This is a genomic window from Pseudomonas sp. B21-048 (genome assembly GCF_024748615.1).
In the GTDB taxonomy this organism is placed as follows: Bacteria; Pseudomonadota; Gammaproteobacteria; order Pseudomonadales; family Pseudomonadaceae; genus Aquipseudomonas.
This window is the reverse complement of record NZ_CP087168.1, coordinates 4,111,581-4,224,410: the sequence shown is the minus strand read 5'-3', so window position 1 is coordinate 4,224,410 and position 112,830 is coordinate 4,111,581. Positions and strand designations below refer to the sequence as shown.

106 protein-coding genes, 4 tRNA genes, 1 pseudogene and 1 riboswitch (2 of these 112 running past the window's edge) are annotated in these 112,830 nt (G+C 58.1%); of the genes and pseudogenes, 66 read left to right on the top strand and 45 right to left on the bottom strand.

Annotation, left to right across the window (positions count from 1 at the left end; genetic code table 11):
- Both LOY56_RS19895 and LOY56_RS19890 read left to right on the top strand, forming a co-directional pair.
- On the top strand, positions 1–40 hold the 3' portion of the coding sequence (locus LOY56_RS19895; RefSeq protein ID WP_258616719.1) for a carbohydrate porin. The gene continues 1,307 nt to the left of window position 1, outside the view; 40 of the gene's 1,347 nt are visible here — the last part of the coding sequence; the start codon falls outside the window, past its left edge; it ends in the stop codon at positions 38–40.
- A gap of 231 nt (positions 41–271) precedes the next feature.
- Complete coding sequence (locus LOY56_RS19890; RefSeq protein ID WP_258616717.1) at positions 272–1,126, top strand: D-hexose-6-phosphate mutarotase; 855 nt, start codon at positions 272–274, stop codon at positions 1,124–1,126.
- 40 nt (positions 1,127–1,166) lie between these two features.
- On the opposite strand, the gene LOY56_RS19885 is transcribed toward LOY56_RS19890, so the two are convergent.
- Positions 1,167–2,027, bottom strand: coding sequence for a MurR/RpiR family transcriptional regulator (locus LOY56_RS19885; RefSeq protein WP_258622787.1), 861 nt, complete (start codon positions 2,025–2,027; stop codon positions 1,167–1,169).
- Between the two features lie 228 nt (positions 2,028–2,255).
- Between LOY56_RS19885 and zwf the strand changes: the two genes are divergently transcribed.
- The 4 genes from zwf to LOY56_RS19865 all read left to right on the top strand — a co-directional run bounded on the left by zwf (position 2,256) and on the right by LOY56_RS19865 (position 6,121).
- Entirely contained in the window at positions 2,256–3,725 is a 1,470-nt protein-coding gene (gene zwf / locus LOY56_RS19880; protein ID WP_258616716.1) for a glucose-6-phosphate dehydrogenase, read from the top strand.
- Complete coding sequence (gene pgl, locus LOY56_RS19875) at positions 3,712–4,425, top strand: 6-phosphogluconolactonase (protein WP_258616715.1); 714 nt, start codon at positions 3,712–3,714, stop codon at positions 4,423–4,425. Before zwf ends, pgl begins: the two co-directional genes overlap by 14 nt.
- A gap of 17 nt (positions 4,426–4,442) precedes the next feature.
- Positions 4,443–5,108 carry a bifunctional 4-hydroxy-2-oxoglutarate aldolase/2-dehydro-3-deoxy-phosphogluconate aldolase gene (locus LOY56_RS19870; protein ID WP_258616714.1) on the top strand — a complete coding sequence of 222 codons (666 nt, stop codon included), beginning with the start codon at positions 4,443–4,445 and terminating at the stop codon, positions 5,106–5,108.
- Between the two features lie 287 nt (positions 5,109–5,395).
- Positions 5,396–6,121: an intradiol ring-cleavage dioxygenase gene (locus tag LOY56_RS19865; protein ID WP_258616713.1), complete on the top strand. Its 726-nt coding sequence runs from the start codon at positions 5,396–5,398 to the stop codon at positions 6,119–6,121.
- Between the two features lie 75 nt (positions 6,122–6,196).
- Here LOY56_RS19865 and LOY56_RS19860 read toward each other — a convergent pair whose 3' ends face one another.
- A complete protein-coding gene (locus LOY56_RS19860) occupies positions 6,197–6,433 on the bottom strand; it encodes a DUF3820 family protein (protein ID WP_007949456.1) in 237 nt (78 codons plus the stop codon).
- Positions 6,434–6,637: 204 nt separating this feature from the next.
- Here LOY56_RS19860 and LOY56_RS19855 point away from each other — a divergent pair, with 204 nt between their 5' ends.
- From LOY56_RS19855 to LOY56_RS19840, 4 genes are all read left to right on the top strand, one after another.
- Entirely contained in the window at positions 6,638–7,105 is a 468-nt protein-coding gene (locus LOY56_RS19855; protein WP_258616712.1) for a PA2169 family four-helix-bundle protein, read from the top strand.
- 159 nt (positions 7,106–7,264) lie between these two features.
- Positions 7,265–9,253: an FUSC family protein gene (locus tag LOY56_RS19850; protein WP_258616711.1), complete on the top strand. Its 1,989-nt coding sequence runs from the start codon at positions 7,265–7,267 to the stop codon at positions 9,251–9,253.
- Positions 9,240–9,446 carry a DUF1656 domain-containing protein gene (locus tag LOY56_RS19845; RefSeq protein WP_258616710.1) on the top strand — a complete coding sequence of 69 codons (207 nt, stop codon included), beginning with the start codon at positions 9,240–9,242 and terminating at the stop codon, positions 9,444–9,446. Before LOY56_RS19850 ends, LOY56_RS19845 begins: the two co-directional genes overlap by 14 nt.
- A gap of 10 nt (positions 9,447–9,456) precedes the next feature.
- Positions 9,457–10,320: an HlyD family secretion protein gene (locus tag LOY56_RS19840; RefSeq protein WP_258616709.1), complete on the top strand. Its 864-nt coding sequence runs from the start codon at positions 9,457–9,459 to the stop codon at positions 10,318–10,320.
- Positions 10,321–10,518: 198 nt separating this feature from the next.
- Here the strand turns inward: LOY56_RS19840 and LOY56_RS19835 are convergent, their stop codons facing one another.
- Entirely contained in the window at positions 10,519–10,989 is a 471-nt protein-coding gene (locus tag LOY56_RS19835; RefSeq protein WP_007934748.1) for a MaoC family dehydratase, read from the bottom strand.
- Positions 10,990–11,032: 43 nt separating this feature from the next.
- Positions 11,033–11,977: an alpha/beta hydrolase gene (locus LOY56_RS19830; protein WP_258616708.1), complete on the bottom strand. Its 945-nt coding sequence runs from the start codon at positions 11,975–11,977 to the stop codon at positions 11,033–11,035.
- Positions 11,978–12,247: 270 nt separating this feature from the next.
- Here LOY56_RS19830 and fadD2 point away from each other — a divergent pair, with 270 nt between their 5' ends.
- Entirely contained in the window at positions 12,248–13,936 is a 1,689-nt protein-coding gene (gene fadD2, locus LOY56_RS19825; RefSeq protein ID WP_258616706.1) for a long-chain-fatty-acid--CoA ligase FadD2, read from the top strand.
- 325 nt (positions 13,937–14,261) lie between these two features.
- Complete coding sequence (gene fadD1, locus LOY56_RS19820; RefSeq protein ID WP_258616704.1) at positions 14,262–15,962, top strand: long-chain-fatty-acid--CoA ligase FadD1; 1,701 nt, start codon at positions 14,262–14,264, stop codon at positions 15,960–15,962.
- Between the two features lie 141 nt (positions 15,963–16,103).
- Here fadD1 and LOY56_RS19815 read toward each other — a convergent pair whose 3' ends face one another.
- Positions 16,104–16,481, bottom strand: a complete 378-nt coding sequence (locus tag LOY56_RS19815; RefSeq protein ID WP_258616703.1) for a hypothetical protein — start codon at positions 16,479–16,481, stop codon at positions 16,104–16,106.
- 191 nt (positions 16,482–16,672) lie between these two features.
- Between LOY56_RS19815 and LOY56_RS19810 the strand changes: the two genes are divergently transcribed.
- From LOY56_RS19810 to def, 3 genes are all read left to right on the top strand, one after another.
- Positions 16,673–16,864, top strand: coding sequence for a CsbD family protein (locus LOY56_RS19810; protein ID WP_258616701.1), 192 nt, complete (start codon positions 16,673–16,675; stop codon positions 16,862–16,864).
- Positions 16,865–17,034: 170 nt separating this feature from the next.
- Entirely contained in the window at positions 17,035–17,997 is a 963-nt protein-coding gene (locus tag LOY56_RS19805) for a YihY/virulence factor BrkB family protein (protein WP_258616700.1), read from the top strand.
- A complete protein-coding gene (gene def, locus LOY56_RS19800; protein WP_258616699.1) occupies positions 17,994–18,533 on the top strand; it encodes a peptide deformylase in 540 nt (179 codons plus the stop codon). Before LOY56_RS19805 ends, def begins: the two co-directional genes overlap by 4 nt.
- A gap of 31 nt (positions 18,534–18,564) precedes the next feature.
- Here the strand turns inward: def and LOY56_RS19795 are convergent, their stop codons facing one another.
- Positions 18,565–18,993 (bottom strand): GNAT family N-acetyltransferase, encoded by a 429-nt coding sequence (locus LOY56_RS19795; RefSeq protein WP_258616698.1) that lies wholly within the window; start codon positions 18,991–18,993, stop codon positions 18,565–18,567.
- A gap of 401 nt (positions 18,994–19,394) precedes the next feature.
- The gene (gene gstA / locus LOY56_RS19790) at positions 19,395–19,997 is read right to left on the bottom strand and encodes a glutathione transferase GstA (RefSeq protein ID WP_258616696.1); all 603 of its coding nucleotides are present in this window, start codon (positions 19,995–19,997) and stop codon (positions 19,395–19,397) included.
- 99 nt (positions 19,998–20,096) lie between these two features.
- Between gstA and LOY56_RS19785 the strand changes: the two genes are divergently transcribed.
- Positions 20,097–20,972 carry a LysR family transcriptional regulator gene (locus LOY56_RS19785; RefSeq protein WP_258616695.1) on the top strand — a complete coding sequence of 292 codons (876 nt, stop codon included), beginning with the start codon at positions 20,097–20,099 and terminating at the stop codon, positions 20,970–20,972.
- 1 nt (position 20,973) lies between these two features.
- Here the strand turns inward: LOY56_RS19785 and LOY56_RS19780 are convergent, their stop codons facing one another.
- Together LOY56_RS19780 and LOY56_RS19775 are read right to left on the bottom strand one after the other, a co-directional pair.
- On the bottom strand, positions 20,974–21,606 hold the full coding sequence (locus LOY56_RS19780) for a glutathione S-transferase family protein (RefSeq protein ID WP_258616694.1): 633 nt from the start codon (positions 21,604–21,606) through the stop codon (positions 20,974–20,976).
- 67 nt (positions 21,607–21,673) lie between these two features.
- Positions 21,674–22,705, bottom strand: a complete 1,032-nt coding sequence (locus LOY56_RS19775) for a LacI family DNA-binding transcriptional regulator (RefSeq protein WP_258616693.1) — start codon at positions 22,703–22,705, stop codon at positions 21,674–21,676.
- A gap of 216 nt (positions 22,706–22,921) precedes the next feature.
- Between LOY56_RS19775 and LOY56_RS19770 the strand changes: the two genes are divergently transcribed.
- Positions 22,922–23,455: a gluconokinase gene (locus LOY56_RS19770; protein WP_258616692.1), complete on the top strand. Its 534-nt coding sequence runs from the start codon at positions 22,922–22,924 to the stop codon at positions 23,453–23,455.
- An 80-nt stretch (positions 23,456–23,535) separates the two neighbouring features.
- Complete coding sequence (locus tag LOY56_RS19765; RefSeq protein ID WP_258616691.1) at positions 23,536–24,888, top strand: GntP family permease; 1,353 nt, start codon at positions 23,536–23,538, stop codon at positions 24,886–24,888.
- A gap of 170 nt (positions 24,889–25,058) precedes the next feature.
- Here the strand turns inward: LOY56_RS19765 and alaC are convergent, their stop codons facing one another.
- Complete coding sequence (gene alaC, locus LOY56_RS19760; protein ID WP_258616690.1) at positions 25,059–26,276, bottom strand: alanine transaminase; 1,218 nt, start codon at positions 26,274–26,276, stop codon at positions 25,059–25,061.
- Positions 26,277–26,414: 138 nt separating this feature from the next.
- On the opposite strand from alaC, the gene LOY56_RS19755 reads away from it, so the two are divergent.
- The 3 genes from LOY56_RS19755 to LOY56_RS19745 all read left to right on the top strand — a co-directional run bounded on the left by LOY56_RS19755 (position 26,415) and on the right by LOY56_RS19745 (position 28,220).
- Entirely contained in the window at positions 26,415–27,077 is a 663-nt protein-coding gene (locus tag LOY56_RS19755; protein WP_258616689.1) for a LysE family translocator, read from the top strand.
- A 68-nt stretch (positions 27,078–27,145) separates the two neighbouring features.
- Positions 27,146–27,634, top strand: a complete 489-nt coding sequence (locus LOY56_RS19750) for a GyrI-like domain-containing protein (RefSeq protein WP_258616688.1) — start codon at positions 27,146–27,148, stop codon at positions 27,632–27,634.
- A gap of 97 nt (positions 27,635–27,731) precedes the next feature.
- On the top strand, positions 27,732–28,220 hold the full coding sequence (locus LOY56_RS19745; RefSeq protein ID WP_258616687.1) for a GNAT family N-acetyltransferase: 489 nt from the start codon (positions 27,732–27,734) through the stop codon (positions 28,218–28,220).
- Between the two features lie 57 nt (positions 28,221–28,277).
- Here LOY56_RS19745 and LOY56_RS19740 read toward each other — a convergent pair whose 3' ends face one another.
- Positions 28,278–28,826, bottom strand: coding sequence for a nucleotidyltransferase family protein (locus LOY56_RS19740; RefSeq protein ID WP_258622785.1), 549 nt, complete (start codon positions 28,824–28,826; stop codon positions 28,278–28,280).
- A gap of 41 nt (positions 28,827–28,867) precedes the next feature.
- Positions 28,868–29,353 carry a GNAT family N-acetyltransferase gene (locus LOY56_RS19735; RefSeq protein WP_258616686.1) on the bottom strand — a complete coding sequence of 162 codons (486 nt, stop codon included), beginning with the start codon at positions 29,351–29,353 and terminating at the stop codon, positions 28,868–28,870.
- Positions 29,354–29,495: 142 nt separating this feature from the next.
- On the opposite strand from LOY56_RS19735, the gene LOY56_RS19730 reads away from it, so the two are divergent.
- The 3 genes from LOY56_RS19730 to LOY56_RS19720 all read left to right on the top strand — a co-directional run bounded on the left by LOY56_RS19730 (position 29,496) and on the right by LOY56_RS19720 (position 31,731).
- Positions 29,496–29,921 carry a nuclear transport factor 2 family protein gene (locus LOY56_RS19730; RefSeq protein ID WP_007898742.1) on the top strand — a complete coding sequence of 142 codons (426 nt, stop codon included), beginning with the start codon at positions 29,496–29,498 and terminating at the stop codon, positions 29,919–29,921.
- 129 nt (positions 29,922–30,050) lie between these two features.
- The gene (locus tag LOY56_RS19725; protein ID WP_258616685.1) at positions 30,051–30,395 is read left to right on the top strand and encodes a YciI family protein; all 345 of its coding nucleotides are present in this window, start codon (positions 30,051–30,053) and stop codon (positions 30,393–30,395) included.
- 100 nt (positions 30,396–30,495) lie between these two features.
- Positions 30,496–31,731 (top strand): RNA polymerase sigma factor, encoded by a 1,236-nt coding sequence (locus tag LOY56_RS19720; RefSeq protein WP_258616684.1) that lies wholly within the window; start codon positions 30,496–30,498, stop codon positions 31,729–31,731.
- Positions 31,732–31,800: 69 nt separating this feature from the next.
- On the opposite strand, the gene LOY56_RS19715 is transcribed toward LOY56_RS19720, so the two are convergent.
- Complete coding sequence (locus LOY56_RS19715) at positions 31,801–33,417, bottom strand: inorganic phosphate transporter (protein ID WP_258616683.1); 1,617 nt, start codon at positions 33,415–33,417, stop codon at positions 31,801–31,803.
- 187 nt (positions 33,418–33,604) lie between these two features.
- Entirely contained in the window at positions 33,605–34,627 is a 1,023-nt protein-coding gene (locus tag LOY56_RS19710) for a transporter (protein ID WP_258616682.1), read from the bottom strand.
- 277 nt (positions 34,628–34,904) lie between these two features.
- On the opposite strand from LOY56_RS19710, the gene LOY56_RS19705 reads away from it, so the two are divergent.
- Positions 34,905–36,530 carry a methyl-accepting chemotaxis protein gene (locus LOY56_RS19705; RefSeq protein WP_258616681.1) on the top strand — a complete coding sequence of 542 codons (1,626 nt, stop codon included), beginning with the start codon at positions 34,905–34,907 and terminating at the stop codon, positions 36,528–36,530.
- A gap of 107 nt (positions 36,531–36,637) precedes the next feature.
- Here the strand turns inward: LOY56_RS19705 and LOY56_RS19700 are convergent, their stop codons facing one another.
- The 3 genes from LOY56_RS19700 to LOY56_RS19690 form a co-directional block, all read right to left on the bottom strand.
- A complete protein-coding gene (locus tag LOY56_RS19700; protein ID WP_258622781.1) occupies positions 36,638–37,816 on the bottom strand; it encodes a GAF domain-containing sensor histidine kinase in 1,179 nt (392 codons plus the stop codon).
- Between the two features lie 159 nt (positions 37,817–37,975).
- Positions 37,976–38,281 (bottom strand): PepSY domain-containing protein, encoded by a 306-nt coding sequence (locus tag LOY56_RS19695; RefSeq protein ID WP_258616680.1) that lies wholly within the window; start codon positions 38,279–38,281, stop codon positions 37,976–37,978.
- Between the two features lie 108 nt (positions 38,282–38,389).
- Positions 38,390–39,523 carry a glycerophosphodiester phosphodiesterase gene (locus LOY56_RS19690; RefSeq protein ID WP_258616679.1) on the bottom strand — a complete coding sequence of 378 codons (1,134 nt, stop codon included), beginning with the start codon at positions 39,521–39,523 and terminating at the stop codon, positions 38,390–38,392.
- 235 nt (positions 39,524–39,758) lie between these two features.
- On the opposite strand from LOY56_RS19690, the gene LOY56_RS19685 reads away from it, so the two are divergent.
- Positions 39,759–40,085 carry a DUF2025 family protein gene (locus LOY56_RS19685; protein ID WP_258616678.1) on the top strand — a complete coding sequence of 109 codons (327 nt, stop codon included), beginning with the start codon at positions 39,759–39,761 and terminating at the stop codon, positions 40,083–40,085.
- A gap of 73 nt (positions 40,086–40,158) precedes the next feature.
- On the opposite strand, the gene LOY56_RS19680 is transcribed toward LOY56_RS19685, so the two are convergent.
- Positions 40,159–40,482 (bottom strand): antibiotic biosynthesis monooxygenase, encoded by a 324-nt coding sequence (locus LOY56_RS19680; RefSeq protein WP_258616677.1) that lies wholly within the window; start codon positions 40,480–40,482, stop codon positions 40,159–40,161.
- Positions 40,479–41,186: a CTP synthase gene (locus LOY56_RS19675; RefSeq protein ID WP_258616676.1), complete on the bottom strand. Its 708-nt coding sequence runs from the start codon at positions 41,184–41,186 to the stop codon at positions 40,479–40,481. Before LOY56_RS19675 ends, LOY56_RS19680 begins: the two co-directional genes overlap by 4 nt.
- 15 nt (positions 41,187–41,201) lie before the next feature.
- Between LOY56_RS19675 and LOY56_RS19670 the strand changes: the two genes are divergently transcribed.
- Positions 41,202–42,143 carry a LysR family transcriptional regulator gene (locus LOY56_RS19670; protein ID WP_258616675.1) on the top strand — a complete coding sequence of 314 codons (942 nt, stop codon included), beginning with the start codon at positions 41,202–41,204 and terminating at the stop codon, positions 42,141–42,143.
- Positions 42,144–42,149: 6 nt separating this feature from the next.
- Here the strand turns inward: LOY56_RS19670 and LOY56_RS19665 are convergent, their stop codons facing one another.
- Entirely contained in the window at positions 42,150–42,695 is a 546-nt protein-coding gene (locus tag LOY56_RS19665; RefSeq protein WP_258616674.1) for a DUF1003 domain-containing protein, read from the bottom strand.
- Positions 42,696–42,835: 140 nt separating this feature from the next.
- Positions 42,836–43,444 (bottom strand): TetR/AcrR family transcriptional regulator, encoded by a 609-nt coding sequence (locus LOY56_RS19660; protein WP_258616672.1) that lies wholly within the window; start codon positions 43,442–43,444, stop codon positions 42,836–42,838.
- Between the two features lie 214 nt (positions 43,445–43,658).
- On the opposite strand from LOY56_RS19660, the gene LOY56_RS19655 reads away from it, so the two are divergent.
- Entirely contained in the window at positions 43,659–44,717 is a 1,059-nt protein-coding gene (locus LOY56_RS19655) for an MBL fold metallo-hydrolase (protein ID WP_258616671.1), read from the top strand.
- Positions 44,718–44,768: 51 nt separating this feature from the next.
- Here LOY56_RS19655 and LOY56_RS19650 read toward each other — a convergent pair whose 3' ends face one another.
- Together LOY56_RS19650 and LOY56_RS19645 are read right to left on the bottom strand one after the other, a co-directional pair.
- Complete coding sequence (locus LOY56_RS19650; RefSeq protein ID WP_258616669.1) at positions 44,769–44,984, bottom strand: helix-turn-helix domain-containing protein; 216 nt, start codon at positions 44,982–44,984, stop codon at positions 44,769–44,771.
- An 11-nt stretch (positions 44,985–44,995) separates the two neighbouring features.
- Positions 44,996–45,313: a helix-turn-helix transcriptional regulator gene (locus tag LOY56_RS19645; protein ID WP_258616668.1), complete on the bottom strand. Its 318-nt coding sequence runs from the start codon at positions 45,311–45,313 to the stop codon at positions 44,996–44,998.
- Between the two features lie 275 nt (positions 45,314–45,588).
- Here LOY56_RS19645 and bglX point away from each other — a divergent pair, with 275 nt between their 5' ends.
- Entirely contained in the window at positions 45,589–47,892 is a 2,304-nt protein-coding gene (gene bglX, locus LOY56_RS19640; RefSeq protein WP_258622776.1) for a beta-glucosidase BglX, read from the top strand.
- A gap of 55 nt (positions 47,893–47,947) precedes the next feature.
- Here the strand turns inward: bglX and LOY56_RS19635 are convergent.
- Both LOY56_RS19635 and LOY56_RS19630 read right to left on the bottom strand, forming a co-directional pair.
- Positions 47,948–48,102 (bottom strand): annotated as a pseudogene (locus LOY56_RS19635) (helix-turn-helix domain-containing protein); the annotation flags it as partial.
- A 28-nt stretch (positions 48,103–48,130) separates the two neighbouring features.
- Positions 48,131–49,120 carry a hypothetical protein gene (locus LOY56_RS19630; RefSeq protein WP_258616667.1) on the bottom strand — a complete coding sequence of 330 codons (990 nt, stop codon included), beginning with the start codon at positions 49,118–49,120 and terminating at the stop codon, positions 48,131–48,133.
- A 203-nt stretch (positions 49,121–49,323) separates the two neighbouring features.
- Here LOY56_RS19630 and LOY56_RS19625 point away from each other — a divergent pair, with 203 nt between their 5' ends.
- Together LOY56_RS19625 and LOY56_RS19620 are read left to right on the top strand one after the other, a co-directional pair.
- Complete coding sequence (locus LOY56_RS19625) at positions 49,324–49,569, top strand: type II toxin-antitoxin system Phd/YefM family antitoxin (protein WP_134417866.1); 246 nt, start codon at positions 49,324–49,326, stop codon at positions 49,567–49,569.
- Positions 49,566–49,952, top strand: coding sequence for a type II toxin-antitoxin system VapC family toxin (locus tag LOY56_RS19620; RefSeq protein WP_258616665.1), 387 nt, complete (start codon positions 49,566–49,568; stop codon positions 49,950–49,952). The genes LOY56_RS19625 and LOY56_RS19620 overlap by 4 nt, the downstream gene beginning before the upstream one ends.
- 235 nt (positions 49,953–50,187) lie before the next feature.
- On the opposite strand, the gene LOY56_RS19615 is transcribed toward LOY56_RS19620, so the two are convergent.
- Positions 50,188–50,901: an HNH endonuclease gene (locus LOY56_RS19615; RefSeq protein WP_258616663.1), complete on the bottom strand. Its 714-nt coding sequence runs from the start codon at positions 50,899–50,901 to the stop codon at positions 50,188–50,190.
- 936 nt (positions 50,902–51,837) lie between these two features.
- On the opposite strand from LOY56_RS19615, the gene LOY56_RS19610 reads away from it, so the two are divergent.
- Positions 51,838–52,086, top strand: coding sequence for a hypothetical protein (locus LOY56_RS19610; RefSeq protein ID WP_258616662.1), 249 nt, complete (start codon positions 51,838–51,840; stop codon positions 52,084–52,086).
- Positions 52,087–52,134: 48 nt separating this feature from the next.
- Here LOY56_RS19610 and LOY56_RS19605 read toward each other — a convergent pair whose 3' ends face one another.
- From LOY56_RS19605 to LOY56_RS19575, 7 genes are all read right to left on the bottom strand, one after another.
- Positions 52,135–52,704 carry a peroxiredoxin gene (locus LOY56_RS19605; RefSeq protein ID WP_258616661.1) on the bottom strand — a complete coding sequence of 190 codons (570 nt, stop codon included), beginning with the start codon at positions 52,702–52,704 and terminating at the stop codon, positions 52,135–52,137.
- A complete protein-coding gene (locus LOY56_RS19600) occupies positions 52,701–53,675 on the bottom strand; it encodes a hypothetical protein (protein WP_258616660.1) in 975 nt (324 codons plus the stop codon). Before LOY56_RS19600 ends, LOY56_RS19605 begins: the two co-directional genes overlap by 4 nt.
- Before the next feature lie 13 nt (positions 53,676–53,688).
- Positions 53,689–55,173 (bottom strand): hypothetical protein, encoded by a 1,485-nt coding sequence (locus LOY56_RS19595; protein ID WP_258616659.1) that lies wholly within the window; start codon positions 55,171–55,173, stop codon positions 53,689–53,691.
- Between the two features lie 76 nt (positions 55,174–55,249).
- The gene (locus tag LOY56_RS19590) at positions 55,250–55,456 is read right to left on the bottom strand and encodes a hypothetical protein (RefSeq protein ID WP_095634587.1); all 207 of its coding nucleotides are present in this window, start codon (positions 55,454–55,456) and stop codon (positions 55,250–55,252) included.
- Positions 55,457–55,813: 357 nt separating this feature from the next.
- Entirely contained in the window at positions 55,814–57,064 is a 1,251-nt protein-coding gene (locus LOY56_RS19585) for a ribonucleotide-diphosphate reductase subunit beta (protein ID WP_258616658.1), read from the bottom strand.
- A gap of 668 nt (positions 57,065–57,732) precedes the next feature.
- The gene (locus LOY56_RS19580) at positions 57,733–58,005 is read right to left on the bottom strand and encodes a hypothetical protein (RefSeq protein ID WP_258616656.1); all 273 of its coding nucleotides are present in this window, start codon (positions 58,003–58,005) and stop codon (positions 57,733–57,735) included.
- Positions 58,006–58,188: 183 nt separating this feature from the next.
- A complete protein-coding gene (locus tag LOY56_RS19575; RefSeq protein WP_258616655.1) occupies positions 58,189–58,452 on the bottom strand; it encodes a DUF2790 domain-containing protein in 264 nt (87 codons plus the stop codon).
- 467 nt (positions 58,453–58,919) lie between these two features.
- Between LOY56_RS19575 and acs the strand changes: the two genes are divergently transcribed.
- From acs to argR, 7 genes are all read left to right on the top strand, one after another.
- Positions 58,920–60,875, top strand: coding sequence for an acetate--CoA ligase (acs, locus tag LOY56_RS19570; RefSeq protein WP_258616653.1), 1,956 nt, complete (start codon positions 58,920–58,922; stop codon positions 60,873–60,875).
- A 682-nt stretch (positions 60,876–61,557) separates the two neighbouring features.
- Complete coding sequence (locus LOY56_RS19565) at positions 61,558–62,331, top strand: ABC transporter substrate-binding protein (protein WP_030131768.1); 774 nt, start codon at positions 61,558–61,560, stop codon at positions 62,329–62,331.
- Between the two features lie 91 nt (positions 62,332–62,422).
- Positions 62,423–63,112, top strand: a complete 690-nt coding sequence (locus LOY56_RS19560) for an ABC transporter permease (protein ID WP_007951063.1) — start codon at positions 62,423–62,425, stop codon at positions 63,110–63,112.
- On the top strand, positions 63,109–63,807 hold the full coding sequence (locus LOY56_RS19555; RefSeq protein ID WP_258616652.1) for an ABC transporter permease: 699 nt from the start codon (positions 63,109–63,111) through the stop codon (positions 63,805–63,807). The genes LOY56_RS19560 and LOY56_RS19555 overlap by 4 nt, the downstream gene beginning before the upstream one ends.
- 1 nt (position 63,808) lies before the next feature.
- A complete protein-coding gene (locus tag LOY56_RS19550; RefSeq protein ID WP_258616651.1) occupies positions 63,809–64,921 on the top strand; it encodes a M14 family metallopeptidase in 1,113 nt (370 codons plus the stop codon).
- Between the two features lie 27 nt (positions 64,922–64,948).
- Positions 64,949–65,713: an ABC transporter ATP-binding protein gene (locus tag LOY56_RS19545; RefSeq protein WP_258616650.1), complete on the top strand. Its 765-nt coding sequence runs from the start codon at positions 64,949–64,951 to the stop codon at positions 65,711–65,713.
- Positions 65,714–65,825: 112 nt separating this feature from the next.
- On the top strand, positions 65,826–66,806 hold the full coding sequence (gene argR, locus LOY56_RS19540; RefSeq protein ID WP_008071845.1) for a transcriptional regulator ArgR: 981 nt from the start codon (positions 65,826–65,828) through the stop codon (positions 66,804–66,806).
- A gap of 17 nt (positions 66,807–66,823) precedes the next feature.
- Here the strand turns inward: argR and LOY56_RS19535 are convergent, their stop codons facing one another.
- Positions 66,824–71,539, bottom strand: coding sequence for a dermonecrotic toxin domain-containing protein (locus tag LOY56_RS19535; protein WP_258616648.1), 4,716 nt, complete (start codon positions 71,537–71,539; stop codon positions 66,824–66,826).
- A 286-nt stretch (positions 71,540–71,825) separates the two neighbouring features.
- On the opposite strand from LOY56_RS19535, the gene LOY56_RS19530 reads away from it, so the two are divergent.
- From LOY56_RS19530 to astE, 7 genes are all read left to right on the top strand, one after another.
- Positions 71,826–73,046 (top strand): aspartate aminotransferase family protein, encoded by a 1,221-nt coding sequence (locus tag LOY56_RS19530; protein ID WP_258616646.1) that lies wholly within the window; start codon positions 71,826–71,828, stop codon positions 73,044–73,046.
- A 197-nt stretch (positions 73,047–73,243) separates the two neighbouring features.
- Positions 73,244–74,263, top strand: a complete 1,020-nt coding sequence (gene aruF / locus LOY56_RS19525) for an arginine/ornithine succinyltransferase subunit alpha (RefSeq protein ID WP_258616645.1) — start codon at positions 73,244–73,246, stop codon at positions 74,261–74,263.
- Positions 74,264–74,349: 86 nt separating this feature from the next.
- Positions 74,350–75,375, top strand: a complete 1,026-nt coding sequence (gene astA / locus LOY56_RS19520) for an arginine N-succinyltransferase (RefSeq protein WP_258616644.1) — start codon at positions 74,350–74,352, stop codon at positions 75,373–75,375.
- Positions 75,372–76,841, top strand: coding sequence for a succinylglutamate-semialdehyde dehydrogenase (gene astD, locus LOY56_RS19515; protein ID WP_258622774.1), 1,470 nt, complete (start codon positions 75,372–75,374; stop codon positions 76,839–76,841). The genes astA and astD overlap by 4 nt, the downstream gene beginning before the upstream one ends.
- Positions 76,842–76,935: 94 nt before the next feature.
- On the top strand, positions 76,936–78,282 hold the full coding sequence (astB, locus tag LOY56_RS19510; protein WP_258616642.1) for an N-succinylarginine dihydrolase: 1,347 nt from the start codon (positions 76,936–76,938) through the stop codon (positions 78,280–78,282).
- Between the two features lie 57 nt (positions 78,283–78,339).
- Positions 78,340–78,630 (top strand): hypothetical protein, encoded by a 291-nt coding sequence (locus LOY56_RS19505; protein ID WP_030131779.1) that lies wholly within the window; start codon positions 78,340–78,342, stop codon positions 78,628–78,630.
- A gap of 11 nt (positions 78,631–78,641) precedes the next feature.
- Positions 78,642–79,652, top strand: a complete 1,011-nt coding sequence (astE, locus tag LOY56_RS19500) for a succinylglutamate desuccinylase (protein ID WP_258616641.1) — start codon at positions 78,642–78,644, stop codon at positions 79,650–79,652.
- A gap of 49 nt (positions 79,653–79,701) precedes the next feature.
- Here astE and LOY56_RS19495 read toward each other — a convergent pair whose 3' ends face one another.
- Both LOY56_RS19495 and LOY56_RS19490 read right to left on the bottom strand, forming a co-directional pair.
- Positions 79,702–80,211, bottom strand: a complete 510-nt coding sequence (locus LOY56_RS19495; RefSeq protein ID WP_019582888.1) for a 6,7-dimethyl-8-ribityllumazine synthase — start codon at positions 80,209–80,211, stop codon at positions 79,702–79,704.
- Between the two features lie 115 nt (positions 80,212–80,326).
- Positions 80,327–80,497, bottom strand: a riboswitch (FMN riboswitch).
- Positions 80,498–80,542: 45 nt separating this feature from the next.
- A complete protein-coding gene (locus tag LOY56_RS19490; RefSeq protein ID WP_258616640.1) occupies positions 80,543–80,695 on the bottom strand; it encodes a hypothetical protein in 153 nt (50 codons plus the stop codon).
- Here LOY56_RS19490 and ltaE point away from each other — a divergent pair.
- From ltaE to LOY56_RS19455, 7 genes are all read left to right on the top strand, one after another.
- Complete coding sequence (ltaE, locus tag LOY56_RS19485; RefSeq protein ID WP_258616639.1) at positions 80,694–81,698, top strand: low-specificity L-threonine aldolase; 1,005 nt, start codon at positions 80,694–80,696, stop codon at positions 81,696–81,698. The genes LOY56_RS19490 and ltaE overlap by 2 nt on opposite strands.
- A gap of 146 nt (positions 81,699–81,844) precedes the next feature.
- The gene (gene alaS / locus LOY56_RS19480; protein WP_258616638.1) at positions 81,845–84,466 is read left to right on the top strand and encodes an alanine--tRNA ligase; all 2,622 of its coding nucleotides are present in this window, start codon (positions 81,845–81,847) and stop codon (positions 84,464–84,466) included.
- Between the two features lie 91 nt (positions 84,467–84,557).
- Positions 84,558–85,799, top strand: a complete 1,242-nt coding sequence (locus tag LOY56_RS19475) for an aspartate kinase (protein WP_258616636.1) — start codon at positions 84,558–84,560, stop codon at positions 85,797–85,799.
- Positions 85,800–85,986: 187 nt separating this feature from the next.
- Positions 85,987–86,175 (top strand): carbon storage regulator CsrA, encoded by a 189-nt coding sequence (csrA, locus tag LOY56_RS19470; RefSeq protein ID WP_002554426.1) that lies wholly within the window; start codon positions 85,987–85,989, stop codon positions 86,173–86,175.
- A gap of 62 nt (positions 86,176–86,237) precedes the next feature.
- A tRNA-Ser gene (locus LOY56_RS19465) sits at positions 86,238–86,328 on the top strand.
- Between the two features lie 107 nt (positions 86,329–86,435).
- A tRNA-Arg gene (locus tag LOY56_RS19460) sits at positions 86,436–86,512 on the top strand.
- 71 nt (positions 86,513–86,583) lie between these two features.
- Positions 86,584–86,660, top strand: a tRNA-Arg gene (locus LOY56_RS19455).
- A 19-nt stretch (positions 86,661–86,679) separates the two neighbouring features.
- Here LOY56_RS19455 and LOY56_RS19450 read toward each other — a convergent pair.
- On the bottom strand, positions 86,680–87,198 hold the full coding sequence (locus tag LOY56_RS19450; RefSeq protein ID WP_258616635.1) for a cell envelope protein SmpA: 519 nt from the start codon (positions 87,196–87,198) through the stop codon (positions 86,680–86,682).
- A 321-nt stretch (positions 87,199–87,519) separates the two neighbouring features.
- Between LOY56_RS19450 and mgtE the strand changes: the two genes are divergently transcribed.
- The gene (gene mgtE, locus LOY56_RS19445; protein WP_258616634.1) at positions 87,520–88,962 is read left to right on the top strand and encodes a magnesium transporter; all 1,443 of its coding nucleotides are present in this window, start codon (positions 87,520–87,522) and stop codon (positions 88,960–88,962) included.
- Positions 88,963–89,058: 96 nt separating this feature from the next.
- On the opposite strand, the gene LOY56_RS19440 is transcribed toward mgtE, so the two are convergent.
- Positions 89,059–89,385, bottom strand: coding sequence for an Arc family DNA-binding protein (locus LOY56_RS19440; RefSeq protein ID WP_003178899.1), 327 nt, complete (start codon positions 89,383–89,385; stop codon positions 89,059–89,061).
- A gap of 110 nt (positions 89,386–89,495) precedes the next feature.
- Between LOY56_RS19440 and LOY56_RS19435 the strand changes: the two genes are divergently transcribed.
- Complete coding sequence (locus LOY56_RS19435; protein ID WP_258616633.1) at positions 89,496–89,648, top strand: hypothetical protein; 153 nt, start codon at positions 89,496–89,498, stop codon at positions 89,646–89,648.
- 120 nt (positions 89,649–89,768) lie between these two features.
- Positions 89,769–90,341 (top strand): phosphonate metabolism protein/1,5-bisphosphokinase (PRPP-forming) PhnN, encoded by a 573-nt coding sequence (phnN, locus tag LOY56_RS19430; RefSeq protein ID WP_258622771.1) that lies wholly within the window; start codon positions 89,769–89,771, stop codon positions 90,339–90,341.
- Here the strand turns inward: phnN and LOY56_RS19425 are convergent.
- Both LOY56_RS19425 and LOY56_RS19420 read right to left on the bottom strand, forming a co-directional pair.
- Entirely contained in the window at positions 90,316–90,495 is a 180-nt protein-coding gene (locus tag LOY56_RS19425) for a PA3371 family protein (protein ID WP_258616632.1), read from the bottom strand. The genes phnN and LOY56_RS19425 overlap by 26 nt on opposite strands.
- A gap of 22 nt (positions 90,496–90,517) precedes the next feature.
- Positions 90,518–90,751, bottom strand: coding sequence for a hypothetical protein (locus LOY56_RS19420; protein ID WP_258616631.1), 234 nt, complete (start codon positions 90,749–90,751; stop codon positions 90,518–90,520).
- A gap of 292 nt (positions 90,752–91,043) precedes the next feature.
- Here LOY56_RS19420 and LOY56_RS19415 point away from each other — a divergent pair.
- Positions 91,044–91,120 (top strand) — tRNA-Arg (locus tag LOY56_RS19415).
- Positions 91,121–91,203: 83 nt separating this feature from the next.
- On the opposite strand, the gene LOY56_RS19410 is transcribed toward LOY56_RS19415, so the two are convergent.
- Positions 91,204–100,581, bottom strand: coding sequence for a VCBS domain-containing protein (locus tag LOY56_RS19410; protein WP_258616629.1), 9,378 nt, complete (start codon positions 100,579–100,581; stop codon positions 91,204–91,206).
- Between the two features lie 944 nt (positions 100,582–101,525).
- Here LOY56_RS19410 and LOY56_RS19405 point away from each other — a divergent pair.
- From LOY56_RS19405 to LOY56_RS19390, 4 genes are all read left to right on the top strand, one after another.
- The gene (locus LOY56_RS19405) at positions 101,526–103,130 is read left to right on the top strand and encodes a tetratricopeptide repeat-containing response regulator (protein WP_258616628.1); all 1,605 of its coding nucleotides are present in this window, start codon (positions 101,526–101,528) and stop codon (positions 103,128–103,130) included.
- Positions 103,127–103,819, top strand: coding sequence for a sensor histidine kinase KdpD (locus tag LOY56_RS19400; protein WP_258616626.1), 693 nt, complete (start codon positions 103,127–103,129; stop codon positions 103,817–103,819). The genes LOY56_RS19405 and LOY56_RS19400 overlap by 4 nt, the downstream gene beginning before the upstream one ends.
- Before the next feature lie 199 nt (positions 103,820–104,018).
- Positions 104,019–105,260, top strand: a complete 1,242-nt coding sequence (locus LOY56_RS19395) for a glutamine synthetase family protein (RefSeq protein WP_258622770.1) — start codon at positions 104,019–104,021, stop codon at positions 105,258–105,260.
- Positions 105,261–105,331: 71 nt separating this feature from the next.
- Complete coding sequence (locus tag LOY56_RS19390; RefSeq protein WP_258616625.1) at positions 105,332–106,714, top strand: MFS transporter; 1,383 nt, start codon at positions 105,332–105,334, stop codon at positions 106,712–106,714.
- Between the two features lie 64 nt (positions 106,715–106,778).
- On the opposite strand, the gene LOY56_RS19385 is transcribed toward LOY56_RS19390, so the two are convergent.
- The 4 genes from LOY56_RS19385 to flgA all read right to left on the bottom strand — a co-directional run bounded on the left by LOY56_RS19385 (position 106,779) and on the right by flgA (position 109,394).
- Positions 106,779–107,525: a flagellar brake protein gene (locus LOY56_RS19385; protein WP_258616623.1), complete on the bottom strand. Its 747-nt coding sequence runs from the start codon at positions 107,523–107,525 to the stop codon at positions 106,779–106,781.
- Between the two features lie 88 nt (positions 107,526–107,613).
- On the bottom strand, positions 107,614–108,081 hold the full coding sequence (locus LOY56_RS19380; protein WP_258616622.1) for a flagella synthesis protein FlgN: 468 nt from the start codon (positions 108,079–108,081) through the stop codon (positions 107,614–107,616).
- Positions 108,082–108,129: 48 nt separating this feature from the next.
- Positions 108,130–108,456 carry a flagellar biosynthesis anti-sigma factor FlgM gene (flgM, locus tag LOY56_RS19375; protein ID WP_258616621.1) on the bottom strand — a complete coding sequence of 109 codons (327 nt, stop codon included), beginning with the start codon at positions 108,454–108,456 and terminating at the stop codon, positions 108,130–108,132.
- A gap of 176 nt (positions 108,457–108,632) precedes the next feature.
- A complete protein-coding gene (flgA, locus tag LOY56_RS19370) occupies positions 108,633–109,394 on the bottom strand; it encodes a flagellar basal body P-ring formation chaperone FlgA (RefSeq protein ID WP_258616620.1) in 762 nt (253 codons plus the stop codon).
- Positions 109,395–109,475: 81 nt separating this feature from the next.
- Between flgA and LOY56_RS19365 the strand changes: the two genes are divergently transcribed.
- The 5 genes from LOY56_RS19365 to flgD all read left to right on the top strand — a co-directional run.
- On the top strand, positions 109,476–110,408 hold the full coding sequence (locus LOY56_RS19365) for a chemotaxis protein CheV (RefSeq protein WP_258616619.1): 933 nt from the start codon (positions 109,476–109,478) through the stop codon (positions 110,406–110,408).
- A 46-nt stretch (positions 110,409–110,454) separates the two neighbouring features.
- Positions 110,455–111,282, top strand: coding sequence for a protein-glutamate O-methyltransferase CheR (gene cheR, locus LOY56_RS19360; RefSeq protein WP_258616618.1), 828 nt, complete (start codon positions 110,455–110,457; stop codon positions 111,280–111,282).
- Between the two features lie 359 nt (positions 111,283–111,641).
- Positions 111,642–112,049: a flagellar basal body rod protein FlgB gene (gene flgB / locus LOY56_RS19355; protein WP_258616617.1), complete on the top strand. Its 408-nt coding sequence runs from the start codon at positions 111,642–111,644 to the stop codon at positions 112,047–112,049.
- A gap of 3 nt (positions 112,050–112,052) precedes the next feature.
- Entirely contained in the window at positions 112,053–112,496 is a 444-nt protein-coding gene (flgC, locus tag LOY56_RS19350) for a flagellar basal body rod protein FlgC (RefSeq protein ID WP_007937507.1), read from the top strand.
- Positions 112,497–112,511: 15 nt separating this feature from the next.
- Positions 112,512–112,830: the 5' end (the start) of a flagellar hook assembly protein FlgD gene (gene flgD, locus LOY56_RS19345; RefSeq protein ID WP_258616615.1), read on the top strand. It continues 371 nt past the right edge of the window; only the first 319 of its 690 coding nucleotides appear in the window; it begins with the start codon at positions 112,512–112,514; its stop codon lies off the right edge, out of view.

Sequence of the window (112,830 nt, the reverse complement as noted above, 5' to 3'; positions counted from 1 at the left end):
CGCGCTGGTCGCCGGCCTGAAAATTCAGTCGGTGTTCTAACGTTGTTGCGATAAGCTCCTCTCTATGTGCGCATTTTTGCGGACGGCCATGGCTGTCCGCTTTTTTTTGGGGGCAGCACACCCCCTGGAAAGATCGTTCCCACGCTCTGCGTGGTAACGCCGCTCTGGACGCTCTGCGTCCATCGTATGTGACGCAGAGCGTCATGGGATGCATTCCCACGCAGAGCGTGGGAACGATCAGGTAGAAAAATGATTTTCAGGACCGTGGCACATGCTTGAGCATCCGCTACAACGCTTCTTCAAATCCTTACGCGAACGCCCGGTGTTTGCGTGGGAGCGCTATCAGATGCGCGACGTGCTGGTGATCGATCATCCGCTGTGTCAGGCGGTGTTCAGTCGTCAGGGCGCGCAGTTGCTGCACTTCCAGCCAAAGGGTCAGAAACCCTGGCTGTGGTGCGCAGCGAAGTGGCCCCATGTCGGCGCGATTCGCGGCGGTGTGCCGGTGTGCTGGCCGTGGTACGGCCGCCATCCAAGCGAAAACGCCTGGCCGTCCCATGGCTGGGCGCGTTTGCTCGACTGGAAACTGCTCGACAGTCGCAGTGATGACGAGGGCGTGCACCTGCACTGGCAGTTACAGCTGTGCGACTGGCAAGTGGACTTGCACGCGCACCTGGGTGAACGCATGGATTTGCGCCTGAGCACCGAGCATCAGGATGACATGCCGTGCCAGTTGAGCCAGGCGTTGCACGCCTATTGGCGTATTGGTGACGTGGCTGAGGTAGCGCTGTCTGGGCTTGACGGCGCACAGGGTTACGATCAGTTGAATCGCCAGGTTTGCCAGCAGGAAGGCGAGTTGCGGGTCGACGGCGGTTGTCAGCGCGTGTTCCAGCATGACGGCGAATTGCAGCTCAAGGACCACGCTTGGCAGCGGGAACTGTGCATCGACACCGGTGACCATGCGGACACGGTGGTCTGGCATCCGGGCTCGCGGCCATTGCTGGGCGTGAGCTGGACCGAGGTTTTAGAATTTGTCTGCGTGGAAGCGGCCAGCGGCGGGACCGAGAGCCTGTGCCTGCCGCCGGGAGAGCGGGCGCATTTGAGTTTGCAGGCGCGGGTGGGGGCGTGATGATCGTTCCCACGCTGAGCGTGGGAATGATCGGCGTGGCTTAATTAAACTCATCCCCAATCGGATACCGACTGGCATTCAGGCTTTCCTTGATCTTGCGCAAATGCGGCTGGAAATCCACGCCCCGGCGCAGGGTCATGCCGGTGGCGAGCACATCGAGCACGGTCAACTGAATGATCCGCGAGGTCATCGGCATGTAGATGTCAGTGTCTTCCGGCAGTGGAATGTTCAGGCTCAAGGTACTGGCCTTGGCCAGCGGCGAACCCTCGGCCGTCAGGCCCAGCACCGAGGCGCCGTTTTCCCGGGCAATGCGCGCCACTTCCACCAGTTCGCGGGTGCGGCCGGTGTAGGAAATGATCACGAATAACTCACCGGTATGGGCCACCGAAGCAATCATGCGCTGCATCAGCACGTCGGCATGGGCGGTCACCGCCAGGTTGAAACGGAAGAATTTGTGCTGCGCATCCAGCGCCACCGGAGCCGAAGCGCCGAGGCCGAAAAAGTGGATCTGCCGGGCCTGGATCAACAGGTCGACGGCGCGGCTGATCAGGTTCGGGTCCAAGGCCTGGCAGGCGCTGTCCAGGGACGCGATGGCGCTGCCGAAGATTTTTTGGGTATAGGCTTCCGGATTATCGTCGGCTTCCACCGCGCGGCTGACATACGCCGCGCCACTGGCCAGACTCTGGGCCAGCTGCAATTTCAGTTCCGGGTAGCCGCTGACGCCGAACGAGCGGCAGAAACGGTTGACCGTCGGCTCGCTGACCTTTGAGGCCTGGGCGAGGGCAGCGATACTGAACCGGGTGGCCTGCTGCGGGTTGAGCAGGATCACTTCGGCGACTTTGCGTTCAGCCTTGTTCAGGTCTTCAAGGCGATTCTGGATTTGTTCCAGTAAATTTCGCACGCGGTCCATTTCATGTTCCTTAGGTCAGCAGCGCAAATAAGCGTTCGGCTAATGCAAATTGGGCCTTTGATACGGCCCATAACGGTGGCCTATCCTACTGATGGCTCCGACTGACCACCACTCGGAATCTATATTTTGCGAAAATGTTGTGGTTATTACTACATTTTCCCTTGAGTGATGCCTTGAAAAAAGGTATTTGTAGCTTAACTTGATAAAAGAACAAACATCATGCCTTCGATTACGGTTGAACCGTGCACCTTTGCCTTGTTCGGCGCTCTCGGCGATCTGGCCCTGCGCAAGCTATTTCCTGCCCTTTATCAACTCGATGGCGCTGGCCTGCTTCATGAGGATACGCGCATTATCGGGTTGGCCCGTGAACCTGGCAGCGAGCAGCAGCATCTGGCGTTCATTGCCGCTGAGCTGCGCCGCTATGTCGGTGCCAAAGAGCTGGATGAGGCCGTGCTCGAGCGTTTCCTGGCCCGTTTGAGCTACCTGCACGTCGACTTCCTCAAGGCGGACGACTATGTCGCCTTGGCCGAACAGGCCGGCAGCGCCCACCGGGTGATTGCGTACTTCGCTACGCCGGCGGCAGTTTATGGCGCTATCTGCGAGAACCTGTCGAAGGTCGGCCTGAGCGAAAACACCCGCGTGGTGCTGGAAAAACCCATCGGCTCGGACCTGGAATCCTCGCGCAAGGTTAACGATGCCGTGGCGCAGTTCTTCCCGGAGAACCGCACCTACCGTATCGACCACTACCTGGGCAAAGAGACCGTACAAAACCTGATCGCTCTGCGTTTTGCCAACAGCCTGTTCGAAACCCAGTGGAACCAGAATTACATCTCCCACGTGGAAATCACCGTGGCCGAGCAGGTCGGGATCGAAGGCCGTTGGGGCTATTTCGACAAGGCCGGGCAGCTGCGGGACATGATCCAGAATCACCTGCTGCAGCTGCTCTGCCTGATCGCCATGGACCCGCCGGCCGACCTGTCCGCCGACAGCATTCGCGATGAGAAAGTCAAAGTCCTCAAGGCACTGGCGCCGATCAGCCCGGAAGGCCTGACCACTCAAGTGGTGCGCGGCCAGTACATTGCCGGCCACAGCGAAGGCAAATCGGTGCCCGGGTATCTGGAAGAGCCGAACTCCAACACCCAGAGCGACACCGAAACCTTCGTCGCCCTGCGTGCCGACATTCGCAACTGGCGCTGGGCCGGTGTGCCGTTTTACCTGCGCACCGGCAAGCGCATGCCGCAGAAACTGTCGCAGATCGTCATCCACTTCAAGGAACCGTCGCATTACATCTTCGCCCCCGAGCAGCGCTTGCAGATCAGCAACAAACTGATCATCCGCCTGCAACCGGACGAAGGCATTTCCTTGCGCGTGATGACTAAAGAACAAGGCCTGGACAAGGGCATGCAGCTGCGCAGCGGTCCGTTGCAGCTGAATTTTTCCGACACCTATCGCAGCGCGCGGATTCCCGACGCCTACGAGCGGTTGTTGCTGGAAGTGATGCGCGGCAATCAGAACTTGTTTGTCCGTAAAGATGAAATCGAAGCCGCGTGGAAGTGGTGTGACCAGTTGATCGCCGGGTGGAAAAAATCCGGTGATGCGCCCAAGCCTTACGCGGCCGGGTCCTGGGGGCCGATGAGCTCCATCGCACTGATTACGCGGGACGGGAGGTCGTGGTATGGCGATATCTGAATTGAAACTGCCTCAGGGCGTCAGCGCCCATGAGTTCAAAAGCCCAGTGCTGCTGGCCGAAGGCCTGGCATTGACGGTGGCCAAGCAACTGAGCGACGCGATTGCCGCACAAGGCGCCGCGACGCTGGTGGTATCGGGCGGACGCAGCCCGGTGGCATTTTTTCAGCACTTGGCCAAGCAGGCGCTGGACTGGTCGAAAGTGGTTGTCAGCCTGGCTGACGAGCGCTGGGTGCCGGTGGAACATGCCGACAGCAATGCCGGTCTGCTCAAGCGTTACCTGTTGCAAGGCCCGGCGGCCAAGGCTCAGTTCCTGAGCCTCTACAGTGCCACCGCCAACCTGGAACAGGCCGCCGAGCAGGCTGATCGTTTGCTCGCCGAATTGCCGCCGATCGACGTGCTGGTGCTCGGCATGGGTGACGACGGTCATACCGCGTCGCTGTTCCCCCACAGCCCGAACCTGGCCGAGGCCTTGAAAGTCGACGGCACCCGTCGTTGCTGGCCGATGCTGGCGCCGACCGTGCCCCGTCAACGCCTGACCATGAGTCGCGCGTTGCTGGCCTCGGCGAAGCACACTGTTCTATCGATTTCCGGTCAGTCCAAGCTGACTACCCTGAATGCCGCACTGGCCGGTGACGATGTCGCTGCCATGCCGATTCGGGCGTTTCTGAAACCTACGTTAGAGATTTACTGGTGCCCATGAACCAAGGATCAGCCGCTATGACAAACACATCCCCGACCGTTTCCATGGCGGACAAAGTTGCCCTGATCGACAGCCTCTGCGCCAAGGCGCGGATTCTGCCGGTGATCACCATCGCTCGTGAACAGGACGTGCTGCCATTGGCCGACGCCCTGGCGGCCGGTGGCCTGACGGCGCTGGAAGTGACCCTGCGTTCGCCGTTCGGTCTCAAGGCGATCCAGATCCTGCGCGAGCAGCGTCCGGAACTGGTGACCGGTGCCGGCACCGTGCTTGATCGCAGCATGCTGGCCGCTGCCGAAGCGGCCGGTTCACAATTCATCGTCACGCCGGGCATCACCCGTGACCTGCTTGAAGCCAGTGTCGACAGTCCGATCCCGCTGCTGCCGGGCATCAGCAATGCCTCCGGCATCATGGAAGGCTATAGCCTGGGTTATCGCCGCTTCAAGCTGTTCCCGGCGGAAGTCAGCGGCGGCGTCGCGGCCATCAAGGCATTGGGCGGCCCGTTTGGCGAAGTAAAATTCTGCCCGACCGGCGGCGTCAGCCCGGCCAATATCAAAAGCTACATGGCGTTGAAAAACGTGATGTGCGTGGGCGGTAGCTGGATGCTTGATCCCGAGTGGATCAAGAACGGCGACTGGGCCCGCATTCAGGAATGCACCGCCGAGGCATTGGCCCTGCTGGACTGATTCACTGGATTTTTACCAAACACTTCGTTGTGTGTTCTACGGCTTTACGGTGCACTTGGTCGGTGCACCGTTTTTTTTTTGCCTGAAATAAAATCTTGTAGGAGCGAGCGGTGCGGCGATCCGACTTGCCCGCGAAGGCGTCGTCATGTTCACCATTGTGGTTGACTGACACACCGCTTTCGCGAGCAAGCTTCGCTCCTACACAGGAAAAGATACGATACATAGTTACCGCATCTCGCCGTTCGTCCAGCGTTAACCTGCGTTCATCTTATGGAAGAGAGAGCGTCATGGACGACAACACTGCAATGACATCCCCACCACCGGTTTACCAACTGTCACCCGAGCAGATCGCCGGCCCGTATTTTCGAAACCCGAAACTGATCAGACGGAACATCAGCGAAGGCATGGATGGCGTTCCCCTTGTGCTGCGACTGACGATCGTCGATGCCATGACCGGGCAACCGGTCACGGGGGCGTTGGTCGATATCTGGCATTGCAACGCGCGGGGGGCGTATTCGGGCTGGAGCAAGGTCGACCCGGACAAGGAAGTCGACGTCAATGCCATCGGTTCGATCCCGCGTACTGATGACGATACCTATCTGCGTGGCGGGCAATTTACCGATCGCTGGGGTGTGGTGCGATTTACCACCATCTACCCGGGTTTTTATGCCGGCCGCGCCCTGCATATTCATGTGGCGGTACGAATCACGGCCGGCAACAACTACCTGGAAGAGCGGCATGTCGCCTGGGTCGGCCAGCTGTACTTTCCCGAGGTGGCCTCACGGGCGGTACTCAATGCCCGCGAGTACCGTGGGCGTGGCACCTGCGCGCTGAACAACGAGCAGGATGAGTTCTATCAGGGCATGGGGGGTGAAGCCTCGACCTTGAATGTCCATACCATTGCTCGAGACTCGAACGACGACGGCTTTTTCGGCCACATGACCATCGGTGTCGACACGTTTGCGGTGTCATCGCAAATCAAACCCGAGGATTTCGATAAGTACACCGTGTGACGTCAGCGCCCAAAAAAGGCTTCATCGCGGGAACGGGTGTTATCGGGCATGATCAACTCGGTAATGAAGGACGAATCAGTGGCGAGGGGCTGGTTTGCCATGTTTGGCGCGCAGGGGTTCGAGCAGCTCCGACAAGCCGTTGTGGTCGATCTCCTGCATCAAGGCCAGCAAACCGCCCAGTTCACCGTGAGGGAAACCTTCGCGAGCGAACCAGTTCAGGTACTGGCCGGGCAGGTCGGCGATGATGCGGCCCTTGTATTTGCCGAAGGGCATTTCGCGGGTAATCAGCAGTTCGAGCTTTTCGGGATTCATCATCAGTCGTCTTGATTCAAAACAGTCTGGAAAATACAGGCATTCTGCATGCAGGCCAAATGACAGATCATGCAAAAAAAGCGGATACAGATTTCGACTTGTAAGCCAACCGATTGAAATATAAGTAAAAAGACGTCAATTCAAAGCTGGCATGCAGGGTGCAACTACTAATTGCATCTTTCATCAACCGCAAGGAATTGAAAAATGACCGACATTAATAAAGACGCGATCTCTGTACTCAACGACCTGATTGAAACCAGTAAAGACGGTCAGGAAGGGTTCAAGACTTGCGCTGAAGACATCAAACAACCAGAACTCAAAAACCTGTTCATTCAGCGCTCCGCCGACTGCGCTGCTGCCGCTGCCGAACTGCAGGCTGCCGTGCGTTCCCTAGGGGGGGATCCGGAAACCTCCACCAGCGTCAGCGGCGATCTGCACCGTCGCTGGGTCGACGTGAAAGCGATGTTCACCGGCAAGGATGAAGAGGCGGTGCTGAACGAAGCCGAACGCGGTGAAGACCATGCGCTAAAGGCTTACAAGGAGGCGCTGGAAAAAATCAACAAGAACAATCTGGTGAGCATTCGTGACATGGTCGAGCGTCAGTACCACGGCGTACAACGCAACCATGATCAGGTGAAAGCCCTGCGTAACCAGGCTCGCGCACGCTCATAAGCGTTCGTTATCTGTCAAAAAACGCCAGCCCGTCTGGCGTTTTTTTGTGGTTCGGGATTTAACGCTGGACGGGATATAGATAGCTAGCTAATAATTTGTTTTTCCAGTGAGCTCACTCAACGCGTCTATCGTTAAACCGTCCTTTCAAGAGTGTCTTACGTGCCTATCACTTTGCAGGCCTTGTTCGCGCTTGACCGCCGCGCCTTGCAGTTCGCGATCAAGACCTTGATTGGCGGTGGTCTGGCGCTGTGGCTGGCGTTGCGCTGGGGGCTGGAGCAACCGTCGTGGGCGTTGATGACGGCGTTTATCATTGCCCAGCCCTTGTCCGGGATGGTGGTGCAAAAGGGCTTGGCAAGGCTGTTGGGCACGCTGGTCGGGACGATCATGTCGGTGGTGTTCATGGGGCTGTTTGCTCAGACGCCCTGGTTGTTTTTGCTGGCGTTGGCGTTGTGGCTCGGGCTGTGTACGGCGAGTTCGACCTTGCTGCGCAGTGCCTGGTCCTATTCCTTCGTGTTGGCCGGTTACACGGTGGCAATCATCGCATTGCCGGCCATTAATCATCCGCTGACAGTATTTGATCAAGCCGTGGCTCGCTGCACGGAAATCTGCCTGGGCATTTTCTGCGCCACCGCCGCCAGTGCGTTGCTCTGGCCGTTGCGGGTTGAGCGGCAATTGGCGGATCAAGCCCAGGCGGCCTGGCAAAGCGGCATGAATGCCGCGCGCGCGACCCTGGCCGGCGACGGTCAGGCGCGTAAAGGCTTGCTGGAAATCCTCGGAAAAATCGTCGCGGTCGACGCCCAACGGGAGCATGCCTGGTTCGAAGGCAGTCTCGGTCGGCAACGAGCGCGGGCCATCAGCGGTTTGAGTCAGAAACTGTTGATGCTGTTGCGCATCGCCCGTTCGGTGCGCCGCCAATGGAATCAGTTGGAACCGCAGGAAGCTGAGCAACTGATGCCATGGATGACCGAGGTTCAGCAGACCCTTGGCGCTGGCGATACGGCCATGCTGCAAGCTTTGCGCCCGAGGGTGTTCGACGCCTCTCGCGATGCACACATCAGCTGCGCGCAAAGTTACTGCCTGGCCCGTTTCACCTTGCTGCTCGATACCGCCATGGCAACCTGTGCGGCATTGAAAGCGGTACAAGAGGGCAGTGAAACGGTCGATCCACCGAGAACCCTGACGCCGCATCGCGACCTGTCGTTGGCACTGGTCTTCGGCGCGCGCAGTGCGCTGGCGTTTCTGGTGGTGGCGGGTTTCTGGCTGGCGACGGCATGGCCGGCGGCGGCGGGTGCGTTGGTGTTGACGTGTGTGGTGTGCAGCCTGTTTGCCAGCCGCGAGAATGGGGCGCAAATCGGCATGAGCTTTCTGCGCGGTATTCTATTGGCGATTCCGTCGGCGTTCATCGTCGGGCAGATTCTGCTGCCACAATGGAGCGGGTTTACTTTGCTGTGCATGGGGATGGGCGCACCGCTGTTTTTCGGCGCACTGGGCATGGCCAAACCGCAGATCGGCGCCACGGCCACTTCATTCTGCTTGCACTTCATTGTGTTGATATCGCCGCTGAACAGGATGACGTTCGATGTCGCGAATTTTTTCAACAGTGCTCAGGCCATGCTGATTGGGGTGGGGGCCGCGGTGTTGGCGTTTCACTTGCTGATCTTGCGCAACCCGGCATGGCATGGCCGACGGTTGCTGGCGGCGACCCTCGCGGATCTGGTGCGCCTGACCCGACGCAATCTGCGCGGTGCTGAAAGTTGGTTCGGCGGACGCATGGCCGACCGATTGCTGCAACTGGCACAGCACTATCCCGAATTACCGGCGCCGGCGCGCAGCCGCTGGGACGACGGCTTGCTCGGTCTGGACATCGGCGATGAGTTGCTGCATTTGCGCTTGAGCCTGGCGGCCGCCGAACTGCCGGTCAGTGCGGCCCCGCGGCGTTATCTCGAGCATCTGGAAAAAGTCCTCGAACAAGGGCCGGCCGGCAGTCGCGCCGAGGCACTGGTACAACCGAGCGAAGCGTTGCTGAAAACCTTGTACGCGCTGCCACCCAGCGACGCGGTGAAACTTGCCCAGGGCGCGGTGCTGCAATTGCAAAGCAGCTGGCGTGCCTGGTGTCTTCAACAGGAGCAAAGCCATGGGCTTGCGTGAGTGGTCGGCAGGCGGTGTGCTGCTCAGTCCGTTTCTGATTGATGTGCTGCTGGCATTGCTGGTCACCGCAGCGTTGCGCATGCTGTTGCGCCTGACCCCGGCCGGCCGCTGGATCTGGCACGAAGCATTATTTGATTGCGCCTCGTACGTCTGTGTATTGACCCTGATCACCGTCGTCCTCGGGCCTTTGTAAGGAGTTGAATATGCGTACACCCGTACGTATTGCGGTCACCCTGAGCCTGACGGCGCTGGCGATGTTTGCCGGTTTCCATCTGTGGCAGTACTACATGCTGACGCCCTGGACCCGCGACGCACGGATCCGCGCCGACGTGGTGGTCATCGCCCCCGACGTGTCTGGCTGGGTGCATGAGCTCAAGGCTTTCGATAACCAACAGGTCAAGGCTGGTGATCTGTTACTGAGCATCGACCGCGATCGTTTCGAAGCCGCGCTGGAAAAGGCTCAAGCGGTGGTGCAGACCCGTCAGCAGCAACTCAGCCTGCGTGAACATGAAGCCAGCCGCCGCGCCAGTCTCGGGCCGCAGGCGATCAGTGCCGAACTGCGCGAGAACGCGCAAATCAATGCCGGCATCGCCCGGGGCGAACTGCGTGAAGCTCAGGCCGAAGCCAAGGTCGCGCAACTCAACCTGGCCCGCAGTGAGGTCCATGCACCTCGCAGCGGTCATGTCACTAACCTGCGTCTGGCTCAGGGTAATTACGTGAATGCCGGGCAACCGGTGATGGCATTGATCGATGATTCGACCTTTTATGTTCAGGCGTATTTCGAAGAAACCAAACTGCCGCGAATTCGCGTCGGCGATCCAGTCAAGGTCTGGCTGATGAGCGCGGGAGAGGCGTTGCAGGGGCACGTTGAAAGTATCAGTCGCGGCATCACGGATCGCAACACCACGCCCGATGGGCAATTGCTGGCAGAGGTGGAACCGACGTTTAACTGGGTGCGCCTGGCGCAGCGGATTCCGGTGCGGATCAAACTCGACAAGTTGCCTGAAGGGCTCAGTTTGAGTGCGGGGATGACGGCGAGTGTGCAGGTGCAGGAGGAAGAGCGATAACGCCGCATTCGCTGTGGCAAGGAGGCTTGTCTGTGGCGAGGGAGCTTGCTCCCGTTCGACTGCGAAGCAGTCGTAAAATAGCTGCCACCGCACCTGATCAGGTGAGTCGAGGGGCCCGATTTTGGGGCGCTTCGCACCCCAGCGGGAGCAAGCTCCCTCGCCACAGGAAGCCCATCCTGGCCACAGATGAGCGGTGAATCAGCCGATACTGATCGCCGGCAACGTCGGCAATGTCACGGTCTGTTGCTTGCGCGGCGCCAGAATCTCCGCCTCGCCATCCACCACCAACTCATCGCGTTGATTGAATACCCGCGTGGCGATACGCACACGAAACTTCGGCAGTTTCTCGAGAATTTCCAGGCGCACCGTCAGCGTGTCGCCAATCTTCACCGGCTTCTGAAAACTCATCGTCTGACCGATATAAATAGTCCCCGGCCCAGGCAACTCGCAAGCCACCGCCGCGCTGATCAACGCACCGCTGAACATGCCGTGGGCGATACGCTCCTTGAACATGCTGGCGGCGGCGAATTCGGCGTCCAGGTGCACCGGGTTGTGATCGCCGGACATCGCGGCGAACAACTGAATGTCTCGCTCTTCAACGGTCTTGCTGTAGCTGGCGGTCTGGCCGATTTCGAGGGCTTCGTAAGGGGTGTTGGTAACCTGGGTCATTTGTCTCGATTCCTGTGACGAATTAAAAAAATCCACAAAAAAACTATTCGGTTCTGGGTGGCCGGCGAGCGCTCAAGGCTTGGGCGATCCAGTTCAGCACGTCGGCCGTCACTTCGTCGCGGTTGCTCTCGTTGAACAGTTCATGCCGGGCCTGCGGGTAAATAGTCAGCTGCAGGCTCTGGCAACCAGCGTCGCGCAGCGCATGGGCCAGATCTTTCAGACGTTTGCCTTCGCTCACCGGATCACATTCGCCGCCGATCACCAGCAACGGCAGGCCCGGATCGATCTGGGCGAGATTGGACGCTTTGCTGATTTGCTGCAAGCCGCCGAGCAAATCGATCCACAGTTGATTGGTGCAGCGAAAGCCGCAGAGCGGGTCATTGGCGTATTTGTCGACTTCGGCCGGGTCGCGGCTCAGCCAGTCGAACGGCGTGCGCGCCGGTTTGAATTTCTTGTTGAATGAGCCGAACGACAGCCACTCGATCAGCTTGCTACGCCCCTTGGGGCCCTGGCGCAGGCGTTCCAGGCGAGCAATCTGTCGCGCTGCGCGATAGAGCGCCACGGGCTGGAAGTTCGAGCCGCTGAGAATCGCCCCGTGCAGGCTGGCGCTGTGGTGCAGCAAATAAGCCTGGGCGATGTAGCTGCCCATGCTGTGGCCCAGCAACACGATCGGCACGCCGGGATGCTGTTGGCCGATGTGTTGGTTAAGGCTGGCCAGGTCGCCGACCACTTTGCACCAGCCATCATCGTCGGCGAAATGGCCCAAGGTACCGTTTTCGGCCGTTTTGCCATGTCCACGCAGGTCCGGCGCATAAACGCCGTAATCCTGATCACAGCAGGCTTGCGCCAGACGGGCGTAGCGACCGCTATGTTCTGCCATGCCGTGGGCCAGCAGGATCACCGCCTTGAGCGGTGCGGCCGGCAGCCACTGATTGACAAAGAGGCGGCTGCGGTCACTCGCGGTCAGCCAGAAAGTGTCATGGATCATGGCGATTCCTTTGCGTTGGACTGCATGAGGCTGTTGGATGGAAAACAGCCCCGCTGCATTGTATAGCGCATCCGTCGTCTACCGTCTGATCAGGCCACGGCGGGGCAGCAAGATTCACGCGATCTATGACGCCCGTGCGCATATTTGCCTGATTCACCATAGCTGCTAGTGTCCGGGAAGCACCGTTTTTCGCTTTCCGCTTTTTGAGCTATGAGAGAGAAAGGACAGAAAAGCGGCCCCGGATAGGCTCAGGTAAAGAGGACAAGAATAATGCAACCTGATTTCTGGAATGACAAACGCCCGGCCGGCGTGCCCCTGGATATTGACCTTGGGGCCTATAAGTCGGTGATCGAGGTGTTCGAGCGTTCCTGCAAGAAATTTGCTGATCGCCCGGCATTCAGCAACATGGGCGTGACCCTGACCTACGCCGAACTGGAGCGCTACAGCGCCGCGTTCGCCGGTTTCCTGCAAGCCCATACCGACCTGGTGCCGGGGGATCGCATTGCGGTGCAGATGCCCAATGTCCTGCATTACCCGATTGCCGTGTTCGGTGCCTTGCGCGCCGGGCTGATCGTGGTCAACACCAACCCGTTGTACACTGCGCGGGAGATGCGTCATCAGTTCAAGGACTCCGGAGCCCGGGCGCTGGTCTACCTGAACGTGTTCGGGCAGAAGGTCCAGGAAGTGCTGCCCGACACCGACATCCAGTACCTGATCGAAGCGAAAATGGGCGACCTGATGCCCACCGCCAAGGGCTGGCTGGTCAATACCGTGGTCGCAAAGGTCAAGAAAATGGTCCCGGCCTATTCGTTGCCGCAGGCCATGTCCTTCAAGAGCGCGCTGCGTCTGGGCCGGGGCCTGGGCATTAAACCGCTGAACGTCGGCCTTGATGACATCGCCGTGCTGCAATACACCGGCGGCACCACCGGGCTGGCCAAGGGCGCCATGCTGACCCACGGCAACCTGGTGGCGAACATGCAGCAGGCGCGAGCGTGCATGGGGCAATTCGACGCCAGCGGTCAGCCGTTGTTGCGTGAAGGCCAGGAAGTGATGATTGCGCCGCTGCCGCTTTACCACATCTATGCCTTCACGGCGAACTGCATGTGCATGATGGTCACCGGCAACCACAACGTGCTGATCACCAATCCACGGGACATTGGCGCCTTCATCAAGGAGTTGAAAAACTGGCGATTCACGCTGCTCTTGGGTCTCAACACACTGTTCGTCGCGCTGATGGAGCACCCCGATTTCAAGACCCTGGATTTCTCCAGTTTTAAACTCACCAACTCCGGTGGCACGGCGCTGGTAAAGGCCACGGCCGAGCGCTGGGAGCAGCTCACCGGTTGCCGGATCACCGAAGGTTACGGCCTGACCGAAACCTCGCCAGTGGCCTGCACCAACCCTTACGGAGACAAGTCGCGCATCGGCACGGTCGGTCTGCCGGTGCCGGGCACGACGCTCAAGATCATCAACGATGAGGGCGTCGAGCAGCCGCTGGGCGAGCGTGGCGAACTGTGCATCAAGGGCCCGCAGATCATGAAGGGCTACTGGCAGAAACCCGAAGCCACCGCCGAAGTGCTGGATGCCGACGGTTGGTTCAAGTCCGGCGACATTGCGGTGATCGACCCGGACGGTTTCGTGCGCATTGTCGATCGCAAGAAAGACATGATCATCGTCTCGGGCTTCAACGTGTACCCGAACGAGATCGAAGACGTGGTGATGGCCCACCCGAAAGTCGCCAACTGCGCGGTGATCGGCGTGCCGGATGAGCGTTCGGGGGAGGCGGTGAAGTTGTTTGTGGTGGCCCGCGAGTCGGGGGTCAGTCTTGAAGAGCTGAAGGCGTACTGCAAGGAAAATTTCACGGCGTACAAAGTACCCAAGCACATCGTCTTGCGTGAGTCGTTGCCGATGACGCCGGTGGGCAAGATCCTGCGGCGGGAACTGCGTGAGATCGCCTAAACGGTCGTAGACCGAGGTGGTGCCAAAAGATCGTCCGAAGGCTCGGGCCGCGTTCGGACGATCTTTTGCTTTGAAGGCCCATATTACGAGGCTTCCAGGGCTGTATAGGATTTTTGCTCTAAAATGACTGCTTGCTAGTATTTAGTCATTAAAGTGACTTCATGGGCTGATTTTGGCTCTAGTCGGCCTTTGGCAAAGCTGCTACTCTCGGCGCGCTTTGTGACTTCTCGGCCTTGTAAAAAGCCAGACTCACCAATAATCAAGCATCAATAATAATCGCATCAAATGCGGTATTTGAATTCGCGTTGCTGAGGAGTGGGCTTCCATGATCGAAGACTTTTGGAAGGATAAGTACCCAGCTGGAATTGCTGCCGAGATCAATCCAGACGAGTATCCGAATATTCAGGCAGTGTTGAAGCAGTCCTGCCAACGCTTCGCTGACAAACCGGCATTCAGCAACCTGGGCAAGACAATCACCTACGGTGAACTGTACGAATTGTCCGGTGCCTTTGCCGCTTACCTGCAACAGCATACCGATTTGCAGCCGGGCGATCGAATCGCCGTGCAGCTGCCCAACGTGTTGCAGTACCCGGTCGCCGTTTTCGGTGCCATCCGCGCCGGGCTGATCGTGGTCAACACCAACCCGCTGTACACCGCGCGGGAAATGGAACACCAGTTCAATGACTCCGGTGCCAAAGCCCTGGTCTGCCTGGCCAATATGGCGCACCTGGCCCAGACCGTCGTGCCGAAAACCGGCGTCAGGCATGTGATCGTCACTGAGGTGGCCGACTTGCTGCCGCCGCTCAAGCGTCTGCTGATCAACAGTGTCATCAAGTACGTGAAGAAGATGGTCCCGGCGTATCACTTGCCCAAGGCCATCAAGTTCAATGACGTGTTGCGCAAGGGCCATGGCCAGCCAGTGGTTGAAGCCAACCCGGCCAGCAGCGACATTGCCGTGCTGCAATACACCGGCGGCACCACCGGCGTGGCCAAGGGCGCGATGCTGACCCACCGCAACCTGGTGGCGAACATGCTGCAGTGCAAGGCGCTGATGGGCTCCAACCTCAACGAAGGTTGCGAGATCCTGATCACCCCGCTGCCGCTGTACCACATTTATGCCTTCACCTTTCATTGCATGGCGATGATGCTGATCGGCAACCACAACATCCTGATCAGCAACCCGCGTGACCTGACGGCGATGGTCAAGGAACTGTCGAAGTGGAAGTTCAGCGGTTTCGTCGGCCTGAACACGCTGTTCGTTGCGCTGTGCAACAACGAAGCGTTCCGCAAGCTGGATTTCTCCAGTCTGAAAATTACCCTGTCCGGCGGCATGGCCTTGCAACTGGCCGCGGCCGAGCGCTGGAAAGCGGTCACCGGTTGCCCGATCTGCGAAGGTTACGGCATGACCGAAACCAGCCCGGTGGCCACGGTGAACCCGAGCCAGAACATCCAGGTCGGCACCATCGGTATTCCGGTGCCGTCGACCCTGTGCAAAGTCATCGACGATGCCGGTGTCGAGCAGCCGTTGGGCGCCATCGGTGAACTGTGTGTGAAAGGTCCGCAAGTCATGAAGGGCTACTGGCAGCGTCAGGACGCCACCGATGAAATACTCGACAGCGAAGGCTGGTTGAAGACCGGTGACATCGCGTTGATCCAGCCTGACGGTTACATGCGTATTGTCGATCGCAAGAAAGACATGATCCTGGTCTCCGGTTTCAACGTGTACCCCAATGAGCTTGAAGACGTGCTGGCGACCCTGCCGGGCGTGCTGCAATGCGCGGCCATCGGTGTGCCGGACGAGAAGTCGGGCGAGGCGATCAAGATCTTCATCGTCGCCAAACCGGGTGTGACCCTGACCAAGGAACAGGTGATGGAGCACATGCGCGCCAACGTCACCGGCTACAAAGTACCCAAAGCCGTGGAGTTCCGCGACGCGCTGCCGACCACCAACGTCGGCAAGATCCTGCGCCGCGAACTGCGTGACGAAGAGCTGAAGAAACTGGGCGTGAAGAAAGTCAGCGCCTAGTCAAAAAAAGCCCCGCAGTGTGGTGCGGGGCTTTTTGTTACCTGCCTGATCGTTCCCACGCTCTGCGTGGTAACGCATCCCGGGACGCTCTGCGTCCGGTGCGGCATTCCCACGCAGAGCGTGGGAACGATCTAAGGGTGATTACTGGCGGAACTGCGCGAAATCAACGTTGGTACCGGTCGGGCGCATGTCCTGCAGGTAGGCGTCCTTGTCGGCGCTCAATTCCAGGCTCAGGGCCGCCTTGCGCTTGCCCTGGTTGCGCACCACCAGGCCTTCGAGTTTTTCGCGCAGGAACACCGTCGGCACTTTCAGGTGCAGCAGTTCGTCGGTATCCGGAGTGTGCATCAGCAAGTGAATCCATTCGTACTGACCAATGGCCAGACGCGCGACCGGAATATCGAACCAGAAAATATTGCGATTGCGGTTCAATTCGGTGAAATGGCAGTTGTTGACGCCAAGCACAGCACCGCCGAGTTCCTGGTTTCTGCGGGCAATGGCCTGCTTTTTATCGAGTTTCATAACCTTCCTACGGGATTGGATCTTCAGCGCCATGGCCTGAGTACGTTGCGCATTCTCGGGGCAAAGCCTGTAAACATAAAGCCTAACCTGCGAAATGTCCGGTTAATAAATAAATGAAACTCCGCGTAAAGGCTCCCGGTCAACCCTTGTGTAACCACTTTCCCCGTTGAAATGTTCACAGGAGAAATGCCATGAGCAGCACCGGCGATAAAGTAAAAGGTATGGCAAACGAAGCGGCCGGCAACGTAAAACAAGGCGTTGGCAAAGCCACTGGCAACGAGAAGCTGCGCTCCGAAGGCGTGGCGCAGGAGAGGAAAGGCGAAAACCAGCAAGCGATCGGCAAAGCCAAGGATGCTCTTAAAAAAGGCATCGACAAGGCGTAATCCGGGCGTTGACGAGTAATAGAAACGGCCATCCGCGGATGGCCGTTTTGGTGTCAGCTTGAACTTGAGCAAGGAAATTGTTTCAAAGTCGCCAAGTAGGCTACTTTGTTGTAGAAAACGGCCCCTGAGTCGCCATGACTTCAACCTTTTTGCGGCGAAAGGAGACGCGAATGTTTTTTCCGACCATGAAAGGTTTGCCCCTGCATCGGGTGATGATGCGCACGGTCACCGAGTTCGTCGACGACGAGATGTCGACCTATGCCTCCGCGCTGGCCTATCAAATGCTGTTCTCGCTGTTCCCTTTCATCCTGTTCCTTATCGCCCTGATCGGTTTCCTGCACTTGCCGGATTTTTTCTCCTGGCTGCGGCTGCAATCGGAACTGGTTCTGCCGCCCCAGGCGCTGGAGCAGGTGAACCCGGTGATCGACCAGCTGCAGCAATCCAAGGGGGGATTATTGTCGGTGGGTATCGTGATCGCCCTGTGGACCGCCTCCGCGGGTGTGCGGTTGATGATGAGCGCGATGAACGCCGCGTATGACGTGGTCGAAGGCCGTCCGGTCTGGAAGCGTTTTCCGCTGTCGATTTTCTACACCATCGGCATCGCCGGCATGTTGCTGATCGCCGCCGCGCTGATGGTGCTCGGGCCGCAGGTGATGGGCTGGATCGCCGCGCAAGTGGGTCTCGAAGATTTCATCGTGACCGTCTGGACCATTGTCCGCTGGCCGGTAATCGTGATTTTGCTGATGATGGCGGTGGCGCTGATTTACTACGTCATGCCCGACGTCAAACAAGAGTTTCGCTTCATTACCCCAGGTGCGGTGCTGTCGGTGGTGGTCTGGATCATTGCCTCGCTGGGCTTCGCTTTTTACGTCAAAACCTTCGCCAACTACAACGCCATGTATGGCAGTATCGGCGCGATCATCGTGTTGCTGCTGTACTTCTATATCTCCGCCGCGGTGATGTTGCTCGGCGCGGAAATGAATGCGGTGATCGAGCACATGTCGCGCGAGGGCAAAGACCCTGGCGAGAAGGTCCCTGGCGAGCATGGCCCCGGCCATGAAGAAAAACACCACGTGTCGGGACTGGGACGGGACCATTCAATCAAACCGACCACTGACGAAGCCATAAAATGATCCGTGAAATTCTGAAAATGGGCGATGAGCGCCTGCTGCGCATTGCCCCGCCGGTGCCCGCAGAAATGTTCGACAGCCCCGAGTTGTGGCGACTGATCGACGACATGTTCCAGACCATGGAAAGTGTCGGCGGCGTTGGCCTGGCCGCGCCGCAGATCGGTGTCGACCTGCAACTGGTGATCTTTGGTTTCGAACACAGCGAGCGCTACCCGGACGCCGAAGCGGTGCCGCAGACGATTCTGATCAATCCATTGATCACGCCATTAAGCCCATTGATGGAGGAGGGCTTCGAAGGTTGCTTGTCAGTGCCGGGGCTGCGCGGTGCGGTGGATCGTTATCAGCAGATTCGTTATGAAGGCTTCGACCCCAAGGGTGAGCCAATCGTGCGCATCGCCTCGGGATTTCACGCGCGGGTGGTGCAGCATGAATGCGATCACCTGATCGGCCGGTTATACCCGTCGCGCATCACTGATTTCAGCAAGTTCGGATTTACCGACGTGATGTTCCCGGACCTTGATCCAGCGGCAGACGATTAGATCTTTTGATCTTCGCTGTTTACCTGCAACATTATCCGCTCGACCCCAACAACGGCTCCAAACCCATCGCGATCATCGGTTTGCTGCGTGCGTAACGGCTCAACCGTTCAGCCATCGCGTAGGGCAGGGGTGGGTCGAATGTAAAACCCCGACGCTCATAAAAGCCGCGTAAATCCGGATGGCAAAACAACCAGACCGGCTCTTCGAGGTGCTTGACGGCGTGGGCGATCAACGCTGCGGCGATCCCTTGCCCGCGACAGCTTGGGGCGACGAACAGCCCGGTCAGCCAATGCCCACCGGACACTGGCCGCAAACATAACGCCGCAATGATCTCATCGTGTTTTGCGACCCACAGCCGAGCATCGCGGACCGCTTTCATCGACGATTGGTGGGCGCGGTAAAACTTGTTCATCAACGGCCACAAGGGCTCATCAAGCAAGGTGTACTGGGTGTTGGGCATGGCCTGGACTGTCGGTGCGCAAAGCGGACGATTATAAAAGAACGCCGATGCAAGGATAGGTGTATACCTGATCTCACATCCCCTCTGAGTGGAGTGCGCATCATGTCCAAAGGTATGGATTCAAAGAAAGCGGCAAAAAAGAAACCGGCAAAAACCGCCATCGAGAAACGTGCGGACAAGAAGTCCAAGAAGGTGGGCGTATTCGGCCATTGATCCCGCATCAACGGAGCCCGAGTCCTCGGGCTCCTTGTTTTTTATGCCTATCGAAATAATCAGGCAATCGGCAAGAACTCCTGCGCCACTGGCCTCGCTGGCGCTGGCCCGGGAAGCGTTGCAACCCCTTTCACTGATTGCGAATGAGGTCCTCTGTGAGCGAGCCTGTTCGCGATTGATCTAACGCCTTACATCCATTCCGCAGCCAACGCCGCTTTCACGCTTGGCCGCTGATCAACGCGTGCCTGAAACCGCGCCAACGCCGGCCATTGATCCAAATCGATACCAAACACCTGCGTCCAGCGCAACACCGTAAACAGATAGGCATCGGCGATGCTGAATCCGCCCGCCATCAAATAATCCTGCCTCTCCAATGTCTGACTCAACACGACAAAACGCTTGAACAGCTTCTCTTTGATGAGCACCTTCACGTCATCCGGAAACTGCGAATTGAACAGCCAACCCAGCCCGCCATGAATCTCGGTCGAAACGAAATTCAGCCATTCCTGCAAACGCACCCGCTCGAACGTCCCATTCGCCGGTGCCAGATTCGCCTTGGGCCGTAGACTCGCCAGGTACTGCAGGATCGCCGGGCCTTCAGTCAGCACCTCACCGTTATCCAGCTGCAATGCCGCCACGTAGCCTTTGGGGCTGATGGCAAGAAAGTCCTCGCCGGTGACGGTTTTCTTGGTGCTGTTGTCGACACGGACCAACTCGAACGGCAAATCCAGTTCGCGCAGCACAATGTGCGGTGCCAATGAGCAGGCTTGTGGGGCGTAGTACAACTTCATGGGCAGGGCTCTGGTTGCGGATTTGCGCCAGTGTCATAGTGCGCGGCGTACTCGGTAAAATTAATCTTTCAGAAAATCGCCATTAGGAAAGCTACTGCCATGATGAACCTGATGCACTGGCGAATGGTGTTGGCGGTGGCCGATACCGGCAACATTACCCGGGCCGCCGAGCGGGTCGGAATGACCCAGTCCGGTGCCAGCCAGGCGCTGGCCCTGGTCGAAGAAACCCTGGGCGTTCGGCTGTTCACTCGGGAGAACCGCCAGACGCTGCCGACCGCCATTGGCTTGCCTGTGATCGAACAGGCGCGAATCATGCTCGGCGCCCTCGAGAACATTCGCAGTACCGTCGACGCCACTAAAGACATTCAGCGCGGAACCATTCGCCTGGCGAGTTTTCCGTTGGTGCTGGCGACCTTTCTGCCGCCATTGCTGCGCCGGTTCAATCAGCTGTATCCCGGCATTCAAGTGGTGGCGCTGGAGGTCAGCGACGATGAAGTGGAAACGTTGCTCAATGACGGGCTGGTGGATGTCGGCGTGGTGTTGAACCCGGCGCCCGTGCGCAATGCCGGTCGTTTGGGACAGGATGCCTGGGTGGCGGTTCTGCCCGGTGGCCACCCCTTGGCGCGCCGTTCGAATGAAGAGGGCGTCTCACTGGCGGAACTGGCCGAGCAACCCTTTGTGCTGGCCACCGGCGGCTGTTCGACCAATGCCCGCAGCCTGGCGGCCGATGCCGGGCTGCAACTGCTGGATGTGCGGGCCGAGGTGCGTGAATGGAGCAGTGCGTTCACCCTGGTGCGGGAAAACATCGGCGTGACCCTGGTGCCGGAAATGACCCTGCCGACCCATCGCCAAGGCCTGCGCGTAGTGCCTGTGACGCCGCGTATTGATCGGGAATTTGCGTTGGTGGTCGCGCCCAACAAAGCGCCTTCGGCAGCGGTGCGAGCGTTGACGGGTATGCTCGCAATGCCTTACTGAATCAAGGCACACCGTTGCAGGCATGTTCCATGAACCCCGGCCGTAGCGCCAGTCGTTGGCAATAGGCGTCGACGGCGGGGTAGTCCGGGCGCTCCATCGGGGTCATTCGCCAGCGGTTGACCGACAAGCCGATGAGGATATCGGCCAATGTGAACCGAGGCCCGGCGACATAGCCGCCGGTCGCCGTGAGTTGCTGTTCGAGGATGCCCATTTTCGCGTTCCAGCCGCGAACGCCATCAGCAATCCGCTGCGAGTCCTGAAAGCCCGGCAATTGTCTGACCAGGGCGAAAAAGGCGTAACCCCACGATGGGTTGAGTTCAGTGGCTTGCCAGTCCATCCATTGCTCCACGCGAGCGCGGGCCGCCGGCTCGGTGGGCAGCAGGTCCGTGTTTTGGTATTTGCCGGCCAGGTACCGGCAAATGGTATTGGACTCCCACAGCACGCCGGCTTCGTCGATGAGGACCGGCACCTGTGCGTTGGGGTTGAGCTGGAGAAATTCCAGGCTCTGGGTCGATGCGAAACCGCTGCCCCAGTCTTCGCGTTCGTAGGGAACGCCCAGTTCGTCGCAGGTCCACAGGACTTTTCTGACGTTGATTGACGAGGCTCGACCCAAAATTTTCAGCGCATGTCCCATTGAGCTTCTCCGTTTGCTGCTCCAGGTATCGGGAATCTAGCACGCGGAGGATGGGAATGGTCGTGCGTCAGGTGCTCTCGCGCACCTTCAATTCAAACCCCATGTCTTGCACCGGTTTGGTCACTGAATTGCCGGCCAGCAAGGTCAGCATCAGCTCCGCGGAGCGACGGCCAATGGCTTCTCGCGGGGTGCTGATGCTGCTCAGGCGCGGCACCATGTGCTCCGATGCCGGCAAGTCGTTGAAGCCGAGGATCGCCACGCGTTCGGGGATCTTGATGCCATTGCGCGACGCTTCGAGCAACGCGCCCTGGGCCAGGTCGTCGTTGCCAAAGAAGATGGCATCGACGTCCGGATGGGCTGCGAGCAGTTGCAGGAACAATTCGCCGCCCAGACCCACCGACGAGGCTCGCGGCGTCAGCACTTCCAGGTCCGGATCATACAAGCCGACCTTTTGCAGCGCGCGGCGGAAACCTTCGCCGCGCAGCAGCGTGCGCTGGTCCAGTTGCGCACCGATGTAAGCCAGACGCTTGCGACCGCGTGACAGCAAATGCTCGGCCGCGGTTTCGCCGGCAGCGACTTGCGAAAAGCCGACACAATTGAGCCCGGCCGCGCTGTCCAGTTCCATCATGTAGACGCAGGGAATGTTGCTGGCCTCGATCATTCGCCGCGAACTTTCGGTGCGGTCGAAACCAGTCAGCAGCAAGCCGCGAGGCTGATAAGCCATGTAATTGCGCAGCAGGTTTTCTTCTTCATCACGCGAATAATGGAAGTTGCCGATCAGCACTTCGAAGCCCTTTGGTCGCAAAACCTGATGAATGGCTTCCAGTGTGTCGATGAACAGCAGATTGGACAGCGAGGGCACCAAAACCACCACGGAATGGCTCTGGGCCGAGGCTAATGCGCGGGCGGCGGGGTTGACCACGTAGTTCAGGTCGAGGGCGGCCTTCTGGACTTTTTCCACCAGTTCGGTGGCCACCGTGCTGACGCCGCGCAAGGCGCGGGAGGCGGTAATCGGGCTGACACCGGCCAGGCGCGCGACTTCGTTGAGGGTAGGGCGGCCAGTGGTGCGCGTATTTTTATCGTTTTTAGGGGTATTCATCGGACGGCTTGCCAAACAAAATTCAAGGTACTAAGGTAGCGCTGTCTCGAGGTGGCTGCAAATGCATGAGCGGGGGTTGCCTGATCCTCGCTTTTTTGGCATCGAGAACGAACAGCTGCAACCCACAAAAATGACAAGAAGGCGTCGGCAACTTCTGCTTTTGCACTAATAGTTTCACTTAGCAAAGGTAGCGCTGTCTGCGCGCTGAGGTGTTACATGAATCATCCCATCACCGCCCTGGTCATCATGGGCGTTGCCGGTTGCGGCAAGACGTGCGTCAGCCAGTCCCTGTGCCAGCTTAGCGGCGCGACCGCCATTGAAGGCGACACTTTTCACCCTGCCGCCAATATCGAAAAGATGAGTGCGGGTATTCCTTTGAACGATGAAGACCGTGCCGGCTGGCTCGACAGCTTGTGCGATGAACTGCGCCGCGTCGATGCCAAGGGCGAGCGCCCGGTGCTGACCTGTTCGGCCCTCAAACACAGTTACCGCGAACGCTTGCGCAGTGCCTTGCCGGGCCTGGGCTTCGTTTTCCTTGAGCTAGCCCCCGAAGTCGCCGCCGATCGTGTGTCTCATCGGCCGGGGCACTTCATGCCGTCGACCTTGATCGACAGCCAGTTCGCCACCCTTGAATCGCCCGTGGGTGAGCCCCTGACCCTGACTCTGGATGCGTCGAGTCACAGCGTCGATGAGTTAGCGAAGCTGGCCCATACCTGGTGGCTCGATCATGGCTTGAAACTCGCCAGTTGAGTTTTGCTCCAAGAGATAGCGCTGTCCTGACGGCATTTGAATAACCGCTTTAATAACAACAACAACCAGGAGACACCCTAATGTTTGGCATGTCCCACGAGTCATTCCTGCTGCTAGACGCAGTGGTCACAGTGATCGGGCTTATCGTCCTGATCACCAAGTTCAAGCTTCACCCCTTCATTGCCCTGATCATCGCCGCTGCCTTTCTCGGGCTGACCTCCGGTATGCCGATCGGCACCATCATCAAAGCGTTCCAGGACGGCTTCGGTGGGGTGCTCGGTTTCGTCGGGATCATCCTGGCGCTGGGCACCATGCTCGGCAAAATGATGGCCGAGTCGGGCGGGGCGGACCAGATCGCCCAGACCCTGATTCGAGCCTTCGGCAAAGACAAGGTGCAGTGGGCCATGATGTTCGCGGCCTTTCTGGTCGGCATCCCGCTGTTCTTCGAAATCGGCTTCGTGTTGCTGATCCCGCTGGTGTTCATCGTCGCCCGTCGTACCGGCGTGTCGATCATCAAGATCGGTATCCCGCTGCTGGCCGGTTTGTCCGCCGTGCACGGCCTGGTTCCACCGCACCCGGGTCCGTTGCTGGCCATCGGCGTGTTCGGTGCCGACATCGGTAAAACCATTCTTTATGGCCTGATCGTTGCGCTGCCAACGGCCATCATTGCCGGCCCGATCTTCGGTACGTTCATTGCCAAGCACATCCCCGGCCATCCGAATCAGGAACTGGTGGATCAACTGGTGCGCGATGAGGATGCAGGCGATCTGCCTAGCTTCGGCATCACCCTGATCACTGTGCTGTCGCCCGTGTTCCTGATGCTGCTCAAGACCTTTGCCGATGTGGTGCTGCCGGACGGCAACTTCTTCCGCACCTTCATGGACCTGATCGGTCACCCGATCTCCGCGTTGCTGCTGGCATTGTTGCTGTCGCTGTACACCTTCGGCTACAAGCAGGGCATCGGTTCGCAACAGATGCTCAAATGGCTGGACGCGAGCCTTGCACCGACCGCCGCGATCATTCTGATCATCGGTGCCGGTGGCGGCTTCAAGCAGATGTTGGTAACCAGCGGTGTAGGTGATGTGATCGGTCACATGGCGGTGGAGGCGCAGATCTCGCCGATCCTGCTGGCCTGGCTGGTGGCGGCGGTGATCCGTATCGCGACCGGTTCGGCCACCGTGGCAACCATTACTGGCGCGGGCATCGTGGTGCCGGTGGTGGGGATGATTCCGGGTGTGAACCGTGAGCTGCTGGTGCTGGCCACCGGTGCCGGTTCGTTGATTTTGTCCCACGTCAACGACGCAGGTTTCTGGCTGGTGAAGCAGTACTTCAATATGACCGTGGCGGAAACCTTCAAGACCTGGACCGCGATGGAAACCATCCTGTCCGTGGTGGGCTTGGGCTTCATCTTGCTGTTGTCGTTGTTCGTTTAAGCCGATCGGCAGACACAAAAAAACCGCAGCGATGCGGTTTTTTTGTGGGTGACGATCGTTCCCACGCTCTGCGTGGGAATGCCTCAACGGACGCTCCGCGTTCGGCTCTGGAAGGGACGCGGAGCGTCCCGGGCCGCATTCCTTTGCTGCGCGTGGGAACGATCAATGTGTCAGACGATGGTTTTGGTAACCAGCCCATCCGCCCGGAACATCCCGCGAATCCCGCGTACGGCCTGACGAATCCGGTCCTGGTTTTCGATCAGCGCGAAGCGCACATGATCATCCCCGTACTCACCAAACCCCACACCCGGTGAGACACAGACCTTGGCCTCGGCCAGCAGTTTCTTGGCGAATTCCAGCGAGCCCAGGTGTGCATAAGCCTCGGGGATCTTGGCCCAGACGTACATCGACGCTTTCGGGTTTTCGACCATCCAGCCCAGTTCATGCAGGCCTTTGACCAGCACGTTGCGACGCTGCCGGTACTGATCGGCGATGTCTTTGACGCACTGCTGATCGCCTTCCAGCGCCGCGATGGCCGCGACTTGCAGCGGGGTGAATGTGCCGTAGTCGTGGTAGCTCTTGATCCGCGCCAGGGCGTTGACCAGCTCCGGGTTGCCGACCATGAAACCGATGCGCCAGCCCGCCATGTTGTAACTCTTGGACAAGGTGAAGAACTCCACCGCGATGTCCTTGGCGCCGGGCACCTGCATGATCGACGGGGCTTTCCAGCCGTCGTAGACGATGTCGGCATAGGCCAAATCGTGCACCACCAAAACGTCATACTGTTTGGCGAGGGCGATCACTCGCTCGAAGAAGTCCAGCTCCACGCACTGGGCGGTAGGGTTGGACGGGAAACCGAGGATCATCATCTTCGGCTTCGGGATCGAGCCGCGAATCGCTCGTTCCAGCTCGGCGAAGAAGTCCACGCCAGGAATCAGCGGCACCGACCGCACCTGAGCGCCGGCAATCACGGCTCCGTAGATGTGAATCGGGTAGCTCGGGTTCGGCACCAGCACGGTGTCGCCCTGGTCGAGGGTGGCCAGCATCAAATGCGCCAGACCTTCCTTGGAACCGATGGTGACGATGGCTTCGGTTTCCGGGTCGATGTCGACTTCGTAGCGATCCTTGTACCAGTTGGAGATCGCCCGGCGCAGGCGCGGAATCCCTTTGGACGTGGAGTAGCCGTGGGTGTCTTCGCGCTGGGCAACGGTGACCAGTTTTTCGACGATGTGCGGTGGCGTGGCGCCGTCGGGGTTGCCCATGCTCAAGTCGATGATGTCTTCACCACGACGACGGGCGGCCATCTTCAGCTCGGCAGTGATGTTGAAAACGTAAGGGGGGAGTCGATCTATGCGCGCAAAGCGGCGCTGCGAACCTTGTTCGGCCATTGTTGCCTCGGATAACGTAAGCGCCCGGAACCGTCCGAGCGACGCTGGCCACTGCGGTGGCCTGTGGCGGAATGTAAGGGCAGTCGTGGCACACTGTCTAGCCTGCGCATCAATAAATTTTCCCCAAGGATATGGTCGATGGAATTTACCAGTGGCTTCTTGTTGAGCCTTTCGCTGTGCCTGGACATCGGCGTGGCCAATATCGCGATGATCACGCTGGCGATGCAGCGCGGCTACTTTCAAGGCTTTGCGTTGGGGCTGGGAACGTGTGTCGGCGATCTGATTTACGCGGTACTGGCATTGGCCGGCATGACCGTATTGCTGCAGTACGAAACCGTGCGCTGGGTGTTGTGGATTGGCGGGTCGGCGTTGCTCCTGTATTTCGCGGCGAAGATGATTTATTCGGCGATCCACCATGAAGCGCTACTGGCGCAAACCGCGGAGGTGGGGCACAACTCGCGCCGTCGCGAGTTTTTCCGCGGGATTTTTCTCGCCATGTCATCGCCCAGTGCGATTCTCTGGTTCGCTGCGGTGGGCGGCACGCTGATCGCCCGTTTCGGTGGCGGCGGCGCACTCAGCTCGGCGCTGTTTCTCGGTGGTTTCTTGTGCGCCGGAGTGCTCTGGTGTGTCGGTCTGTGCTTCGCTGCGAGCCACGGCGGCAAATTGCTCGGTGACAAACTGCTGCGTTATTCCTATATGGCATCGGCGGCGATCTTCTGCTATTTCGCGGTCTACGTGATCCTCTCGGGCTATAACGAGTTCATCGGTCCGGGCGCCGCCGAGCAGTTGCATACACTGTAATTGGGCGAATCGGATTTGGCTTCTATACTCCCAGCCGAACCCATTTTTTTCGTACCAGGAGTTGAGTCATGGATGAGCAAACAGGCGCCGAAAGGGCTAAACAACGCTTCGAAAACGGGCACTTCCTGCTCATAGCGGGGCTTGGTGGGCGATTTACCCAAGAGACGGCGAAAAAACAGATTCCCAAGTTGTGGGAGCAATTTGTCCCCCACATCGGGAAGGTGCCCGGGCAAAAGAGCGAAGTGACCTACGGCGTCTGCTGCAACCCCGACGGCAAGGGTGGCTTCGAATACATCGCCGGCGTCGAGATCAGCAAGCTCGACGACCTCCCCGAGAAATACCGCTGGGTCGAGATTCAGCCTCAGTATTACGCAGTGTTCGAGCACAAAGGCTCGCTGGATACCTTGCCTCAAACCTTTCAATACATATGGGAAACCTGGCTGCCGCAATCCGGTCACGAGGCGGCGGACGCCCCGGAGTTCGAGCGTTACAGCGACGATTTCAACCCAAAGCTCAACACCGGTGTGCTGGAAATTTGGCTGCCGCTCAAAGCGTAAAAAGCGAGTCGAGCGGCGGATCGGTGATTCGCCTCTCGATGTCGTGTTGATGCTGATTTATGATCCCCAACCTTGTCCACGCCGAATCCGAGCTGCCATGAACACCGTCATCCGCCACGTTACCCCCACTGACCTGGACCGCTGCTACGCCATCGAAACCATTGCCTACGAAGGCGATGAAGCCGCCACCCGTGAAAAAATCGCCACCCGCATCGCCACATGGCCCGAGGGCTTCATCGTCGCTGAAGTAGAGGGTGTTGTAGCCGGCTTCATCAATTCCGGTGCGGCGTTTGAAGTGCAAATGTCGGACGAGGCGTTCAAGGAACTGATCGGCCACGACCCGGCCGGCCCGCACGTGGTGATCATGTCGGTGGTGGTGCATCCGGACTATCAAGGGCAGGGCCTGGCGAAACGCTTGATGGATGAATTCATCCAGCACATGCGTGCCCTGAAGAAGGCGAGCATCCACTTGATGTGCAAAGAGCAACACATTCCGCTCTATGCCGGGTTTGGTTTTGCCTATATCAAACCTTCGGCGTCCGATCATGGCGGGATGGCGTGGCATGAGATGGTGTTGGAGTTGTAGCAGAGAAAAATGAGGGGTTTTTAGTCACCCAAATTCAGGCCTTCGTATTTTGTTTATTCATCCACTCTCATGCCTGAGCAGCGGCCAGGTTGTCAGCCAGTCTTTGGATCTGAAGCGCTTTTGAAAAATTATGTGCTTATCTGAAACAAATCTTGCAGTCGGCCTGATGACCAAACGAAAAAGATCATCCAGTCCCAGCGGCGCTGCAACCTGACAAACATTGCTCCGCACAAGTCTGACAGCGACCGCCGTTGCTGTTTCCGGCCAATATCTCATCGCATCCGTTGAAGACGTGTAGGGCTGGTCGCCGTTTTGAACATGCATCCTGGCTTGGTTTTTGACCGACCATTTGACTGTTCGATCCAGGCCCCGCAAAGCTTCTTCCAACTGTCGGTCATCTGTGGATGTGCAGCGATCGGCGTCAAACCAGATGACATCAATATCGGTCGAGACCGGGGACGGAACCCGGTTATGCAAGTGATCCCAAACGGCATTCCTGACAAACCCGGCACCGATCCAGCAATCCGGTAAGTTCAGGGAATGAACAAGTTGAAGTAGGCGCCAGCGGTTGGGGTCGCCCGAAATGATTGCCTGGATCCTTGAGATGTCGGCAGGTCACCGCGCGGCGAACCGCATGCCTCTACGAATCAGAAAACCAGACCCATCCGCCGTTCATAACCGATCCGGCCCTTGTACGCTTCACCACTGTCGACAAAACCGTACTTGGCATACAACGCGATGGCCGATTCATTGTCCGCATCCACCGACAATTCCAGCCCTTTGATTTCTGGCCAGGCCTGGCGCGCGACCTCGGGCAGCGCTTGCAGGCAGGCTTTGCCATAGCCTTTGCCCTGTGCGCGGCGATCGACTTGCAGGGCGTGCAGGGTGGCGCTGTGTTCGTCGGCCCAGGCCGGCAGCACCGGTGGGCGCTTGAGCAGCAGGAAGGCCACCGGGGTATCCTCTACGAGTAGTGCAAAGCCTTTGACGCCTGGGCCGGGTTTGGACAGCAAGGTGTGCAACGCACCGTGAATGTCGCCGGAGAATCTGATTTGCTCAGCGTGAATTTCGATGGCTTCGACCTGTTGGCGTTGCAGGGCATTCAGGCTTTCGTAAGGCACGAGTCGGGCTGTCACTGGAGTGTCCTTTTTCCAACGGAAATGAGCCTCGAATTCTAGCGAATTTGCACCCATGGATTATTTTTATTTCGGTTGTCGATTTGGCATTTCGCCAGACGACTAAGGGTGTCTTCAACAAAAAAAACCACGGAGAACCCTCATGAATGCTCAGACACAAATCCATAACCTGATCGAGAACTATCGTCAGGCGGTCATCGCCAAGGACGTGGAAAAGGTCATGGCCCTTTATGCCGATGACATCGTCTCCTTCGATGCCGTCAAAGCCCTGCAATTCAAGGGCAAGGCGGCCTACCGTGCGCATTGGCAGGAATGCATGGAGATGTGCCCCGGTCCGCACATTTTCGAGTTCCACGAGATCGACATCGTGCCGTCGCAGGAGATCGCTTTCGCGCACTGGCTGGCGCATTGCGGCGGCACCAATGAGAAGGGTGAAACCCAGGCCTGCTGGATGCGCGTCACCGCCTGCTACCGGCAGGAAGCGGGACTTTGGCAGATCGTCCACGAACACTGGTCGGCACCGTTCGACATGACGAGCGGCGCGGCGCTGTTCAACCTGGAACCCTGATCGTCTTGCCTGATTCGTCGGGCTGTTTATCGGAAAGCAACGCCAAAGCCGCCATCTGCAGCCATAGTTGATCAGTTCGATCAGGGCAGAGCTCCAAGAGATGGAGAGCCCCAAAGAACGGAGAGTCCCATGAAGTATTTATGCCTGGTCTACAGCAACGAGCACGACTTGCACTCGCTGCCCGAAAGCCCCCATGACGCCGAGTGCATGGCCTATAGCGAGTCGATCCAGGGCAGCGGCCGGATGATCGCCGCCGAAGCGCTGGAGTCGGTGCAGACCGCGACCACCGTGCGTATGCGCAACGGCAAAATGTCGATCACCGATGGCCCGTTCGCTGAAACCAAAGAGCAGTTGGCCGGCTTCTACCTGATCGATGCCAAGGACCTCAATGAAGCGATCCAGGTCGCCGGCAACATCCCGGCGGCCCGGGTCGGGTGTGTCGAGGTGCGACCCGTTCGCCAGTTGAATCCCTGAATAACGCTCACAACAGGAGTTCTTTCATGAGCCCACAATCCGTCGCTTCGAAGCGTCTGATGTTCACCAAGGCCATTTTCCCTGAAGGCCTGCCGCACTGATGCCTGGCGAGTCGGTACGGACGCGCGTCGAGCAGGTCTACCGCGAAGACTCGCGGCGGATTCTGGCGACACTGATCCGTCTGCTCGGCGATTTCGACCTCGCCGAAGAAGCGCTGCACGAGGCGTTCTTCGTCGCGGTCGAACGCTGGCAGCGTGACGGCGTGCCGGACAACCCACGCACCTGGCTGGTGTCCACCGGGCGTTTCAAGGCTATCGATGTATTGCGCCGACGCGCGCGTTTTAACGCGTCCCGGCCGATGTTGATCGCTCAACTGGAAGCGCTGGAGCAGGCTGACTGGAGTGATGAGGATGTGGAAGACGATCGCCTGCGCCTGATTTTCACCTGTTGTCACCCGGCACTCGCCGCGGACGCTCAAGTGCCGTTGACCCTGCGCGAAGTCTGCGACCTGACGACCGAAGAAATCGCCCGGGCCTTTCTTTCGGCACCGACCACCATCGCCCAGCGCATCGTGCGGGCGAAGGCCAAGATTCGTGACGCGAAAATCCCTTATCAGGTGCCCACCCTCACGGAACTGCCTGAGCGTCTCGACAGCGTGTTGCGGGTGATTTACCTGGTGTTCAACGAAGGGTATTCGGCGTCCATTGGCAATGAACTGACCCGGGAAGACCTGACGCGTGAAGCGATTCGTCTCGGTCGGTTGTTAATGGAATTGCTGCCTGAACCGGAAGTGATGGGGCTGCTGGCACTGATGCTGTTGCATGAATCCCGGCGCCCGGCCAGGACTTCACCCGACGGCGAGCTGATTGTGCTGGATGAACAGGATCGCTCGTTGTGGGACGCCGAGTTGATTGCCGAAGGCTGTGCGCTGGTGGAGCGGGCATTGACGACGCGGCGCTTCGGGCCTTATTGCTTGCAAGCGGCAATTGCGGCGGTGCATGCCGAAGCGCCGACGGCGGCGGAGACGGACTGGCCGCAGATCATCGGTCTGTATGACGTGCTGCTGCGGGCCGTGCCATCGCCGGTGATCGAACTCAACCGCGCGGCAGCATTGGCCAAGCGCGATGGCCCATTGGTCGGGTTGACGTTGATCGAAGGGATTCTGGCGCGGGGCGAGCTGCTGGATTACCACCTGGCGCACTCGGCACGGGCCGAGTTTTACCGGCAGTTGGGAAGGGCGGAAGAGGCGCGGGCGGCCTATGAACGGGCGCTGGAGTTGACGCAGCAGGTGCCGGAGCGGCGGTTTATCGAGGGGCGGCTCAAGGCGTTGGAATGATGTGATCTTGCGGGCCCTTTCGCGGGCAAGTGGGGCGCCACAGCGCTCGCTACTACAGGCCCTGTGTGATCAAAACAGCTTGGTGAACAACCAATACAAACTGCCCGACAACACAATCGCCGCCGGCAAGGTCAGTACCCAGGCCATCAGCAGATTGCGGATGGTCTTCATCTGCAAGCCACCACCGTTGGCAACCATGGTCCCGGCCACGCCTGAAGACAACACGTGGGTGGTCGACACCGGCAGGCCGAACATGTCAGCGGCGCCGATGGTCAGCATCGCCACGGTTTCCGCCGAGGCGCCCTGGGCGTAGGTCAGGTGTGTCTTGCCGATTTTTTCGCCGACCGTCACCACGATGCGTTTCCAGCCGACCATGGTGCCCAGCCCCAGGGCGATGGCCACCGCGATCTTCACCCACAGCGGAATGAACCGTGTGGCGTTGTCGATCTGTTGCTTGAACAGTAGCAGCTTGCCGGCGGTGTCGGCATCAAAGTTGCCTACCTTGTTCTTGTCCATCAGGCGAATGGTTTCGCTGGTCAGGTACATGTCGTTACGCACGTTGCCCATCGCTTCGGCCGGGACTTTCGACAGTGAGCCGTAACCCTTCACTTCGTTACCGATGTGGCCCGCCAGCGCGGCGAGGGCGGGGATCAGTTGCGGCGTGGCTTCCTTGCTGCGCATGTAATCGGTCAGCACCGGGCGTGGATCGGCGGGCGCCGGCACCGGCGAGTTTTTCATCAGGGCTTGCTGGGTGACTTCAGCCACCGCAGCGAACTGCAGGGACTGATCCGCCGGCATGGTCCGGTTCAGCGCATACGCCATTGGCAGGGTACCGACCAGAATCAGCATGATCAGGCCCATGCCTTTCTGGCCGTCGTTGGAACCGTGGGCGAACGACACACCGGTGCAAGTCAGAATCAACATGCCACGAATCCACCACGGTGGCGGGGTGTCGCCCTTCGGCGCTTTGTACAACGCGCGATTTTTGACGAAGGCGCGCAATGCCAGCAACAGCAACGCGGCAAACGCGAAGCCGATCAGCGGTGACAACAACAGCGCGTAACCCACTTTGGTTGCCTGGGCCCAATCCACGCCACTGGTGCCGTCACGGCCGTGCATCAGCGCGTTGGCCACGCCGACCCCGATGATCGAGCCGATCAGGGTGTGCGACGAAGACGCCGGCAAACCCAGCCACCAGGTGCCGAGGTTCCACAGGATCGCGGCGATCAACAGGGCGAAGATCATCGCGAAACCGGCGGAGGAACCGACTTGCAGAATCAGCTCCACCGGTAACAGGGCGATGATGCCGAACGCCACCGCGCCGCTCGACAGCAACACCCCCAGAAAGTTGAAAAATCCGGACCAGACCACCGCGAAATGCGGCGGCAAGGAGTGGGTATAAATCACCGTCGCCACGGCGTTCGCGGTGTCGTGAAAACCGTTGACGAACTCAAAGCCCAGAGCAATCAACAGTGCGACGCCCAACAGCAGAAACGGCGTCCAGGTGGTGACCACCGTGCCGAGTTCGCTCATGTCGTGCATCAGACTGTAGGCGGTGAACAACAGCCCGCTGCTCAGCACCGCAAAGAACAGCACAAGGGTGAGCAGACCAGGTTTTTTATCGAGCTGCAGTTTGGCGCTGCTGGCGGGAGCCTGGGCAGAGGCGGTGAAGGAAGGCGTGGCCATGCCGGACAATCCTGAGCAGAGAAGGAATGTCTCCCATGATCGTTGCTAAATATTACAAAGAGACTGCGCTGGGTCAGTGTTTGGGTTTTTTGTGGGGCCGCGATCCGACGATCTGATCGTTCCCACGCTCCGCGTGGTAATGCCGCCCCGGACGCTCTGCGTCGAGCGATGGTGCCGGTGGTGGTAATCAATAATCCTGGCGCTTGCGAAACGCCCAGCGCCCGGCAATCAGGGTAAACGTCGCGACCAGCGCCACCAGAATCCAGAACCCCTCTGGGTCACCGGAAAGCGGCACGCCGCCGACGTTCATGCCGAAGAAACCGGCGATGATGTTGATCGGCAGCGCCAGCACCGTGACCACGGTCAGGGTGAACAGCGTGCGGTTGCTTTGTTCGTTGAGGTTGGCGGCGATTTCTTCCTGCAACAGCTTGATCCGTTCACCGAGGGCCGTGAGGTCGTTGATGATCAGCGCAAACTCTTCGGTGGACTTGCGCAGCTCCTTGACGTCCTCTTTCTGCAACCATTGCGGCGGACGATTGAGCAGGCGCAGCAACGAGCCCGGCTCCAGCGCCAGCAACCGTTGCAGGCGCACCAGCACCCGGCGGTTGGCGCCCAGCTCAGCCCGGTTGGTCGACAGGCGCGAAGACAGCAACTCATCTTCGACCTGATCGACGCTGAGGCTGGTCTTGCGCACGATCTGCGTCAGCACTTCGCCCTGATCGCGCAGTAAATGCACCAGCAATTCCAGCGGTGAGCGAAAGCATTCACCGGCCTTCACCGAAGAGCGCAGCTTGTCCACCGAGTGCAGCGGTTGCAGTCGGGCGCTGATGATCAGCCGGCTGCGGGCACAGACCCACAGCGTCGAGACATCCGAGGAGACCATGCTGCTGAGGTTGAACACCACGTCGTTGACCACCGCCAGCAACGCCGAATCGACATGCTCGATGCGCGTCGAACGGGAACCTTCGTGCAAGGCTTCGAAAAACTCGTCAGGCAATGCCAGATGGCTTTTCATCCAGCGCTCGCATGCGGCGTGGGCCAGGTTCAGGTGCAACCAGAGGAATTCATCACTGTCGTCCGGTTGTTGAAGGCAGTGCAGCGCCTTGGCCGAATCGATTTCCTGACCGCGCTCGCCGGGGCGAAAACTGAAGCCGTAAAGGAGGCCGAACAGGTCGGAATCGCGATGGCGCTGGTCGATGCTGTGGTTCATGAGGTCTCGCTGTGAGGGGGACGCCTGTTGCAGGTTTCCCAGGTTCACTTGAGCCTCATCATCGCAAGCAATTCTGAAGGTTTTGTGACAGTTGAATGGCGCCGAAAAAACCGCCCGCTGCCAGTGGTCGGAAGAAACTCAAGAAAGGCTCTGGCCCGCCGATGAGGCTGTTGTCGATCTTCCGATTCTGGTCATAAACCAGCGTCGCTGACAGGGATGTCCGGACACCTCGCACGTCTATAAGTCGTGCTTCAACTTCGTCATGAGATATCACTCGATGTTTTTGCAAAAGTCCCTGCGAGCACAAATTCTTGCCCTGTTGAGCGGCAGCCTGCTGGCGATGTTGCTGATCGCGTTGGCCTGCTTTCACTTTCTGTCCAATGGCGTTCAGAACTACGCGAACCTGATTGAAGGTCCGTTGCACACCTCGCAATTGATTGATGAAGCCAACCTGCAATTCAAGGTGCAGGTTCAGGAGTGGAAAAACGTTCTGCTGCGCGGCAAGGAACCTGCGAACCTGGACAAATACTGGAAGCAGTTCGAGGACCGCCAGCGCGACGTGCAGGGCATTCTCGGCGAACTGGCCGGGCAGAAGGGCATCGAGCCGCAACTCAAGACTCGCATCGAACGCCTGCGTGAAGAGCATCGTGTATTAGGTGCGGCCTATCAGAAGGGCCGTGATGCCTACGCCGCTGCCGGTGCCGACCCAGAGACCGGCGACAACGCGGTCAAAGGTGTCGACCGTGCGGCCAGCGAACAGATGAATGAATTGGTCAGCGAACTGCGCAAACAGGGCATCGAACAATCGAAGCTGATCAGTGCCAGCGCCGCTCAGACTGTATTGCTGGGGCTCGTGGTGATGCTGCTGTCGGGAGTGTTGATTGGCCTGTTGAGCCTGTGGCTGGTCAACCGCAACCTGGTGGAGCCGATTCGCAAACTGATCGACTACGTGACACAACTCAGCCAGGGCCGCTTTGCCGAACGCGTGGCCAGCACCCGTCAGGACGAGTTGGGCAACCTGGCCAAGGCCGCCAATACCTTGCGCGATTTCCTCGCCGAAACTTTCAGTCGTTTACAGCGCAGTGCGACGGATCTGAACACCGCCAGCGGCGAGCTGAATTCCATTGCCGGCCTCATGGCCAGTGGCACCAACGAGCAGTTCAGCCGTACCGATCAGGTGGCTACGGCGATGAACGAGATGTCCGCCACTGCGCAAGAAGTCGCGCGCCACGCAGCCGATGCGGCACGTGCGGCCGATGATGCTGATCAGTCCGCCCAGCAGAGCGAAAAAGTCATGCAGGGCACCATTCATACCATCACCCAAATGCGCGGCGAAATTGCCAACACCGCCACGGTTATCCGTCGTCTGGAAGAAGACAGCGGACGCATCGGCAAGGTCTTGGAAGTGATTCGCGGCATCGCCGAACAAACCAACCTGCTGGCGCTCAACGCGGCGATCGAAGCGGCCCGTGCCGGTGAAGCCGGCCGCGGATTTGCGGTGGTCGCCGATGAAGTACGCAGCCTGGCCCAGCGCACGGCAGCGTCGATCATCGAGATCAATCAGATCATTCAAACCGTGCAAACCGGTGCTGTGGACGCGGCCCAAGCCATCGAAAGCGGCCAGTCGCGCAGTGAGCAAAGTGTCGAGCAAGTAACCCAGGCTGGCGCCATGCTCGAGCGCATCACTCATGCCGTGGAAGCCATTCGCGACATGAACCGCCAGATCGCCACCGCCGCTGAAGAGCAGACTTCAGTGGCCGAAGACATCTCGCGTAACCTCACCGAAATCACCAGCATCGCCAGTACCAACCTGGACAACGTGCAGCGCACTGAAGCGGCCAGCCACAATCTGCATGGGTTGTCGGGGCAGTTGAATGAAGTGACGGCGCGGTTGAGCGCCTAGTGAAAGCGGCCACACTTGGGCTTTGTTGCAGGCGGTGACGGCGGCGTGGTTACAGGCGTTGCAGGATGAGGTTGGCAGTCCGTCGGTTCGGTGCTCGGCACCGCCGCTCAAGTCCGTGGGAGCAAGCTGAAGATGAACGTCGTACCCTGTAGCTCGGTCGAGACCACCTCCAGTTTCCCGCCATGGGACTGCGCAATCTGACTGGCAATGTACAACCCCAACCCGAGGCCGGCCTGCGGTCTTGCGTCGGCTGGTTTGGAGTAGGGCTGGAACAGGTGCGGCAGCGCATCCTCGGCAATCAGCCCCTGGTTTTTTACCCTCAACACAAAGTGCCCTTCCTTGATTTGCGCGCTGACCTCGACCGGGCCGTCGGGGTCTCCATGGACAACTGCGTTCGCCACCAGATTGGACAGCAACTGTGCGACCCGCTCGCGATCGCAATGAATGTTGCTCAGGTCGCCAATCGACGACTGAATGATGCGTTTAGGGTGAATGCTCTGGATCTCGGAAATGACATGCCGCAATGCATCTCCCAGATCCGGGCACGGCTCGATGTTCATGGGAATGCCCCGTCCCAGTGAGCCCCGGGCGAAGTCCAGCACGTCATCGACCAGTTTGGTCGCACGTTGGGCGCTGGTGAGGATGTGCCGGGCGCGTTGCTCATTTGCGGGGTCAGAGACTTTACGCAGAAGCATTTCGGCACCGGCGCTAATGGCAAACAAGGGGTTGCGCAGGTCATGGCCGAGCACGGCGATGAACTGTTCGCGCAATTCGGCGGTTTTACGTTTCTTGATCAGCGACGCTTCGGTCCGTTGCAGGTTTTCTTCGGCTTCGATCTGCAGCGCCAGCATCCGGGCGAAAGACTCCATGGTGCTCTGGATCGTGCTGGACTTGAGCGGCGCCGGAGTGGGATCAAAGGCACAAAGGGTGCCGAAAAAGCGCCCGTCTGTGCGCACTATCGGGACGGCCATGTAGCTTTCGAATGGATAAGTGCTGGGCGTGTGGTGATTGCGATACAGCGGATCTTCACTGGCCTTGTCGATCACCACCGAGTGGTGGCCCAGGCGAATTTCGTTGCACAGGGTGGAGACCAGATCCAGTTCATCGCCCACTTGCAAACCGACATCCAGTCGATCGAGCACCGCGCAAGCAATCCAGGAATCTTCGATAACACGCGCCACCGCCGCGAACCGCAACCCGGTCAACTCACTGATTACCTGAAGAATCGCCGGCACCGCGCTGATCCGGCTGATTGTGGCGATGTCTGCTGCCGCTGTTTGCCCCATATCCGTGGTTCTCTGCTTCAACATGCCGAATGGTTTTGAGGGATTCTAGCGGGCTTGCGCGAAATAGCGCGCCTTCGTTCGTCGCTTCAGCGAATGGCCTGATGCCGAATGCAAAAAAAGCCGCACGATCCGAGAATCGTGCGGCTTTTTGCAGATGAATCATTTGTCTTGTTTGTCGCTCAAAACCTTGCCCGTGGTGGCATCAAAGTCGACGTCCCACTCAGTGCCATCCGCCATACGCAGTTCAACTTCATATTCGTAACCGTTGAAGTGGTTATCCAGGTCGGTGTCGGTAATCGTGGCACCCGGGTGCAACTTCAGGGCGGCCTGATTCAGTTCTTCCAGGGGTTTGATCTTGCCACTCTTGACCAACTCAGGGATCTGGTCGATACGAACGTCAGCCTGCGCCAAGCCAGCGGTGAGCGTCAGGGTAGCGGCGGTGAATAGGGCAGTTAAGGTTTTCATGAAGTTCTTTCCTTGGATGAGCTGTTTAAGTGGGATCAGGTTAAACAGCGCAACTTAATTCACGCTTAATTACTCGTGGCGTCGGCTTAAAAGCTTCGCGGTCTCGAATCAATACCCGTTGTTCTGCAACAACTGCGCAACGCTCGCCGCCGCCGGACGCTTATAGAACTTCAGCAGTTCGCTGGCGCGATTGGTGAAGATGCCGTCGACGCCGGCATCCGTCACTTTCTGATAATCCACGGCATCGTCGATGGTGTAGACGTGTACCAGCAGGCCCTGATCGTGGGTGTACTGGTTCATCCACGGTTGCACCAGGTCCGAATAGCTCTGATCGCCGCGCTGGGTCAGTGCGGCCGAAGGGCCGGTGCCGATAGCGCCCTGGGCCTTGGCGTATTCGACCCATTGCTGGAACTCGGCTTTGTCTTTTGGTTCCTGCTTGGCGTACCAGGTCGCTTTATCCTTGTCGCCGGACTCGGCGAACGTCACTTTGGATTTCGGCTCGATGCTGCCTTCGCCCACCCACAGCAACAGGATTTTCGGCACTTGCGGCATTTCCTTCTCAAGCAATTCGAGGCTGGTCTTCTCGAAGGTTTGCAGCACCACTTTGCCTTTGCCTTTGCCTTGGCCGACCGCCAGATTGCTCTTCGCCAGTTTTGAACCGGCCGGACTCAGCCAGCCGCGGTCCTGCAATTTATCCTTGAGGTCACGCTCGATGCCGGGAAACTGCTTTGGCTCCTTGGTCTCGATGTACAGGCCCGGCTTGTGCAGTGGGTTGCCCTGGGCGATGTCGATGATTTCGTCCAGGGTCAGGATCTTAAGCCCCGCGTAGCTCGGACGCGCGCGGTCCGGGTAAGCGCTGTTGAACCAGCTGCCGGCGTCCAGGGTTTTGAGTTCGGCGATCGTGAATTCGTTGGCGGGGCTGTCCTTGCGCTCAGGGAATTTTGTGGCGACGTCGGTGGTGCGTTGCAGGTTGTTGTCGTGCAGGGCGAATAGCACGCCATCCTTGCTGCGTTGCAGATCCATTTCCAGGTAATCGGCACCCAGGTCGCGAGCCAGTTTGTAGGCCGCCGCGGTGGATTCCGGTGCATCGAACGACGCACCACGATGGGCGATCACCGCCGGATGCGGAATGCCCAAGCGAGTCGCCAGCGCGGTGGGGTTTGGCTCGCTGGTGGCCTGTGCCTGACCGAGGCCGAGCATCAGGCTCAGCAGCAGGGCGCTCTTGGTAAAGGTGACAGGCATGGTCGAAGTCCTTTTGCGATGGATTTTCAGAGACGTCTCTTTTAACAACTGAACACCGCTTGCGCTATCGCAAGACCGACATAAACGTGTTTAAAGCAGATTTTTTCAGCGCTTTTGGGCGGTTCTTTGCAGTACTCTTGGCCTCGGCGATTCCCCGGCAGAGGGAAATCCGTTCTTTTGCCCTGCGTGTAAACCATCGATCACCGGTCCTTTGCGACCCTTTGTGAGGTTTATCATGCGCATCACTTCCCAGCTCATTTGCCAGGCCGCCGACCAACTCAAAGGCTTTGTTGGTCTCAATCGCAAGACCGGCCAGTACATCGTTCGTTTCAGCGAAGACTCGTTCGGCATGGACGTGGCCGACGAGGGCATCATCCCCACCAGTGAATTCGTCTGGGCACCCGGCCCCGAGCAGACCATGACGCTCAAGCGCGAACTGATCCAGTTGCTGCTGGACCAGAACATCGATGACCAGATCAACATCACCGAACCGTTGCGGGTGTACATGAACCGGCGGGACGTGCCGCAGATTACGGCGATGAGGAGTTTGGTGCGGGGGTGATGTTTTTGCGGTGTTTGTTCTGGCCTCTTCGCGGGACCTGCCCGCGACGGCGATTTAAAGAACACAGCAGCAATCACTGCTTAAACAGATACGCCCGCTCAACCCTGCACACCCGCGTATGACACGCCGAATACCAGGTCGACCGCCCACGCTCACGAATCGCACTGTGCTCGGGATGGTGTTTCCAGGCCAGGATCGCCGCTTCGCTGTCCCAGTACGACACCGTAATCCCGAGCCCATCCGCACCCCGGGCCGATTCCACGCCAAGAAAGCCGGGTTGCTCACGGGCCAGTGCCACCATACGTTCGGCGGCCTGTTCGTAACCGTGATCGCCGTCGGTGCGCAGCGAGGTGAAAATCACTGCGTAATAAGGCGTTGCAGGTGTCGGGGCAATCACGATTTTTGCCTCGCACAAGCCTCGATCAACGCACGGACCAACGGCGGCAGAATACCCTTGAGCGCGGCGCGTTCCGGTTGGAATAACGTGGCGACGAAGAATGGATGATCTTTCAGCTCCACCGCTCGCAGATCCCCCGCCGAATCGTGGCCAACCGCGTGTAACTGTTGTTTCAGTAGTGCCCGTTCAAACTCAGGATTCACACCATAACGGCAGTGATATCCCTCACGAGTCTCAGTCTTTTCGTACGCCTTGGCGATCAACGAGCCTTCAACCAAATGAATACTGTCGACAGCTTCCACCAGCGAGCAGGCCAGCGGCGTGAGTAACGCCCGCGTCGCCTCGGGCGAGGTCTCGCCGTGTTCGGCATCCTGCCAGCCCAGAACGTTGCGGGCGAATTCGAGCACCGCGTGCTGAAAGCCGCCGCACGTGCCAAGGAACGGTCGCTGTTGCTCGCGGGCAAAACGGATCGCCCGTAAAGCGCCGCCCATGTCGCGATACGGGCTGGCAGGCACGCACCAGAAACCATCGAAGTCATCCAGTGGCGTTTCGGCGTTGATGCTGTCGGTGGCCAACCATTGAAAGGGTATGTCCTTGCCTATGTGTTCAACGGCCATGCCGAGGGCGACGGGAATGGCTTGGTGGGCGGTGACTTGTGGGTCGTGATCGCCGATCAGGGCGATGCGGATGGCGTTGGTTTCCATGAGTGATCTCGACGCTTGTTGATTCCTGGCAGCCACTATAGATTGGCGTTCATGCAATCAATATTGGCGTTATCCCAAGTGGTCAATGCACCGACGCACTATCGACTGGACTACCCGGACCTGTCCCTGATCCTCGCCCTGGTGCGCGGCGGCTCTCTGGCCCGGGCATCAGCGTTGTTGAAGGTCGATGTCTCGACGGTGTTTCGCGCCGTCCGCCGACTGGAAGCGGCGCTGGGTCAGCAACTGTTTGAAAAGAGCCGTGCCGGTTACCTGCCGACCACGCTGGCACAGACGTTGGCCGAGCAGGCTGAACACGCCGAACAAGCGCTGGAGGCTGCGCGCATTGGCGTGGAGCAGGGCGGTGAAATCATCAGCGGCACCGTGCGCCTGACCTGCACCGACTCGGTCCTGCAAAGTTTGTTGTTGCCAGCACTGGCGAGGTTCATGCCGTCCTATCCGGCGCTGACCCTTGAACTCTGCACCTCCAACGACTTTGCCAACCTCAGCCGTCACGATGCCGACGTCGCCTTGCGGCTGACCCGCACACCGCCCGAGCATTTGGTTGGCCGGCGGCTGGCGGATATTTCCTACCGGGTCTGTGCCAGCGCGGCCTATCTACAATCGGTCGATTCCCACGAGCTGGCTGCTTTGACCTGGATCGCTCCGGACGACTTTCTGCCTGATCACCCCACCGTCGCCTGGCGTCGTCAGCAGTTGCCTGGTGTGACACCGAGTTATCGCTGCAACAGCATGTTATCGGTGACCGAATTGGTACGGGCCGGGCTGGGTGTCGCGGCGTTGCCGGACTTCCTCATCGGTGACGGACTGCAACCGTTGACCGACCCCTTGCACGGTTACGACGCCGCGCTGTGGTTGCTGACTCGCCCGGACTGCCGCGCGTTGCGTTCGGTGGTGACGTTGTTCGATGAATTGGGGCGGGCGCTGAAGTTGCCTTGAGCCGGATCACGCTTTCGGCGGCTCTTTGCCTACGAAGTGTTGATGCATTTCCGACGTCAGGCTTTCGATACGTTCGGTCAGGGTCTTGGTGATTTCGGTGAGCCGGGTGTTTTGCTCCAGCAGCTCCATCAGTTGCGCGGTGTTTCGCGCGGCCTGGACCTGGCGTTCACTGTTGGCGATGGCCAAGGCTTCACGATGTCGCGCATCGGCGTCTGACTGGGCCTTGTCCCGCGCCGCCTGACGTGTCTGGGCCAGCAGAATCAGCGGCGCGGCATAGGCCGCTTGCAGGCTGAACGCCAGGTTAAGCAGGATGAACGGGTACACATCGAAATCGGTTACGCCTGACAAGTTCAGGCAAATCCAGACCACCACAATCAGGGTCTGGGCGCCGAGAAAAGTCGGCGTGCCGAAGAACCGTGCAAAGGCCTCGGCGCGCAGGGCAAAACGGTCGTTGCCAAACGTCGACGCGAGGTGAGCATGTGGGCGATGGAAGCGCAGGTGATCGACGGGGCCGGTGAATTCGGTTTCGATTTTGCGGGTTGGGGTACTCATGGTGCTCCCTGCAGGGTCATTGGGACTGAGGCTCACTATAGCCCCGGCGCCAGTTTCATTCTGAAACACATTACGGTGATTTATGCAGAGTGACCGGCCAACGATAAAACGACGGACATTGTCATTCTTTGCAGCTCGATTCAGCGCTCATAACAGGCCAGGAACATGTCCAGCGCCGACTCCACAACGGTGTGCTGCATCTCGGGCGACAAGCCTGGCTGGCCCATGGAAATCTGTGGCCAGAACGCAAAGGATTTGAGCAGTCCCTGAACCTGTTGCGCGGCGAACTCTGGTGCAGCCGGCATCAATCGGCCATCGGCCTGGGCGGCGCGAATCCACACAGTCAGGCCTTCTTCGCGCTCACTCATTCGAGCGACCATGTTCTGTGCGCGCTCTGGAGAATGAATGGTGGCGGCAATCGCCACCCGCGCCAGGTCGAGAAAATTGTCATCGGCCAGCATCTGCAGTTTTGCTTGCAACATCAGGCGCAACTGATCGCGCAGGGGCAGGTCAGGGCGGTAGACCGTTTCCTGTTCAGCCATCACCCGCGTCCACAATTGATTGAGAATTTCGGCGAACAACTCTTCCTTGCTCGGGAAGTGGTTGTACACCGTGCGCTTTGACACACCGGCGGTGGCGGCGATCTTGTCCATGCTGGTGATGTCGAAACCGTTGGCACGGAATTCGGCAATCGCCGCCTGGATGATGGCTTCTCGTTTACGGTCGGTGAGGCGCTGTGGCGCTGTCATAAATACGCTTCGAAAGGAAAAGTTCTGAAATTACACTTGGCAGTTTACTTGTGATCGGCTTTGATGCAACCTTGAAACTACACTGTGCAGTGTAATATTTTGTTAATCCTGCCCGGTAAAAAATACAATCTGCGGCCAATGTGTGCATGCCTTGGCCATTTATCGTCCCAAGCAAGAAATCGCTAATGAGCGGTTTTTCTGGAGTCATTCAGTCATGGCCACCTCAACGTCCCCAGCGAATAACGCCTCAACGCCCGAAGCATCTCGACAGGCTCAAGGGCAGTACCGCAATCATGTGCCGGTGCAGCGCGAAGGCTTTCGCAAAACCTTGCGCATCATTTGGAACATGATCTTCCACAAGCCACGCGACACCCGCCCATCCACTCCTGTCCCAGTGGAAACCCTGACCCGGGCTGCGTTGATCGCCGCGCCCAACCACAGCGTCTATCGCCTCGGCCATTCCACGGTTCTGTTGAAGCTGCGAGACAAATTCTGGATCACCGATCCGGTCTTCGCCGAGCGCGCCTCACCAGTGCAATGGGCCGGCCCCAAACGCTTTCACCAACCGCCTATCAGTCTTGAAGACCTGCCGCCAATTGAAGCGGTGATCCTGTCCCACGATCACTACGACCATCTCGATTATCAGGCTGTCCTCAAACTGGCGAACAAGACCCAATACTTCCTCACCCCGCTGGGCGTGGGCGACACCCTGATCAAGTGGGGTATCGACGCCAGTAAAGTGCGCCAACTGGATTGGTGGCAGGGTACCGAGGTCAATGGCCTGCAATTTGTCGCCACACCTTCGCAGCATTTTTCCGGTCGTGGCCTGTTCGACGGCAACAGTACCCTTTGGGCGTCGTGGGTGATGATCGACGGTGACACGCGGGTCTTCTTCAGTGGCGACAGCGGCTACTTCGACGGCTTCAAACGCATTGGCGAGCAGTATGGGCCGTTCGACCTGACGCTCATGGAAACCGGCGCCTACAACGTCGAGTGGCCTCACGTTCACATGCAGCCCGAGCAAACCCTGCAAGCGCATATCGATCTTAAAGGACGCTGGTTGCTGCCGATCCATAACGGCACCTTCGACCTGGCGATGCACGCCTGGTACGAACCCTTCGACCGCATTTTGGCACTGGCCTGGGAGCGGAATGTGTCGATTATCACGCCGCAGATGGGTGAGGCGTTCAATGTGATGTATCCGCAGCCTGGTCGTGCGTGGTGGCTAAATCTGGAAAATATAAACGATCAGGTGGCGGTTCATAACGCTTGATATTGTGTGCCGGGCCACTTGCCGTGGGAGCGGTCCGGGCTCTCAACCCACTTACCTGCGTTCATCCGGCAGCAGGCTTGGATATTCCGAAATCTTTGCCACGGTCAAATCATTGAATTTTCCACGAAGTAATTCGTCGAGTTCCTCCTGAGACAGCCCGAGCCTTTGCGCAGCCTCAGTCTTACTCAGCCGGCCGGTTTCGAGGAGCAGACCAATCTTCATAATGTGTTCGGCTTTGGCCCGCCTGCTTCCATCAATTTCATTCATCTGCTGACACCTCACTCAACCATCGAATAATCCGCCCGCGCCACCGGATTCGGCGTCGCCCCTTTCACATTCATCCCTCTGCCCGGCGCAAACCCGGGGAAGAACACCAAACCTTGCGACTCCAACTGATAGGCCAACGCCAGTCGGGTGACATCCAGCACATCGCGTTCCGCTTCGAAACGCTGAATGGCATCAACGGAAACGCCGGATTGCGCGGATAGCTCTTCAATACTCCAGCCCAGCATCGCTCGGGCCTGGACGCAGTGGGCAGGGGTGAACTGGAAGAGGGCGATACGTTCCAGGGTGATTTTCATCGCAAGAGAGGCCATGGTTTTCTCCAGGGTTCGAGAGTGACGATTCGAAAAAGTACTGTGTTTTTGTACAGTTATTTTTGGCCTGGATCAAACTCATTTTTTGATTGATTCTATTTTTTCGCTCAGCCAGGGGCATTGGACCGACTACGCTGTTCTATGCGGGAGCTGAACGTTCAATGGGCATTCAACTCTCGTTAGCAGCAATGATTGAACGTCAGCTTTCTGATTTTCAGTACAGGAAAGGGGCGTTTCAGCGGCAGTGCGCCACAGCGTTATGCAGGAAGGGAATCATGAAAAGACTACGTCTGTTATGTGCCCTGATCGGTTTTACAAGTCTGCCCGTCGTGGCTGATATGGCATCGTTAAGTAAAGAGGCCTTTGTCAGCAACCTGATAGATCAGATGACCCTGGAGGAAAAAATCGGTCAACTGCGGTTGATCGCCATTGATGAAAAGATGACGCCCGAAAAGATACGCGAAGAGATCGCCGCCGGGCGAATCGGTGGTACGTACGGCTCTGTGAGCCGCTACGTCAACCGACCCATGCAGGACGCGGCTCAACAAAGCCGCTTGAAAATACCGATGTTTTTCGGCTGGGACGTGATACACGGCCATCGAACCATTTTTCCCATTGGTCTGGCATTGGCCTCCAGCTGGGATATTGGCGCTATCGAGTTGAGTGGTCGAACAGCGGCGAAAGAAGCCAGTGCGGACGGTATCGATTTGACCTTCGCCCCGATGATCGATATCGCCCGGGATCCTCGTTGGGGGCGCACCTCCGAAGGCTTCGGCGAAGACACCTATCTGGTTTCGCGCATTGCCAAAGCGATGGTTCAGGCCTACCAGGGCGCAAGCCCGAATGCACCCGACAGCATCATGGCCAGCGCCAAACACTTTGCGTTGTACGGGGCTGTCGAGGGTGGACGCGACTACAACAGCGTCGACATGGGCCTGGCCAGGATGTACCAGGAATACCTGCCACCTTATCGTTCGGCGATTGAAGGTGGCGCGGGGGCGATGATGGTGGCGCTTAACTCGATAAACGGTGTGCCAGCCGCTTCCAATGCATGGTTGATGCAAGACCTGCTTCGCAAGGCATGGGGTTTCAAGGGGCTGGTCATCAGCGACCATAACGGGATTAACGATCTGGTTCAGCATGGTGTTGCGAAGAATCCTCGCGATGCGGCCAGGCTCGCGATCAGGGCTGGCGTTGATATGAGCATGAACGATTTCTCCTATGGTCCGGAGTTATCCGGGCTGCTTGAGTCAGGCGCTATTTCCCAGAGCAATATTGATAATGCAGTGCGCGAAGTGCTGGGTGCCAAGTACGACATGGGGCTGTTCGAAGACCCTTACCGACGCATTGGCGTTGCCAGTGAAGACCCCGCTGATAACAATGCCGAAAACCGTCTGCACAGAGCGCAGGCCCGTGAGGTGGCACGCAAGACATTGGTGCTGCTGAAGAATGAAAATTCGCTCTTGCCGCTGAAAAAAGAGGGCGTGATCGCGCTCATAGGCCCACTGGCAAAAAGTACCGTCGACATCATGGGCAGTTGGTCTGCAAGCGGCGTGCCCGCGCAATCGGTGACGATCTACGACGGGCTGAAAAACGCGATGAACACGGGCTCGCTGATCTATGCCCGAGGCGCCAATCTCGAGGAGGACCAGGAGGTCGTTAAATACCTGGAATACCAGGGAGTGTCCGAAATCGCGAACGACCCTCGTCCGGCAGCCGAAATGATTGAGGAAGCGGTGAAGGCTGCACAGCAAGCCGATGTGGTGATTGCGGTGGTGGGCGAGCCACGCAGTATGTCTCATGAGGCGGCCAGTCGAACCAGCCTCGATCTACCTGGGCGTCAGAGTGAATTGATCACCGCACTGAAAGCCACCGGCAAACCGCTGGTACTGGTATTGATGAACGGCCGACCACTTTCCATCGGCAAGGAGCATAAACAGGCCGGTGCGATTCTGGAAACCTGGTACAGCGGCTCTGAGGGAGGCAACGCCGTTGCCGATGTGTTGTTCGGGGACTACAACCCGTCCGGCAAGTTGCCCATCACCTTTCCACGTTCCGTGGGGCAGATCCCCAATTACTACAGCCACTTGAACACCGGTCGCCCCTACATCGTGGGTGCGCTTCGCAACTACACGTCGCAATATTTCGATCAATCCCATGGTCCGCTTTATCCCTTCGGCTATGGGCTGAGCTATACCGATTTCAGCCTGACCGACATGGCCCTGTCTTCGACCACACTGAACAAGACCGGCAACCTCGTTGCTAGTGTCATAGTGAAAAATACCGGCCAGCGCGACGGCGAAACAGTGGTCCAGTTGTATATCCGCGACGTCGTGGCATCCGTCAGCCGTCCGGTCAAAGAACTGAAGAACTTTCAAAAAATCATGCTAAAGGCGGGGGAGGAGAAAGCAGTCCACTTCAGCATTGATGAGAACGACCTGAAGTTCTTCAACGCCCAGCTGGAATACGCCGCCGAGCCCGGCGAGTTCCGGGTGCAGATCGGACTGGATTCCCAGGATGTGAAGGAGCAGAGTTTTGAGTTGCTGCCAGAACAAGCAGTGGCTAAAACCGATCAGTAAAGAAGTAGGAGCGAGCGGTGCGCTTGCCGCGTGATTGACTTTAGGGGGGAGCTCTCTATCTCGCCCCCTCCAACCAAACGGACGGTGCCTACCCCACACACGACGAAACATCGTCGAGAACGCCGCCGGGCTGTCATAGCCAAAATCCAGCGCAATCCGCGTTAGCTGCGTGCCCACCGCCAGCCGCGCCAAGGCCAGCACCCCGGCGGCGTAGCGCTGCAACTGCCCTGAGGCGAATTTACTTGTCCGCCAACCCCGGCGCTTCACGAATAATGAAGTGATCCAGGTTCTCGATATTGGCACTGAACACCCCGAACGTCTGCTCGGGTTTTTTCTTGCTCGGCACCTGCTTCAACGCAGGCTGAACGCCATAAAAGAAACAATACAACTGCGCCTCACTGTCGATGGCGTGCTTGATCTCTTCCAGAAACGCTTTGCGCTTGCGGTAGTTGTCGATCAGCTTCTTGCTCAGGTAAACATTAACCGAGTAAGGCTTCTTCTTCGCCTCGTCCGGTTGCTTGAACCAGACCTTCTGTTCGAAATCGATGCGAAAGCTCTGTGTGTAATCCTTGATCTCCTTGATCTTGCCCCAGTAAATCAGCCCCTTGTTGTCCTGCAGATATTCGATCTTCTTGAAGAACGACCCATAAGGCGCCGAGTGCTCGCCAATCTTCAGCGGCATGCGCTTGAGCAGCTCCTTGTCCTCGAAGTTCGACACAAAACACTCAACCGGATGGGCGAAAACACTGGTCTTGTCCGGTGCCGACTCGCGGCTCGGGTGTTCGACATTACTGGCCGCTGAAGAGGGTTTCGGATCGTCCCGCATCACATCAGTCGCCACCGCCGGGCCCGACGGCTTACGCACATACTCACGTCGAGTCAGCAACAACTCCGACGGGAAATGCTCCTCCCGACTGTCATCCGATTCCGCACCGTCCGCCTCCAAGCCCGACGCCGGCGTCTTCAGACTGACATAAGGACAACCCTCGATATGCCGCGTGCTGGGAATGTTCTTGAAGTGCGGCGTGCGCACGTAATTCACATTCTTGGCGTTGAACGTTCCCAACACGTTGGCCGCATCAAACGCCGAACGGCAAGCATCGTTGGGGCATTGGAAGTGCTCTTTGGCGGAATCGAAATCCATGGTTTCGTCGAAATTCAAATCGCGCACGTCATAGATCGACAGCTTGTCGTCGAGGCTGAGGCAGTAGGCGAGGTCGAATTTCATGGCGGGGCTTGGATCCTTCAAAGGAGGGTGGCGTATTAATAGCGGGTAGCATGAAGATGGCGCACCTGTTTATTCAAGCGGAGGGCCACGTTGATCGTTGGGCAAGGTTTGAAAGGCCATTTTTGATAGACGGTCAGCTCGACACCTTGCCTATAGGAAAACTCAGGCTTAGGCTAGCTTAGCTAACTTTGTGGAGGTGCCAAATGAATGAACTGGTGCAAGTAAACATGCACGAAGCAAAATCCCAACTCTCCCAACTTGCGGAACGTGTATGGCATGGCGACAAGGTTGTGATCGCCAAGGCCGGTAAGCCGTATCTTGATCTGCTGCCTCATGTTGATACACCTCGGGCGCGCAAGCCTGGGCGGCTGAAGGGGAAGATTCGGATGTCTGCAGATTTTGACAAGACCCCTGACGACATCATTGATGGGTTTGAGGGCAGCCTATGAGGCGCTTGTTATTAGATACCCATGCGTTTCTCTGGTGGTTGTCCGATGATCCTGCACTGGGCGCGGATGCTCGACAGATGATCGGAGAGCCACGTAATCAGGTTCTGGTGAGCGCAGCATCGATTTGGGAAATATCGATCAAACAGGCTAAAGGGATGCTAGAGGCTCCAGAGGATCTTGAGGCGCTGGTTGAGGATGAGGGTTTTACAAAACTGCCGATTTCGCTGTTCCATGGACAGCAGGCGGGCAAGTTACCGGAGATTCATCGCGATCCATTTGATCGAATGTTGATTGCCCAGGCTCAGGCGGAAGGGTTGGAGTTGGTCACAGCGGACGGGATTATTCCGCAGTATGGCGTACGAGTGGTTTCGGCACGTTTGTAGGAGATAGTGTTTTCCTCAGACGCGCTGCCAATGCTATGTGGGAGACTGCTCGCGACTCCAACATCAACGCAGTCATCAATCCTGCCTCGATCTGTGGCGAGGGGGCTTGCCCCCGTTGGGTCGCGAAGCGGCCCCAAAACCGGCAAACACGACATACCTGGCATACGAGTTGTTCGCTAGGCGACTGCTTCGCACCCGAACGGAAGCAAGCGCCCTCGCCACGGATCGCGTTCAATTACTCAGGAATTAGCCGCGCGACCTGCTTATAAAGTAACGCTGTGAACTCAGTTTTTTCGTCAGAGTGATGGCAGCTCCGATGACAATTTGGGCATAGCGCCACAGCATTGCTCGGACGATCCGAACCCTCCTGTGCCAAATGCTTAACGTGATGAACCTCAAGAAACGGTCTGCCGTCCTTTTTGAACGGCGCAGGTTTGCGGCAGCCCTCGCATATACCTTTAGCTTGTTTGCGAACCCAGGCTCTCACTTCCGGATCTCGGACATAAGATTTCCCGCTGGCCTGAGTTTGTATAGGTTTCACAATCCCTTTCGGCTCACCCTTGAGTGGCTGTTTCTCAAGTTTTGCGGCGCGGCGTTCGAGCGTTGCCTCATCAGCTGTTGGGGCAAAGTCTTCAGGCGTCAAAGTGCTTGGAGCGTTAAGTGCTTCACGAATACTGCGTTCAACATTCGCACCGACATTCTTGGCGGGTTTGTATCCCTCAATGCGATCTCGCCCGAGATCGACCAACACGGTAGAGATATTCTGCATCCGAAATTCAACCGAACCTTTGGTGCGGCCCGCTAAGGCACTTTCGCGCAGGACGCGATTCTCATGAGCCTTATTGACCTTCTGACCGCTTTGCTCGCGTGACAACATGCTGAGATAGGCATCGACCGCAGCCTGAATCTCCACGTCACTCCAATCGCTGTTGCTCTTTCCTGTGTCCATACAATCGCCGAGGGTTGAAAACCCTCGGACGATACTGAGTGGCCATTACACCTGTCTACGAAAATTCCTACAGAAAAGACCGACGTATCGCTCAAGCGATCCTACAAATACTCGCACCACCCGCCGAGTGCTTCGAAGACTGAAATACCGGCACCCCGCCGTCGCGTGTGATTGAATAACAGATAAGGCATGGTCCCGCAGCCAAATCCAACCTTCATCCTTGAAGAAGCTGTAAATGCTATAGGAGTATCGTTGGATTGCCATAGGGATGATTAAGCGTTTTACGCACCCAGGGTTCTTACCATCGGATCACGCACATAAGTGCCGTGTAGGACACGTCCGAAAACTCTGTAAGCTTTTTTTGTTTCCTCTATAGCAGGGTCTACAACAGCACAAAATAAAGGAATAGTTATGCCCTTACTCAAATAAAGGACGTATCCGTGAAGCTGGAGCGGAATCAGTATTTTGGTCGTCATGGCGTTTCTTTCACAGTCGTGAACTTCACGGTTGAACCGAGTGATCGAGGCCGACTTAGAGAGCTTTATTTATACGAGACGAAAGCCGCACATTTTGATGTCAGTAATTTGGTGGTCGATCTGTATGAAAGAATGCTCGCAAAGGACCGGTCTTGCGCCATGATGGTTGGGATATCCAGCCCATTGACTAGGGTATACGCTGATACGCTGATACGCTCAATGAACAGCGAATGAGCGTTGCCAATATTACCGCCGGTGCCTTCGGTGCTGCTGTAGCTTGAGTTCTGCCTTACGGCTTTATTTCTGGCCCTGTGCTAGGTAAAGCAGGTCAGATGTTTGCGCTTGAGCGGTTGCCGACTTATCACGCGGGTGATGTGATTGTCAGTGTCGATGCAAGAGCCAATGGCGGCATAGGGCCCCAGCATTCGACTTTATCGATGATTATCAAGGCAAAAGGTTGATGCAAGCGATGAGTGAATATTTTGGCGACGGGTTATTGTTGAGTATTGCTCTCATTCTGGGGTTTTTCGTTAGGCCGTATCGGTACAGGAAATGGTTGGGTATCAGCGCTTTTGTCTTGGGTGGGGTGGCTGCTTTTATAGTGGTGCCGAAGATCGAAGGGCTTGATCTTGGTGCTCTACCGATCATGGTTCTTTCTTTCGGTGCAGGTCTTTTTTTTGACAGGCATCGATATAGTAATGATGACTAGAACAATGGAGAAGGGTATGCGTCTGGGCATAATGGCCTGCCGTCAGGCCTATTCGTTGCTCTCCAGCCATGCCAATACTTTGGCCGCGCATTGATCCGGTGGAAATACTGGGTAAAACACCTGCCTGATTTTCCCGTCTTCCACTATCAGCGCCAAACGCTTGTAAAACAATTGACTGTAGGCTTGGAAGGTGGGCAGGCCGAGTTTGTCTCGCAGAATGAAGTTTGAATCGTTCAAGAGTATGAAGGGTAGCTTTGTTCGTTGCTTGAACTCGATCTGTTCGGCTGTACTCTGTCCGCTGACCCCGAATACCTGATACCCCATCTTCTTAAACTGCTCGTAACGCTCGCCAAAGCCCAGTGACTGCAAGGTGCAACCCGGTGCTCCTGGAATAGCATCCCAGTCTGGTATGGGGTCTTTGCCAGGTACGCCGGTGGCCGGGTAGATATAGACTATTGTTTTCCCGGCGTGTTTAGTCAGATTCCAGAGTTTTCCCTCTGTGGACGTCAATTCGATTTCCGGCAACCGCATTCTCGCTAGATGATCACACGCACCGTCATCCTGCGGGACAGGCAAGTCAGGAGGAAGCGTATAGGGATTAGGTTGTTGGTCAGTCATGCTTGTTCCTTGCCTGTTGCAGGCTGGTTCATTACCAATGCGAATTGCCTGGTCTGTTCATATTGTTCCAACCGATTCCGAACGTAACTCGCTGCGGCGAGAGCCCGCTCCCATGAACGGGTGGAGGCCATTTCCACCGTGTTCAATTGTACTTTCGCATGATGGGCACAGTCTTGCATTAAGCCGATGAGGGTTGTTGTATGAAGGTTGCTTAACTTGAAACAATAACGCCCGTGCACGTTAATAACCGCAACAAAACCAAGCTCGTTCAGTAAACAGAACAAGAGATAAGGTATCAGGCCGTAAGGTGCACTGTGCAGGGTCAATATGCCTTGGCGATGAACGCCAAAGCGAAGTAGCAGGTTATACAGGAAGATTTGTACAGCCTGTTCAGGGGGTAGCAGTTTTACCGCAAATCCGAAAGCATTCAAATCCGCTCGGAATTCTTCAAGGTAGATAAGCGGCCACACGGTTTTTCCGCCGGGTGCGAAATAACCGTCGTTCTGTTTGGTAAAAACATCATAGGCGATGAAGTGCCCGGCCTCATGCACCATATATTCATTGGCGATGGTCGTTTGCAAGTCGCTTAAATGCCCCATGGCGTGCTGATAGTCTTCAGCACAGAACAGCGTCTGGACAAATTTTTTCCGCTGGATCCAGTTCTGCCACGACTTGAGCACATCGACAATATTTTCCAGCATGGCATCGCTGTCGGGGGAGGGGATGAACAGGTCATGCTTGTAGAGAATGTCCGGCTCGGAGGCGAATTTGCCGAAACGTTGACTGATTAGCGCAGGCCGCAACGCAACCTGTACCTGTCCAGTCCAGAACGGATGGGCCCGTAATACCTCATTGATACCCGCATTGCCCAGCAAACCCGGGCCGCCATACCACTCACCCTCCAGTGCTGATGTGGCATAGTCTCGCCGGCTTTGTACGCGGTACTGTCCATGGAGAGAGAAGTGCGACATTGCTGACCCCGTCCTATATCTGTAACAACCTGTGCGGCATCAGATCGCGACTGCCAAGCCAGCGGACTATCAGTTCGTCCAGCTGGCGCAACGCCGTTGAAGGTAAGCGGCAGCTTGAGCTGCTCACTACGCAGCCGCGCAGTGCCTGTTCGATGCAGGTTCTCACTGCATCAGTCAACTTGAACTGGGTGAGTCGTTCGCCTAGCAGGCTAGTCAGCATCAACCAAGTGGCGGGGCAGTTGGCGGCTTCCAACAAGTGGTTGGTGATGGCCACCGACCATGGATTGAGCGGATTGTCGGATTCGCTTGGCTTGGCATGCCGGGAGAAAGCTTTAGCAACTCCCCCGCAGGCGATGATCTGATCGTGGTCGCGAGCAAAGCCGAGCGCCCGAAAAGCACTCTTGCATAATCCGTCGACTAGAAAAGCCTGATCGACATCGCGCAAGCGGGCCGTCTGGGGAAACTTTTCCGTGCCGAGATGGCTGGTCAACGCTTCCCACAAGTTAGGGAGATAGCGGGCTGCATTCTCAACCGGTAGCCGCAGGTATATTTCATCGCCGTGCTGCTCCTGTTGAATGTCGTCCAGGCTACAACATAGAAAATAGAAGCCGAGCCAGGCATTGCGCAATGCGCGCTCCAATACAGCTGCTTCCACTTCGACAGCGGAGTCCAATAATTGACCGAGCCCCTCGGCATGGCCATGGTTGACGTCTATCTGGATATGTTGTTTCCAGGTATTGAATAAACCTTTGATGTCGTATTGATCCTCTACGATTTGATAGAAATCGTTGCTGGCGCTGGCGAAAGCGATGCTCGACTCTTGAAAATAGGCGATCAATAAATGTCCTAGTGGATCGGTTTCTGCGACTTGCAGGCAGTGCTCTTCAAATGCCAGCGAACCGGGCAGAGGTACATAGGATTTCACATCAGCCAGACTTACGCCTTGCAGCAAGGGCGTATCCAGAGAGTAGAACGCATCACAGTGCCAATATTCTTCCAGTGCATCCTGTTGAAAGAATTGAGTCGAGGCTGTTTCTTTTCCCAAGGCCGCCATTCGGGCCGCTACAATGCCAGCGGCGCGAGAGATGTGATAGTTATGTATTAACCAGGCCAACAATACATTGCGGTTGGACTTTCCGGTTCTTATCTGTTCCCAGGCGAGATGGGCATAATAGGTTGCGTACCATTCGGAACGGAGCGGATCAAACAGCGCTTTTATTTCTTTTAGAGAATAGTGAGTTTTTTCAATCGATGTGAAACAGCCCTGTGCGCTGAGCAGATTTACCAGTGGATTGGCCATCGGATTCTCCAGTGCCTGGGCACGGGATATACGTCGATCAAGCAGGTCTTTTATGACGGGTTGAGCGTTCACCCAACTGACAGGAAGTTTCACTTCCCACAGCGCGTATGCAATTGTTGCCTTGTCAGTCGAGAACACCACAGAGACGTTATCTTTTAAGCGTTCGCTGACAAGACTGGTGGCTTCCTTGCTTTGCATGATCTTTAATCCATTGGCTTCTTGTTCGCTGCACTTCCTTGCACAAGTGACAAGCACTTGTGCAAGGACACTTGGGTTAGCGCACGATGACTGATGCGGCCTTGGTTATGACTCGAACTTCGGTTCCTTTCGGTAGTTCGAGGATATCCAGTAGCTGATGGATTTTTTCCGGCTTGTCGTGCAGGGATGTCAGATTGCCTTTCAGGACTACGGGATTATCCGATTGTTTCGAGAAGATCTGGAGTTCTGTCTCCGTACTTTCCGCATTGTATTTTCCAGACATGACTTTGTTCCTTCTAGCAGGTCATTGGAAATAATATGCGCACAGGGATGGCTCTGCTCCTTGAGCGCCTTGGCATCAATCATGAACGCGTGCCTGAAAGGAACGTATCCATACGATGTAATAAAAAACGATAGTTCCGTTTCATGGATCATGAACCCCTCTCGGACCAACGGTGGGGTGTTTAGTTTTGCGAGGGCTTTGGTCGGGCGCGACCCCGGCTCGGACATAGCCTTCGGTAACGGCTACGAGGGGCGTGCGCTCTTCTTCCCAAACTAAAAAGCCCTGAACAAGTCAGGGCTTTTTGATTTTTTCAATCTGCCGATTCAGATCACAACCGGCCGTGGCTAGCTCCAGGAATCAATCCCAGCTCAACGCCCCACCCGTCTGATACTCAATAACCCGCGTCTCAAAGAAATTCTTCTCTTTCTTCAAGTCCATAATCTCGCTCATCCAAGGGAACGGGTTAGTCGTCCCTGGGTACTCTTCCTTCAAACCAATCTGGCTCAAACGACGGTTAGCGATGAACTTCAGGTAATCCTCCATCATCGCCGCATTCATGCCCAACACCCCACGAGGCATGGTATCCCGCGCGTATTCAATCTCCAGCTGAGTCCCCTGCAGAATCATCTGGCTCGCTTCTTCCTTCATTTCAGCATCCCACAAATGCGGGTTTTCGATTTTGATCTGGTTGATCACGTCGATGCCGAAGTTCAGGTGCATGGATTCGTCGCGCAGGATGTATTGGAACTGCTCGGCGACGCCGGTCATTTTGTTGCGGCGGCCCATGGAGAGGATCTGGGTGAAGCCGCAGTAGAAGAAGATGCCTTCCAGAACGCAGTAGTAGGCGATCAGGTTGCGCAGCAGCTCTTTGTCGGTTTCGACGGTGCCGGTTTCGAACTTCGGATCGGAGATCGAGCGGGTGTATTTCAGGCCCCAGGTGGCTTTTTTCGCGACCGATGGGATCTCGTGGTACATGTTGAAGATTTCGCCTTCATCCATGGCCAGCGATTCGATGCAGTACTGGTAGGCGTGGGTGTGGATCGCCTCTTCGAAGGCCTGGCGCAGGATGTACTGGCGGCATTCCGGGTTGGTGATCAGGCGGTACACGGCCAGGACCAGGTTGTTGGCCACCAGGGAGTCGGCGGTGGAGAAGAAGCCGAGGTTGCGCATCACGATGCGGCGCTCGTCGTCGGTCAGGCCTTCCGGGTCTTTCCAGAGGGCGATGTCGGCGGTCATGTTGACTTCTTGCGGCATCCAGTGGTTTGCGCAACCGTCCAGATACTTCTGCCAGGCCCAGTCGTACTTGAACGGTACGAGTTGGTTGAGGTCGGCGCGGCAGTTGATCATGCGCTTTTCGTCGACAGCAACGCGGGCGGAGGCGCCTTCGAGTTCGGCGAGGCCTTCGGCGACGTCGAGGGAATCCAGGGCAGCCTTGGCGCGGGCGATCGCGGCGGAGTCCGTCGCGGTCACGGCGCGGGCCTCTTGAGCGGCGGCACCACCGGCGCTGTCGAGGCGGTCCATGTTGGCTTCAGAAGCGTGGCCGGCGTTGGCGCCTTTTACAGCGACTTCGCCGTCATCTTCTTTGTCGAATTCGTCCCAGCTCAGCATGACGTGTCGTCTCCTGCGTGAGGGCCAGTTGCCCGTGTGAAAACTGATAGGTTGGTTTTTCACACAGCCTTACTGGCCGCGTTGGATCTAAAGGAAATCGTTTTTTGCAGCGGTACCGTTTTTTGCAGCGGTACGCAGGCAACAAACAGAATTTTGTACGGGTGTCCCGAAGCCGCTGATGGGTGCAGAGAACGTGAGCCGCTCTGCATGGGCTTCAGACTGGCTCTTCATCCCTGTAAGGGAATATTGCAGGCCCGTTTAAGCGCGCATTATAAGGAAATTTTCAGCCCCGTGGTGCGGCGAAATGGCACCCGGCGTGGTCGGGGAGGGGCGTTTTCAGGTTGGAGTGAGGGTTTACAGGGCTTTGGCGGAGGAAGTTTTTTTTTCGTCTGTTTTGGCTGGTTTTTAATGGTAAGGGCTGGGTGTTTGTGTTGTTACGGTCTGCTGATGTGTCGCGAGCCAGATGGGACGGGGCTTGCAGGGGAGAAACGGATTTCTTGTGGTCGAGATTGTGTGCAGTTTTTATTTGGAAATGTTCTTGGAATAGCTTGCTCAAAAAGCAACCAAAAACGGCGGCTTTTACTATATGTAGTGGTTTTTGTCGATTTTTGACCACTCCAGACACAACTAAGCCCGACCGAAGTCGGGCTGTAAGATCGCACCAGTATTCAGCTGAAACGAGCAGCACCTACGCGGTCAGCACCATCAGCTGCGACTTTGGCGGCGCCAGTGTGATCAGAACCATCAGCAGCAACCTTGGCAGCGCCAGTGCGATCGAAGCCATCGGAAGCAAAAGACGCCGAACCCGTATGGTCGTAACCGTCAGAAGCGACAGGCGCTTCAGTGAAAGTGGACGAGCCAGTGCGGTCGTAGCCATCGGCTGCGAAGGTGTTAGCGGCCAGGACGGAAAGGGTCAGGGCGAGGATCAGTTTGGTTTTCATGGTAGTGGCTCCAGGTTCGTTGGCGTTGTGTGCCTTGGGTGTGGAATGGATGCTACGCCAACTATTTTGATTAAAAAGCGCAAATAAATGCTTAAAACAATCTAGTTTATCGATTCTTGGCTCGACGCTTTATCGACCTCAAAAAGAGGATGGGGCGAACCTTGTTAGAGAGAAGAGAGCGGATCAGCCGTTGGAGCAGCCGTTGCCCATGACGCTGTAGCGCAGAATGTGTCGCTGACCCTTGGAATCGTCGTATTCCATTTTTGCCGGAACCACTTCGCAGACGTTCGGGATTTCGCTCATCGATATCACTTTGGCGATGTCCAGGTGAGTGGAGTAGGTGTATTCCTCGACGATGGGTTGTTGCTGTGCGACATCAGTCGGGGCCTCGTCTGCCATGGCGGTTGCGCACAGGCTGCTGAGGACCAGAACCAATAAAGCTTTCATTTGAAATTTACCTTTTCTGAGGTCGAAGGGGGTCACGCAATCTTTTTGGGATTGCGTGTGGAGCTTTAATAAAGAGTTTTGGATTAACTGCCTTCGTGGGGGCTGCAACTGGGTTAATCGCATTTGCCGTGTTGGCGAGGTTGATTTTAGGCCTGGGGGTGGCGTGCATACAGCCGTGCTTTTGATAAACACCTTTGACAGTTTCGGTAACAATCCCCGAAAACCTGCCCCTATCCACTGCGCAGAATCTGCCGAAGATGGCGATCTTTCGACTTAAAAAGCCGAAGATCAAAAGCTCGCAGGTGTCGTCAGCGCCCAGGGGGCTTGATCGCCGGGTTTGAGCGCCTTGTCGCGGTATAACCACATTTTGTAGGGGCTTGTTACTACCATCGTCGAATGGTTCTATAGGCCCGGCCCGGCTACAACTGAGGCCATACAAAAACAACTATTCCACCGAGGTAAGAAAGATGAGTGCGGCTTCTTTGTATCCCGTTCGTCCCGAGGTAGCAGCCAACACGCTGACTGACGAGGCCACCTATAAGGCCATGTACCAGCAGTCGGTCGTCAACCCGGACGGCTTCTGGCGTGAACAAGCCAAGCGCCTCGACTGGATCAAGCCTTTCACCACGGTGAAGCAGACGTCCTTCGACGATCACCATGTCGACATCAAATGGTTCGCCGACGGCACGCTGAACGTTTCCTACAACTGCCTCGACCGTCATCTGGCCGAGCGCGGCGATCAAATCGCGATTATTTGGGAAGGGGATGACCCTGCCGAAAGCCGCAACATCACCTACCGCGAGCTGCACGAACAAGTCTGCAAGTTCGCCAACGCCTTGCGTGGCCAGGATGTGCATCGCGGCGACGTGGTGACGATCTATATGCCGATGATCCCCGAAGCCGTGGTCGCCATGTTGGCCTGCACCCGGATCGGCGCAATTCACTCGGTAGTGTTCGGCGGTTTCTCGCCGGAAGCCCTGGCCGGTCGCATCATCGACTGTAAATCCAAAGTGGTGATCACCGCCGACGAAGGCGTTCGTGCCGGCAAGAAGATCCCGCTCAAGGCCAACGTCGACGACGCGCTGACCAACCCGGAAACCAGCAGCATTCAGAAAGTCATCGTGTGCAAGCGCACCGGTGGCGACATCAAGTGGAACCAGCATCGCGACATCTGGTACGAAGACCTGATGAAAGTGGCGGGCAGTGTGTGCGCGCCGAAAGAGATGGGCGCTGAAGAAGCGCTGTTCATCCTTTATACCTCCGGTTCCACCGGCAAACCCAAGGGCGTGCAACACACCACCGGCGGTTACCTGCTGTATGCGGCGATGACCCACGAGCGCGTGTTCGACTACCGTCCGGGCGAAATCTACTGGTGCACCGCCGACGTCGGCTGGGTCACCGGCCACACCTATATCGTTTATGGCCCGTTGGCCAATGGCGCGACCACGTTGCTGTTCGAAGGCGTGCCGAACTATCCGGACATCACCCGGGTGGCGAAGGTCGTTGACAAGCACAAGGTCAACATCCTCTACACCGCACCGACGGCGATCCGCGCGATGATGGCGTCGGGCACCGCCGCTGTGGAAGGCGCCGATGGCAGCAGCCTGCGCCTGTTGGGTTCGGTTGGTGAGCCGATTAACCCTGAAGCGTGGGATTGGTACTACAAGAATGTCGGCCAATCCCGTTGCCCGATCGTCGATACCTGGTGGCAGACCGAAACAGGCGGCAACATGATGAGCCCGCTGCCGGGCGCTCACGGTCTGAAACCTGGCTCTGCGGCACGGCCGTTCTTCGGTGTGGTGCCGGCGCTGGTGGATAATCTGGGCAACATTATCGAAGGTGTTGCCGAGGGTAACCTGGTAATTCTCGACTCGTGGCCAGGCCAGGCGCGCACGCTGTATGGCGACCATGACCGCTTTGTCGACACCTATTTCAAGACGTTCCGTGGCATGTACTTCACCGGGGACGGTGCGCGTCGCGATGCGGACGGCTACTACTGGATCACCGGTCGCGTGGATGACGTGCTCAACGTTTCCGGGCACCGCATGGGCACCGCCGAGATCGAAAGCGCGATGGTCGCACACCCGAAAGTCGCCGAAGCGGCGGTGGTCGGTGTGCCGCACGATATCAAGGGCCAGGGCATTTATGTCTATGTCACGTTGATCGGTGGCGAAGAGCCGAGCGAGCAGCTGCGCCTGGAGCTGAAAAATTGGGTGCGTAAAGAGATCGGCCCGATTGCTTCGCCGGACGTGATCCAGTGGGCGCCGGGGCTGCCGAAAACCCGCTCGGGCAAGATCATGCGCCGGATTCTGCGCAAGATTGCGACGGCCGAATACGATGGGTTGGGGGATATTTCGACCTTGGCCGATCCGGGTGTGGTGCAGCATTTGATTGATACGCATAAGACCATGAACGTCGCGTAAGCGCCGGTTCTTGAGGCATCGAAGCCCCGTCAGGTGTTGAGCCTGGTGGGGTTTTTTCGTATTGATCGTTCCCATGCTCTGCGTGGGAATGCCGCCATGGACGCTCCGCGTCCGCCGTTGACGCTGTGACGCAGAGCGTCACGGGGTGCATTCCCCCGCGAAACGTAGGAGCGATCAGCGGGAGTGCCAATAATTATCGGTGTCCGCCGTAGGCGCTTTCCCACTGTTACCCATCACCCTTCAAGTAACTGAATGTGTAACCGAGCGCTCCGATACGAGGCATTGGGAAACGCAAAGCCCCGTCTCAGGGCCTCTCGACCCGCCATGAAAAATAAGACACCACGCTTCGCTTGCCGGATTAGAAGGGTTTGCCAATAATAGGCCCGCAATTTGCAACATAGATCGGTTTACTGTCTTTTGCTCTTGCATGAAATTGCAAGGCTGTCAACGTGCTCAAGTGGCTTTCTCGGTGCATCTGTAATTTGTTGTCGCATTGAAGAAATATCGGCTTCGGGCCTGTCGTTAGAATGCCGATCACTCGCTCGTCGTTGCCTGCGTTGAAATCAATGTTGAAATCAGCCCGCGGTTCCCAGGACGCAGCACCGCTTTGTGGTTTAACCCATTCGCATATTGGGCTGTCGCTCACTCTGCCGTTTTTGCCCTTTACCGATGGAGTCCCAAGATGAAGAAACTTGTGCTGCTTGGCGCCCTGGCACTGTCCGTGCTGTCCCTGCCGACCTTCGCCGATGATAAGCCCGTAAAAATCGGTATCGAAGCGGCTTACCCTCCGTTCGCCTCCAAAGCGCCGGATGGCAGTATCGTGGGTTTCGACTACGACATCGGCAACGCGCTGTGTGAAGAAATGAAGGTCAAGTGCGTGTGGGTCGAGCAAGAGTTCGACGGCCTGATCCCGGCACTCAAAGTGCGCAAGATCGACGCGATCCTGTCGTCCATGTCGATCACTGAAGACCGCAAGAAGTCCGTGGACTTCACCAACAAGTACTACAACACCCCGGCTCGCCTGGTCATGAAGGCCGGCACTCAGGTCAGCGAAAATCTGGCTGAGTTGAAGGGCAAGAACATCGGCGTGCAACGGGGTTCGATCCATGAGCGTTTCGCCCGCGAAGTCCTGGCCCCACTGGGTGCCGAGATCAAGCCTTACGGTTCGCAGAACGAAATCTACCTCGACGTGGCCGCCGGTCGCCTGGACGGCACCGTGGCAGACGCGACCTTGCTGGATGACGGTTTCCTGAAAACCGACGCCGGCAAAGGTTTCGCCTTCGTGGGCCCGGCCTTCACCGACGAAAAGTACTTCGGCGACGGCATCGGCATCGCAGTGCGCAAAGGCGACGCCTTGAAAGACAAGATCAACTCCGCGATCACTGCCATTCGTGCAAGCGGCAAGTACAAGCAAATCCAGGACAAGTACTTCGCCTTCGATATCTACGGCAAGTAATACGTCCCGGCGACAAGTCCGAAATGGCGCAAGCAACAGGATCTCTGAGGTTTGCGCCATTTTTTCATCCCAACTTTCGAGGACCTGAATCATGTTGAAAGGCTACGGGGCTGTCATCCTCGATGGCGCATGGCTGACGCTCCAGCTCGCCTTGTCGTCCATGGCCCTGGCCATCGTTCTGGGTCTGATCGGCGTGGCGCTGCGGTTGTCGCCGGTGCGCTGGCTGGCCTGGCTGGGCGATCTGTATTCCACGGTGATCCGCGGTATTCCCGATCTGGTGCTGATTCTGCTGATTTTCTACGGTGGCCAGGACTTGCTCAACCGCGTCGCGCCGATGCTCGGTTATGACGATTACATCGACCTGAACCCATTGGCCGCCGGTATCGGCACCCTGGGCTTCATCTTCGGTGCGTACTTGTCGGAAACCTTCCGTGGCGCCTTCATGGCAATCCCGAAGGGGCAGGCAGAAGCCGGCATGGCGTACGGCATGAGCAGTTTTCAGGTGTTTTTCCGGGTGTTGGTGCCGCAGATGATTCGTCTGGCGATTCCGGGTTTCACCAACAACTGGCTGGTATTGACCAAGGCGACCGCGCTGATTTCGGTGGTCGGCCTGCAAGACATGATGTTCAAGGCCAAGCAGGCGGCAGATGCTACCCGCGAGCCTTTCACCTTCTTCCTCGCAGTGGCGGCGATGTACCTGGTGATCACCAGCGTCTCGTTGCTGGCATTGCGTCACCTTGAGAAGCGCTACTCGGTAGGCGTAAGGGCGGCTGATCTATGATCTTCGACTACAACGTCATTTGGGAGGCCTTGCCGCTGTACCTCGGCGGCCTGGTGACCACCCTCAAATTGCTCGCGCTGTCGCTGTTCTTCGGTTTGCTGGCGGCGCTGCCGCTGGGGCTGATGCGCGTCTCCAAGCGGCCGATCGTCAACATGAGTGCCTGGCTGTTCACCTACGTGATCCGCGGCACGCCGATGCTGGTGCAGCTGTTTTTGATCTACTACGGTCTGGCGCAATTCGAAGCGGTACGTGAAAGCTTCCTCTGGCCATGGCTGTCCAGCGCCACCTTCTGTGCGTGCCTGGCCTTCGCCATCAATACCAGCGCCTACACCGCTGAAATCATCGCCGGCAGCCTGCGCGCCACGCCGAATGGCGAGATCGAAGCGGCCAAGGCCATGGGCATGTCACGCATCAAAATGTATAAGCGGATCCTGCTGCCATCGGCCCTGCGCCGGGCGCTGCCGCAATACAGCAACGAAGTGATCATGATGCTGCAGACCACCAGTCTGGCGTCCATCGTGACCCTGATCGACATCACCGGTGCCGCGCGCACGGTCAACGCGCAGTTCTACTTGCCGTTCGAAGCCTACATCACCGCCGGCGTGTTTTACCTGTGCCTGACGTTCATTCTGGTGCGCCTGTTCAAAATGGCCGAGCACCGCTGGCTGGGCTATCTGGCCCCGCGGAAGCACTGATATGGAACGCATCGATCATGCATTGCCGTGGAACCATCTGGGCAGCGAACGCCGGATTTCGGTGTTCCGCTTCGGTGCTGGTGAGCGCAAGGCCTACATCCAGGCCAGCCTGCACGCCGATGAATTGCCGGGAATGCGTACCGCTTGGGAGCTGAAAAAGCGCCTGACCGAACTCGAAGCCCAAGGCTTGCTCAATGGTGTGATCGAACTGGTGCCGGTGGCCAACCCACTGGGCCTGGGTCAATTGCTTCAGGGTAACCATCAAGGGCGTTTCGAAGCCGGCAGCGGCAAGAACTTCAACCGGGATTTCGTCGAGCTGAGCGAGCCCGTGGCCGCTGAGCTGCAAGGGCATCTGGGTGACGATCCTCACGCCAATATCCGTTTGATCCGTGAAACCATGAGCGACGTGCTGGCTGCCTTGCCGCCTGCCGAGAGTCAGCTGCAAGGCATGCAGCGCATTCTGCTCAGCCATGCCTGCAGCGCCGACGTGGTGCTGGATTTGCACTGCGATTGCGAAGCGGCGCTGCACATGTATGCCTTGCCGCAACATTGGCCGCACTGGCGTTCCCTGGCTGCACACTTGAACGTCAAGGTCGGTCTGCTGGCGGAAGATTCTGGCGGCAGCTCCTTTGATGAAGCGTGCTCGCTGCCATGGCTGCGTCTGTCGCGTCTGTTTCCGGATGCCCAGATTCCACTGGCGTGCCTGGCGACGACCATCGAGTTGGGTGGCCAATCCGATACCGGTCGCCCAGAGGCGGAGGCTCACGCCGAAGGCATTCTGGCGTTCCTTGCCGAGCAGGGCTTGATCAGCGGTGAGTGGCCAAAGCCTGCGCAAGACGCTTGCGAAGGCATGCCGTTCGAAGGCACCGAATTGCTGTTCGCACCGCATCCTGGCGTGGTGAGTTTCCTGCGTAAACCCGGTGAGTGGGTTGAAGCAGGCGACGAGATTTTTGAAGTGATCGATCCGTTATCGGATCGGGTCAGCACGGTGTGTGCTGGTACGTCCGGGGTGCTGTTTGCCATTGAACGGCTGCGTTATGCCCAACCCGGTTTCTGGCTGGCCAAGGTGGCGGGGCGCGAAGCGCTGCGTCACGGGCGCTTGCTCAACGACTGACTGACTGTTTTTGTGAGAACCGACCGCATGTACAAACTTGAAGTCCAAGACCTGCATAAACGCTATGGCAGTCACGAAGTGCTCAAGGGTGTGTCCCTGAAAGCGGCGGCCGGCGATGTGATCAGCATCATCGGCTCCAGTGGCTCCGGCAAAAGTACTTTCCTGCGCTGCATCAACCTGCTTGAGCAGCCGCACGCGGGCAAGATTCTGCTCAACAATGAAGAGCTGAAACTGGTCGCCAACAAGGATGGCGCCCTGAAAGCCGCCGACCCGAAACAGCTGCAACGCATGCGGTCGCGCCTGTCGATGGTGTTCCAGCATTTCAATCTGTGGTCGCACATGACCGCGATGGAAAACATCATGGAAGCGCCGGTCCACGTGCTCGGCATGTCCAAGACCGAAGCCCGCGAGAAGGCTGAGCACTACCTGAACAAGGTCGGTGTTGCTCATCGCAAGGATGCCTACCCGGGCCACATGTCCGGCGGCGAGCAGCAGCGTGTGGCGATTGCCCGTGCGCTGGCGATGGAACCGGAAGTGATGTTGTTCGACGAACCGACTTCGGCCCTCGACCCTGAGTTGGTCGGCGACGTGTTGAAAGTCATGCAGGCCCTGGCGCAGGAAGGCCGGACCATGGTGGTGGTGACGCACGAAATGGGCTTTGCCCGTGAAGTGTCGAACCAGTTGGTGTTCCTGCACAAAGGTGTTGTTGAAGAAAGCGGCAACCCGCGCGAAGTGCTGGTCAAACCGCAGTCTGAACGTTTACAACAATTCCTCTCGGGCAGCCTCAAGTAATCGCTGCCGTTATGCACCAGATTAGGTCATGCTGCGCACCGCGCCCCAGATGGTCTAATTTGGTTGCAGCCGCCTTCGGCTTTAACACTGTTTTCGCTTCGGATTGCCCGCCATGACTGCCCATCGAATTGGTTTCCTGATTTGGCCCAGCACTAAAGCTCTGACGCTTGCGCTGGCTGAGGAGGCCTTGCGTGTTGCCCAGCGTGTGCACCCGGACGTCGTTTACGAACTGTCGTTTTTACAGGCCGAACCACCGACCGAAGGCGCCTGGCAATTGCCGGGTGAGCCCTGGGCCGGCAAGCTCGAAAACTTCCAGAAACTGTTCCTGCTTGCCGACGAGCCACCGACCTCACTTGCGCCGGCGCTCAGCAGCGGGCTGAAACAACTGGTGCGAGCCGGTTGTGTAATCGGCGGTTTGTCGGCCGGTGTTTATCCGTTGGCACAGTTGGGTTTGCTCGACGGTTATCGTGCTGCCGTGCATTGGCGCTGGCAGGACGATTTCGCCGAGCGTTTCCCGAAGGTGATTGCCACCAGTCATCTGTTTGACTGGGATCGCGATCGATTGACCGCGTGCGGCGGCATGTCGGTACTCGACTTGCTGCTGGCAGTGCTCGCCCGTGATCACGGCGCTGAACTGGCCGGTGCTGTGTCGGAAGAATTGGTGGTCGAACGCATCCGTGAAGGTGGCGAGCGCCAACGCATTCCGTTGCAGAACCGCTTGGGCTCCAGCCATCCAAAGCTCACCCAAGCGGTATTGCTGATGGAAGCCAACATCGAAGAGCCGCTGACCACCGACGAAATCGCCCAGCATGTGTGCGTATCCCGTCGGCAACTGGAGCGGATCTTCAAGCAATACCTCAATCGTGTGCCGAGCCAGTACTACCTGGAATTGCGCCTGAACAAGGCCCGGCAGATGTTGATGCAAACCAGCAAATCGATCATCCAGATCGGCCTGTCGTGTGGCTTCTCTTCGGGGCCGCATTTCTCCAGCGCTTACCGAAACTTCTTCGGCGCCACGCCGCGGGAAGATCGCAACCAGCGGCGCAGCAGCAGCCCGTTCGAGTTGTCGTCGGTGCCCTCCGAGCGTGGGTGATTCGTCACGCCAGCGCTTTACTCATCGACTTCGGACCCCTCTGAAGACGACATCTGCATTTCGCCACGATTGATCACGTCTTCCACACCGAAATCCACCCCCGTGTCTTGGTAGTAGTCGATCAGTCGTAGCAGGGCTTGCTCGGTAAGCGGATTGCCTCGAAGATCAATGTTCGCTGCAGCCTCGGCCGACAGTTCCATGATGTCGCTCGGCACGTCGGTGATTGCGTTAGCGCTCAGGTCTGCCCAATCCAGCTCAATCATTTGCAGCAAGCCGTTGGGTATTTCACTGATGCCAGTGTCATGCAACAAAATCGTCGCCAGATCCGGCATCTGGCTCAGATCGGGTGTTTGCCCCAGCGGGTTGCAACCCAGATCGAGATAATCCAGATGCTCCATTCCAGCCAATGCGTTCGCCGTCTCTGCCGACAGACTGATACGGCAATTGAAAAGTGACAATGAACGCAAGCGGCCCATCTTGAACACGGCGTCAGGAATGTTGCCCAGGTCACACCCGCGCAGTCGCAGGCTTTTCAGATGGGGGAACGATCTGAGGAACTGTCCAATGCGCGTCACGCCGTCGGCGCTTTCCAGTTCCAGCAACGACACATGCTTGAAGTCCGCATTGAGGGCGGGAAGTTCCCCGTTGATCCGCGGATGGATGATCAGTTCGTAGGTTGGCTCAAGTGTGTCGGTGAAATCATCCTGGTCCGTCTCCATGCGCCAGCATCGCTCCAACAATTGCTTGAATTCGTCACGGTTGGCGTGCTCGATAAGCCGTTGCTGTTCACTGAACGGTTCACCGGTGCGTGGATGCAGAAGCGGCAAGTCGGCTGTCCATGCAGCCAGATCGATGCTCAACCGGGCGAACTCTGCTTCCAGCCTCGTCAGCTCTATTCGGCCGTCTGCCAATGTGCCCGGCAGCTCGTATACATAGCCGCTCGCCTCTTCGATTTCCAGGTCTGGAAAAAGCGCCCTGGCTCGCGCTATATCTGCCTCGGGTGCGTAAACGCCCAGATCGTACGAGGTCTCGAAGTACTGCTGCTTGATCTGGTCCCGTGCCTGATCGCCAAGCGGATTCTGCGAAAGGTGCACGCCGCGTTTCTCATACACCGGGCTGTCGAAGAATCCGGCAGGCAATTGGCTGATGTTGTTGTTGATCAACATGAGGGTATTGAGCCTGGGGTGTAGCAATGCGCTACCGGGGATTTCGCTCAGGCCGGTATCACTCAGATCCAGATGAACGAGGTCGGGCATTGATTCAATATTGGGTACACCTTCAATCGGATTGCGGTAGAGATCCAGCATGACCAGTTTTTTCATTTGGGCCAATTTTGCCCAGGCGACCGCATCGACATTGATTGCGCAATCGCGAAGTATCAATGTTTCCAGATTCACCATTTGCCCAATGGCATCGGGAAGTTTTTGCAGGGTGAAACGGCGTAACTCCAAGCGGCGAAGACCGCTGAAATGCTGCAAGAAGCCAGGCATCCCATGCGCGGCATGATTGCCGTCGAGGGCAAGCGACGAGACGTGGCTGAAATCGGCCGTCAGGTTCGGCAGGTCTCCCGTCATCAGCTCCTCAAACCGCAACACATATCCCTCGGTGCCATCTGGCGCAACGAAGTCCCGCTCGGACTGACGTCGCCAACTGCGCTGGATTCTCTGGGCCAGCAACCGCCGATTATGTTGCATCGCCTGTTGCTCCAGATCGCTCAGCGCGAGCCCGGTTTCAGGGTGAGCGGTGGGGGTGCCACTTTTCCAGTGTTCAAGATCCCCACGCAGTACGTGGAGTTCACTGGCCAGGCGTGAAAGCTCCGCGCGAGGGCCGTCGGGGTGACGTTGTAGATGGGAAACGAAGGCGCGCAGCTCTTCCTGAGGCAGGCTGGGATAAACCTCTCGAACCCTGTCATCGAGTGTTGGAATGGGCGCGCCACTGCGACCGTAACCCTGTGTGCCACCGGGCAGGCGCATGGTCGTCGGGTCATAGAAGGGTTTGCGACGCGGGTGTTTTGCGAACAGCGTGCGCAATTGCGGTTTATTCACCGCGTGCTCGGCAATGCGTTGTTTGAGCACTTGGCCGTCATCGACAGAAAGACCCAGGGCAATACGTTCCGCCTCGGGCAGCGCCTGAAGCAGGGCATGATAGAAGTCAGTGGATGGGTCACTGTTTTCGTGGACTTGATAAGTGCCGTCATCCCCCCGCACCAATGTTTTGAGGCGCGGCGCGTCGGGCTGGCCAATGCTGTCGCGCAGTGAGCCGTCATAAGAAAAATCCCTGACCTCAATGCGCAGGTCAGTGGGCCAGCCGGGCAACGATTCAAGGCTATGCAAGGCCAGTCGATGAGTGTCTGTCGTTTCCCTCTCTTCCAGATAAAACCCCTCATAGGCTCTGGCGACACGCACGGCTTCCATGGCTTTGACTGCCACGTCTTTCAAGCGCCGAGGTACTCGCCCGTTGTGCAGCTCCATCAGCTCGGTGCCGGAGGTGTTGCTCACCAGTTCTTGCGCAATGTCTGTCGGTAGTCCCTGAAATTCGCCGAGCAATGACTGGACCGGGCGGTCGTTGGTTTTTTCAAGTTCGCGGTAGCGAGATTCGAACATCAAAAAGCGATGATTCAGCGCCTGATAGTGTTCGGGATGGCTGCTATCGGTCTGCTCGATCAATGCCTGGATATCACGATCGATTTTGAAGCGCTTGATGGTGTCGGTCAGCAGTGAAGGGGGTCGATGGTTCTCGACGTGAATCTCGCGCACTACATTGTCGTGAAAACCACTGATGCGCAGGATTTGCTCGCGCTCGGCACTGCTGAACGACTCGACGCTATGACCGAGGCGGCGCATCACGGTTTCCCGGTCCCATGTCAAGGGTTGGTCCAGCGCTGTTTGCCAGGCGCCATGCTGGTTATGCCGCAAAGGTGGTTGATAGGCGTCGGCCCGGTGCGGATGCTGAATCTGAAACTGGCCAGTCTCGCTATCTGGTTCGATGGCATACAGTTTGTCTTCGAGGCGCAGCAGCGTTTTGCCCTCATGCTGGTACAGGCCGAGCGGATCGGGTTTGGTTTCGGCTGGCAACAGGACTGATTGCTCATAAGGCGCGAGATCCGGCTTCCAGTACCGGGTTCGGCCCCCGGCCGTTTTGACCGGTCTGAGCGGCGAAATCAGCGCTACCGCTTCGCTTGGCAACAGGCGGCTGAAGGCATTGGCGGCCATGGCGCCGCCGATTGCAAATGTCCCGAGTTGTACCGTCGTCTCAACGATGCTCATCAACTGCTCGAAGGCTTCGGTTTTCTGATCTTCTGCCCAGTCGACGATACCTTCGAATGTGTCGTCGAGTACCTGGAAGGCCAGATAGGTCAGCATCAACTCGCCCATCAGTGGAACAAATGGCAGGGCAACGAACGTTGGCACTTCAACAATCGCGGTGGCGACTTTACCGAAGGCGTCCCACAACGCCCATCGTGCGTTTCGGTCGGCGCTGGCGGTGGAGATGGCAAGGGTGCGCGCGTCATTGAGGATCTTGTTCAGTTGCTGTTGATAGAGGTGAGTCCACAGGCCGGTTTTGATCGGGCTCACCGAAAATTGCAGTTTGGGCTTGTCGACCGGTGTATCTCGCCAGCTGGGGAGTGGATCGCCATGCTCGCGCTGATGCCAGGTAACGGTGCTGAGGCGGCGGTTGAGGTCGGCGAAAAAGCAAGCTCGTTCCTGATGACCAACGAATCGACTGAAGAACGACTGATAAGCGGGTGAGCACAACTTGTGCGTCAGCTCTGTCAAGAATGTCTGTGTGTCAGGGTACTGTTTGAGCGGATGCTCCGGGTCGTCGGGGATATAGACAATGATCCGCGTTGCCTGCCGTGAGCGCTCCGGGCTGGAGGCAAAAATGACAATGCCGGTCAGCAATGAAGACATCATCGTCAGGTCATGACAGTGCACTAGCTGGCCATCCAGTCGCACGCCCTTGCGGCCTTGCGCGATACCGAGAATCGAACGGTAGGCGTCGATCGGCAGTTCTTCTCGAATGTGAGCCAGGTGCAGTGCGGTTAGAAGGGCGGCTTTGTGTGTCTTGTTGACGTTCGATTTCAATACCGCGCCGGCCACTGGATTGGTCAATCCCAGATTGTCTTTGAGGTATGCCTCGTACTGAGCACCGATATCCAGTTCCCGGCATAACCGGGTGAAGTTCTGAACAGAGAGTTGGCGTTTGATCGCCGGCAACGTATTGAATTGACCGGTGGGCGAGGGCTCGGTGATGAATGTAGAGGCGGATTCGTAAGCGTCCGTTTCTGTCTCCGAATCCTGAAAGTTATGCAGGGCTGCATCGAGCAGCGATACCGTCCAGGTGCGGGCGGCGCCGGATTTGATCGGTAACCCTGGGATGTTCTGGGGAATGTACAGGCGCAGAAAAGTTGTCTTGACGTCCAGTTCGAGACCGAAGCGGGTTTTCAGCGCGTCACTCAGAAGCGGTTCGGCGAAGTCCCGCGCGTTAGCCAGCTTATTCAACATCGCCTCCAGGCGATTGCGCTGGCTCAAGTGTTCCCTGTTGGCCAATTTCAGCGATTGATGTTGCTGACGGGTTGCAGTGGCATGCCAGTCAGGAAATCCCAGCGAGGCGCTCTTTAGCGCGTTGAGCGTCGCAGGCGATGCTTTCAATACCCAGTCGGGCAGATTTTTGAACGCGTGGTGATAGTGCGCATCCGGATGAGTGGCGAGTCCAAATTCGTGCTGATTCATGCGCTAGTCCTTTAGCGTTTGGATTGAGCCCAAGGAAAACAGACGAAGAAGCGCTGTGTGCGGTACATATTTACCGCGCCGCTCGACAACCCTGCCTATATGCTGTGCGGCCGGTTTAAACTGCGCCTTTGCGACCCTATTTGTCGCATTGCCGTAAACCCGGACCAAACCTGTGTTTGCGCTATAAGAAGTTGTCGCTTGGCGGCAAGGCCGGGCTGAAAACTGTCCTTACAATCCCCTCATCGCTCGCCAGTTTCAGGCGAGCGTTCCTCTTCAGGAGACTCCGATGTCCGTTGAGCACGCTGCGGTAGAACGCGCCGATTTCGACCAGGTAATGGTTCCCAACTACGCGCCTGCCGCTTTCATTCCTGTGCGTGGCGCCGGTTCCCATGTCTGGGACCAGTCCGGCCGCGAGCTGATCGACTTCGCCGGCGGGATTGCCGTTAACGTATTGGGCCATGCGCACCCGGCGCTGGTCGCTGCATTGACCGAGCAGGCGAACAAGCTGTGGCACGTGTCCAACGTGTTCACCAATGAGCCGGCCTTGCGCCTGGCCCATAAGCTGGTCGACGCCACGTTTGCCGATCGTGTGTTCTTCTGCAACTCTGGCGCCGAAGCCAACGAGGCCGCCTTCAAGCTGGCCCGTCGCGTGGCCCATGATCGTTTCGGTACCGAGAAGTACGAAATCGTTGCCGCGCTCAACAGCTTCCACGGTCGTACCCTGTTCACCGTGAACGTCGGTGGCCAGTCGAAGTACTCCGACGGCTTCGGTCCGAAGATCACTGGCATCACCCACGTGCCTTACAACGATCTGGCTGCTCTGAAAGCCGCTGTTTCCGACAAGACGTGCGCGGTGGTTCTGGAGCCGATCCAGGGCGAAGGCGGCGTACTGCCAGCCGAGCTGTCTTACCTGCAAGGTGCTCGTGAACTGTGCGACGCGCATAACGCGCTGCTGGTTTTTGACGAAGTTCAGACTGGCATGGGCCGCAGCGGCAAGCTGTTCGCCTATCAGCATTACGGCGTGACCCCGGACATCCTGACCAGTGCCAAGAGCCTGGGCGGCGGTTTCCCGATTGCAGCGATGCTGACCACCGAGGACCTGGCCAAACACCTGGTCGTCGGCACCCACGGCACCACGTATGGCGGCAACCCGCTGGCGTGCGCTGTCGCTGAAGCGGTGATCGATGTCATCAACACGCCTGAAGTGCTGAATGGCGTCAATGCCAAGCACGACAAGTTCAAGACCCGTCTTGAGCAGATCGGCGAAAAGTACGGCCTGTTCACTGAAGTCCGCGGTCTGGGCCTGCTGCTCGGTTGCGTGCTGAACGATGCCTGGAAAGGCAAGGCCAAGGACATCTTCAACGCCGCCGAGCGTGAAGGCCTGATGATTCTGCAAGCCGGCCCGGATGTGATTCGTTTCGCGCCAAGCCTGGTGGTTGAAGACGCCGATATCGACGCCGGTCTGGACCGTTTCGAGCGTGCCGTGGCCAAGCTGACGCAAGTCTGATAGACCCTTCGACGCCTGACTTTTCAGGCGTCGAACCCGATTTTTATGCCGGACCCGCTCTTCTTTAGGAGCGAAGCTTGCTCGCGAAGGTGTGTCAGCCACCGTGATGTCGACTGACACACCTTCGCGAGCAAGCTTCGCTCCTACAAGGGTTCGGCTTATTCCCCCCAAAAGAGTTACGAGAAAGGAGTGACACCATGCTGGTGATGCGCCCCGCGCAAATGGCTGATCTGGGCGAGGTACAGCGTCTGGCTGCGGACAGCCCGATTGGTGTCACTTCCTTGCCGGATGATGTAGAACGCTTGAGCGACAAGATCGCGGCAAGCGAAGCCTCGTTCGCCGCTGAAGTCAGCTTCAACGGTGAAGAGAGCTATTTCTTTGTTCTCGAAGACACCGCCACCGGCAAACTGGTTGGCTGTTCGGCCATCGTTGCTTCGGCCGGTTATTCTGAGCCGTTCTACAGCTTTCGTAACGAAACGTTCGTGCATGCTTCCCGCGAGCTGAAGATTCACAACAAGATCCACGTGCTCTCCCAGTGCCACGACCTGACCGGCAACAGTTTGCTGACCAGTTTCTACGTGAAGCCGGAGTTGGTGGGTTCGCCTTGGGCTGAGCTCAATTCCCGTGGTCGCCTGTTGTTCGTGGCCAGCCATCCGGAGCGCTTTGCCGATTCGGTTGTGACCGAGATCGTCGGTTACAGCGATGAAAATGGCGACTCGCCATTCTGGGACGCCATCGGTCGCAACTTCTTCGACCTCAACTACGCCGAAGCCGAGCGTCTGTGTGGCCTGAAAAGCCGCACGTTCCTGGCCGAGCTGATGCCGCACTACCCGATCTACGTGCCATTGCTGCCGGACTCCGCTCAAGAAGCGATGGGTCAGGTACACCCACGGGCGCAGATCACTTTCGACATCCTGATGCGCGAAGGCTTCGAGACCGACCACTACATCGACATTTTCGACGGTGGCCCGACCTTGCACGCCCGCGTCTCGGGGATCCGCTCGATCGCCCAGAGCCGTGTAGTGCCGGTGAAAATCGGTGAGCCGGTCAAAGGTGCCGGTCGTCAGTATCTGGTGGCCAATGCCCAGTTGCAGGATTACCGCGCCGTACTGCTCGAGCTCGATTACGCGCCGGGCAAACCCGTGATCCTGGACCTTGAAGCCGCCGAAGCCTTGGGCGTCGGTGAAGGTGCCAGCGTGCGCCTGGTGGCGGTTTAACGCCTGCTGCTATGCCTAAAAGAGTGAATGCTGAGTAAAGCAGCGAGTTTCGCGGGTGGCGCAAGCGGCCCGTTTGAGGAGATAGCATGATCGTTCGTCCTGTACGCAGCAGCGATTTACCCGCTCTGATCGACCTGGCCCGCAGCACCGGCACCGGCCTCACCACCTTGCCGGCCAACGAAGAGCGTCTGGCCCATCGGGTCGGCTGGGCCGAGAAGACCTTCCGTGGCGACGCCGGGCGCGGTGATGCGGACTACCTATTCGTACTCGAAGACGACAATGGTCGCGTGGTGGGTATTTCCGCCATTGCCGGCGCCGTCGGCCTGCGTGAACCCTGGTACAACTTCCGGGTAGGCCTGACGGTCAGCGCTTCGCAGGAGCTGAACATTTATCGCGAAATCCCGACGCTGTTCTTGGCCAACGACCTGACCGGCAACTCTGAACTGTGCTCGCTATTCCTGCATGCCGATTACCGCAGTGGCCTCAATGGCCGCATGCTGGCCAAGGCGCGGCTGCTGTTCATCGCCGAGTTCCCGCAATTGTTCGGTAACAAAATCATCGCTGAAATGCGCGGTGTGTCCGATGACGCCGGGCGTTCGCCGTTCTGGGAAAGTCTGGGTCGGCATTTCTTCAAGATGGAATTCAGCCAGGCCGATTACCTCACCGGCGTGGGCAACAAGGCGTTCATCGCCGAACTGATGCCGAAATTCCCGCTGTACACCTGCTTCCTGTCGCCAGATGCACGCAACGTGATCGGCAAGGTTCATCCAGACACCGAGCCGGCGTTGTCCATGCTCAAGAGCGAAGGTTTCAGCTACCAAGGCTACGTCGACATCTTCGACGCCGGTCCTGCGGTGGAATGCGAAACCGGCAAGATCCGCGCGGTACGCGACAGTCAGGCGCTGGTATTGGCCATCGGTACCCCGGGTGACGACGCCACGCCATTCCTGATTCATAACCGCAAGCGCGAAGACTGTCGCATCACCGCCGCGCCAGCACGCTTTGCCGCCGGCACGTTGGTGGTCGATCCGCTGACCGCCAAACGTCTTCAACTCAACGCTGGCGATCAGGTGCGCGCCGTTCCGTTGTCTGCTGCTCGGGAGTCGAAATAATGAATTCGCTATACATCGCCGGTGAATGGCTGGCTGGTCAAGGTGAAAGCTTTCAATCGGTAAACCCGGTGACCCAGCAAGTGCTGTGGGCTGGTGAAGGCGCCACGGCCGGTCAGGTCGAGTCGGCTGTGCAAGCTGCGCGTCAGGCGTTCCCGGGCTGGGCTCGCCGTACCCTGGAAGAGCGCATCAGCGTGCTGGAAGCCTTCGCCGCCGCGCTGAAGAATCACGCCGACGAACTGGCTCGCACCATCGGTGAAGAAACCGGAAAACCCCTGTGGGAAGCGACGACTGAAGTCACCAGCATGGTCAACAAGATTGCCATCTCGGTGCAGAGCTACCGCGAACGTACCGGCGAGAAGAGCGGCCCGTTGGGCGACGCCACGGCGGTGTTGCGCCACAAACCACACGGTGTGGTGGCGGTATTCGGTCCTTACAACTTCCCCGGCCACTTGCCGAACGGTCACATCGTGCCGGCGCTGCTGGCCGGTAACAGCGTGCTGTTCAAACCGAGTGAGCTGACCCCGAAAGTCGCCGAGCTGACGGTCAAGTGCTGGATCGAAGCCGGTCTGCCGGCCGGCGTGCTGAACCTGCTGCAAGGCGCTCGTGAAACCGGTATCGCCCTGGCGGCGAACCCGGGCATCGACGGTTTGTTCTTCACCGGTTCCAGCCGTACCGGCAATCACCTGCACAAACAGTTTTCCGGTCGCCCGGACAAAATTCTTGCGCTGGAAATGGGCGGCAACAACCCGCTGGTGGTGGATCAGGTCGCGGACCTCGATGCCGCCGTGTACACCATCATTCAGTCGGCATTCATTTCTGCCGGTCAGCGATGCACCTGTGCCCGTCGCTTGCTGGTGCCGCAAGGCGCCTGGGGCGACACGCTGTTGGCGCGTCTGGTGGCGGTCAGCTCGACGATTGATGTCGGCGCGTTCGATCAGCAACCGGCGCCATTCATGGGCTCGGTGATTTCCCTTGGCGCTGCGAAAGCGTTGATGGAGGCGCAAGAACATCTGCTGGCCAACGGCGCCGTGGCGTTGTTGGAAATGACTCAACCTCAGGCTCAGGCAGCGTTGCTGACCCCTGGCATTCTGGACGTGACAGCGGTTGCCGATCGCCCGGATGAAGAGCTGTTCGGTCCGCTGCTGCAAGTGATTCGCTACGCTGATTTTGAAGCGGCGATCGCTGAAGCCAACGACACCGACTATGGCCTGGCGGCCGGTCTGCTGTCGGATTCCGAAGCGCGTTATCAGCAGTTTTGGCTGGAAAGCCGCGCCGGTATCGTCAACTGGAACAAGCAGTTGACCGGTGCGGCGAGCAGCGCGCCGTTCGGCGGCGTCGGTGCCTCGGGCAACCATCGGGCCAGCGCTTACTACGCCGCGGATTACTGCGCGTACCCGGTGGCCTCGCTGGAAACCCCGAGCCTGACGTTGCCGACGGCGCTGACCCCAGGCGTGCGCATGTCGTAAGACCGCTTTCGCGGGCAAGTCGGATCGCCGCACCTCGGCCTTACCGAATTGATACTTGATGCTTATAAAAACAGATTCTCGTGGAGCCTCGCTGATGAAATCCTGTGAAGTCAATTTTGACGGTCTAGTGGGGCCGACCCATAACTACGGCGGCCTGTCCTACGGCAACGTCGCGTCCCAGAGCAACAGCCAGCAGTCTTCGAACCCGAAGGAAGCCGCGCTGCAAGGCCTGGCGAAGATGAAAGCGCTGATGGAAATGGGCTTTCAGCAAGGCGTTTTGGCGCCACAAGAACGTCCGGACGTCGCCGCGCTGCGCCGCCTGGGTTTCAGCGGTACCGATGCTCAGGTGATCGAGCGCGCTGCCAAAGAGGCTATGCCGTTGCTGGTTGCCAGTTGCTCGGCGTCGAGCATGTGGGTGGCCAACGCCGCCACGGTCAGCCCGAGCGCCGACACGGCGGATGGCCGCGTGCATTTCACCGCCGCCAACCTGAACTGCAAATACCACCGCAGCATCGAACACCCGACCACCAGTCGCGTACTGGGGGCGATGTTCGCCGATCAGAAGCACTTTGCTCACCACGGCGCTTTGCCGGCCGTGGCGCAGTTCGGTGACGAAGGCGCGGCCAACCACACCCGTTTCTGCCGTGACTACGGTGAAGCCGGCGTCGAGTTTTTCGTGTTCGGTCGCAGCGCGTTCGACACCCGTTACCCGAATCCGCAGAAGTACCCGGCACGCCAGACGCTCGAAGCGTCCCAGGCCGTTGCGCGTCTGCACGGCCTGAGCGATGACGGCGTGGTCTATGCCCAGCAGAACCCTTCGGTGATCGATCAGGGTGTGTTCCACAACGACGTGATCGCAGTGGGTAACGGCGAAGTGCTGTTCTATCACGAGGACGCCTTCCTCGACACCGAGCAGATGCTCGCTGAACTGCACGGCAAACTCGCCAAAGTCGGTGGGAAATTTCAGTCGATCTGCGTACCGCGTTCCGCGGTCACCGTGGAAGACGCTGTTCGTTCCTACCTGTTCAATAGCCAGCTGCTGTCGCGTCCTGACGGCTCCATGCTGTTAATCGTGCCGGAAGAATGCCGTGGCAACGAGCGTGTCTGGCAGTACTTGCAAGGCCTGACCAGCTCTGGCGGGCTGATCCGCGAAGTGAAAGTCTTCGATCTCAAGCAGAGCATGCAGAACGGCGGTGGCCCGGCTTGCCTGCGGCTGCGCGTCGCACTCAACGAAACCGAACTGGCGGCCGTCAACCAAGGGGTTATCATGACGGCACCGTTGTACGGCACGTTGACCGAATGGGTCGACAAGCACTACCGCGACCGCATGACCGAAAACGATCTGGCGGACCCGCAATTGTTGCTTGAGTGCCGGACGGCACTGGATGAACTGACGCAAATCCTTAAACTGGGCGCGGTTTATCCATTCCAGATCAATTGATAGTCGGCGCGCTTTCCAGCCAATGCGCGCCGCATCATCTCAAACGAGAGTAAAAACATGAGCGATACCCTGCAGCTGATCCTTGAAGACACCGACGGCACGCAACTGGAAACGTCCTGCACCCGCGTCGCGGTCATGTGGCAAGGCAAAGAGCTGTGGATCCAGCAGGACGGCCGCGGCCAGTTGCTGATCGGCGTAGACGTCGAAGAAGGTGACGCTGAATACGCAAACCTGTTGCTGCGCCCGTTGGCGACTAATCTGGTAAGTCTGCAACTGGAGATGGAACCGGCTGAAGTCGGTGATGATGAGGACCACGTACACGGCCCGGATTGCAATCACGACCACTAAGGAAACCGCCTATGCTCGCCCTCGGCAAACTGCTTGAACTGACCCTCGCCGGTCGTGAACCGGCGGAGAAGACTCAACTGACTGTCGAAGGCGTGCGGATGCGCTGGTTGAGCGAAGGTGCGCTGGAAGTCCGGCCACCTGAAGCCCGCAACAACGGCTTGGACCTGCTGCTATCGGCGGGTATTCATGGTAACGAAACAGCGCCGATCGAGCTGCTCGATCGCCTGTTGCATGACATCGCCCGCGGCGACTTGAAGCCGCGCGCACGTATTTTGTTCCTGTTCGGCAACCCGGAAGCGATTCGCAAGGGCGAGCGTTTCATCGAGCAGGACGTCAATCGGCTGTTCAATGGCCAGCACGAACAAACCAGCGGCTCCGAGGCCTTGCGCGCTTGTGAGCTGGAGCGACTGGCGAGGACATTCTTCAGCCTGCCGGACCGCAATCGCCTGCACTACGACCTGCACACGGCGATCCGGGGCTCGAAAATCGAGCAGTTCGCCTTGTACCCCTGGAAAGAAGGTCGTCGGCATTCCCGCCTGGAACTGGCTCGCCTGCGCGCCGCCGGCATGGAAGCGGTGCTGCTGCAGAACAAACCCTCCATCGTGTTCAGCTCCTACACCTACGACAAGCTCGATGCCGAGTCTTTCACCCTGGAGCTGGGCAAGGCCCGGCCGTTCGGGCAGAACGATGGGGTCAATGTCAGCCTGCTTGAAACCCGCCTGAAGCAGATCATCGAAGGCACCGAGCCGCCAATCACCGATGAAGGGCTGGATGGCTTGCAGTTGTTCAGCGTCGCACGGGAAATCATCAAGCACAGTGATAACTTCCGCCTGAACCTGCCGGCGGACATCGAAAACTTTTCGGAATTGAAAGTGGGTTATGTGCTGGCCGAGGATATCGCCAATACCCGCTGGGTCATCGAAGAGAAGGGCGCCCGGATCATCTTCCCGAACCCCAGAGTCAAGAACGGCCTGCGCGCCGGCATCCTGATCGTGCCGACCACCGACGAAAACCTCGCCTGACTTTCGCGCAATGATCGTTCCCACGCGGAGCGTGGGAACGATCGTTCGACTAGACGGCCACTGCGCGTGGCTCACTGCGACGCAATGCGCGAGTCTTGTGCAGCGTATCCGCGCAAGTCTTCGCCGCTTCCTGACCTTTATGCACGAAATGCTCGAAGAAGAACTTCTGATGTTCTTCGCCCGCATGGAAGTGGTGCGGGGTCAGGACCACCGAGAACACCGGCACTTCGGTTTCCAGCTGAACCTGCATCAGGCCACTGATCACCGACTGGGCGACGAATTCGTGGCGATAGATGCCGCCGTCGACCACCAGGCCCGCCGCGACGATGCCGGCATAACGGCCGGACTTGGCCAACAGTTTGGCGTGCAGCGGAATTTCAAAGGCGCCGCCGACTTCGAAGAAATCGATGTCCGACTCCTGATAACCCTGAGCAATCATTTCGGCGACGAAGCCTTTACGGCTCTGATCGACGATTTCCTTATGCCAGCAGGCCTGGATGAACGCGACGCGCTCGCCCTGATGGTTTTTGCTTTTGCTATCGATTGCGGTGGGTTGCATGTTCTGACTCCTGTTTGTGTGAAAAACAGGGCGTTATGAATCGAATGGGATTTAAGGGTGCGCAGGCACAAATGCCTGCGGACGGCGCTTTGGTACAGAGCCTAGGCGGCGTCAATCCCGTTCTCTCTTCATCCGGACTATGACCGTCGGCCCCGGGATCACACCGGGTCTGCTGACCTTGCCGCCATCACAGCCATTGCCGTGCCTGTCGCCAAGCGCTCGCGGGCTATGCGCATTGCGCGCAATTACCGCCGGTGGGGAGTTACACCCCGCCCTGAGAACGTTTTGCCGCCAGATTGTTTGGCGGCGAAGCGTTTTTAACACATATTTCTCACTTGTGCATTGCTGCTATCTGATGATTGTTATCGACTTTTTCGTTGGCGTAACCCGTCTTTTCCTGGAACAAGGCTTGATTATTTGCCGGTATGACCGCAGTAATTCCATCCTGAAAGGGAATTTCCCTGCTTACCGAGGCCTGATTCATGAGCGTTATCGATCTTCGCAGCGACACCGTCACCCAACCGACCGCAGGGATGCTCGACGCGATGGCCCATGCGGCCACCGGTGACGACGTTTATGGCGAAGATCCGACGGTCAACCGTCTGGAAGCCGAATTGGCTAAACGATTGGGTTTTGCCCGGGCGCTGTTTGTCCCGACGGGCACCATGAGCAACTTGCTGGGTCTGATGGCCCACTGCGATCGCGGTGACGAATACATTGTCGGACAACAGGCTCACACCTATAAGTACGAAGGTGGTGGCGCGGCAGTGCTCGGTTCGATCCAGCCGCAGCCGCTGGAAGTGCAGGCCGATGGTTCGCTGGACCTGAGGCAGGTCGCTGCTGCGATCAAGCCGGATGACTTCCACTTCGCCCGCACCCGTTTACTGGCGCTGGAAAACACCATGCAGGGCAAGGTGCTGCCGCTGGAATATCTGGCTCGGGCTCGCCGTTTCACTCATGAAAACGGCTTGGCGCTGCATCTCGATGGCGCGCGGCTCTACAACGCGGCGGTCAAGCTGGGGGTCGATGCCCGGGAGATCACTCAGCATTTCGACTCGGTGTCGGTCTGCCTGTCCAAAGGCCTGGGCGCGCCGATTGGTTCGGTGCTATGCGGCTCGGTCGAATTGATTGCCAAGGCGCGACGTCTGCGCAAGATGGTCGGCGGCGGCATGCGCCAAGCCGGGATTCTTGCGGCGGCGGGGCTTTATGCGCTGGATAACAATGTTCAGCGTCTGGCAGATGATCATGCCAACGCACAAATGCTGGCCGAAGGCCTGCGCGCGGCGGGCTATGAGGTCGAGCCAGTGCAGACCAATATGGTTTACGTGCAGATGGGCGACAAAGCCGAAGCGATCAAGGCCTTTGCTGGCGCACGCGGCATTAAGCTCAGCGCTGCCGGTCGTCTGCGAATGGTCACGCACATGGACGTCAGCCGTGCGCAAATCGAGCAGGTCGTCGCCACATTTGCCGACTTTTCTCACAACTGACCGTGTTAGCCGTCCAATTGACTGTTTGTAACGTACAAACACACTGTACCTAGTCACTAACGCCGATATAATGCGGCCCTTTGCCGTCGCTTCGTCTGTTGACGTTTCGAACAGGCCTTTGGCCGCAGCCTCCGTGGAAGAACCTAATGAAAAGCGCAGAAATCCGTGAAGCCTTCCTTCGCTTCTTCGAAGAACAAGGCCACACCCGTGTAGCCTCCAGCTCTTTGATTCCGGGCAACGACCCAACCCTGCTGTTCACTAACGCGGGGATGAACCAGTTCAAGGACTGCTTTCTGGGCCAGGAAAAACGCGCGTATACCCGCGCTGTCAGCAGCCAGAAATGCGTGCGCGCCGGCGGCAAGCACAACGACCTGGAAAACGTCGGTTATACCGCCCGTCACCACACTTTCTTCGAAATGCTCGGTAACTTCAGCTTCGGTGATTATTTCAAGCGTGACGCCATCACCTACGCCTGGAACTTCCTGACCTCCGAGAAGTGGCTGAACCTGCCGAAGGAAAAGCTCTGGGTCACCGTCTACGCCAGCGATGACGAGGCGTACGACATCTGGACCAAAGACATTGGCGTGCCGGCCGAGCGCATGGTTCGCATTGGCGACAACAAAGGCGCGCCGTACGCGTCCGACAATTTCTGGACCATGGGCGATACTGGCCCGTGCGGTCCTTGCACCGAGATTTTCTATGATCACGGCGCCGACATCTGGGGTGGCCCACCGGGCTCGCCGGAAGAAGACGGCGACCGTTATATCGAGATCTGGAACAACGTGTTCATGCAGTTCAACCGCACCGCCGATGGCGTGTTGCACCCGTTGCCAGCGCCGTCGGTGGACACCGGCATGGGCCTGGAGCGGATCAGTGCCGTGCTGCAGCACGTTCACTCGAACTATGAAATCGACCTGTTCCAGAGCCTGCTGACCGCATCGGCCAAAGCCATCGGTTGCACCAACGACGCCCAGGCGTCGCTGAAAGTCGTGGCTGACCACATTCGTTCGTGCGGCTTCCTGATTGCCGACGGTGTGCTGCCGTCCAACGAAGGTCGCGGTTATGTGCTGCGCCGGATCATTCGCCGCGCTTGCCGTCACGGCAACAAACTGGGCGCCAAGGGCAGCTTTTTCTATCAGATCGTTGCGGCCCTGGTCGCCGAGATGGGCGAAGCGTTCCCGGAGCTGAATTCCCAGCAGGCGCACATCGAACGCGTCCTGAAAGCTGAAGAAGAGCAGTTCGCCAAGACTCTGGAGCAAGGCCTGAAGATCCTCGAGCAGGACCTGGCCGAACTCAAAGGCGACGTGGTACCGGGCGACGTGGTGTTCAAGCTCTACGACACTTACGGTTTCCCGATGGACCTGACCGGCGACATCGCTCGCGAGCGCAGCCTGACTATCGACGAGGAAGGCTTCGAGCGTGAAATGGAAGCCCAGCGCGTGCGTGCTCGCTCCGCCAGCTCCTTCGGCATGGACTACAACAGCCTGGTCAAGGTTGATGTGGCCACCGAGTTCACCGGTTACACCGCTCACAGCGGTTCCGCCAAAATCGTTGCTCTCTATAAAGAAGGGCAATCGGTTGACGTACTGAGCGAAGGCGAAGAGGGCGTGGTCGTTCTCAATCAGACCCCGTTCTATGCCGAATCCGGTGGTCAGATTGGTGATTGCGGCTTCCTCCAGGCTGGCGCTGCGCGCTTCGACGTGCGCGATACCACCAAGACCGGCGGTGCGTTCCTGCACCACGGTGTGCTGGATTCGGGCAGCCTGATCGTGGGTACTCCGGTGCAGACTCATGTCGATGCCGACGTACGTCACGCGACGTCGCTGAACCACTCCGCCACTCACTTGCTGCACGCCGCATTGCGCCAGGTGCTGGGCGAGCACGTTCAGCAGAAAGGCTCGTTGGTCGACAGTCAGCGTCTGCGCTTTGACTTCAGCCACTTCGAAGCGATCAAGCCCGAGCAGTTGAAGGCGCTGGAAGACATCGTCAACGCCGAGATTCGCAAGAATTCCGAGGTTGAAACCGAAGAGACCGACATCGAAACCGCCAAGCAAAAAGGCGCCATGGCGCTGTTCGGCGAGAAGTACGGCGACAGCGTGCGCGTGCTGAGCATGGGCGATTTCTCCGTCGAGCTGTGCGGCGGTATTCACGCCACCCGTACCGGCGACATCGGCCTGCTGAAAATCATCAGCGAAGGCGGTGTGGCCTCCGGTGTGCGTCGTATCGAGGCAGTCACCGGCGCAGCCGCGCTGGCCTACTTGAACGCGGCGGAAGAACAACTCAAGGAAGCGGCCAACCTGGTCAAGGGTAGCCGCGACAACCTGATCGACAAGCTGTCGGCTGTGCTGGAGCGCAACCGTCTGCTTGAGAAGCAACTCGAGCAGTTGCAAGCCAAGGCTGCCAGTGCGGCGGGCGACGATCTGTCGGCCTCTGCTCTGGATGTCAAAGGCGTGAAAGTACTGGCCGTGCGTCTGGACGGTCAGGACGGCAAGGCGCTGCTGGCGCTGGTCGATCAACTGAAAAACAAACTCGGCCGCGCAGTGATCCTGCTCGGCAGTGTCCATGAGGAAAAGGTCGTTCTGGTTGCAGGCGTAACCAAAGACCTGACTGGCCAACTCAAAGCCGGTGATTTGATGAAGCAAGCCGCTGCGGCAGTGGGCGGGAAGGGCGGTGGTCGTCCAGATATGGCGCAGGGCGGCGGTACAGACGCCGGCGCTCTGGATGCAGCATTGGCCCTGACCGTTCCATTTGTAGAGCAGGGTTTATAAGGCAGTGTGTCTGGCCCGCGGTCTAGTAGCGGGCCAGAACGCTGTTTGAGTGATTATTTGGGCGCCCTTCATGGGCAGAGGCGGCTTTGAAATGGCTTTGATCGTACAGAAATTTGGAGGCACCTCAGTCGGCACTGTCGAGAGAATCGAGCAGGTCGCCGACAAGGTTAAGAAATTCCGCGAGGCGGGCGATGACCTGGTGGTTGTGCTGTCTGCAATGAGCGGCGAAACCAACCGTCTGATCGATCTGGCCAAGCAAATCAGTGGCGACGGCCAGCCGGTTCCTCGTGAGCTGGATGTGATCGTATCCACCGGTGAGCAGGTGACGATTGCACTGTTGGCCATGGCGCTGATCAAGCGCGGCGTGCCAGCGGTGTCGTACACCGGCAATCAGGTGCGGATTCTGACGGATAGCGCGCACAATAAAGCGCGTATCTTGCAGATTGATGACCAGAAGATTCGCGGTGACCTGAAGGCCGGTCGTGTGGTGGTTGTCGCCGGTTTCCAGGGCGTCGACGAGCACGGCAATATCACCACCCTCGGTCGTGGCGGTTCCGACACCACCGGCGTGGCGCTGGCAGCAGCCCTGAAGGCTGACGAATGCCAGATCTACACTGACGTCGACGGCGTCTACACCACCGACCCGCGTGTGGTGTCTGTGGCTCAGCGCCTGGACAAGATCACCTTTGAAGAGATGCTGGAAATGGCCAGCCTCGGTTCCAAGGTGTTGCAGATCCGCGCGGTGGAATTCGCCGGCAAGTACAACGTTCCGCTGCGCGTACTGCACAGCTTCAAGGAGGGTCCGGGCACCCTCATTACTATTGATGAAGAGGAAACCATGGAACAGCCGATCATTTCCGGTATCGCTTTCAACCGCGATGAAGCCAAGCTGACCATCCGTGGCGTGCCAGACATCCCGGGCGTTGCCTTCAAGATTCTCGGCCCGATCAGTGCCGCGAACATCGAAGTCGACATGATCGTGCAGAACGTTGCGCACGATAACACCACCGACTTCACCTTCACCGTGCACCGCAATGACTACCAGGCGGCGCAAGCCGTGCTGGAAAATACCGCTCGCCAGATCGGTGCCCGTGAAGTTGTTGGCGACACCAAAATCGCCAAGGTCTCGATCGTCGGCGTCGGCATGCGCTCCCACGCAGGCGTGGCCAGTCGTATGTTCGAATCCCTGGCGAAAGAGAGCATCAACATCCAGATGATCTCGACTTCGGAAATCAAGGTGTCCGTGGTAATCGAAGAGAAGTACCTGGAACTGGCTGTGCGCGCTCTGCACACGGCTTTTGAGCTGGATGCGCCGGCCCGACAGGGCGAGTAAATGCGTTTCCCCAAGGGCGCGGTCTGACCGCGCCCTTCGTTTTTTTGAATGGTGCGGCCCAAAGCTGTTCTTTTGCCCGCGCTAGTCAATACTCAGGCATGTAGGGCTGCGATCGTTCTGGTTGTAGGTCAAGTGCCTTTTTTTTGCAGACTGTTGTCCCTGAAATGAAATGCGTGAGGAGAAAGGTATGCTGATTCTGACTCGTCGGTGCGCAGAAAGCCTGATTATTGGTGATGGCGAAATCACTGTGACCGTGCTCGGCGTCAAAGGAAATCAAGTGCGTATCGGTGTAAACGCCCCGAAAGAGGTTGCTGTGCACCGTGAAGAAATTTACCTGCGTATAAAGAAAGAGAAGGACGAAGAACCAAGCCATTAATTTTTATCGTTTTTTATGTTTGCAAACGGGGAAAAGGTTGGTTAAGATACGCCCCGTGTTGCGGAGAGCTGGCCGAGTGGCCGAAGGCGCTCCCCTGCTAAGGGAGTACACCTCAAAAGGGTGTCGGGGGTTCGAATCCCCCGTTCTCCGCCATTATTTGCGTAGTACGTTGTAATCTGGCTTCTTCGGTAAGTTGTTGAAATTACTAGAAAAAGTGTTTGACATAGAGATTAGACGGCCTATAATGCGCGGCAACAAATGCACTCGTAGCTCAGCTGGATAGAGTACTCGGCTACGAACCGAGCGGTCACAGGTTCGAATCCTGTCGAGTGCACCATTTAAGAGTTGTTTGCAGTGATGTGAATAACTTGGCTTCAACCAGTTGTGATCTGGTATAAAAACACAAATGCACTCGTAGCTCAGCTGGATAGAGTACTCGGCTACGAACCGAGCGGTCACAGGTTCGAATCCTGTCGAGTGCACCAAACAACAAAAAGCCCGCGTTTAACGCGGGCTTTTTGCCGTCTGCGATTTGGCTTTTCCTTTGGTACAACCTTTCTCGTCAAACTCGATATGAGCACTGCGCCCTCGCTTGTTGTCGTAGCGATAACTTGTGGCTGAATTGCGGGTGCTGATTTTGTCGGGCTTGCCGAGAGCGCTTTCGACGTCCTGCTGACTCATGCCGGCAACGACCCGCTGATTGATGATCGCTATGCGGCGTTCCTTCGCGCTGAGCAGATTTCCACATTTGCCCTCGGACTGACCAACGATCGTCGGCTCTCTCCTTTGGAATTTCGTACCAGGTGTTTCGCGAGACTCGGCCTCTGGCATCAGGGGCGTCATGCTGCCTGGCAGGAACGTGCGTACGTCCTGAACTGAGAGGCTTTCTCCGGCCCTACAACTCAAGGTCGTGAAGGTGATGTGCCCATTGGCGGCTTCGCACCGGTGAACGGTCGTGGCAAGCGCCTGGGGCGGCAGGCAGAGCAGGGTGGCAAGAAAATAATAGTGAGCATTCGATGGCATTCGACGTCCTCCGTGACGGTCTCCATCAAGGGTAGTCTTTACATTTTCAGGCGGCGGTGTGTTTTCTTTTCAGGATAAGTCGTCGCAGTTTCATGGATCAGGGCCGCGCTCAGGTTTGTCTCGCAAGCGCTTGTTTCAGCCACGATTTTTTAACGTTTAAAACCATCAGGCGGTGTTATCATTGCGCCCGTCAGCCCCGCCGGGGCTTGTGGAATACCTCCATGGACTTACCCAGTAGTTACTCAGTACCCCGTTTTTACAATCATGAATTGACTGATTGATCCTTCCGGCGTGCCCCGCTGCTGGGAGTGGAGTTCGCCTATGTCTGAAGTTGAAGTAAAGAAAACGCAGGAAAGCTTGCAGGACCGCCTCGCTCAAGTCGTTGAGCTGCTGCAGCGCCAGCGGGTGGTCGAAGACCTGACTCATCGCCAGGAAGGTCCGCATCACGACCGGGTCGAGAATCTGGTTCACCGGCAAAACCTCGTCGAGTTGCAGCGCAAGCTCGATGATCTGCACTCCGCCGACGTTGCCTACATCCTTGAAGCCTTGCCCCTGGACGATCGCCTGGCGGTCTGGCAACTGGTCAAGGCCGATCGCGACGGCGACATTCTGCTCGAAGTATCCGATTCGGTTCGTGAAACCCTGATCGCCGACATGGACGATCACGAGCTCCTGGCGGCGGCCAAGGACATGGACGCCGATGAACTCGCTGACCTGGCCTCGGAGCTGCCGCGAGACGTCGTCCACGAGCTGATGGAAACCCTCGATGGTCAGCAGCGTGAGCGCGTCCGCTCCGCATTGTCCTATGACGAGGAGCAGGTCGGTGCGCTGATGGACTTCGAGATGGTGACCATCCGTGAGGATGTCAGTCTCGAAGTGGTTTTGCGTTATCTGCGTCGCCTCAAGGAGCTGCCGGGCCACACCGACAAACTGTTCGTGGTCGATTACGACGGTGTGCTCAAGGGCGTATTGCCGATCAAGCGTCTGCTGGTCAACGACCCGGAAAAGCAGGTGTCGGAAGTCATGGCCAGCGACCCGGTGAGTTTTCATCCGGATGAAGACGCTTACGAGGCCGCTCAAGCATTTGAACGTTACGACTTGATCTCGGCCCCTGTGGTCGACAAGAACGGCAAGCTGATCGGTCGTCTGACCATCGATGAAATGGTCGACCTGATCCGTGAAGAGAGCGAAAACGAAGTTCTCAACATGGCGGGTCTGCGTGAAGAAGAAGATATCTTCGCGTCAGTCTGGAAATCCCTGCGCAACCGTTGGGCCTGGCTGGCGGTGAACCTGATCACCGCATTTGTTGCATCACGGGTGATCGGCCTGTTCGAAGGCTCCATCGAGAAGCTGGTAGCGCTCGCAGCATTGATGCCGATCGTTGCTGGTATCGGTGGTAACTCGGGTAACCAGACGATCACCATGATCGTTCGGGCCATGGCGCTGGACCAAGTCAGTACCGGCAATACGTCGCGGCTGATGCGCAAGGAGTTGGCGGTCGGTTTGATCAATGGTCTGGTCTGGGGTGGCGTGATTGGTGTGGTGTCCTATCTGCTTTATGGCAGTTGGTCCCTGGGCGTGGTGATGACCGCTGCCATGACGCTTAACCTGTTGCTGGCGGCATTGATGGGGGTTTTGATTCCGATGACCCTGGCGCGGCTTGGGCGCGACCCGGCAATGGGTGCCAGCGTGATGATCACTGCCATGACTGACAGTGGCGGCTTTTTCATTTTTCTCGGGCTGGCGACGATTTTCCTGCTTTGACCTGCTTTAAAGAGCCCGCCCCGGCGGGTTCTTTTAAAGCCAATTTTCGGGCAAAAAAAAGCCAGCAATTACGCTGGCTTAAGCTTTCGGGGTAAATCAGGAAGCGTCTGCTGCCATTTCGGCATCGTGGGCGATCAGCGAAACCAGAGCGTTTTGCTGACGGTGGGAGAGTTGGCGGAAGCGTTGCAGCAGTTCACGTTCGTGCAATGACAGCTCGGGGCTGTCCAGGCGCATGCTCAATTCTTCGCCCAGCGCGCCTTCCTGAATAAGACTCTGCTCGAGGCGCGCGATAATTTCGGAATTCATGCTGCGATGATGATTGCGGGCCACTTCGGCAATGCGTTCACGCATTCCGTCTGGCAGACGTACGACGAACTTGTCAGCCGTACGGCTGGAATAAATTGCCTGTTTCAATGGGCGCATATATTTAACCGGTTAGTTCAGGGGAGCGGTTCTCGGGATTGGCCGCAGGATGTCAGATAGGACAAGCACTCCAGCCAAATGTTCAACCTGAATTGATAGAGGCGCGCATCATGCCTCAAATTAGCCAGATCATTGGCGTCAATTCTGTGACAAAAATTGATCTGGGTAAAGGCTTAATGCCAGCACCTATTATCAGAAATGCAGAGTGGGTTGAAAATAATCCATGCCGTATCGCTGACCGCGTCCTCTTGCCCGACAGGTGATGCCCGAAGACGCCTGAAGGTGCATGCTATGCGGATTCGATCTTTGTTCCTTATCTTATACAGGATAGTGGCAAATGGCCGATTTACTAGTATAGGCACGTGGCGGGGGATGATTTCAGGATGGGTGGCCGACTGATTTACTTAATGGGGCCTTCGGGATCCGGCAAAGACAGTCTCATCGAAGCCGCTCGCGAGCCGTTGCGCGCACGCCATTGTGAAGTCATACGCCGGGTTATCACGCGCTCGGCGCAATCCGGGGGTGAAGACGCGATTGAGGTTTCCCGCGAAGAATTCGAACGACGCAGAGCCAAAGGAGATTTTGCGTTGTCGTGGCAAGCCAATGGGTTGAATTACGGTATCCCTGTGCGCATAGACCAATGGCTCGCGGACGGTCGCGATGTGTTGGTCAACGGTTCACGTGGACATCTGGCAGAGGCGCAACAGCGCTATCCCTCACTCTTGCCGGTGCTGCTGACCGTCAAGAATGAAGTCCTGCGCGAGCGTTTGCTACGGCGCCAGCGTGAGAATCCGGCAGAAATTGAAGCAAGACTGCGTCGTAATGCGCTCTTCTCGGCTGACGATTCAATCGGTGAAATGCAGATCCATCGACTCGATAACTCCGGCGACCTGGCCGGCACCGTTGCCAATCTTCTGAAGCTGCTGAGCCTCAGCGCAAAACCGGATCGAACTTGATCTTGCGTCCGGCGACTAGCGCCAGCACGAACAGCGCACCGAACACGCCGCAGGCAATCAGGGGCAGGGTGATGACCGTGTCCTGGACCAATGACAGATGAACGATGCCACTCAGTAAAGCGAGGATGAAAAACCCTGCGGCTGATTTGGACATGCTGTGCTCCTGATGAGGTGATTCAAAATGCCAAACGTTCGAAAGGCTGGGTTCGCAATTGAATAGTTTCCTGGCTCGCCTCTTGACTGACAAAACTGCGCTGATCGCTTATGACTGCCAACTGGGGCGTTTTTTGCAGCTGCAGATAATGAGGAATGCGCTGTGCAATCGTCGCAACATCGTTTTCGGGAAAGAAATGAAAACCCAACAGAACCGCCAAAGTGAACGCGTTCGCGACTAAAAGGGCGCTGTTCATGGGGCTGATCTCCTGTGTTCTGTGAAAACAGTCGAAGCAGCCCGCATGCCAAAAGTTTAACGGCTATTAAACCCTTTAAAAACAATGAATTAAGATATTGGTGCAAAAACTCATCATTGCATTTTGCAATGATGACTTTTTGCGCTGATGCAATTTGCACGGTAAATAAAGCCACGTTATCGTGAGGCGTCTGCCTACACTTAAAAAGCCCTACGGACGACATGACAAAAGCGGGCCTGCCCGTTAACATGCACGCCGTCCATCGCTCCGCATTCCTTGCGGAGCGACTTGTGTCTCAGTAGCTCAATTGGATAGAGCATCCCCCTCCTAAGGGGAAGGTTGGCAGTTCGAACCTGCCCTGGGACACCATATATTTGAAAGCCCCACACAGAGTGATCTGGTGGGGCTTTTTTGTGGCTGTCTGCGACGGTGGATTCAACTCCAGCCCAACATCAAGCCGTCAGCGTATGGTCAGCCTCCCCAAACCAGGTGCGCACCAGATCGCTACCGCTCGTGCCGGTGTTGGCTAGGACCGCCACATCGGTGAAGTTCGTACCATTGGCTGCGCCATCGGTATCCACCTTCACGGTGATGTCGCTGCCTGATTGCGCCAGTTGGACGAAGTCGGACGCCTGGCTGACACCGCTAACGAAGTTGGCGCTGAGCAGTGCAGAGAGGTCGAGCGCGTCACCTTCGGCGAAGTTGTAGTCGAGGATGGTGTCTGCGCCTTCCGCCACGTTGAGATAGGCGAACATATCGGCTCCCGCGCCACCGCTGAGCGTGTCCTCCCCACCACGACCCGCGAGGATGTCATTGCCGTCGCCGCCACTGAGTACGTCCGCCGCCATGCTGCCCACCAGCGTGCCGCTGGATTCGCCGCTGTAACTGACTTGGGTACCGGTCTCGCCGCCGTCGGTGGCCTGGAAGTCATCCACTGTGTAGTGCCCCAGCAAGTTCACCTCGGCCCGATGCACGCCATCGTCCACTGTCAGCAGGCCGCCGGTGCCAGAGGCGTTGGCGCTGTAGCTGAGTTGGGTGTTGGCGCCGAAGGCGAGATCGCTGAAGGTCAGCATGTCATCGCTTTCCAGGCCGAGGATGCCGACCAGAGAACCCGCCGCTTCGGCCTGTGCGATCACCAGCGTGCCCGCGCCTTCGCCGTGGAAGGCGACGGACCCGTGTGCAGCGCCGGAAAAGGTCAGGGTCGCGTCGCCGTCGATGGTGGCGCTGCCATTGCCCATTACGTCGGCCAGCAGGCGCAGGTCGCCACCGTTGGCCCACAAGTGTCCGGAGTTATCGACTGTGCTGGCCACTGTCATGCCGCCTTCACCCGTGGATTCCAGCACTCCACTGTTGGTGATGGTGTGGCTGCCGGTGTCGAGCACCAGACTGTTCAGCCCGCTGGCCAGGATCAGCCCCGCATTGACCAATACCAACTGCCCGGCGCCCAACTGGCCAGCGCCGGAAATACGGTTGTCGACGTTGGTCAGAACGGTATCGGCGCTGCCGCCGAAAATCACATTTTGCGCGCTGTCGGATAGCAGTACCTGGCCGCCACCGGTCAAGGTCGCACCACGGAACAGAATCTCAAGATTGGTCTCGCTGCCGGTGGAGCCGAGTTCGATGGTGCCGCTGTTATGAATGCTGCCACCGAACGGCATGATCGCGCCGTCGGCAATGATGAGGGTACCGGTATTGGTCATCACCGGGTCCACATCGAACTGGAAGTTCGCTTCGCTCAAGTCCGCCGCATCGACACCTTTAAGGGTGACCGACTGGCCGGAGCTGATGCTGACCAGCGCATTGCCGTTGGCGTCGTTAGTGATACTCAAATCAGCAAAACCGTTGACGCCCGCGAAGCCGATCAAGTCGATCTTGTCCGCCATGACATCGAAACTGTAGATCTGGTTGTTGCCGATCGGCTGGGCGAAGACGAACGTGTCGGCACCGGACGAGCCGGTAAGGTTGTCGTCAGCGGACAAGGCGAAAATCGGCGCGCCGGGTGCATAGACTTCGACGTTGTTGAACACATAGGCGCTACCGTCGCTGCCGTCGCTGTTGCTCCAGTACATGTTGACATCAAGCACCAACGCTCCCGCGAAATCGCTTGGGGTTGTCACAGTCAATGCGCCAGGATCGCTGGTCTGCACGGTCCAGGTGCCGTCGCCGTTGTCAGTTCCCGCATTGAATATCCATCCCGAAGGAACACCGCTGATTGACACGGTTATCGGGCCGCTAATATCGGACGATGGAGTAGTGAGGGCTAGATTGATGGGTTCGCCGGCAACGCCTGCTGGAAGGACTGCACTGCTCCCGGCAGCACCCGCATTGCCCGCCAGGTCGGTGTAGCTGTTCGCGGTAACGTCGACTTTCACGCCACCGGATTGTGTTCTAGTCAGCGTTGCCGTGTAGGTATCGCCGTCTACCTGCGTGAAGTTACTCCAGGTTCCGCGGGGCGTTCCGCTCGTTGTAGTTACCGTGACGTCCGAAAGGTTGAAACCGCTCACAACCTCACTGAACTGGAATGTGACTGTTGACGTTGAACCGTTCGGAATCCCTAAGGCAGTCCCCGTCACAGTCACCGTCGGTGCCACGGTATCAACTGGAGTTTCAACTACGTTCTGCACATTCACCGTAATCGTCTGGGTGTCGGTTCCGCCATTGCCGTCCGCCACCAGAACGTCCACAACATAGGCATTGTCACCGTCAGCACCACCGACATCCTGGGCATTCTCGTAATCCGGCGCCGATTTGAACGTCAGCACTCCGCTCGGACTGATAGAGAACTTGCTGAAGTCCGTCCCGGCCGTATTCAGGATCGAGTAGTTCAGGGTTTGCACCGGAAGATCGGCATCAGTCGCCGTCACTGTCGTGACCGCCGTGGTGTTCTCCGCCACGTTGACCGAAGCCGTCGCACCCCCCCCGTTGGAGGTGATCACCGGGGTGTTGTCGTTGACGCCCGTTACGCTCACCGCGAGCGCCTGGTCGTCAAACAGCGTGCCGTCCGATGCCCGCACGATCACGTCATAGACGTTGTTCGTTCCTGAATCGGTCGGGGCCTCGAAATTGGGCGCAGAAACAAAGCTCAGCGCGCCCGTGCCTGAAACAATCGAGAACTTCGCGGCATCCGCTCCGCCGACGATGCTGTAGCTCAGGGTTTGCGCCGGCAGATCGGCATCGGTCGCCGTCACTGTCGTGACCGCCGTGGTGTTCTCCGCCACGTTGACCGAAGCCGTCGCACCACCACCGTTGGAGGTGATCACCGGGGTGTTGTCATTGACGCCCGTTACGCTCACCGCGAGCGCCTGGTCGTCAAACAGCGTGCCGTCCGATGCCCGCACGATCACGTCATAGACGTTGTTCGTTCCCGAATCGGTCGGGGCCTCGAAATTGGGCGCAGAAACAAAGCTCAGCGTGCCCGTGCCTGAAACGATCGAGAACTTCGCGGCATCTGCTCCGCCGACAATGCTGTAGCTCAGGGTTTGTGCCGGAAGATCAACGTCGGTTGCTACCACCGTCGTAACTGCCGTGGTGTTCTCCGCCACGCTGACCGAGGCCGTCGTACCACCACCGTTGGAGGTGATCGTCGGCGCGTCGTTGCTGCCGTTGATGGTTACCGTCACCGCGGTCGCGGTGCCGTCGGCACTGAGTACCGTGAAAGTGTCGGTCAGGCTGTCGCCGACATTGAGTGCGTCGAAGGCCGAGTTGGCGGTATAGCTCCAGTTGCCCGCGGTATTGATGGCGAAGGTTCCGTTGGCACCGGCGGTGTTGGTCTGGGTGACGAAGGTCGCGGCGCTGTCGATGTCGCTGATGGTCAGCGTACCGGTGGCGGTCAACGGAGCATTGGTTTCGGTCAGCGTGACGCTGGCCGAGGACAGCACGGCGGCATCGTTGCTGCCGTTGATAGTGACCGTCACCGCCGTCGCGGTTCCGTCGGCACTGAGTACCGTGAAGGTGTCGGTCAGGCTGTCGCCAACATTGAGAGCGTCGAAGGCCGAGTTGGCGGTATAGCTCCAGTTGCCCGCGGTATTGATGGCGAAGGTTCCGTTGGCGCCGGCGGTACCGGATTGAGCCTGGAAGGTTTCCGGGCTGTCGATGTCGCTGATGGTCAGGGTACCGGTGGCGGTCAGCGGGGCATTGGTTTCGGTCAACGTGACGCTGGCTGAGGACAACACGGCGGCATCGTTGGTGCCGGTGATGTGGACGGTGACTGAAGTGAGGGTGCCGTCGGCGCTGCTCACCACGAAGGTGTCGGTGTAGGTGGTGCCGGCGGCGAACTCGTTGTGGGCGTTATCGGCGACGTAGCTCCAGGCACCATTAGTGCCGATGGAGAACTGGCCATAACTGCCGGCGGTGTTGGACTGGGCGACGAAGGTCGCGGCGCTGTCGACATCGCTGATGGTCAGGGTGCCGTTGGTGGTCAGCGGGGAATCGGTTTCGGTCAGGGTGACGCTGGCTGAGGACAGCACGGCGGCGTCGTTGGTGCCGGTGATGTGGACGGTGACTGAAGTGAGGGTGCCGTCGGCGCTGCTCACCACGAAGGTGTCGGTGTAGGTGGTGCCGGCGGCGAACTCGTTGTGGGCGTTATCGGCGACGTAGCTCCAGGCACCATTAGTGCCGATGGAGAACTGGCCATAACTGCCGGCGGTGTTGGACTGGGTGACGAAGGATGCGGCGCTGTCGACGTCGCTGATGGTGAGGGTGCCGTTGGTGGTCAGCGGGGCATCGGTCTCGGTCAGGGTGACGTTGGCCGAGGACAACACGGCGGCATCGTTGGTGCCGGTGATGTGGACGGTGACTGAAGTGAGGGTGCCGTCGGCGCTGCTCACCACGAAGGTGTCGGTGTAGGTGGTGCCGGCGGCGAACTCGTTGTGGGCGTTATCGGCGACGTAGCTCCAGGCACCATTAGTGCCGATGGAGAACTTGCCGTAACTGCCGGCGGTGTTGGACTGGGCGACGAAGGTTGCGGCGCTGTCGACATCGCTGATGGTCAAGGTGCCGTTGGTGGTCAGCGGGGAATCGGTTTCGGTCAGGGTGACGCTGGCTGAGGACAGCACGGCGGCGTCGTTGGTGCCGGTGATGTGGACGGTGACTGAAGTGAGGGTGCCGTCGGCGCTGCTCACCACGAAGGTGTCGGTGTAGGTGGTGCCGGCGGCGAACTCGTTGTGGGCGTTATCGGCGACGTAGCTCCAGGCACCATTAGTGCCGATGGAGAACTGGCCATAACTGCCGGCGGTGTTGGACTGGGTGACGAAGGATGCGGCGCTGTCGACGTCGCTGATGGTGAGGGTGCCGTTGGTGGTCAGCGGGGCATCGGTCTCGGTCAGGGTGACGTTGGCCGAGGACAACACGGCGGCATCGTTGGTGCCGGTGATGTGGACGGTGACTGAAGTGAGGGTGCCGTCGGCGCTGCTCACCGCGAAAGTGTCGGTGTAAGTGGTGCCGGCGGCGAACTCGTTGTGGGCGTTATCGGCAACGTAGCTCCAGGCACCATTAGTGCCGATGGAGAACTGGCCATAACTGCCAGCGGTGTTGGACTGGGCGACGAAGGTCGCGGCGCTGTCGACATCGCTGATGGTCAGGGTGCCGTTGGTGGTCAGCGGGGCATCGGTCTCGGTCAGGGTGACGTTGGCCGAGGACAACACGGCGGCATCGTTGGTGCCGGTGATGTGGACGGTGACTGAAGTGAGGGTGCCGTCGGCGCTGCTCACCGCGAAGGTGTCGGTGTAAGTGGTGCCGGCGGCGAACTCGTTGTGGGCGTTATCGGCAACGTAGCTCCAGGCACCATTAGTGCCGATGGAGAACTGGCCATAACTGCCGTCGGTGTTGGACTGGGCGACGAAGGTCGCGGCGCTGTCGACATCGCTGATGGTCAGGGTGCCGTTGGTGGTCAGCGGGGAATCGGTTTCGGTCAGGGTGACGCTGGCTGAGGACAGCACGGCGGCGTCGTTGGTGCCGGTGATGTGGACGGTGACTGAAGTGAGGGTGCCATCGGCGCTGCTCACCGCGAAGGTGTCGGTGTAGGTGGTGCCGGCGACGAACTCGTTGTGGGCGGAGTCGGCAACGTAGGTCCAGGCACCGCCAGCGCCGATGGAGAACTGGCCATAACTGCCGGCGGTGTTGGACTGGGTGACGAAGGTTGCGGCGCTGTCGACGTCGCTGATGGTGAGGGTGCCGTTGGTGGTCAGCGGGGCATCGGTCTCGGTCAGGGTGACGCTGGCCGAGGACAACACGGCGGCATCGTTGGTGCCGGTGATGTGGACGGTGACTGAAGTGAGGGTGCCGTCGGCGCTGCTCACCGCGAAGGTGTCGGTGTAGGTGGTACCGGCGACGAACTCGTTGTGGGCGCTATCGGCGACGTAGCTCCAGGCACCATTAGTGCCGATGGAGAACTTGCCGTAACTGCCGGCGGTGTTGGACTGGGCGACGAAGGTTGCGGCGCTGTCGACATCGCTGATGGTCAAGGTGCCGTTGGTGGTCAGCGGGGAATCGGTTTCGGTCAGCGTGACGTTGGCCGAGGACAACACGGCCGCATCGTTAGTGCCGGTGACGGTGACGGTCACCAACTGAGTGTCTACGCCGCCGAGGCCATCGCTGACCTGCACGGTGAACACTTCATCGTGACTCTCGCCAGCCCCCAGCGACTGCACCGCACTGGCAATGCCATCGGTGCCATTGGCCAGGGTGTAAGTCCATTTTCCAGTGCTATCCACCGCGATCGAACCATAGGTGCCGGTATTCGTACCTGTGATGCTCCAAGTGGCCGTCGCAGCATGATCGATGTCGGCCGAACTGAACTGGCCGCTGACGCTGAGCGTGGTGTCTTCCTGCACCGCGCCGGCATCGTTGCCCGTTGCGAAGCTGAGCACCGGTGCATCGTTAGTGCCGCTGACGGTGACGGTCACCAGTTGGGTGTCGACACCGCCGAGGCCATCGCTGACCTGCACGGTAAACACTTCATCGTGATTTTCGCCAGCCCCCAGCGACTGCACCGCACTGGCAATGCCATCGGTGCCATTGGCCAGGGTGTAAGTCCATTTGCCGGTGTTGTCGACTGCGATTGAGCCATAGGTGCCGGTATTCGTACCCGCGATGCTCCAAGTGGCCGTGGCAGCATGATCGATATCAGCCGAGCTGAACTGGCCGCTGACGCTGAGCGCGGTGTCTTCCTGCACCGCGCCGGCATCGTTGCCCGTTGCGAAGCTGAGCACCGGTGCGTCGTTAGTGCCGGTAACGGTGACGGTCACCAGTTGGGTGTCGACACCGCCGAGGCCATCGCTGACCTGCACGGTGAACACGTCATCATGACTCTCGCCCGCCTTCAGCGATTGCACGGCACTGGCGACACCATCGGTGCCATTGGCCAGGGTGTAAGTCCATTTTCCGGTGTTGTCGACTGCGATCGAACCGTAGATGCCGGTATTCGTACCGGCAATGCTCCAGCTGGCCGTGGCAGCATGATCGATGTCGGCCGAGCTGAACTGGCCGCTAACGCTAAGTGTGGTGTCTTCCTGCACCGCGCCGGCATCGTTGCCCGTTGCGAAGCTGAGCACCGGTGCATCGTTAGTGCCGCTGACGGTGACGGTCACCAGTTGGGTGTCGACACCGCCGAGGCCATCGCTGACCTGCACGGTAAACACTTCATCGTGATTTTCGCCAGCCCCCAGCGACTGCACCGCACTGGCAATGCCATCGGTGCCATTGGCCAGGGTGTAAGTCCATTTGCCGGTGTTGTCGACTGCGATCGAACCGTAGATGCCGGTATTCGTACCGGCAATGCTCCAGCTGGCCGTGGCAGCATGATCGATGTCGGCCGAGCTGAACTGGCCGCTAACGCTAAGTGTGGTGTCTTCCTGCACCGCACCGGCATCATTGCCCGTTGCGAAGCTGAGCACCGGCGCATCGTTAGTGCCGCTGACGGTGACGGTCACCAGTTGGGTGTCGACGCCGCCGAGGCCATCGCTGACCTGCACGGTGAACACTTCGTCTTGACTTTCGCCAGCCCCCAGCGACTGCACCGCACTGGCAATGCCATCGGTGCCATTGGCCAGGGTGTAAGTCCATTTTCCGGTGTTGTCGACTGCGATCGAGCCGTAGGTGCCCGAAGCCGAACCATTGATGCTCCAAGTTGCCGTGGCAGCATGATCGATGTCGGCGGAGCTGAACTGGCCGCTGACGCTGAGCGTGGTGTCTTCTTGCATCGCGCCGGCATCATTGCCCGTCGCGAAGCTGAGCACCGGCGCATCGTTAGTGCCGGTGATCGTGATGGTGACGGTTTGCGTCGCCGAGGCAGCATTAGCCGCGCCGCTGTCGTCGGTGGCGACCACCGCGTACGAGAAGGTGATGGTTTCACCCGCACCGAGGAAGTCGAGGTTCTGATTGCTGCTGTAGTCCCAGCTGTTCTGGTCGACCGAGAAACCAGCCACCAGTGCCGAGGCCACACCAACATTGAGCGCACCGCCACTCCAGGCGATGTCGCCGTTGGCGGTCTGCGATACGGTCACCGTGTCGGTACTGTCCAGATCGGCAAAGCTCAGTGCGCCGCTGTCGCTCAGGGTTGCAGTGCCGTTGCCTTCGCTCATCGCACCGGTAGTGTCGATAATCGTCAGCGTTGGCTGGTCGTTGGTGCCGGTAATCGTGATGGTCACGGTCTGCACCGCGCCGTCGCCGATTGCCACGTTATAAGTCTGGGTGAGGGTCTGGCCTTCGCCAAGGAATTGCAACGCGGTGTTGTTCACCGCGAAGTTCCAGCCCAGCGAACCGCTGCCTGTACCGGTGCTGTCGCTCAGGGGATTGGTGGTGAAGCTGCCCAGATAACCGGAAGCGCCCGGCGTGACGGTGACGCTGTGGGTGTCGATCAGGTCGACGTCGGTGAAAGTGATGCTGCCGTCGGCTGCGTAGTCGCCGCTGTCTTCCTCGGCATCGCCGGCCTGTACGCCGCTGGTGATCTGCACTTGATCGTTGGTGCCGGCGATGGTGATAGTCACATTCTGCGTTGTCGTCGAGCCATGCCCATCATTGATGGTGACCACATAGGTTTCAGTAACGGTCTGCCCTTGGGCCAGGTATTGGGCTGCCGCATTATTCAGGGTGTAAGTCCAGTTAACGGTGCCGTTGGCTGCGTTGGCCGCTTCAGTTACCGATGCAAGGGTGAAGTTGCCCAGTGCTGTGGCATTGCCTCCCGCAGCGACGAAAGAGGCGGTATGCGTGTCACTCAGGTCAACATCGCTAAAGGCAATAGTGCCCGACGTACTCAGCGAGTCGGTCAAGTTCGGCGTCGTGGTCGCATCTTCGGTTACCGTGCCAGCCTGAACGCCGAGGGTCATCGTCACACTGTCATTCATGCCAGCGAACTGCACCTGCGCAGTGGCCCAGCTGAGCGTGCCGTTGCCGAGACGAATCGCATAGGTAAAGCTGTCCGTCAGGGACCCTCCGGCAGCAAGCGACTGGAGTTGTGCCTGGAAAGCAGTCGACAACGTTGCGGCGTCGTAGCCGACCTTGCCATCCGACGTAATCCAGATTTTTGCCCCGTTGAAACTGGTGTCAGTACTCGTCGCCTCGATTCTGCCCGTGTCCTGGATCAGGAGATCGGCCGGCGCATAAACCTTGGTGGCAGTAGAAAGGCTGGTCGCGTCATCCAGTGACCAAAGTGTTTTTGCGCTGCCGCCAAGGTCATTGGACATGACGTCCAGGTACACGACCCCCAGCAGTTCTTCAGTGATGGCCGTGGTGCCCGTGCCAATAACACCGGTAGTGAAAATGTCGTCCGTCGCCTGCGGAGTGTTGGAAAGCGAAGTAACGGTGCCGCCGCTGGTAGTTGTGGTGGTAGCCATGTCTTTCTCCCGAAAATGCCATTTTTTTATTTTTAGAATCGCTAGGGACTGCTAACAGGACGACGTCCCGTTCTTGCACCGCTCAGGTAGTTCAGGAGTGGTGCGAGGCGGCGGCCGGACATCGTCGGCCTGACGGGCCGGGCGCTGCCGGCAGAGGCGCGCGGGTATTGCGGGGGTGGAAAAGTTCGCCGCGTTTGAGGAGTGGATCGCAGGACAGGTCGGGCGAATGTGAGCCCGAGGCTGGGGCAGCGCTGCACATGGCACGCAATAGACTGAGAGCACCCATGTGGCAGGGACTCCTGAAATAATGGCTGGATGAGGCCGTGTTTTGAGGTAGCACCGACTCAGGGATACGGCCTTTCCTGATATCAGTTTGATGTGTGTTTAGTTGTGGGCTCAGGCTTTGTAAAGGTGTTAACCGCAGCTAACAGTGCGATGTGCCAATATTCAGACGGGCGGGTGTGTTGGTGTCAATATTATGTCGATTTGTTTTTGGCGAAGAGGGTGGGGAAGGGCCATGGACACTCGACACTGGCGCGGCTCGAATCAGCTGAAACCCAAGTAGGGCATGGGCTGGCTGAATCATGTCGTCCCTGAAACTCCATAAAATCTCAGCATTCAGCTGTTAAAAAAGCCCGCCAGGGCATTTGCTTTGGCGGGATTTTTTACCCCAGAACCACCCGACGACTTACGTGGAGAGCCTGTCATGACAGCGCAAATGCGCAAATGCACTCCCGTCGCTTCAAGGGAACGCGACTACTGGCCGATAACCCGAACGGTCGTTGTCATTTTTATCTCTGGCGGCCGGCAATGGTCATCACGGGTTTTTGCGAAATTGCTTGATAGCCTATGGCCTCCCGCTATCATCTGCGCGCCAAAAAAGGCAACTCGCCCCGTGTCGTTTGCCTTTGGGTTGTTCTTCTTTAATTGCCTGGAAATCCTCGATGCTGTCGTATCACCAAAAAAGTTTTTTGATCGTCGATGATTTCTCGGATTTCCGCAGTTCCGTCAGGTCCATGCTGCGGGAGCTGGGCGTCAAGAACGTCGACACCGCCGATACCGGTGAACAGGCGCTGCGCATGTGCTCGCAGAAGTCCTACGACTTCATCCTGCAGGACTTCCACTTGGGCGATGGCAAGAAGAACGGTCAGCAGGTGCTCGAAGACCTGATGATCGAGAAGCTGATCAGCCATGAAAGTGTATTTGTCATGGTCACCGCCGAAACCAGTCAGGCCATGGTGCTCAGTGCACTGGAACACGAGCCTGATGCTTACTTGACCAAGCCGTTCAACCGTTCCGGCCTGGCCCAGCGTCTGGAGCGTCTGGAACAGCGCAAGACCTTGCTTAAACCGATCCTGCAAGCCCTTGACCGGGGTAAACCGGTTGAAGTGCTCAATGCCTGCATCGCCCTGTGCAAACAAGACATTCGCTACTCGCCGCTGTGCCTGCGTTACCGTGCCGATGCGTTGCGCGACTTGAACCAGAATGAGGCGCTGGAGCGTCTGTACGACAGCATCATTGCTGATCGACCTTTGCCTTGGGCATTTGCCGGGTTGGGCCAGTTGCTGTTCAAACGCGGCCAGGTCAGCCAGGCCAAAGGCATTTATGAGAAAGCCCTGAAAGTCTTCCCGATGATGCCGGCCCTCTACGACGGCATGGCCGATGTGCTGGTCGCCGAAGGCGACACCAAGGGCGCGCAGAGAGTCTTGGAAGAGGCTATTCGCCTATCGCCGCTGGCGGTGCGCCGGCAGGCGTTGCTGGGCAAACTGGCGATGGCCAACGAGGATTTCGATACTGCCTCCAAAGCCTATCGCCAGGCCGTGACCCAAGGGGCTCAATCACGTTTCAAGGATGCGGAAAGCAACCTCGGCCTGGCCCATGCCTTGATCAGCAAAGGCAGTGAGAAGGGCCTGGACACCCGAACCCGTCTCGAAATCAACACGACGCTGAGTGCGGTGGCGAAGGAAAATCCTTCTGACCCCGGCTTGCAGATTCGTGCGCGTCTGATGAAAGCAACCAGCCTGTTGCTCAACGATGCCGAAACGGCCGAGAAGCTCACCGAGCAAGCGATGATGCGCCTCGATGGCATGGAGCAGTTCATGAGCGCCGAAGCGGCGTTGCTGGTGGCCAAGCAGCTGCAAATGCTCGGGCAGGCGGATGCCGGTGCTTCGATGCTGAAGAACTGTGCAGAAATCTACGGCGATGATCCAACGGTGATGAAAGGCATCGCCAAGCTGACCGACGACCCAACCATCCTCAACTCCGGCAACGCGGCCGCCGACCTCAACCGTCAGGGCGTGCGGGTGTACAAGACTGGCAATCTGGTGGAAGCGCGGGATGTATTTCGCAAAGCCCTGGCCCTGCAACCGAAGAACATCAGTATTGCCCTGAACATGGCGCAGTCGCTGCTGCACGGCACTGACACCAGCGTGCCGTCGGCCGAACTGGAAGAATGCCGCGCCTGCCTGAAAACCGTCGGCCTGATGCCCGATTCCGACGCGCGCTATCCGCGCTACCAGAAACTGAAAATCAAGGCGTTCGGCGAATGATCGACAGTAAACCGTCACTCGACTTTTCCACGGTGATTGCCTCCACCGTGCATGACATGAAGAATTCTCTGGCCATGTTGATGCAGGCGCACAGCCAATGGCTGGCGCGTTTGCCTGATCCCGAACGGCACACCCCGGAACAGGGCGTGATCGACTTCGAATTCGCCCATCTCAATGACATGCTGGTGCAGTTGCTGGGCCTGTACAAACTCGGCGTCAACCAGATGCCGTTGCAGCCGGCCTACCATGAACTGGATGATTTCATTGAGGCGCAACTGGCGGCTCATCAACCCGTTTTCGCCAGCCGCGGCATCATTGCGACCTATGAAGTGGACCCGTTGAGCCCGCTGGGTTTCTTCGATCGGGAGCTGATTGCCTCGGTGCTTGCCAACAGCATCAACAATGCCATTCGTTACGCCCGTCATGCCTTGTTGATCAGCGTCAGCGATGAGGCCGGGCAACTGGTGCTGACCCTCAACGACGATGGCGAGGGTTACCCGCCCGAAATGATCGAACGTCAGGCCGATTACGTGCAGGGCATCAATCAGAGCAGTGGCAGTACTGGCCTGGGCTTGTACTTTGCCGGGCGGATTGCCGCGTTGCATCAGCGCAATGGTGTGGGTGGGCGCACTGAAATCAGCAATGGCGGCCCATTGGGTGGCGGTGTGTTCAGCCTTTACCTTCCCTGAATACCTTTTTGTTTGACGCTGCTTGAAATTCCGAACAGTCGGAGCCTATTTTGTACGGGTCGCCGTTCGCGGCTCGTACAACAACAAGGATTGCGTCATGACAACCGATGGCCATCGTTCACTCGCGCAGCGATTGACGGGCATTGATGAGATTGAATGTGTCACGCCGGACCTGAACGGCGTACCACGCGGCAAGGTGATGACCGCCGAAGGATTTCTGGAAGGGCGGCGTTTGCAGATGGCGCGGGGAGTGCTGCTGCAATGCATCATGGGCGGTTATCCGCCGGCGCGCTTTTATGGCAGCGATGATGGCGACCTGGCGCTGGTGCCTGATCCCACGCAGATCCACCGCTTGCCCTGGAGCTCGCAGCCTCGAGCGCTGGCCATTTGTGATGCGCACGAGCTGACAGGCGAGAGCTCGCCATTGTCGACCCGTGGCCAACTCAAGGCCGTGATCGCTCGATATGCCGCTCTCGGTCTGGCGCCGGTGGTGGCGACGGAGCTGGAGTTCTTCGTCTTCGCGCCCAACCCTGACCCGACGCAACCCTTCCAGCCACCACTGGGCCTGGACGGCCGGCGCGAGGACGGTCATTCGGCGTTCAGCATCAGCTCCAATAACGGCTTGCGACCGTTCTTTAGTGAAGTCTACGAAGGCATGGCGGCGCTGGGCTTGCCGCGCGATACCTTCATGCACGAGATGGGCGTCAGCCAGTTCGAGATCAACCTGCTGCACGGCGATCCGCTTCTGCTGGCCGACCAGACCTTGTTGTTCAAGCATCTGCTCAAAGAAGTGGCGCTCAAGCATGGCCTGACCGTGGTTTGCATGGCCAAACCGTTGGCTCACACGCCGGGCAGTTCGATGCATATTCACCAGAGCATCGTCGAGATCGGCTCCGGGCGTAACGTGTTCAGCGACAAGGCCGGCGAGCCGACGGCGACCTTCCGTCATTTCATCGGCGGTCAGCAGGCTGGCCTGGCGGATTTCACCGCGCTGTTCGCGCCGAACGTGAACTCCTATCAGCGCCTGTGCCATCCTTACGCATCGCCGAATAATGCCTGCTGGTCCCACGACAATCGCGCGGCCGGGCTGCGCATTCCGGCCAGTTCTTCGGTCGCTCGTCGGGTCGAAAACCGCTTGCCGGGGGCCGATGCCAATCCGTATCTGGCGATCGCCGCGAGCCTGGCCGCGGGGTTGTATGGCATCGAAAACCAGCTGGAGCCGAGCGAGCCGATCCAGGGTGAGTTCGTTGTGCCGGATAATCTTTCGTTGCCGTGTACCTTGCATGCGGCTCTCGAACGTCTGAAACGTAGCCAATTGGCCAAGGAACTGTTCGGCAAGGAGTTCATCGAAGGCTACATCGCTTCGAAGACCATGGAGTTGACCAGCTTCTTCGATGAAATTACTCCCTGGGAACGGCGTGTGCTGGCAGCCCAGGCCTGACGACCTGTCGCCATCGGGCTATCGTTTGTCGATAGCCCGATACTCATTGCAAGGAGCCGCCCGGAACGCCGATGCGCCAAATCCTGAAATCCTTTCGAGGGCTTTATTTCGCCTCGCTGATGATGTTGATCGGCTCGGGCCTGTTGAGTACTTACCTGGCACTGCGCCTGGCGGCCGATAAAGTCGACAGCCTGTGGGTGGGTGCATTGATGGCCGCCAACTATTTTGGCCTGGTGCTGGGTGGCAAGATCGGCCACCGGTTGATTGCCCGGGTCGGGCATATTCGAGCCTATTCAGCCTGCGCCGGGATTGTCGGCGCGGCGGTGCTGGGCCATGGCCTGGTGGATTGGTTGCCCGCGTGGCTATTCCTGCGGGTGATCGTCGGCCTGGGCATGATGTGCCAGTACATGGTGATCGAAAGCTGGCTCAATGAGCAGGCGGAAGCGAATAAGCGTGGGGTGGTGTTCAGCGGCTACATGATCGCTTCGTATCTGGGGCTGGTGTTGGGCCAGCTGATTCTGGTCATGCACCCCGGCCTGGGCCTGGAACTGCTGATGCTGGTCGCGCTGTGTTTCGCCCTCTGCCTGGTGCCAGTGGCCCTGACGCGGCGGATTCACCCGGCGCCTTTGCACCCGGCGCCGATGGAGCCGCGGTTCTTCATCAAGCGCGTGCCGCAGTCACTGAGTACGGTGTTGGGGTCGGGGTTGATCGTCGGTTCATTCTACGGTCTGGCGCCGCTGTATGCCTCGCAGCAAGGGTTGTCGACCGAACAGGTCGGTCTGTTCATGGGGAGCTGCATTTTTGCAGGCCTGGTGGTGCAGTGGCCGCTGGGTTGGCTGTCGGACCGCTATGACCGGGCGCTGTTGATCCGCAGTTTTGCATTTTGCCTGGCACTGGCGGCGTTGCCGCTGGCGATTATGCCGAAGGTACAGCTGGAAGTACTGTTCGTCGCCGGGTTCCTCTGTTCATTGGTGCAGTTCTGCCTGTATCCATTGGCGGTGGCGTTTTCCAATGACCACGTGGAGGGTGATCGCCGGGTGTCGCTGACGGCGATGCTGCTGGTGACCTACGGTGTCGGCGCGAGTATCGGGCCGCTGGTGGCCGGGGTGTTGATGAAGCTGTTCGGCAGTCAGATGCTCTATGCCTTTTTCAGCTTCTTCGCCTTGGTGCTGGTGTGGCGAATTCGTCCGAAAGCGGTCACCAATCTGCATCAGGTGGACGATGCCCCGCTGCATCACGTGGCCATGCCGGACAGTATGGCAAGTTCACCACTGGTCGCTTGCCTTGACCCGCGTGTCGATGAGCAGGTGGTGCATGACCAGATGCAGAACCCGGTCAATCCAGAGGCTGATTTCAGCCCGGATGCCGAGGCCGAATCAGAAGCTGAAACAGATTCGGAATCAGCAGATCCTGACACGGGCCGCGAGCAAAGCTTTACCGAAGCGCGGCCTTGATCGAGGCATAAAAAAACGGGCAGTCACCGCAAGGGACTGCCCGTTTTTTTATGGGAGCGACGTATCAGAAGTCGTCTTTATCGAAGCGCCGCGCTTCGCGCTGAAGCTGATAGACGAACCGTTCGACCTGCCGTTGCACCAGACCGCTCATGTTATGAAAGCGAACGCCGGCAAAGGTGATTTTGATCTTTTCTTCGAAGTGCAGGTAACGCAGCTCCACCGGTGCCGTCATGTTGCCGAAGGGCAGGGCGGCAACGAAGCGGTCATAGACCTGGCCCAGTTGTAGCTTGGCGGTGATGTCGCCCTCGAAGCGCAACTTGCAGCCGGTGGCGGAGATGTCCAGTAGTTTGCCGCTGATGGGCGACTTGAGTTTGTCGCCCCCTAGGTCGACATTGACCAATTGCGCCAGCTTCAACGCGGCGCGAAAAGCATTGCGGCGCTGGTGGTAAACCACTTCATCGGGCAGCGCGCCACGGTAGCAGCGGCCATCGCCGGATTCGTCGATGGTCAGCGGGCCATTGCTTTCCCAGGCGATGCGTACACCGTCGTGAAAGCCTTCGACCTTGAACGGTTCGCCAGCCAGCAGATAGCGTTCACCGTCGCGAGGGATCATTTCGTCCAGGGCGATCATGTTACTGTCGCGATCGATGTCCACCAGATAACTCTGGAAGCGCTGGTTGCGCTCGTGGAACGTGATGATCAGCGGGTCATGGCTGTCTTGCAGCTGGCGCAGGTTGCCGGAGATTTCCAGGGGCGTGGTGAGCACCTTGGGTGGCTGCGGAGCATCTTCCGCGTTTAAGGCATTGGACACGGGGCATCAATCTCCAGGCAAATATGACTACTGGCCGGCATTTTGCCAGCATGTTTCGCGTCTTGATAGAGTGTGTGCATTGAAAGGCTCAAGCCTGGCTGAGCGGACGCGGTTTTGCGAGTTTGGAGGTTGAACCGCGGGCATCGTAGAGCGCTGGTGGCTCGCCACCGGTGAGGATTTTCAGCTGATTGGCCGTGGCGGCCTGCTGCACCAGAATCGACTGGCCATTATTGATATTGACGGCCTGGCATTGGGCCAGAAGGTCGGTCAGCACGTCGCTCTGTGCCAGCAACTGTTCGCCAATGCTTGAATGGCTGGCCAATTGTTCCAGGCCCTGGCGATGGGTCGGCAGGTTGAGACTGACGAGGATCTCACTGCGCTTGCGGCCATGTTGCTCGAGCAAAATGATCAATGCCTGTTTCTGCGCCAGAATCTCTTCAAGCAGTGGCATGTCGCGACCGTGCAAGGCGAGGGACTCGGTTTGCAGCAATTGCAGCAAGTGTTGTGCCGGGGCAAAGTCGTCGATGATCAGTTGCAGTAAATGAGTGTCGTGCATGGCTGGCCTTGGGTTTTAAGCGTCCAAAAGCCTGGCGCGGGCCGTGGCCTAGCGCTGGGCTTCGAAGTTGAGCAGTTTGCTGGCTACACGGTTGCTGTCGACTTTATAGCTGCCATCGGCAATCGCTGCTTTCAACTCGGCCACGCGGGCATTGTCGACGGCAGGTTGATCGCGCAGCTTGTCAGTGACCTTCTGCAACTGTTGAGCCTCATTGCTGAGGTGTACCGATTCCCCGCTTTTGGTGGTACTGGCCTGTTCGGCCGGGGTATTCAGCGGCATGGATTGGCCGGCTTCGACGGTTTCCTTCGCAGCGCTGGTACGTGTACCGCCCGTTAGTGACGAGGAGCTGTTTAAACGACTGAAATCGATGACCATGACAAAAAACCTCTGGGTATTTGGACGCTTGCCATGTTTTCGGCTATTTCCCGGAAAACTTTAGGCCCATTTATCAATGAGCGTGCGTGCACCCGCGCGTCCTGCCTGCGGCACAGTTTAGGGGACGGCCGAGTGGCGCGCCATATCTTCCAGAACAGAGTGTTTTACATGGCCACTCACATAAAAACTTCTACCTGGCCCGGCGCGGTGACTTGTGCCTTGATGACTCGCTGGGAGTTAAGGTTTTTCACGCGAATCTGTTCGCTGATGCCGCCATTGGACAGTGCCTCGCCCGGCATACGCACGCTGAGCGTACCACTGCGGGCGGTAATCACCACCTGATCGCCCTTGCGAATCACTTCCGCCTGTTCGAGATGCACCAGGGTAATGATCTGATCGGCGACCATTGGTCGGGTAAGTTTTTGTCCGATCGCCTGATCGACAGAGGTCAGAAAACCCTGATTGATCAGGCTGATATCACGCTCGCGCAGGGTCACGTCCTGAGGCTCGATAATCCCTGTGCGCTTGAGGGGGCGGGTGGTCGTCACGATGTCGCGAAACAGCCGTACTTGAGCGGGTACGAAAACGGTCCAGGGGGAAGCGCCGTCGCAGCGAACCTTGACCGTGACCCGGCCCAGAGGCCTCGCCGGGCTTTCAAGGGTGGCTGTCAATTCCTTGTCGCACATGGGCATACGCAAGCGCGGATCGAGCTGGTTGACCTCGATCTCGTAGCGTCCTTGCGTTTGACTGGTGGCCAGATAGTCTTCTACGGTGAATTCAAGAAAGCCCTGAGTGACGCCGATAAGCATGTCAGGCAAGGTAACCGCGTCAGCAAGGGCAGGGCTGCCAGCGTTGAACAGGCAAACGGCCGGCATCACGCAGAGCAATCTGCGGCAGGTGGATGTCAGGCGTCGAAAAAATGTCGGTTCTGTGTTCATAAGAGTTAAAAAGCAAGCGCCGTGCCGTTTAGTGATGAATGTGCGTCGCAACACACTTAGCGTTGGTTGTAGGAGTCTGGCATGGCTGGTGTAATGGATTCGGTGAACCAGCGCACGCAACTGGTAGGGCAGAATCGCCTTGAGCTGTTGTTGTTCCGTCTTGACGGCCAGCAGCTGTATGGGATCAACGTATTCAAGGTTCGTGAGGTGCTGCAATGCCCCAAGCTGACCCTGATGCCCAAGTCCAGTCCTGTCGTGTGCGGTGTGGCAAATATTCGGGGGGCGACCATTCCGATTCTGGATCTGGCGATGGCGACCGGTTCCGGTGCGTTGAAAGATCAGAGCAATCCCTTCGTGATCATCACGGAGTACAACACCAAGACCCAGGGTTTCCTGGTTCGGTCGGTGGAGCGCATCGTCAACATGAACTGGGAGGAGATTCATCCGCCACCCAAGGGCACCGGGCGCGATCACTACCTGACGGCGGTGACTCGGGTCGACAACCAGTTAGTCGAAATCATCGACGTCGAGAAGGTGCTGGCGGAAGTGGCACCGACACCGGAAGCGATTTCGGTGGGCGTGGTGGATGTCGAGACTCAGCACAAGGCGTTGTCCTTGCGCGTACTGACGGTCGATGACTCATCGGTGGCGCGCAAACAGGTGAGCCGTTGCCTGCAAACGATCGGCGTCGAAGTGGTGGCGTTGAACGATGGTCGGCAAGCGCTGGATTACTTGCGCAAGCTGGCCGATGAGGGCAAGAAGCCGGAAGACGAGTTCCTGATGATGATTTCCGACATCGAGATGCCGGAAATGGACGGGTACACCCTGACAGCCGAGATCCGCGCCGACCCGCGCATGCAGAAGCTTCATATCATCCTGCACACTTCGTTGTCGGGTGTGTTCAATCAGGCGATGGTCAAGAAAGTCGGTGCCGATGACTTCCTGGCCAAGTTCCGTCCTGATGACTTGGCATCCCGGGTGGTCGACCGGATCAAAGCAGCAGATATCAGCTAGGGGCGCTTTGCCCCTGGCGGTCAACATGATTTAAGAGGCCGCATCATTGTCTACGGGTAATTTGGATTTCGAACAGTTCCGGGTCTTCCTGGAAAAAGCCTGTGGCATTTTGCTTGGTGAAAACAAGCAATACCTGGTCTCGAGCCGTCTCAACAAACTGATGGAACAGCAGGGCATCAAATCGCTGAGTGAGCTGGTTCAGCGCATCCAGACCCAGCCGCGCAGCGGTTTGCGCGAGATGGTGGTGGATGCCATGACCACCAACGAAACCCTGTGGTTTCGTGACACGTATCCGTTTGAAGTCTTGAAGAACAAGGTATTGCCTGAAGCCATCAAGGCAAGCCCCGGCCAGCGCCTGCGGATATGGTCGGCCGCGTGTTCATCGGGCCAGGAACCGTATTCGTTGTCGATGTCCGTCGATGAGTTCGAGCGGGTCAACATGGGCCAGTTGAAGGCGGGGGTGCAGATCGTTGCCACCGACCTGTCCGGCACCATGCTGACCAACTGCAAGACTGGCGAGTACGACAGCCTGGCCATCGGCCGCGGCTTGTCGCCCGAGCGCCTTCAGCGTTACTTCGACCCGAAAGGGCCGGGGCGCTGGGCCATCAAGGCGCCGATCAAGAGTCGGGTGGAATTTCGCTCGTTCAACTTGCTGGACAGCTACGCGAGCCTGGGCAAGTTCGACATCGTGTTCTGCCGCAACGTGCTGATCTACTTCTCTGCCGAGGTGAAGAAAGACATCCTGTTGCGCATCCACAGCACGCTGAAGCCAGGCGGTTATCTGTTCCTTGGCGCATCCGAAGCGCTGAACGGTTTGCCGGATCATTACCAAATGGTCCAGTGCAGCCCGGGGATCATTTACAAGGCGAAGTGATTCGTTGGTGGCATAAAAAAACGGGAGTCCTCATGGGGCTCCCGTTTTTTTGTGTCTGATCCTCATAGACGCCGCATCACCTGTAGGAGCGAGGCTTGCCCGCGAAAGCGGTGTGTCAGACAACATCATCATTGACTGATACACCGCTTTCGCGGGCAAGCCTCGCTCCTACAGATGATTGGGTATTGCCTGTGAGAAAGCGGCAGAAAAGCGGCAGGTGGCGGAAATCGGTTGCCGCTTTTCTGGCATTGCCGTCTCGCCATTGCGGGCAAAGCCCCGGTTTACGGGCTTTTTTGAATTGGCACGCCGCTTGCTATGTCCATCGTACGAAAAATCAGGTCACCCGAAGGTTTCCCGACATGAGCATCAGCTTCGATAAAGCGCTCGGTATCCACGAACAAGCCCTGGGCTTTCGCGCTCAGCGCGCTGAAGTCCTGGCCAACAACATCGCCAACGCCGACACCCCGAACTACAAGGCTCGGGATCTGGACTTCTCGAAAGTGCTCGCCGAGCAGAACGAGAAAACCAAAAACGGCAACTTCGCCTTGAACATGACCAACAGCCGTCACATCGAAGCTGAAGGCTTGGGCAACGGCGATGAGTCGCTGATGTATCGCACGCCGATGCAGCCCTCGATCGACCAGAACACCGTGGACGCCCAGCTGGAACAATCGAACTACGCGGAAAACGCGGTTAACTTCCAGGCCAGCTTCACCCTGCTCAACAGTAAATTCAAAGGGCTGGTGTCAGCCCTGCGCGGAGAGTAATCCATGTCCCTATCCAGTGTTTTCAACATTGCCGGTAGCGGCATGAGTGCCCAGACCACTCGCTTGAACACCGTGGCCTCGAACATCGCCAACGCCGAGACCGTCTCGTCGAGCATCGACCAGACTTACCGTGCCCGTCACCCGGTGTTCGCCACCATGTTCCAGGGTGGCCAAAGCGGCGGCAGCGATTCGCTGTTCCAGAACCAGGACGCGGCCGGTCAAGGCGTGCAAGTACTGGGCGTGGTCGAAGACCAGAGCAACCTTGAAGCGCGCTACGAGCCGAACCATCCGGCCGCCGATGCCAAGGGCTACGTCTATTACCCGAACGTCAATGTCGTCGAAGAAATGGCCGACATGATTTCCGCGAGCCGTTCGTTCCAGACCAACGCCGAAATGATGAACACCGCCAAAACCATGATGCAGAAGGTCCTGACCCTCGGTCAGTGATAAGGGGCGATTCACATGAGCGTTATCAGCGATGTTCTGGCCAACTCTTCGGTCACGACCACGACCAACAAGGACAGCCTGACCTCTGCCGCTACCGGCGGGCAAGAACTGGGCAAAGACGCGTTCCTGCAACTGCTGGTCACCCAGCTGAAAAACCAGAACCCGCTCGATCCTCAGGACAACAGCGAATTCGTGGCACAGCTGGCGCAGTTCAGTAGCCTGGAAGGCATTACCACGCTGAACGACACGGTTACCGGCCTTGCCAGCAGCTATAACTCGTCGCAAGCCTTGCAGGCTTCTTCGCTGGTGGGCCGTTCGGTCATCGCGCAGACCG

Bases quoted from the DNA above. Each gene is read 5' to 3' on its own strand.
- LOY56_RS19890 (WP_258616717.1), top strand. From the start codon at position 272: ATGCTTGAGCATCCGCTACAACGCTTCTTCAAATCCTTACGCGAACGC.
- zwf (WP_258616716.1), top strand. From the start codon at position 2,256: ATGCCTTCGATTACGGTTGAACCGTGCACCTTTGCCTTGTTCGGCGCT.
- pgl (WP_258616715.1), top strand. From the start codon at position 3,712: ATGGCGATATCTGAATTGAAACTGCCTCAGGGCGTCAGCGCCCATGAG.
- LOY56_RS19870 (WP_258616714.1), top strand. From the start codon at position 4,443: ATGACAAACACATCCCCGACCGTTTCCATGGCGGACAAAGTTGCCCTG.
- LOY56_RS19865 (WP_258616713.1), top strand. From the start codon at position 5,396: ATGGACGACAACACTGCAATGACATCCCCACCACCGGTTTACCAACTG.
- LOY56_RS19860 (WP_007949456.1), bottom strand. From the start codon at position 6,433: ATGAATCCCGAAAAGCTCGAACTGCTGATTACCCGCGAAATGCCCTTC.
- LOY56_RS19855 (WP_258616712.1), top strand. From the start codon at position 6,638: ATGACCGACATTAATAAAGACGCGATCTCTGTACTCAACGACCTGATT.
- LOY56_RS19845 (WP_258616710.1), top strand. From the start codon at position 9,240: ATGGGCTTGCGTGAGTGGTCGGCAGGCGGTGTGCTGCTCAGTCCGTTT.
- LOY56_RS19840 (WP_258616709.1), top strand. From the start codon at position 9,457: ATGCGTACACCCGTACGTATTGCGGTCACCCTGAGCCTGACGGCGCTG.
- LOY56_RS19835 (WP_007934748.1), bottom strand. From the start codon at position 10,989: ATGACCCAGGTTACCAACACCCCTTACGAAGCCCTCGAAATCGGCCAG.
- LOY56_RS19830 (WP_258616708.1), bottom strand. From the start codon at position 11,977: ATGATCCATGACACTTTCTGGCTGACCGCGAGTGACCGCAGCCGCCTC.
- fadD2 (WP_258616706.1), top strand. From the start codon at position 12,248: ATGCAACCTGATTTCTGGAATGACAAACGCCCGGCCGGCGTGCCCCTG.
- fadD1 (WP_258616704.1), top strand. From the start codon at position 14,262: ATGATCGAAGACTTTTGGAAGGATAAGTACCCAGCTGGAATTGCTGCC.
- LOY56_RS19815 (WP_258616703.1), bottom strand. From the start codon at position 16,481: ATGAAACTCGATAAAAAGCAGGCCATTGCCCGCAGAAACCAGGAACTC.
- LOY56_RS19810 (WP_258616701.1), top strand. From the start codon at position 16,673: ATGAGCAGCACCGGCGATAAAGTAAAAGGTATGGCAAACGAAGCGGCC.
- LOY56_RS19805 (WP_258616700.1), top strand. From the start codon at position 17,035: ATGTTTTTTCCGACCATGAAAGGTTTGCCCCTGCATCGGGTGATGATG.
- def (WP_258616699.1), top strand. From the start codon at position 17,994: ATGATCCGTGAAATTCTGAAAATGGGCGATGAGCGCCTGCTGCGCATT.
- LOY56_RS19795 (WP_258616698.1), bottom strand. From the start codon at position 18,993: ATGCCCAACACCCAGTACACCTTGCTTGATGAGCCCTTGTGGCCGTTG.
- gstA (WP_258616696.1), bottom strand. From the start codon at position 19,997: ATGAAGTTGTACTACGCCCCACAAGCCTGCTCATTGGCACCGCACATT.
- LOY56_RS19785 (WP_258616695.1), top strand. From the start codon at position 20,097: ATGATGAACCTGATGCACTGGCGAATGGTGTTGGCGGTGGCCGATACC.
- LOY56_RS19780 (WP_258616694.1), bottom strand. From the start codon at position 21,606: ATGGGACATGCGCTGAAAATTTTGGGTCGAGCCTCGTCAATCAACGTC.
- LOY56_RS19775 (WP_258616693.1), bottom strand. From the start codon at position 22,705: ATGAATACCCCTAAAAACGATAAAAATACGCGCACCACTGGCCGCCCT.
- LOY56_RS19770 (WP_258616692.1), top strand. From the start codon at position 22,922: ATGAATCATCCCATCACCGCCCTGGTCATCATGGGCGTTGCCGGTTGC.
- LOY56_RS19765 (WP_258616691.1), top strand. From the start codon at position 23,536: ATGTTTGGCATGTCCCACGAGTCATTCCTGCTGCTAGACGCAGTGGTC.
- alaC (WP_258616690.1), bottom strand. From the start codon at position 26,276: ATGGCCGAACAAGGTTCGCAGCGCCGCTTTGCGCGCATAGATCGACTC.
- LOY56_RS19755 (WP_258616689.1), top strand. From the start codon at position 26,415: ATGGAATTTACCAGTGGCTTCTTGTTGAGCCTTTCGCTGTGCCTGGAC.
- LOY56_RS19750 (WP_258616688.1), top strand. From the start codon at position 27,146: ATGGATGAGCAAACAGGCGCCGAAAGGGCTAAACAACGCTTCGAAAAC.
- LOY56_RS19745 (WP_258616687.1), top strand. From the start codon at position 27,732: ATGAACACCGTCATCCGCCACGTTACCCCCACTGACCTGGACCGCTGC.
- LOY56_RS19730 (WP_007898742.1), top strand. From the start codon at position 29,496: ATGAATGCTCAGACACAAATCCATAACCTGATCGAGAACTATCGTCAG.
- LOY56_RS19725 (WP_258616685.1), top strand. From the start codon at position 30,051: ATGAAGTATTTATGCCTGGTCTACAGCAACGAGCACGACTTGCACTCG.
- LOY56_RS19720 (WP_258616684.1), top strand. From the start codon at position 30,496: ATGCCTGGCGAGTCGGTACGGACGCGCGTCGAGCAGGTCTACCGCGAA.
- LOY56_RS19715 (WP_258616683.1), bottom strand. From the start codon at position 33,417: ATGGCCACGCCTTCCTTCACCGCCTCTGCCCAGGCTCCCGCCAGCAGC.
- LOY56_RS19710 (WP_258616682.1), bottom strand. From the start codon at position 34,627: ATGAACCACAGCATCGACCAGCGCCATCGCGATTCCGACCTGTTCGGC.
- LOY56_RS19705 (WP_258616681.1), top strand. From the start codon at position 34,905: ATGTTTTTGCAAAAGTCCCTGCGAGCACAAATTCTTGCCCTGTTGAGC.
- LOY56_RS19700 (WP_258622781.1), bottom strand. From the start codon at position 37,816: ATGGGGCAAACAGCGGCAGCAGACATCGCCACAATCAGCCGGATCAGC.
- LOY56_RS19695 (WP_258616680.1), bottom strand. From the start codon at position 38,281: ATGAAAACCTTAACTGCCCTATTCACCGCCGCTACCCTGACGCTCACC.
- LOY56_RS19690 (WP_258616679.1), bottom strand. From the start codon at position 39,523: ATGCCTGTCACCTTTACCAAGAGCGCCCTGCTGCTGAGCCTGATGCTC.
- LOY56_RS19685 (WP_258616678.1), top strand. From the start codon at position 39,759: ATGCGCATCACTTCCCAGCTCATTTGCCAGGCCGCCGACCAACTCAAA.
- LOY56_RS19675 (WP_258616676.1), bottom strand. From the start codon at position 41,186: ATGGAAACCAACGCCATCCGCATCGCCCTGATCGGCGATCACGACCCA.
- LOY56_RS19665 (WP_258616674.1), bottom strand. From the start codon at position 42,695: ATGAGTACCCCAACCCGCAAAATCGAAACCGAATTCACCGGCCCCGTC.
- LOY56_RS19660 (WP_258616672.1), bottom strand. From the start codon at position 43,444: ATGACAGCGCCACAGCGCCTCACCGACCGTAAACGAGAAGCCATCATC.
- LOY56_RS19655 (WP_258616671.1), top strand. From the start codon at position 43,659: ATGGCCACCTCAACGTCCCCAGCGAATAACGCCTCAACGCCCGAAGCA.
- LOY56_RS19650 (WP_258616669.1), bottom strand. From the start codon at position 44,984: ATGAATGAAATTGATGGAAGCAGGCGGGCCAAAGCCGAACACATTATG.
- LOY56_RS19645 (WP_258616668.1), bottom strand. From the start codon at position 45,313: ATGGCCTCTCTTGCGATGAAAATCACCCTGGAACGTATCGCCCTCTTC.
- bglX (WP_258622776.1), top strand. From the start codon at position 45,589: ATGAAAAGACTACGTCTGTTATGTGCCCTGATCGGTTTTACAAGTCTG.
- LOY56_RS19630 (WP_258616667.1), bottom strand. From the start codon at position 49,120: ATGAAATTCGACCTCGCCTACTGCCTCAGCCTCGACGACAAGCTGTCG.
- LOY56_RS19625 (WP_134417866.1), top strand. From the start codon at position 49,324: ATGAATGAACTGGTGCAAGTAAACATGCACGAAGCAAAATCCCAACTC.
- LOY56_RS19620 (WP_258616665.1), top strand. From the start codon at position 49,566: ATGAGGCGCTTGTTATTAGATACCCATGCGTTTCTCTGGTGGTTGTCC.
- LOY56_RS19615 (WP_258616663.1), bottom strand. From the start codon at position 50,901: ATGGACACAGGAAAGAGCAACAGCGATTGGAGTGACGTGGAGATTCAG.
- LOY56_RS19610 (WP_258616662.1), top strand. From the start codon at position 51,838: ATGCAAGCGATGAGTGAATATTTTGGCGACGGGTTATTGTTGAGTATT.
- LOY56_RS19605 (WP_258616661.1), bottom strand. From the start codon at position 52,704: ATGACTGACCAACAACCTAATCCCTATACGCTTCCTCCTGACTTGCCT.
- LOY56_RS19600 (WP_258616660.1), bottom strand. From the start codon at position 53,675: ATGTCGCACTTCTCTCTCCATGGACAGTACCGCGTACAAAGCCGGCGA.
- LOY56_RS19595 (WP_258616659.1), bottom strand. From the start codon at position 55,173: ATGCAAAGCAAGGAAGCCACCAGTCTTGTCAGCGAACGCTTAAAAGAT.
- LOY56_RS19590 (WP_095634587.1), bottom strand. From the start codon at position 55,456: ATGTCTGGAAAATACAATGCGGAAAGTACGGAGACAGAACTCCAGATC.
- LOY56_RS19585 (WP_258616658.1), bottom strand. From the start codon at position 57,064: ATGCTGAGCTGGGACGAATTCGACAAAGAAGATGACGGCGAAGTCGCT.
- LOY56_RS19580 (WP_258616656.1), bottom strand. From the start codon at position 58,005: ATGAAAACCAAACTGATCCTCGCCCTGACCCTTTCCGTCCTGGCCGCT.
- LOY56_RS19575 (WP_258616655.1), bottom strand. From the start codon at position 58,452: ATGAAAGCTTTATTGGTTCTGGTCCTCAGCAGCCTGTGCGCAACCGCC.
- acs (WP_258616653.1), top strand. From the start codon at position 58,920: ATGAGTGCGGCTTCTTTGTATCCCGTTCGTCCCGAGGTAGCAGCCAAC.
- LOY56_RS19565 (WP_030131768.1), top strand. From the start codon at position 61,558: ATGAAGAAACTTGTGCTGCTTGGCGCCCTGGCACTGTCCGTGCTGTCC.
- LOY56_RS19560 (WP_007951063.1), top strand. From the start codon at position 62,423: ATGTTGAAAGGCTACGGGGCTGTCATCCTCGATGGCGCATGGCTGACG.
- LOY56_RS19555 (WP_258616652.1), top strand. From the start codon at position 63,109: ATGATCTTCGACTACAACGTCATTTGGGAGGCCTTGCCGCTGTACCTC.
- LOY56_RS19550 (WP_258616651.1), top strand. From the start codon at position 63,809: ATGGAACGCATCGATCATGCATTGCCGTGGAACCATCTGGGCAGCGAA.
- LOY56_RS19545 (WP_258616650.1), top strand. From the start codon at position 64,949: ATGTACAAACTTGAAGTCCAAGACCTGCATAAACGCTATGGCAGTCAC.
- argR (WP_008071845.1), top strand. From the start codon at position 65,826: ATGACTGCCCATCGAATTGGTTTCCTGATTTGGCCCAGCACTAAAGCT.
- LOY56_RS19535 (WP_258616648.1), bottom strand. From the start codon at position 71,539: ATGAATCAGCACGAATTTGGACTCGCCACTCATCCGGATGCGCACTAT.
- LOY56_RS19530 (WP_258616646.1), top strand. From the start codon at position 71,826: ATGTCCGTTGAGCACGCTGCGGTAGAACGCGCCGATTTCGACCAGGTA.
- aruF (WP_258616645.1), top strand. From the start codon at position 73,244: ATGCTGGTGATGCGCCCCGCGCAAATGGCTGATCTGGGCGAGGTACAG.
- astA (WP_258616644.1), top strand. From the start codon at position 74,350: ATGATCGTTCGTCCTGTACGCAGCAGCGATTTACCCGCTCTGATCGAC.
- astB (WP_258616642.1), top strand. From the start codon at position 76,936: ATGAAATCCTGTGAAGTCAATTTTGACGGTCTAGTGGGGCCGACCCAT.
- LOY56_RS19505 (WP_030131779.1), top strand. From the start codon at position 78,340: ATGAGCGATACCCTGCAGCTGATCCTTGAAGACACCGACGGCACGCAA.
- astE (WP_258616641.1), top strand. From the start codon at position 78,642: ATGCTCGCCCTCGGCAAACTGCTTGAACTGACCCTCGCCGGTCGTGAA.
- LOY56_RS19495 (WP_019582888.1), bottom strand. From the start codon at position 80,211: ATGCAACCCACCGCAATCGATAGCAAAAGCAAAAACCATCAGGGCGAG.
- ltaE (WP_258616639.1), top strand. From the start codon at position 80,694: ATGAGCGTTATCGATCTTCGCAGCGACACCGTCACCCAACCGACCGCA.
- LOY56_RS19490 (WP_258616640.1), bottom strand. From the start codon at position 80,695: ATGAATCAGGCCTCGGTAAGCAGGGAAATTCCCTTTCAGGATGGAATT.
- alaS (WP_258616638.1), top strand. From the start codon at position 81,845: ATGAAAAGCGCAGAAATCCGTGAAGCCTTCCTTCGCTTCTTCGAAGAA.
- LOY56_RS19475 (WP_258616636.1), top strand. From the start codon at position 84,558: ATGGCTTTGATCGTACAGAAATTTGGAGGCACCTCAGTCGGCACTGTC.
- csrA (WP_002554426.1), top strand. From the start codon at position 85,987: ATGCTGATTCTGACTCGTCGGTGCGCAGAAAGCCTGATTATTGGTGAT.
- LOY56_RS19450 (WP_258616635.1), bottom strand. From the start codon at position 87,198: ATGCCATCGAATGCTCACTATTATTTTCTTGCCACCCTGCTCTGCCTG.
- mgtE (WP_258616634.1), top strand. From the start codon at position 87,520: ATGTCTGAAGTTGAAGTAAAGAAAACGCAGGAAAGCTTGCAGGACCGC.
- LOY56_RS19440 (WP_003178899.1), bottom strand. From the start codon at position 89,385: ATGCGCCCATTGAAACAGGCAATTTATTCCAGCCGTACGGCTGACAAG.
- LOY56_RS19435 (WP_258616633.1), top strand. From the start codon at position 89,496: ATGCCTCAAATTAGCCAGATCATTGGCGTCAATTCTGTGACAAAAATT.
- phnN (WP_258622771.1), top strand. From the start codon at position 89,769: ATGGGTGGCCGACTGATTTACTTAATGGGGCCTTCGGGATCCGGCAAA.
- LOY56_RS19425 (WP_258616632.1), bottom strand. From the start codon at position 90,495: ATGTCCAAATCAGCCGCAGGGTTTTTCATCCTCGCTTTACTGAGTGGC.
- LOY56_RS19420 (WP_258616631.1), bottom strand. From the start codon at position 90,751: ATGAACAGCGCCCTTTTAGTCGCGAACGCGTTCACTTTGGCGGTTCTG.
- LOY56_RS19410 (WP_258616629.1), bottom strand. From the start codon at position 100,581: ATGGCTACCACCACAACTACCAGCGGCGGCACCGTTACTTCGCTTTCC.
- LOY56_RS19405 (WP_258616628.1), top strand. From the start codon at position 101,526: ATGCTGTCGTATCACCAAAAAAGTTTTTTGATCGTCGATGATTTCTCG.
- LOY56_RS19400 (WP_258616626.1), top strand. From the start codon at position 103,127: ATGATCGACAGTAAACCGTCACTCGACTTTTCCACGGTGATTGCCTCC.
- LOY56_RS19395 (WP_258622770.1), top strand. From the start codon at position 104,019: ATGACCGCCGAAGGATTTCTGGAAGGGCGGCGTTTGCAGATGGCGCGG.
- LOY56_RS19390 (WP_258616625.1), top strand. From the start codon at position 105,332: ATGCGCCAAATCCTGAAATCCTTTCGAGGGCTTTATTTCGCCTCGCTG.
- LOY56_RS19380 (WP_258616622.1), bottom strand. From the start codon at position 108,081: ATGCACGACACTCATTTACTGCAACTGATCATCGACGACTTTGCCCCG.
- flgM (WP_258616621.1), bottom strand. From the start codon at position 108,456: ATGGTCATCGATTTCAGTCGTTTAAACAGCTCCTCGTCACTAACGGGC.
- flgA (WP_258616620.1), bottom strand. From the start codon at position 109,394: ATGAACACAGAACCGACATTTTTTCGACGCCTGACATCCACCTGCCGC.
- LOY56_RS19365 (WP_258616619.1), top strand. From the start codon at position 109,476: ATGGCTGGTGTAATGGATTCGGTGAACCAGCGCACGCAACTGGTAGGG.
- flgB (WP_258616617.1), top strand. From the start codon at position 111,642: ATGAGCATCAGCTTCGATAAAGCGCTCGGTATCCACGAACAAGCCCTG.
- flgC (WP_007937507.1), top strand. From the start codon at position 112,053: ATGTCCCTATCCAGTGTTTTCAACATTGCCGGTAGCGGCATGAGTGCC.